Source organism: Salmonella sp. 741265055_HSA (genome assembly GCF_046569525.1).
In the GTDB taxonomy this organism is placed as follows: Bacteria; Pseudomonadota; Gammaproteobacteria; order Enterobacterales; family Enterobacteriaceae; genus Salmonella; species Salmonella enterica.
The window spans coordinates 1-112,348 of sequence record NZ_JBKFSQ010000003.1 but is presented as its reverse complement, the minus strand read 5'-3'; the positions used below and the strand labels follow the sequence as shown (position 1 = coordinate 112,348).

The window sequence follows — 112,348 nt, the reverse complement described above, 5'->3', positions numbered from 1 at the left end:
CGCGCCAGCCAGGCGCGTTTGGAGAGATTCAGCAGATCCTGCTGGAAGTCATCAAAGCTCGCGCCGCCGATACGGCTGACTACGCCCTGGAAGCACAGGTTTACCACATCATCGTGCAGTCCGACCGCTTCAAACAGTTTGGAGCAGCGGTAAGAGGCAATGGTCGAAATGCCCATTTTGGACATAATCTTGTACAGCCCCTTGTTGATGCCGTTACGGTAGTTCTGCATCACGGTACGGTAGTTTTTAGCGATGGCCTGGGTATCAATCAGACGCCCCAGCGTTTCGTAGGCCAGGTACGGATAGATGGCCGTTGCGCCAAAGCCGAGCAGTACCGCAAAGTGATGCGGATCGCGGGCGCTTCCGGTTTCTACGATGATGTTAGCGTCGCAGCGCAGGCTTTGTTCTACCAGACGCGTTTGCACCGCGCCCACCGCCATCGGCGCGGGGACCGGCAAGCGATTCTTACCGATATTGCGATCCGAGAGGACCAGCAGCACGGTGCCGTTACGCACCATCTGTTCCGCTTTATCGCACAGCGCCTTAACCGTCGCGTCCAGTGTGGTTTCGGTGACATCAAAGGTAATATCAAGCCAGTCGGCGCGGTAGTGATGCTCGCTCATGGTGGTGAGCTGTTTGAAATCGGAGTACAGCAGAATTGGCGATTTAAAACTCAGGCGATGGGCCTGACCTTCCGCTTCGCAGAAGACGTTCATTTCGCGACCGATGCTGGTGGCGAGCGACATGACGTGCGCTTCACGCAGCGGGTCGATAGGCGGGTTAGTGACCTGCGCGAACTGTTGGCGGAAGTAGTCGTAAATAATACGCGGCTGGCTGGAGAGCACGGCAAAGGGGGTGTCGTCGCCCATTGAGCCGACGGCTTCCTGGCCGTTTTCGCCCAACACGCGGATAACCGAGTCCAGCTCTTCGGCGCTGTAGTTAAACTGTTTCTGATAGCTGGCGAGCAGGTCATCGTCCAGTTCGCGGCTACCGACTTCTTCATCTGGCAGATCTTCAAACGGCACCAGACGGCGAACATTCTTTTCCATCCACGCTTTATACGGATGGCGGCTTTTCAGATCGTCATCGGTTTCCGCGGAATGCAGAATACGTCCGCCGCGGGTGTCGATCACCATCAGCTCGCCTGGGCCGACGCGGCCTTTCTCGACCACTTCATCCGGCTGATAGTCCCAGATACCGACTTCGGAGGCGCAGGTGATCAGCTTGTCTTTGGTAATGACGTAGCGCGCCGGGCGCAGGCCGTTACGGTCAAGGTTACAGGCGGCGAAGCGCCCGTCGGACATCACGATGCCTGCCGGACCGTCCCACGGCTCCATATGCATGGAGTTAAAGTCAAAGAAGGCGCGCAGATCCTGGTCCATATCGGGGTTGTTCTGCCAGGCGGGCGGCACCAACAAGCGCATGGCGCGGATGATGTCCATCCCGCCTGCCAGCAGCAGTTCCAGCATGTTGTCCAGCGAGCTGGAATCCGAACCGGTTTCGTTAACAAACGGCGCAGCGGACTGTAAATCCGGGATCAGCGGCGTCTGGAATTTATAGGTACGGGCGCGTGCCCACTGGCGGTTGCCGGTGATGGTGTTAATCTCGCCGTTATGCGCCAGGTAGCGGAACGGCTGCGCCAGCGGCCAACGCGGCACGGTGTTAGTGGAAAAGCGCTGGTGGAACAGGCAGATGGCCGATTCCAGACGCAGATCCGCAAGATCCAGGTAGAAGCGCGGCAGATCCGCCGGCATACACAGACCTTTATAAATGTTGACCAGGTTCGACAGGCTGCATACGTAGAAATCTTTGTCGTTCTGCAGGCGTTTTTCAATGCGTCGGCGGGCGATAAACAGACGGCGCTCCATATCACGCGGACGCCAGCCTGCCGGAGCGTTGACAAAAATCTGCTCAATACGCGGCAGAGAGGAGAGGGCGATTTCACCGAGCACGCCTTCATTGGTTGGCACATCGCGCCAGCCGACAATCGACAGGGTTTCCTGCTGTAATTCTTCTTCGACAATATGGCGTGACGCGGCGGCCAGTTCAGGATCTTTATTCAAAAAGATCATCCCGACGGCGTAGTTTTTGGCTAAGCGCCAGCCGCGCTCTTCGGCCACGATGCGAAAGAAACGGTCAGGTTTTTGTAACAGCAAGCCGCAACCGTCGCCGGTTTTACCGTCGGCAAGGATCGCGCCACGGTGCTGCATCCGGGCCAGCGCGTGTATGGCGGTACGCACTACCTTGTGGCTAGGTTCGCCTTCTATGTGGGCGATCAGGCCGAAACCACAGTTATCCTTCTCAAGGGATTTATCGTACAACATATCAGTGAACCTCCCCAGGCTCTACGGGACGCTCTCCCAACCGACGGCGCGCGGGCACAGCAAGAGCATGGCGACGGGGCTGGCGCATCATACGCTTACCTCGCATTCGCCCTCTTTGTGTCCTTTGCGCATTGATAAATACGGTTAAGAGGGAATCTCAATTACTGCATAAATATGATGAGCAGACGGCTCATCCAGAAAGCTTCCAGCGGATCCCCAACTTATCGGGAATCCACACCCAGGTCAAATGGCAAACTGATTTATGCAAAAGTGTGCTGTAGCACAGATAACTTTTTGAATGTATTGAAATTAAAGGTTTTTTTATAGAGGGGCTGCTAATACGGAGCGGCAGAAAGCCTGTGATCTGTCTCACTATAAGAGCCGCTCGCCAGACGTTATCTGACCTTGCTTTTTCAAAAATCTTGGCATTTTATGCTGTTTTAAGCGTGAGCAGTATTGAATGCTACTGTTTTTATCGATGACCCAGCAGACTCTGAAAAAAGAGGGGAATATCAGGAAAAATCATCAGCGGGATTATGAATGAAATGTCGTTTATTTTGCTTGATTATGCAATGGATAAAAGCCTTCCGGGACGATTGATCCAGGTCATCGCCAAAGGAGACTAAAAATGGCAGGCTTTGGCCTCTTTTTAAGAGGCGGTCTATCAGATTATGCAGTTACAGAAATTAGTCAATATGTTTGGTGGGGATCTTTTACGTCGGTATGGGCAAAAGGTTCATAAGCTGACGCTTCATGGCGGTTTTAGCTGCCCTAATCGCGACGGCACCATCGGGCGTGGCGGTTGCACCTTCTGTAATGTCGCCTCTTTTGCCGATGAGGCGCAGCAGCATCATTCGATTGCCGAGCAGCTTGCGCATCAGGCGCATCTGGTGAACCGCGCTAAACGCTATCTGGCTTATTTCCAGGCCTACACCAGCACCTTTGCAGAAGTGCAGGTGCTGCGTTCCATGTATCAACAGGCGGTCAGCCAGGCCAGTATCGTCGGGTTATGCGTCGGTACGCGTCCGGATTGCGTCCCGCAGGCAGTAGTAGATTTACTGTGTGAATATAAAGATCAAGGCTACGAGGTGTGGCTGGAACTGGGATTGCAAACCGCGCACGATAAAACCCTGCACCGAATTAACCGCGGGCATGACTTCGCCTGCTATCAGCGTACCACCCGGATTGCCCGGGAGCGCGGGCTGAAAGTGTGCGCGCATCTGATTGTGGGGCTGCCGGGCGAAGGCCAGAGTGAATGCTTGCAAACGCTGCAACGCGTGGTCGAGACCGGCGTGGACGGCCTTAAACTGCATCCGCTGCATATTGTGAAAGGCAGTACGATGGCCAAAGCCTGGGAAGCGGGGCGGCTGAACGGCATCGAACTGGACGACTACACGCTAACGGCAGGTGAGATGATTCGTCATACGCCGCCGGAGGTGATTTATCACCGGATTTCAGCCAGCGCTCGCCGTCCGACGCTGCTTGCCCCGCTGTGGTGCGAGAATCGCTGGACGGGGATGGTTGAGCTGGACAGATACCTGAATGAGCATGGCGTGCAGGGCTCTGCGCTGGCCCGTCCCTGGATACCACCTATAGCGTAGCGTGATGAGGGGCGCTACGCATATTTCGCACAATATTCAACGCGGTTCCCATAATTGGGTATTATGTGCGAAGTTGCGGTGAAGGAATCCTCTATGAAGCAAATTCGTATGCTGGCGCAATACTATGTCGATCTGATGATGAAATTGGGTCTGGTGCGCTTTTCCATGCTCCTGGCGTTGGCATTGGTGGTGCTGGCGATTGTCGTGCAGATGGCGGTGACCATGGTGCTGCATGGTCAGGTTGAAAGTATCGACGTCATTCGTTCCATCTTTTTTGGCCTGTTAATTACGCCCTGGGCGGTCTATTTCTTATCCGTTGTTGTTGAACAACTGGAAGAGTCAAGGCAGCGACTGTCGCGTCTGGTGCAAAAGCTGGAGGAGATGCGCGAGCGCGATCTCAAGCTTAACGTACAGTTGAAGGACAATATTGCCCAGCTTAATCAGGAAATTGCCGATCGCGAAAAAGCGGAAGCGGAGCTGCAAGAGACATTTGAACAGCTAAAAGTAGAAATTAAAGAGCGTGAAGAGGCGCAAATCCAGCTAGAACAGCAATCCTCTTTTCTGCGCTCATTTCTGGACGCCTCGCCGGATTTGGTTTTTTATCGTAATGAAGATAAAGAATTTTCCGGCTGTAACCGCGCAATGGAATTGCTAACCGGCAAGAGCGAAAAACAACTGGTGCATTTGAAGCCGGAAGATGTGTACTCTCCCGAAGCGGCGGAGAAAGTCATTGAAACCGATGAAAAAGTATTCCGCCATAACGTCTCCCTGACCTACGAACAGTGGCTGGATTACCCGGACGGACGAAAAGCCTGCTTTGAAATTCGTAAAGTGCCTTATTACGACCGTGTCGGTAAACGTCATGGCCTGATGGGATTTGGTCGTGATATTACCGAACGTAAGCGTTATCAGGACGCGCTGGAGCGCGCCAGCCGCGACAAGACCACGTTTATCTCTACCATCAGTCATGAACTGCGCACCCCGCTTAACGGCATCGTTGGTTTAAGCCGCATCCTGCTGGATACCGATCTCACCGCCGAACAGGAAAAATACCTTAAGACAATCCATGTCTCCGCCGTAACGTTAGGCAATATTTTCAATGATATCATTGATATGGATAAGATGGAGCGGCGTAAGGTTCAGCTTGATAACCAACCGGTTGATTTCACCAGCTTTATGGCCGATCTGGAAAACCTTTCCGGTTTGCAGGCGCAGCAAAAAGGGCTACGTTTTGTGCTTGAGCCGACGCTGCCGCTACCGCACAAAGTCATTACCGACGGAACGCGTCTGCGCCAGATTTTGTGGAATTTGATCAGCAATGCGGTGAAGTTTACTCAGCAGGGCCGGGTGACGGTGCGGGCGCGCTATGATGAAGGCGACATGCTGCACTTTGAAGTGGAAGATTCCGGGATCGGCATTCCGCAGGATGAGCAGGATAAAATTTTCGCCATGTATTATCAGGTGAAAGACAGTCATGGCGGTAAACCGGCAACGGGTACTGGTATCGGGCTGGCGGTCTCCCGTCGGCTGGCGAAAAATATGGGTGGCGATATTACCGTTTCCAGTCTGCCGGGCAAAGGGTCGACCTTTACGCTAACGGTCCATGCGCCAGCGGTGGCGGAAGAGGTGGAGGACGCCTTTGATGAAGACGACATGCCGCTGCCCGCGTTGCATGTTCTGCTGGTCGAAGATATTGAACTGAACGTGATTGTGGCGCGTTCGGTACTGGAAAAACTGGGTAACAGCGTGGATGTCGCGATGACCGGCAAGGCGGCGCTGGAGATGTTCGCGCCGGGCGAATATGACCTGGTCTTACTGGATATTCAGCTACCGGATATGACGGGTCTGGATATTGCCAGAGAACTGACCCGTCGCCACACGCGGGAAGATTTACCGCCGCTGGTAGCGCTTACGGCTAACGTTCTGAAAGATAAAAAAGAGTATCTGGACGCCGGTATGGACGATGTGCTGAGTAAGCCGCTGTCGGTGCCAGCCTTAACCGCGATGATTAAAAAATTCTGGGATGCCACCGATAAAGAGGAGAGTACCGTGACGCCTGAAGAGAGCGATAAAGCGCAAGCGCTGCTGGATATCCCGATGCTGGAACAGTACATCGAGTTGGTTGGGCCTAAATTGATCACCGACGGTCTCGCGGTGTTTGAAAAAATGATGCCTGGCTATTTAAGCGTGCTGGAGTCCAATCTGACGGCGCGTGATAAAAAAGGCGTCGTTGAGGAAGGGCATAAGATTAAAGGCGCCGCCGGTTCGGTAGGGCTGCGTCATCTGCAACAACTTGGCCAGCAAATCCAGTCGCCGGATCTTCCCGCCTGGGAAGATAATGTCGCGGAATGGATTGAAGAGATGAAGCAGGAGTGGCAGCACGATGTCGCGGTGCTGAAAGCCTGGGTGGCAAACGCGGAAAAAAAATGACCCCGGTTTGACCGGGGTGCGCGAATACTGCGCCAACACCAGGGAAATCGTGGCTGCGCCGTGCTTATTATGATGATGTCAAAGGCGCAGTCCTGTTTTCAGGCCGCACGCAGTTAAGATAGCAAATCCTAAATGATTTGTTACATGAATCATTTAAATGTGTGAAGCGTAGCATTTTAATCAAAATTATTAATGGGCTTGAGTCGGTTGCAGGAGGATGTTCACCATGAAAAAAATTGGCGTAGTGCTCAGCGGATGCGGCGTCTATGACGGCGCCGAAATTCATGAGGCCGTTCTGACGCTGTTGGCCATTGCCCGCAGCGGCGCGCAGGCTGTCTGCTTCGCGCCGGATAAACCACAGGCGGATGTTATTAATCACCTGACCGGCGAAGCGATGGCGGAAACGCGTAACGTTCTGATTGAGGCGGCGCGTATTACGCGGGGCGATATTCGTCCCCTGTCCCAGGCTCAGCCAGAGGAACTGGATGCGCTCATTGTGCCTGGTGGTTTCGGCGCGGCGAAAAACCTGAGTAATTTCGCCAGCCAGGGGAGCGAATGCCGGGTGGATAGCGATGTCGTCGCGCTGGCGAAGGCCATGCATCAGTCCGGCAAGCCGCTGGGATTCATCTGTATCGCGCCCGCAATGTTGCCGAAAATCTTTGACTTCCCGCTACGTCTGACAATAGGGACGGATATTGATACCGCTGAAGTACTTGAAGAGATGGGCGCCGAACACGTACCTTGCCCGGTTGATGATATCGTTGTGGACGAGGATAACAAGGTCGTGACCACCCCTGCCTATATGCTGGCGCAGGATATCGCCCAGGCGGCAAGCGGCATTGATAAATTAGTGTCGCGCGTGCTGGTTCTGGCGGAATGAGCAAACGACGCATCGCGCCGTTAACGTTTTTGCGCCGTCTACTTTTACGTACTCTTGCTGCGCTCGCCGTCTTTTGGGGCGGCGGCATTGCGCTGTTTAGCGTGGTTCCGGTGCCTTTTTCGGCGGTGATGGCGGAACGGCAGATTAGCGCCTGGCTCGGCGGAGAGTTCGGTTATGTGGCGCATTCTGACTGGGTCAGTATGGCGGATATCTCGCCGTGGATGGGGCTGGCGGTAATTGCGGCGGAAGACCAGAAGTTCCCTGAGCACTGGGGCTTTGATGTTCCGGCGATTGAAAAAGCGCTGGCGCATAATGAGCGGAATGAGAGCCGTATTCGCGGCGCCTCTACGCTTTCGCAGCAAACGGCGAAAAATCTCTTTTTATGGGATGGCCGCAGTTGGGTGCGCAAAGGTCTGGAGGCCGGGCTAACGCTGGGCATTGAAACTGTCTGGAGCAAAAAGCGCATCCTCACGGTTTATCTGAATATCGCGGAGTTTGGCGATGGTATTTTCGGCGTGGAGGCTGCGGCCTGGCGATATTTCAATAAGCCCGCCAGCCGCTTAAATATGGCCGAAGCCGCGTTGCTGGCGGCCGTGCTGCCTAACCCGATTCGCTATAAGGCGAATGCGCCTTCCGGCTATGTGCGTAGCCGGCAGGCGTGGATTATGCGCCAGATGCGCCAACTGGGTGGGGAATCTTTTATGACGCGCAACCAGCTTAATTAATTTTGCCGAATGGCGGCGTGAACGCCTTATCCGGCCTGCGTCTGTGTCGTCCAGGCCTGATAAGCACAGGCCATTAAGCTTCGTGAGAAGTAAGCGCCAGCCCTTTTTTGTCTTTTAGCTGCGCGTCCCTCTCCAGGGCAACGGCCAGCGCAGGCTGGGCGATAAACCGCTGCCACACTCTCTCCAGTTTGCGTTCACAGCACCATGTTGACCAGGTCGCCAGCGGGATAAAGGTACTTTCCCCCAGATTGTCGCAAACCACCGGAACCACTTCTGACTCGCTGATACGCTGGCACAGGATGTTTTGCGGCTTCAGCGACATCGTCACAATATGATTATCCAGCAGGTAACGTTTCAGTTTTTTCAGTAGCCGCCGCAGGACAGCGACATCCTCTTCATAACGGCATTGCACGGCGAACTCGGTCAGGGTAATAGAGGGCGCGCCGTTGAAATCGGTAATCATGTCGTAGACATAGCCGGTGCCGCAATCGGTTTCTACCGTGCCGTAATAACGGGGGATAGCGCTCCAGTCTGTCAGGTAGCGGGACAGATGCGCATAGTAGTTCAGTTCACGCCGAATCTCTTTATCACCGCCGTGGTCACGGTTGTAAATGACTTTTATGCAACGCCGGGCATTATCCGGATGTGTATAGCATTTACGATGTCGACCGGCGCCCAGCGGAGTCTGTTTGGATAAGAGGATCATGGCAAGTCCATACTAAATTTATTCACATAAATTTAGTATGGACAAAGAACTTAAATAAAACCTAAACGAAATTTTTTAAGGTTTTCTTAATGTTTTTATGCACAGGTAAAGCGCACGAAATGTACAAATCTTACAAAAGGGTGGGGCTGCGGGACAAGTGGCAGGCAGGCGTAACACGCCCGGCTTTGGGGTTGCTGTCATCAAATACCGGGACGGCGTTGGGGGAAATAGGGAATAGAGGGGAGGTTTAGTCTTCGTCAAAGCCGGAATTGAACAGATCGATAACCGCTGCCAGCGCTTCAACTTCTTGCGGGCCGGTGGCTTCAATTTCGATCTGACGCCCTTTGGCGGAATCGAGCATTAACAGCGCGATGACGCTGTTCGCTTCCGCTTCGGTGCCTTCGTCATTGCGTAATAGCACCTCGGCGTCAAAACCCTGCATCAGTTCGAAAAGCTTCATGGCAGGCCGGGCATGCATGCCCAGCTTATTGGTGACTTCAACAGTTTGCTTTACGGTCATGTTTTGCGTTTTTCCAGCGTGCGATGGCGAGACTGGACATTTTTACCGCGCGAGCGGAAGTAGTCTGCCAGCTGTTCTGCAATATACACCGAACGGTGTTTCCCGCCGGTACAACCGATAGCGACGGTAAGGTAGCTACGGTTGTTGGTCTCCAGCATCGGTAACCATAGCTCAAGATAGCTGCGAGTCTGATAGATAAAATTGTGAACTTCTGTGTGTCGGTCAAGAAACGCGGCTACCGGCTTATCAAGCCCGGTCATGGGGCGCAGTTTTGGATCCCAGTGCGGGTTGGGCAGAAAGCGGACATCGAACACATAGTCCGCATCAATCGGGATACCATGTTTAAAGCCGAAGGACTCAAATACCATCGTCAGTTCGCGCTCGCGTTTGCCCAACAGCCGGGTACGCAGCATCTCCGCCAGCTCATGGACGGACATTTCTGAAGTGTCGACGATCAGATCTGCACGTGAGCGTAACGGCTCCAGCAAGTCACTCTCTTTATCGATCGCACTCTCTAAAGAAAGATTTTTGCTGGAAAGCGGATGCAAACGGCGCGTGTCGCTGTAGCGGCGAATCAAGGTATTGCGGTCGGCATCAAGAAACAGCAATTGCGGCGAGAAAGCGCCAGGCAGATTATTCATCGCCTGTTCAAAAATCTCAGGTGATTCAGGCATATTGCGCACATCAATGCTGACGGCGGCGGAAATCTGGCGATCGGCCAGCGTTCGCGCCAGATCGGGCAACAGCACGACGGGGAGGTTATCTACGCAGTAAAATCCCATATCTTCCAGCGCGCGCAGAGCGACAGATTTACCTGATCCGGAGCGCCCGCTGACGATCATCAGTACCATGTACCGTTTCTCCTCACAACGACAGAAAGAAATGCCATTGAGTTGTTATGCCTCATTCTGCTCACCTTCGGTGTCAGTAATGATTTGATACAGCTCTTCATCATTCAGCGCCGCGCGCAGGCGGCGGCAGATCGTTTTATCCGCCAGACGTTTCGCCACCAGCGACAGCGTGTGCAGATGCGTTTTAGTTTGATCGGCGGGCACCAGCAGGGCGAAGAGGAGATCGACCGGCTGATTATCAATGGCGTCGAACGCGATCGGCGTTTCGAGCTGAACGAACACGCCGACGGCGCGTAAGGTATCTTCTTCCAGTTTCCCGTGCGGGATGGCGATACCATTACCAATACCGGTACTGCCCATTTTTTCGCGTGTCAGAATGGCTTCAAACACGACCTGAGGAGGTAAACTGAGCTGTTTTGCCGCCAGTTCGCTGATGATTTCCAGCGCGCGTTTCTTACTCTGACAATGAACGCCGCTACGCGTACACTCCTGGTTAAGTACACTGCTCAGTTGTAGAGTCGTATCGTTATTTATCATAATTTCACCTAAGAACCTGTCCTGTCAGGTTGATGGCCAGGTTCGGAGCGCTAACTGTACAAATGGCCCGTTGTGTCACACAACAGGCCGTCCTGCACTGGCTAACTGCCCGGACAATTAGTGTTGTTTCAGTTTATCTTTATGCCTGGTTAACTGCCTTGCCAGTTTATCAATCAAGCCGTCAATGGCGGCATACATATCCTGGCCTTCCGCGCTGGCGTGAATTTCGCCGCCGTTAACATGTAGCGTCGCATCCGAGATGTGCGTGACCTTCTCCACTTTCAACACCACGTATACCTGATTAATCCGCTCAAAATACTGTTCAAGTTTGGCGAATTTCGTCGTCACAAATTCACGCAGGGCTTCAGTAATTTCGACGTTATGTCCGGTGATATTGAGCTGCATAGTGTCTTCCTTATCGGTTGGGTCAAACCAGCTGTTTGCGTTGGTTTGACGGCGGAATGGATAAAGACTCTCGGTACTTCGCAACAGTGCGGCGTGCCACCATGATACCCTGTTCTGACAGCAGAGAGGTTAACTTGCTGTCACTCAGCGGTTTCGCGGGGTTTTCCGCCGCAATTAACTTCTTCACCAGCGCGCGAATCGCGGTGGAAGAGGCTTCGCCTCCGCCTTCGGTATTGACGTGGCTGGAAAAGAAATATTTGAGTTCAAAAATACCGCGCGGGCTGTGCAAATACTTCTGCGTGGTCACGCGGGATATGGTGGATTCGTGCATCTCGACGGCCTGGGCGATATCCGCCAGTACCATCGGTTTCATATATTCTTCGCCCTGTTCAAAAAAGGCTTGCTGTTGCTCGACGATGCAGCGACTGACACGCAGCAATGTGTCGTTGCGGCTTTCAAGGCTTTTTATCAGCCACTTCGCATCCTGTAAATTACTGCGGATGAACTGGCTGTCGGCATCGTTGCGCGCGCTGTTGCACATGGCGGCATAGTGCTGGTTAATCTGTAAACGGGGAATACTGTCGCTATTAAGCTCCACCGTCCAGCGACCGTTATGCTTGCGTACCAGCACATCCGGGATAACGTACTCCGGCTCGCCGGTCTGGATCGATTGACCGGGTCTGGGATCGAGCGACTGAATCAGGTTTACCGCCTCTTTCAGCACCTCTTCTTTTAGTCGGGTAACGCGCATCAACGTGCGGAAATCGTGGTTGGCCAGCAGATCAAGGTGATCGCAGATAATGAGCCGCGCCTCTTCCAGCCACGGCGTGGATTTGTCGAATTGTGAAAGCTGGATCAGCAGACAGTCGCGAAGATCTTTTGCCGCGACGCCTACCGGATCAAAACGCTGAATGCGCTTCAGGACGGCTTCGACCTCATCGAGATCCACCTCTACATCGCCCATGCTTTCGCGAATTTCATCCAGGGATACGGTGAGATAGCCGGTATCATCTACCGCGTCGACAATGGATGTCGCAATAGCGCGATCGGTGTCCGAGAAGGGCGTTAGCTCAACCTGCCACATCAGATAATCCTGCAACGACTGCGTCGTTTCGCCCTGATAGACGGGCAGCTCATCGTCGATATAATCGCCGCTGGGGCCGGACGGCGTCCCGGCGGTGTAAATTTCATCCCAGCTGGCGTCAAGCGGCAGCTCTTCCGGCATCTCTTTTTGTTCGAGCGCGTCGGCGGTATCGAGAGGATCGTTATCCTGAGGTTGCTGAGTGTCGATTTCGTCATGAAGATCGGTTTGCTCAAGCAGCGGGTTATTTTCCAGCGCTTGCTGGAGTTCCTGCTGAAGTTCCAGCGTAGACAACTGCAACAGACGGATGGCCTGTTGTAGCTGAGGCGTCATCGCCAGTTGTTGGCTAAGCCTGAGTTGCAAACCTTGCTTCATATTCAGAGTCGTTTTCTCCCGCTAGAGCAGCATAGCCCTCTACCCTATCAGAGTCTGAAGTCTTCCCCAAGATATACACGCTTAACGTGTTCGTCTTGCAGGATTTCTGTCGGTGTACCGTGGGCAATAAGATGGCCCTGGCTCACGATATAGGCGCGTTCACAGACTGCCAGCGTCTCACGGACGTTATGGTCGGTGATCAGCACGCCGAGCCCGCTATCGCGCAGATGCTCGATAATGCGTTTGATGTCGATAACGGAAATTGGGTCAACGCCGGCAAAGGGTTCATCCAGCAGGATAAATTTGGGATTAGCGGCCAACGCGCGGGCAATTTCTACACGACGGCGTTCACCACCGGACAGCGCCTGTCCCATGCTGTCGCGCAGATGCTCAATATGAAACTCTTCCATCAGCTCGTTGGCGCGGTCTTCTCGCTGTTCTGCGGTCAAATCGTCACGAATTTGCAGTACCGCCATCAGGTTATCAAATACGCTGAGACGGCGGAAAATAGAGGCTTCCTGCGGCAAATAGCCGATACCGCGGCGCGCACGCGCGTGCAGCGGCAGCAGACTGATATCTTCATCATCAATGATGATATTGCCCGCGTCACGCGGCACGATACCGACGACCATATAAAAGGTGGTGGTTTTACCCGCGCCGTTTGGGCCGAGCAGCCCGACAATCTCCCCGGAGTTAACGGTCAGACTGACATCTTCCACTACGCGACGGCCTTTATAGGCCTTCGCCAGATTCTTTGCAGTTAATGTTGCCATAACGAATTAGTTACTCTTCTTTTGCGCCGGAGTCTGGCCTTTGTTTTTGTCTTGCAACTGCGATGGCACCAGAACGGTGGTGACGCGTTTGCCTTTCTCGCTGAAGGCCTGCATTTTCTGCTCTTTCACCAGGTAGGTGATTTTGTCGCCGGTAATGTTGCTGTCAAGCTGCTCCAGATAAGCGTTGCCGGTCAGCACCACAAAATCTTTCGCCAGCTCGTAGTGCATATGGGAAGCGTGGCCTTTCACCGGCTTACCGTTGTCCTGCATCTGGTAGAAGGTGGCCGGATTGCCGTAACCGTCGATCACCTCTTTCCCCTGTTCGCCGCCTGGGCGGGTAACCACGACTTTATCGGCGTTGATCTTAATCGTGCCCTGGGTCATCACCACGTTGCCCGTAAAGGTCACGACGTTGCCTTGCATATCCAGCGACTGTTGATCCGAGTCAATATGAATAGGCTGTTCGGTATCGCCCGTGACGGCGAAGGCCGGAATGCTGGCGGCCAGCAGCGAGCCGGCAAGCATAAGATTAAGGCTGAGTTTGTTTGTTTTGAATTTCATAAGAGGTTCTAACCTTTTCAATCAGCTCGGCGTTCTTGCTGCGTAAGTTACCGCGCATTTTCAGTCCGCTGGAGTTAAATGTTGTGCCGTATAACGTCACCAGATCGTTCGAGGTAACATCCTGCGTCACCAGATTAATCTGCGCGTTATCGGTGGTAATTCTGCGTAATTGAGCGTCAGGCACCAGGGCGTTGACTTCAACATGGCCATACAGATAGAGCATTCGATCGTTAGTCAATTTGGCTTTATCGGCTTTGATCGACCATGTTGGCACTTTATCCTTATCAAAGGTGGTTAATACCGGTTGTGTAAACCATGAGATCGCCTGATCGGAAAAATATTCAACGTGCTGCGCGATCAGCCGATAGCTCAACGCGCCTTCCGGACTGTACACGACGGTATCCGTATGCTCGCTTTTATACGTGGGATCGTTGCTGTTGACCATCACGGCAGCAGGATCGTCTTTATCCGCCAGATTGATACCAATCAGTACCAGAATGGCCAGCGACAGTAGAATGATAACCCAACGTCTGGTTTTACTCATATCGATTGCCCTTTGGCCTCATCCAGCTTGCCCTGCGCCAGCAGCAGCAAATCGCACACCTCACGTACCGCGCCGCGCCCGCCAGCAATGTGCGTCACATAGTCAGCGCGGGGGATCAGCAGCGGATGCGCATCCGCAACGGCAACGCTTAACCCCACTTTTTCCATCACCGGCCAGTCAATCAGATCATCGCCGACATAGGCAACATTTTCCGGCGCAATGGCCAGTTTTTCCAGCAGATCGCTAAAGGCGATCAGCTTATTCGACTGTCCCTGATAAAGATGGACAATCCCCAGCGTGGCGCAGCGATCTTCTACAAGTTTAGCCTTTCGTCCGGTAATAATGGCAACCTCGATATTGGAGGTCAAAGCACAGCGAATACCATAGCCGTCACGAACGTTGAAAGCCTTCAGCTCTTCGCCGTTATTGCCCATATAAATCAGGCCGTCAGACAATACGCCATCCACGTCCAGGATGAGCAGGCGGATATTCTCCGCCCTGGTCATGACGTGGGTGCTGACGGGGCCATAACAGGTCGCAAGCGACGCACCTGCTTTACTCATCGTTAATTATCCTTGAGTTTCTACACGACGCCTGCACGCAGGAGATCATGCATATGTAACACACCGAGTAACTGGTCGCCATCAGCAACCAGTACGGAGGTGATATGGCGGGACTGCATTAAATTCAGCGCATCGACAGCGAGAATACCGGGGCGCACGCGAATACCCCCTGGCGTCATCACCTCGGCGATCCCCAACAGGCGCATATCGCCGCCCATATCGAACACGCGACGTAAATCGCCGTCGGTGAAGATACCGTCGATCTTCATGGATTCATCGCAAATGACGGTCATACCGAGATTTTTACGCGTAATTTCTAACAGCGCATCACGCAGGGTGGCATGTTTATTAACATGCGGGATCTCATCGCCAGTATGCATAATATCGCTTACGCGCAGCAGTAGCTTACGTCCCAGCGCGCCGCCAGGATGCGACAGAGCGAAATCCTCGGCGGTAAAGCCGCGCGCTTTTAACAATGCCACGGCGAGCGCGTCACCCATCACCAGCGTTGCGGTGGTACTAGTGGTAGGCGCCAGGCCTAACGGACACGCTTCTTTGGGCACTTTAACACACAGATGCACATCTGCCGCACGCGCCATGCTGCTTTCCGGTCGCCCGGTAATGCAAATTAACGGTACGTGCAGACGTTTAAGCACCGGTATTAGCGCCGCGATCTCGCTGGATTCGCCGGAATTGGAGATAGCGATAACCACATCCTGCGGCGTAACCATCCCCAAATCGCCGTGCGCGGCTTCGCCCGGATGTACAAAAAAGGAAGAGGTGCCGGTACTGGCGAACGTGGCGGCCATTTTCCGTCCGATATGACCGGATTTTCCCATCCCCATGACCACCACTTTTCCGGTGCAGTTGAACATTTTTTCACAGGCCAGCGTGAAATCCTGGTTGATATATTGATCAAGCTCCGCCAGGCCTTCACGTTCAATTTCCAGGACCTCTTTGCCTGCCTGCTGAAAGTCAAACCCCGGTTGCAACGCTAAATGCGACATAATCCGTTTCCAGTTATCCAACAAGAAGTGGCGATAGCCAATAGAGCATCGCCAGCCATACGATAAACCCGCCGGTCAGCAGTATACCTGCGCCCCGACCAATCTGGCGCGGATGCCGCCAGCAAAGTAAAGCGAAAACCACGCTAACCAGCAACATCACGCTATAATCACGCCCAAACGCCAGCGGGTTGATCTCCCCCGGCGCGATCAGCGCAGGCAGCCCCAGCACGATGGCGAGATTAAAAATATTGGCACCAATGAGATTACCAACGGCAATATCATTTTCGCCTTTTCGCACGCCGGCAATCGCCGTCGCCAGCTCTGGCAGACTGGTGCCGACGGCGATGACTGTCAGACCGAGCGTTAATTCACTCATGGCGAAATAGTTCGCCAGCACTGTAGCGTTATCGATTACCATGCGCGTCGCCATCGGCATGATGACCAGCGCAATGCCCAGCCATAAGAACGCGACGGGGAGCCCGCCTTCGCGCGGCAGCTCCGCCAGTTGTTCGCGGGTGAGGCTGTCATTCCCCTGGCGTTCGGCCAGACGCGCGATTTTAACAATGAATAACAGCCATAGCACAGCCAGAAGCAGGAGAAAGATACCATCACTGCGGCTTAACTGTCCGTCATGCAGTACGGAACCGGCTACCACGCTAACAAATAACATTAATGGCAATTCGCGACGTAAAACATCGGAATGCACGGTAAATGGACGAACCAGTGCCGCCAGCCCTAAGATCAGCAAAATATTGGTGATGTTAGAACCGAGCGCCGCGCCGACGGCCAAATCGAGCTGACCGTGTAGCGATGCGGCGACCGACACAATAATTTCCGGCAGCGAGGTGCCGATACTCACTACCGTCATCCCGATGATCAGCGGGGGAATACCGAATGTACGGCATAAAATAGAGGCCGCAAACACCAGACGATCGGCGCCGTAGGCCACCAGAAGCAAACCAATTATGAGTAGCGCCATCGCTAAAAGCATCTAAAGTCCTTTCTTCAGGTATACTCGCCGGTCCCCTGGAAGGGATATCTGGAAGCCGTAACGAAGTCCTAATTTTGACTTTATGCGGCTAAAAAGTAAAACGAATGCCAGCTTTCGCTAACCCTGTCAGTTAATATTCTGTAATTATGTCGAACCCATGGTTAAATTCAGCGCCATGGTTACCTCAACAAGGCAATACGAAGGATGAATCAATGGGTCAGTCTGCGGCCAATTTAGTCGATATGCGCGACGTCAGCTTTTCCCGTGGCGAACGCTGCATTTTCGATAATATTTCCCTGACGGTGCCGCGCGGGAAGATCACGGCGATCATGGGGCCGTCGGGCATCGGTAAAACCACGCTGTTGCGCCTGATTGGCGGACAGATCCCGCCGGATAAGGGCGAGATCTTATTTGATGGCGAGAATGTGCCGGCCATGTCCCGTTCGCGGCTCTACACCGTCCGCAAACGTATGAGTATGCTGTTTCAGTCGGGAGCGCTGTTTACCGACATGAACGTGTTTGACAATGTGGCCTATCCGCTACGGGAGCACACCAATTTACCCGCGCCGCTGCTAAAAAGCGTCGTGATGATGAAACTAGAAGCTGTCGGGCTGCGCGGCGCGGCAAAACTGATGCCTTCCGAGCTCTCCGGTGGGATGGCGCGCCGTGCCGCGTTGGCGCGCGCCATCGCTCTGGAACCGGATCTCATCATGTTCGATGAGCCGTTTGTCGGCCAGGACCCGATTACCATGGGCGTTCTGGTGAAGCTGATTTCAGAATTGAACAGCGCGCTGGGCGTGACCTGCGTGGTGGTCTCTCATGATGTGCCAGAGGTGCTCAGTATTGCGGATCACGCCTGGATCATGGCGGACAAAAAAATCGTCGCTCACGGTAGCGCTCAGGCGTTGCAGGAGAATACGGACCCGCGCGTGCGTCAGTTCCTTGACGGCATTGCCGACGGGCCGGTTCCGTTCCGCTATCCGGCGGGCGACTATCACCTTGATTTACTCGAAACGGGGAGTTAAGCCACTCATGCTGTTAAATGCGCTGGCAGCACTCGGACACAGCGGGATCAAAACCGTCAGGACGTTCGGGCGCGCCGGGTTAATGTTATTCAATGCGATTATCGGTAAGCCGGAGTTTCGCAAACATGCGCCGCTGCTGGTGCGCCAGCTTTATAATGTGGGCGTCTTGTCGATGCTTATCATTATTGTCTCCGGCGTATTCATCGGTATGGTGCTGGGGCTGCAAGGCTATCTGGTTCTGACCACTTACAGCGCGGAGACCAGTCTTGGCATGTTAGTGGCGCTTTCGCTGCTGCGCGAGCTGGGGCCGGTGGTCGCGGCGTTGCTGTTTGCCGGGCGGGCCGGGTCGGCGTTGACGGCGGAAATCGGCCTGATGCGGGCGACGGAGCAGCTCTCCAGTATGGAGATGATGGCGGTCGATCCATTGCGCCGGGTGATTTCGCCGCGCTTTTGGGCGGGCGTGATTTCGTTGCCGCTACTGACCATTATCTTTGTGGCGGTCGGTATCTGGGGCGGCTCGCTGGTCGGCGTAAGCTGGAAAGGAATCGACGCCGGGTTCTTCTGGTCCGCGATGCAGAATGCCGTCGACTGGCGTATGGATCTGGTGAACTGTCTGATAAAGAGCGTGGTGTTCGCCATTACGGTAACATGGATTGCGTTATTCAACGGTTATGACGCAATACCAACTTCTGCCGGGATTAGCCGGGCAACGACGCGTACCGTGGTTCACGCATCGTTGGCCGTTCTGGGGCTGGATTTTGTGCTGACCGCACTGATGTTTGGGAATTGAGTTCATGCAAACGAAAAAAAATGAAATTTGGGTAGGCGTTTTTTTGCTGGTAGCGTTGCTGGCGGCGCTGTTTGTTTGCCTGAAGGCGGCAAATGTGACCTCTATGCGCACGGAGCCGACCTATAAGGTTTATGCGACCTTCGATAACATCGGCGGTCTGAAAGTGCGTTCCCCGGTACGCATCGGCGGGGTGGTTGTCGGGCGGGTTGAAGATATCTCGCTTGATCCGAAAACATACCTGCCGCGCGTAACGCTCGACATCGAAGAGCGTTATAACCATATTCCCGATACCAGCTCGTTGAGTATTCGTACTTCCGGGCTGCTGGGGGAGCAATATCTGGCATTAAACGTCGGTTTTGAAGATCCTGAGCTGGGAACGTCTATCCTCAAAGATGGGAGTACGATTCAGGACACCAAGTCTGCAATGGTGCTGGAAGATATGATTGGCCAGTTCCTTTATAACAGCAAAGGCGACGACAATAAGAATTCTGGCGATGCGCCAGCCGCAACGGAAGGCCATACTGAAGCCACAACGCCCGCGGGCGAAACGAAATAATCTCAGGAGAATTGAGGCATGTTTAAACGACTGATGATGGTGGCCCTGCTGGTCATTGCGCCATTAAGCGCAGCAACGGCAGCGGATCAGAGCAATCCTTATAAACTGATGAACGAGGCGGCGCAGAAAACTTTTGATCGCCTGAAAAACGAACAGCCGAAAATTCGTGCCAATCCGGATTACCTGCGCGACGTTGTTGATCAGGAACTTCTGCCGTACGTGCAGGTAAAATATGCCGGCGCGCTGGTGTTGGGCCGCTACTACAAAGAGGCGACCCCGGCGCAGCGTGAAGCCTATTTTGCAGCGTTTCGCGAATACCTGAAACAGGCATACGGTCAGGCGCTGGCGATGTACCACGGCCAGACTTACCAGATAGCGCCTGAGCAACCGCTGGGCGATGCGACCATTGTGCCTATCCGTGTAACGATTATCGATCCCAACGGTCGTCCGCCGGTACGCCTGGATTTCCAGTGGCGCAAAAACACCCAGACCGGCAACTGGCAGGCGTATGACATGATTGCGGAAGGTGTCAGCATGATCACCACCAAGCAAAATGAGTGGAGCGATCTGCTGCGTACTAAAGGCATCGACGGCCTGACCGCACAACTGAAATCTATCTCTCAACAGAAAATTACTTTGGACGAGAAACAGTAATGACGCCGCAACTCACCTGGACGCGTGAGGCGGACACTCTGGTGCTGGCGGGAGAGCTGGATCAGGACGTGTTGTCGCCGCTATGGGACGCGCGCGTAGAAGCGATGACTGGCGTTACCCGTATCGACCTGAGCCAGATCTCCAGGGTGGATACGGGGGGACTGGCGCTGCTGGCGCACCTTGTGAACCAGGCAAAAAAGCAGGGCAATGCCGTATCGCTGTCTGGCGTTAACGACAAGGTTTACGCGCTGGCGCAATTATATAACTTGCCCGAAGACGTACTTCCCCGTATGTAATGAATGCCGGATGGTTTATCCGGCCTACACTTCGCATGATCCCCGTAGGCCGGATAAGTTGCGTTAGCAGCACCATCCGGCACTTTTACCGCGCTGATTTATCAGCGTAATCTTTTGCTTATTTAAGACGGCGCGACTTTGCTCTAAGATGTTGGGCTGTTTTCACTATTTGACGAATAAAGAACCCATGGAAAATCATGAAATTCAGAGTGTGCTGATGAATGCCCTCTCCCTCCAGGAAGTCCACGTCTCCGGCGATGGCAGTCACTTTCAGGTTATTGCCGTGGGCGAGATGTTTGACGGCATGAGCCGGGTCAAGAAACAGCAAACGGTCTATGGGCCGCTAATGGAGTACATTGCGGACAACCGTATCCATGCCGTATCGATCAAAGCGTATACCCCGGCGGAATGGGCGCGCGATCGTAAACTTAACGGATTTTAAGCTACGGGTAACCTGCCGGTAGCGGAGATGAATGCTTAACTGAGAATACAATAATGGATAAATTTCGTGTACAGGGGCCAACGACGCTCCAGGGCGAAGTCACAATTTCCGGCGCCAAAAACGCCGCGCTGCCGATCCTGTTCGCCGCTCTGCTGGCAGAAGAACCGGTAGAGATCCAAAACGTTCCAAAACTGAAAGACGTGGATACGTCGATGAAGCTCCTGAGCCAATTAGGCGCAAAAGTGGAACGCAATGGATCGGTACACATTGACGCCAGCCAGGTGAACGTGTTCTGCGCGCCTTATGATCTGGTTAAGACCATGCGCGCCTCGATATGGGCGCTGGGGCCGCTGGTTGCCCGTTTTGGTCAGGGACAAGTCTCTCTGCCGGGGGGCTGTACTATCGGCGCGCGTCCGGTTGATCTGCATATTACCGGTCTGGAACAACTGGGTGCGACCATCAAGCTGGAAGAGGGCTACGTAAAGGCCTCCGTCGAAGGACGTCTTAAAGGGGCGCATATCGTGATGGATAAGGTCAGCGTCGGCGCGACCGTCACCATTATGTGCGCTGCTACGCTGGCGGAAGGGACGACCATCATTGAAAACGCCGCGCGCGAGCCGGAAATTGTCGACACCGCTAACTTCCTGGTTACGCTGGGGGCGAAGATCGCCGGGCAGGGCACCGACCGTATTACGATCGAGGGCGTAGAGCGTCTGGGCGGCGGCGTTTATCGTGTGCTGCCGGATCGTATCGAAACGGGGACTTTCCTGGTGGCGGCAGCGATCTCTCGCGGCAAAATCCTCTGCCGTAACGCGCAACCGGACACTCTGGACGCGGTACTGGCGAAACTGCGCGATGCTGGCGCGGATATCGAAGTGGGCGAGGACTGGATTAGTCTGGACATGCACGGCAAACGACCGAAGGCGGTCAATGTCCGTACCGCACCGCACCCGGCATTCCCGACCGATATGCAGGCGCAGTTCACGTTGCTGAACCTGGTGGCGGAAGGGACGGGCTTTATCACTGAAACCGTCTTTGAAAACCGTTTTATGCACGTGCCTGAACTCAGTCGCATGGGCGCGCGTGCGGAAATTGAAAGCAATACCGTCATATGCCATGGCGTAGAAACGCTCTCTGGCGCCCAGGTCATGGCGACAGATCTGCGGGCATCTGCGAGCCTGGTGCTGGCGGGCTGTATTGCGGAAGGCACGACGATTGTGGATCGCATTTATCACATCGATCGCGGTTATGAACGCATCGAAGACAAACTGCGCGCGCTCGGCGCGAATATTGAACGCGTGAAAGGCGAATAACCTTCTGTACGCTGAATAACCCCCGCGAACGCGATGCGGGGGTTGTTTTACAGGCTCTTACTCTACATTCTGTTTGTCTTTATTACGCGCTCTCATAAGCCGCGTTCTGTCGATAAACTCATGCGTGCGCGGATCGTGATAACGCGATGGCCAAATAACCCAGGGTTCCGTTCCCAATGCTTTCGCGATAATCAACTCTCCTTTCGGCCACGGGCGCGTTAATGCATTGGCCAGCGTGGATGAACTCAATCCATTCCGACGTGACTCAGCGGCCATTGAAGTCCCTTTTTTACGTAGTCCGGCAATGATATCGGCCGGATGCCAGTCAATAAGCTTGCTTTCCATACATCCATCACTCCTTAGGTTAATCACTTACGGTTTTAACAACCCGACGACGTTCGATACTATAACGCTTCGTGAAAGAATGTTCTAAAAAGTTCATGTAAGTGGCAGCAATATTCAGAATATGCCAGGGAAAGCCGTATATGGGTATATAAAAAGACAGGCAATAGATTATATGGAATTTATTAGAACTTAATGGGGTATCCCGCGCAGTACGCGGGATAAGAGAACGGTATTAACGATCGCGCTGCACCGCGATGTGTGCGAGACCGATTAGCGCCTCACGCCAGGGAGTATCCGGCAATATCTGCAACGCGGATATCGCTTTGTCGGCTTCTTCTTCCGCTCGCTGACGCGTCCATTCCAGCGAGCCGCAGGTGGTCATCGCTTCCAGAACCGGTTCCAGAAGATGACGGCCATTACCTTGTTCAATAGCGGTACGGATCATCGCTGATTGTTCTGGCGTACCGTGGCGCATGGCGTGAAGCAACGGTAAGGTGGGTTTGCCCTCATTGAGGTCATCACCCACATTTTTACCGAGATGCTCGCCGTCGGCGCTGTAATCCAGCAGATCGTCAATGAGCTGGAAAGCCGTACCAAGGTAGCGGCCATAGTCCTGCAACCCTTTCTCTTGCTCAGGCGTACAACCGGCAAGAATACCGGAGCACTGGGCGGCGGCTTCGAACAGACGCGCCGTTTTACTGTAAATCACCCGCATGTAATTTTCTTCGGTAATGTCCGGGTCATTCACGTTCATCAATTGCAGCACTTCGCCTTCTGCAATCACGTTGACCGCTTCCGACATCACTTCCAGCACTTTTAACGAGCCGAGGCTGGTCATCATCTGGAAGGCGCGGGTATAGATAAAGTCGCCGACCAACACGCTGGCAGCATTACCGAAGGCGGCATTTGCCGTCGCTTTGCCGCGACGCATATCGGATTCATCCACCACATCATCATGTAGCAGCGTCGCCGTGTGGATAAACTCGATCAGAGCGGCGATAGTCACGTGCGCGTTACCCTGATAACCCACCGCACGCGCGGCAAGAACGGCAATCATCGGACGAATGCGTTTTCCGCCGCCGCTAATAATGTAATATCCTAGCTGATTAATCAGTTGAACATCGGAATTAAGCTGTTCAAGGATTGTCGCATTGACACCCGCCATATCTTGCGCGGTTAACTCGTTGATTTTTTCTAAATTCATCGCAAAAGCCGGGCTTATCGCCCCGATTATCCCATGTCTGAATGAGGTAACGTAGGGTTTATGGTTAGAAATATACCCTGATTGTACTGAAAAAACGCCGCAGATAAACGTTACCGTATGCGTTGTGTTTTTTTTCTTCATGTATTGATGGTAGCACTTGTCAAAGCCGTGCAATTTGCGTAATATTCGCGCCCTATTGTGAATATTTATAGCGCGCTCTGAATCATTGAAAGGTGTGCGCGGAAGCGGAGTTTTTTATGTACGCGGTTTTCCAAAGTGGTGGTAAACAACACCGAGTAAGCGAAGGTCAGACCGTTCGCCTGGAAAAGCTGGACATCGCAACTGGCGAAACTATCGAGTTCGCTGAAGTTCTGATGATCGCAAACGGTGAAGAAGTCAAAATCGGCGTTCCTTTCGTTGATGGCGGCGTAATCAAAGCTGAAGTTGTTGCCCACGGTCGTGGCGAGAAAGTTAAAATCGTTAAGTTTCGTCGCCGTAAACACTACCGTAAGCAGCAGGGCCATCGTCAGTGGTTCACTGATGTGAAAATTACCGGCATCAGCGCTTAAGATTAGGGGAGCAGATTAAATGGCACATAAAAAGGCTGGCGGCTCGACTCGTAACGGTCGCGATTCTGAAGCTAAACGTCTGGGCGTAAAACGCTTTGGCGGTGAAGCAGTTCTGGCAGGCAGCATCATCGTTCGTCAACGTGGTACTAAATTCCACGCTGGCACCAACGTTGGTTGCGGTCGTGACCACACTCTGTTTGCTAAAGCAGACGGTAAAGTGAAATTCGAAGTTAAAGGCCCGAAAAACCGTAAATACATCAGCATCGTTGCTGAGTAAGTTTTTTGTGGTCCGGTAACGGATGAAAGCCCCGCACCTGTTGCGGGGCTTTTTACATTCGATGGCCGACTAAAATATACCCGTGTGGCTGTACGAATGCCGTTAACGGGTCTTTGCAGGGAACACGGCATGAAGCAGCAGGCAGGCATTGGCATTCTTTTAGCGCTCACTACCGCGATGTGCTGGGGAGCGTTGCCAATAGCAATGAAGCAAGTGCTGGAGGTAATGGAGCCTCCAACCATTGTCTTCTACCGCTTCTTCATGGCCAGTATTGGCCTCGGGGCGATACTGGTAGTAAAAAGAAAGCTGCCGCCGCTGCGTATTTTTCGTAAGCCGCGCTGGTTGGTGTTATTGGCGATAGCGACCTGCGGACTGTTCGGTAATTTCATTTTGTTCAGTTCTTCCCTGCAATATTTAAGCCCAACCGCGTCGCAGGTTATCGGCCAGCTCTCGCCGGTTGGCATGATGGTCGCCAGCGTCTTTATTCTGAAAGAAAAGATGCGCGGTACGCAGGTGATTGGCGCGCTGATGTTATTGAGCGGGCTGGTGATGTTTTTTAACACCAGTCTGATCGAGATTTTTACCCGACTGACCGACTACACCTGGGGCGTTATTTTTGGCGTAGGCGCGGCGATGGTGTGGGTGAGCTATGGCGTGGCGCAAAAAGTATTATTGCGACGTCTGGCCTCGCAGCAGATCCTGTTTTTACTGTACACTTTATGTACGATAGCGCTCTTGCCGCTGGCAAAACCGATGGTGATAGCGCAACTGAGCGACTGGCAGCTCGCCTGTTTGATTTTCTGCGGGCTAAATACGCTGGTAGGATATGGCGCCCTGGCGGAAGCGATGGCGCGTTGGCAGGCGGCGCAGGTGAGCGCGATAATCACGCTTACACCGCTATTTACCCTGCTGTTTTCAGATCTTTTATCTATGGCCTGGCCCGATTTCTTCGCCAGACCGATGTTAAACCTTTTAGGTTATCTCGGTGCGTTTGTCGTGGTTGCGGGCGCGATGTATTCCGCCATTGGTCATCGTATTTGGGGCGGTTTACGCAAGCATGAAACGGTGGTTTCGCAACCCCGCTCAGGCGAATGATTTACGGAGAATAAAATGAAGTTTGTTGATGAAGCATCGATTCTGGTCGTTGCAGGCGATGGCGGTAATGGCTGTGTGAGCTTCCGCCGCGAAAAATATATCCCGAAAGGCGGCCCGGACGGCGGTGATGGCGGCGACGGCGGCGACGTCTGGATGGAAGCCGATGAAAACCTGAATACTCTGATCGATTACCGCTTTGAAAAATCGTTCCGCGCTGAACGTGGTCAGAATGGCGCGAGCCGCGACTGTACCGGTAAACGCGGTAAAGACGTGACCATTAAAGTGCCGGTCGGTACGCGCGTTATCGACCAGGGAACCGGTGAAACGATGGGCGACATGACCAAACACGGTCAGCGTCTGTTGGTCGCGAAGGGCGGCTGGCATGGGTTAGGCAATACCCGTTTTAAATCCTCGGTTAACCGTACGCCGCGCCAGAAAACCAATGGTACGCCGGGCGATAAGCGCGACCTGCTGCTGGAACTGATGCTGCTGGCGGATGTCGGGATGCTGGGGATGCCAAACGCCGGTAAATCAACGTTCATTCGCGCGGTATCGGCAGCAAAACCGAAAGTCGCGGACTATCCGTTTACCACGCTGGTGCCGAGCCTGGGCGTGGTACGTATGGACAGCGAAAAGAGTTTTGTGGTGGCCGACATTCCGGGGTTGATCGAAGGCGCGGCGGAAGGCGCGGGCCTGGGGATTCGCTTCCTGAAGCACCTCGAACGTTGCCGCGTACTGCTGCACCTCATTGATATCGATCCGATCGACGGTTCCGATCCGGTGGAAAACGCCCGTATCATTATTGGCGAACTGGAAAAATACAGCCAGGATCTGGCGGCTAAACCGCGCTGGTTAGTGTTCAACAAGATCGATCTGATGGATAAAACCGAAGCGGAAGAGAAAGCGAAAGCGATCGCCGAAGCGTTGGGCTGGGAAGGGAAATACTATCTGATTTCCGCCGCCAGTCAGCTAGGGGTGAAAGATCTCTGCTGGGATGTGATGACCTTTATCATCGAGAATCCGATCGCGCAGGCTGAAGAAGCAAAACAGCCGGAAAAAGTCGAGTTCATGTGGGACGATTATCATCGCCAGCAGTTGGCTGAAGTGGAAGAAGACGTAGACGATGACTGGGATGACGACTGGGATGAAGACGACGAAGAAGGCGTCGAGTTCATCTACAAACGTTAATCTCGTAGTCGGATGGCGCTTACGCTTATCCGGCCTACAAAAGCCAACGGGCCGCATTTGCGGCCCGTTTTATTATGTTCGTTGTAGGCCGGATAAAACGCGTTAGCGCCGCCATCCGGCAATAATGCACTCAGTTATTCTGATAAATATCCTTGTATAACCGACTCTCGAAGCGTACCAGCGGGATTCGGCGATTACGCTGGTCAGCAGGTGGAACCGCGTAGCCGGACAAATACTGTACAAATGCCATCCGTTGCCCGCTTGCGGTGGTAATAAAGCCCGCCAGATTATACACGCCCTGCAGTGACCCGGTTTTCGCCGAAACCTTACCGTCTACGCCCGCCTGATGTAGCCCGGCGCGGTATTGCAATGAACCATCATAGCCCGCCAGCGGCAGCATAGAGATAAAGTTCAGCTCGTTATCGTGTTGGGCGATATATTGCAGCACCTGCATCATCGTAGCGGGAGCGATCAGATTATGGCGAGAAAGACCGGAACCGTCGGCAATAATGGTATTGCCGATATCAATTCCCGCCTGTTGGCGCAGGATCTGGCGAACGGCATCCGATCCCGCCCGCCAGGTGCCAGGCACGTTAAACCTGACATGACCAATCATCCGAAAAACAGTATCGGCGATCATGTTGTCTGACTTTTTCAGCATAATCTTAAGCAGATCGTGCAGTGGCGCCGACTGTTTACTGGCGACGATCGTTCCGGGCTCGTTAACCTGCGTCTGGCGCAGCAGCGTGCCGCGGTAAGTTATCCCGGCCTCTTTCAGTTCCTGCTTGAGGATCGCGCCCGCGTAGCTGGCACCGTCCTGAATAGCAAAGGCCAGCGGCAGCGGGTCGGCGCGCTGTGGTAAACAGCCGGTAAGCGTATAACGGTTCAAATCGCCAGGCACAACATCCAGCTCGCAATACTGCGCGTCTGCCGAACCGCGCGGCAGAGTCCGTACCTGGCTGAACATCGTTACCGGATAATAAGAGGCCACGCGAATAAAGGCTAAATCGTTTGGTTTTTGCGCGCTATAAAGCGACACAGAAAAACAGTTGCGGTCAACAATGGCGGCGGCGGGAGGCGCGCTGAAACACTGCGTCAGGTCGTTCCACGGCCAGCCTGGCGCTTTATCGTGGCTGGCGAAAATCGACGTGTCGATAAGCACATTGCCGTCGATTTGCGTGACGCCGGACTTTTTCAGCGTCGCGACCATATTGCGAATATCCTGACGTCTTAGCGTTGGATCGCCACCGAAGCGCGCAATTACGTCACCTTTCAGGATGCCGTTATCGACGTTGCCTTTAGTCTCCAGCGTGGTCGTAAAACGGAAATCCGGGCCGAGTTGAATCAGCGCCGCCAGCGCGGTAATCACCTTTTGGGTACTGGCGGGAAGCGCCATCTGCTGACTATGATAATCAATAGCCGGCGCGGGCGCGCCAATCTTTTGCACCATCAGCGCGAGGTTGGCGCCGGCCGGAAGCTGTTTGATGTATTCGTCAATATTCGCGGCCTGAACGCTGAACGCTATACTGGTGGTCAATCCGATGATAAATCTGGAAAATCGCATAATCTCGCGCTAACACCCTGGAAACAAGCCGTCATACTACGGCGCAACGCCCTAAAAAGTAAACGATGACCCATAGGGAACTCCAGGGTAAAATGGTTATCAAAGAGGAAATTGTAGCTGACCTGGGACTGCGCGCCCGGGTTGGTGTTTTTTTGCTTCTGACCCTGGTATGGCATATGCCGGGGCTGGCTTAGCAGCCGGGGTAGAGTTCATTGCCCCCTACAGGAATGTTCAAGAGGTATAACAAATGCAAGCTATTCCGATGACCTTACGCGGAGCCGAAAAACTGCGCGAAGAGCTGGATTTTCTGAAATCTGTGCGCCGTCCTGAAATCATCGCCGCTATCGCCGAAGCGCGCGAACATGGCGATTTAAAAGAAAACGCGGAGTATCATGCTGCACGCGAACAGCAGGGTTTCTGCGAAGGGCGCATTAAAGATATCGAAGCAAAACTGTCGAATGCGCAGGTGATTGATGTCACTAAAATGCCGAACAATGGTCGCGTGATTTTCGGCGCTACCGTCACGGTGCTGAACCTGGACACCGACGAAGAGCAGACCTACCGTATTGTTGGCGATGATGAGGCGGATTTTAAGCAAAATCTCATTTCGGTAAACTCGCCAATCGCTCGCGGCCTGATCGGCAAAGAGCAGGATGACGTCGTGGTGATCAAAACGCCTGGCGGCGATGTGGAATACGAAGTGCTTAAAGTGGAATACCTTTAAGTAGTACTCAATACGCAAATTGTTGGTGTATTGTAAAGAAAGGAAAAAGGCCGCATAGCGGCCTTTTATCAACGGAGAGAGCGTGGCATTTTGCTCTTCTGCTCGTGGAAAACCCCTCGTTTTACACAGATTTTGTGTTCGACTTTAGGATATCCTTAACGCGGCAGCGAGATTTTACGCTCTTTAGTTGGGCGATACAGCACCAGCGTTTTACCGATGACCTGTACGTTACAGGCGCCGGTTTCGCGCACGATAGCGTCCACGATCAAGGTTTTTGTTTCGCGATCTTCCGAGGCGATTTTCACCTTGATAAGTTCATGGTGCTCTAACGCTTGTTCAATCTCGGCCAGTACCCCTTCGGTCAAACCATTATTGCCAAGCATAACAACAGGCTTGAGCGGATGTGCCAGACCTTTTAGGTGCTGTTTTTGTTTAGTACTCAGATTCATCGTATATTTTTGCTTACGTTGGGATTGAAAACGGGTCATTCTACCGCCATCTCCCTTATATCGCCAAATAGGCGTGTAGAAATTTACGCCATTGGCTACGATGAACTGCCCCGACGGGAAAGTTAAATGACAGGTAAAAAGCGTTCTGCCAGCTCAAGCCGCTGGCTTCAGGAACACTTTAGCGATAAATATGTTCAACAGGCGCAGAAAAAGGGGCTACGCTCCCGTGCCTGGTTTAAACTTGATGAAATACAGCAAAGTGACAAACTTTTTAAGCCGGGAATGACGGTAGTCGATCTCGGCGCTGCGCCAGGAGGCTGGTCACAGTATGTGGTCACGCAGATTGGCGGCAAAGGCCGCATCATCGCTTGTGATCTTTTACCTATGGATCCTATCGTTGGTGTGGACTTTCTTCAGGGCGATTTTCGTGATGAACTTGTCATGAAAGCGTTACTGGAACGCGTGGGTGACAGTAAAGTACAAGTTGTCATGTCTGATATGGCACCAAACATGAGCGGAACACCGGCGGTGGATATCCCCCGCGCCATGTATCTGGTGGAGCTGGCGTTAGAGATGTGCCGCGATGTGCTGGCGCCAGGCGGAAGTTTTGTAGTGAAGGTGTTCCAGGGCGAAGGTTTCGATGAGTATCTAAGGGAAATTCGCTCCCTGTTTACGAAGGTTAAAGTTCGTAAGCCGGACTCTTCGCGTGCGCGTTCGCGTGAAGTGTACATTGTAGCGACCGGGCGAAAGTGATAACCGGCAGATTTCAGACGTAAGGTTTGAAAGAAACTGGATATAGAGTATCCTGACGCTGTTTTTAACACAGTTGTAATAAGAGGTTAATCCCTTGAGTGACATGGCGAAAAACCTAATACTCTGGCTGGTCATTGCCGTTGTGCTGATGTCAGTATTCCAGAGCTTTGGGCCCAGCGAGTCTAATGGCCGTAAGGTGGATTACTCTACCTTCCTGCAAGAGGTCAATCAGGACCAGGTTCGCGAAGCGCGTATCAACGGACGTGAGATCAACGTTACCAAGAAAGATAGTAACCGTTACACGACTTACATTCCGATTAATGATCCGAAGCTGCTTGATAACCTGCTGACTAAAAACGTCAAGGTTGTTGGCGAACCACCTGAAGAGCCAAGCCTGCTGGCTTCTATCTTCATTTCCTGGTTCCCGATGCTGTTGCTGATCGGCGTCTGGATCTTCTTTATGCGTCAGATGCAGGGCGGCGGTGGCAAAGGCGCCATGTCGTTCGGTAAGAGCAAGGCGCGTATGCTGACGGAAGATCAGATCAAAACCACGTTTGCTGACGTCGCGGGTTGTGACGAAGCGAAAGAAGAAGTGGCGGAACTGGTTGAATACCTGCGTGAACCGAGCCGTTTCCAGAAGCTGGGCGGTAAAATTCCGAAAGGCGTCCTGATGGTCGGCCCGCCGGGTACCGGTAAAACCCTGCTGGCAAAAGCCATTGCGGGTGAAGCGAAGGTGCCATTCTTTACGATTTCCGGTTCTGACTTTGTGGAAATGTTCGTGGGTGTCGGCGCGTCTCGTGTGCGTGACATGTTCGAACAGGCCAAGAAAGCGGCGCCGTGCATTATCTTCATCGATGAAATCGACGCCGTAGGTCGCCAGCGTGGCGCTGGTCTGGGCGGTGGTCACGATGAACGTGAGCAGACGTTGAACCAGATGCTGGTTGAGATGGACGGCTTCGAAGGTAACGAAGGTATCATCGTTATCGCCGCAACTAACCGTCCGGACGTTCTGGACCCGGCGTTGCTGCGTCCAGGCCGTTTTGACCGTCAGGTTGTGGTAGGCCTGCCGGATGTTCGCGGTCGTGAGCAGATTCTGAAGGTGCATATGCGTCGCGTACCGTTAGCGACGGACATTGATGCGGCGATCATTGCGCGCGGTACGCCGGGTTTCTCCGGTGCGGACCTGGCGAACCTGGTCAACGAAGCGGCGCTGTTTGCCGCACGCGGCAACAAACGCGTAGTGTCGATGGTTGAGTTCGAAAAAGCGAAAGACAAAATCATGATGGGTGCGGAACGTCGCTCCATGGTGATGACAGAAGCGCAGAAAGAGTCGACCGCGTACCACGAAGCGGGCCACGCGATTATCGGTCGCCTGGTGCCGGAACACGATCCGGTGCACAAAGTGACGATTATCCCACGTGGTCGCGCGCTGGGTGTGACCTTCTTCCTGCCTGAAGGTGACGCGATCAGCGCCAGCCGTCAGAAGCTGGAAAGCCAAATCAGCACGCTGTACGGCGGCCGTCTGGCGGAAGAGATTATCTACGGCGTTGAGCATGTTTCTACCGGTGCGTCGAACGACATTAAAGTCGCGACTAACCTGGCGCGTAACATGGTGACTCAGTGGGGCTTCTCCGACAAACTTGGTCCGCTGCTGTATGCGGAAGAAGAGGGCGAAGTGTTCCTCGGCCGTAGCGTCGCAAAAGCGAAACATATGTCTGATGAAACTGCGCGTATCATCGACCAGGAAGTGAAAGCGCTGATTGAACGTAACTACAATCGCGCTCGTCAGATCCTGACTGACAATATGGATATTCTGCACGCGATGAAAGATGCGCTGATGAAATATGAAACCATCGATGCGCCGCAGATTGATGACCTGATGGCGCGTCGTGAAGTGCGTCCGCCTGCGGGCTGGGAAGATCCAAACGGCACCAATAACTCTGACAGCAATGGTACGCCTCAGGCGCCGCGTCCGGTTGATGAACCACGCACGCCGAACCCGGGCAACACGATGTCAGAGCAGCTGGGCGACAAATAAGCGTTTGTTGTACAACATTATGTTTAGCGCTCACCGAAACCCTGGGGCTTGCCCCGGGGTTTTTCTTTTTTTAACTCACCACAAATAAAACAGGGATTTTGACCATGAAACTCTTCGCTCAGGGCGCCACGCTCGATCTCACTCATCCGCATGTTATGGGGATCCTGAACGTAACGCCGGATTCGTTCTCCGACGGCGGTGCGCATAACACGCTGATTGAGGCGGTGAAACATGCGAATTTAATGGTGAATGCCGGGGCGACAATTATTGATGTGGGGGGGGAATCAACGCGACCAGGCGCGGCGGAAGTGAGCGTGGAAGAAGAGCTGGATCGCGTTATTCCGGTACTGGAAGCAATCGCGCAACGTTTTGAAGTGTGGATTTCTGTGGATACCTCTAAACCCGAGGTGATCCGTGAAGCGGCAAGGGCGGGCGCGCATATTATCAATGATGTCCGTTCGCTCTCCGAGCCCGGCGCGTTGGAAGCGGCAGCGGAAACCGGCTTGCCGGTCAGTCTTATGCACATGCAGGGCAACCCCAAAACCATGCAGGAGGCGCCGAAATATGACGATGTCTTTGCCGAGGTGAATCGCTACTTTATTGAGCAAATAGCACGTTGTGAGAAGGCCGGCATCGCAAAAGAGAAATTGTTGCTCGACCCCGGATTCGGTTTCGGTAAAAATCTCTCTCACAACTATACCTTACTGGCGCGACTGGGTGAGTTTCATCATTTTAACCTGCCGCTGCTGGTGGGCATGTCGCGTAAAACGATGGTTGGTCAGCTACTTAACGTGGGGCCATCAGACCGTCTGAACGGCAGCCTTGCGTGCGCAGTAATTGCCGCGATGCAGGGCGCGCAGATCATTCGCGTCCATGACGTCAAAGAAACCGTAGAGGCGATGCGGGTGGTGGAAGCCACTCTGTCTGCAAAGGGAAACAAACGCTATGAGTAATCGTAAATATTTCGGTACCGATGGGATTCGCGGACGTGTAGGCGATGCCCCTATTACACCTGATTTTGTGCTTAAACTGGGTTGGGCTGCCGGAAAAGTGCTGGCGCGTCATGGTTCGCGTAAAATCATTATCGGTAAAGATACGCGTATTTCTGGCTATATGCTGGAATCCGCGCTGGAGGCGGGCCTTGCCGCTGCGGGGCTGTCGGCCTCGTTTACCGGACCTATGCCAACGCCAGCCGTCGCCTATCTGACGCGGACTTTCCGCGCGGAGGCGGGTATCGTTATCTCGGCTTCGCATAACCCATTCTATGATAACGGCATTAAATTCTTCTCTATCGACGGTACGAAACTGCCTGACGATGTGGAAGAAGCCATCGAAGCCGAAATGGAAAAAGAGATCACCTGCGTAGACTCCGCCGAGCTGGGGAAAGCCAGCCGCATCGTCGACGCCGCCGGACGCTATATTGAGTTCTGTAAAGGCACCTTCCCGAACGAACTGAGCCTCAATGGCCTGAAAGTGGTTGTGGATTGCGCCAACGGCGCTACCTACCATATCGCGCCGAATGTGCTGCGCGAGCTGGGCGCGACCGTTATCGCCATCGGCTGTGAGCCAAACGGCGTCAACATTAACGAAGAAGTGGGCGCGACCGACGTGCGCGCGTTGCAGGCGCGCGTGTTGGCGGAGAAGGCGGACCTCGGCATTGCGCTTGACGGCGACGGCGACCGGGTCATCATGGTTGACCATGAAGGCGCAAAAGTCGATGGCGATCAGATCATGTATATCATCGCGCGCGAAGGGTTGCGCCAGGGGCAACTGCGCGGCGGCGCGGTGGGGACGCTGATGAGCAATATGGGGCTGGAGCTGGCGCTCAAGCAGCTTGGCATTCCGTTTGCCCGGGCGAAAGTGGGCGACCGCTACGTGCTGGAAAAATTGCAGGAAAAAGGCTGGCGCATCGGCGCGGAAAACTCTGGTCACGTTATTCTGCTGGATAAAACGACCACTGGCGACGGTATTGTAGCGGGGCTACAAGTTCTGGCGGCGATGGTGCGTAATCATATGAGTCTGCACGATCTGTGCAGCGGTATGAAAATGTTCCCGCAGATTCTGGTTAACGTGCGTTACACCGCTGGTAGCGGCGATCCGCTGGAAAATGAAGCGGTGAAAGCGGTAACGGCGGACGTAGAAGCCACACTCGGCAATCGTGGGCGGGTACTGCTACGTAAATCCGGTACCGAACCGCTGATTCGCGTGATGGTGGAAGGCGAGGATGAAGCGCAGGTTACGGCATTCGCTCATCGTATCGCGGATGCGGTAAAAGCCGTTTAAGCGTTTAAGTGACTAAAAAGGCGGCGGTTGCCGCCTTGCTGCACCTAAAAAACAACGCTTTTGCTGTTTTTTTCCGCAGTTGATACAATGCGCTTAAATTGCCCTTGCGAAGGTCATTCGCTTTGGTTAGTATTCACACCCGCTTCAGTGGGAAACAGTAAAAATCCCGCTTTATTGGTAGAAGCATTGGTACGCGGCAACTCCGCAAGGAACAGGTTGATTATGTACGAAGCTCTTTTAGTTGTTTTCCTTATTGTGGCAATTGGCCTTGTAGGTCTGATCATGCTGCAGCAAGGTAAAGGCGCTGATATGGGAGCCTCCTTCGGAGCAGGCGCTTCCGCTACGCTATTTGGTTCAAGTGGTTCTGGTAACTTCATGACCCGAATGACGGCGGTATTGGCGACGCTGTTCTTCATCATCAGTCTGGTGTTGGGTAATATCAATAGCAACAAAACCAATAAAGGGAGCGAGTGGGAAAATCTGAGCGCGCCGGCGAAGACCGAGCAGACTCAACCTGCCGCGCCGGCCCAGCCGGCCAGCGATATCCCGCGCTAATAGCAGTATCCGTGCCGAGGTGGTGGAATTGGTAGACACGCTACCTTGAGGTGGTAGTGCCCAATAGGGCTTACGGGTTCAAGTCCCGTCCTCGGTACCAATATTCCGAAAGAAAGACGCTGAAAAGCGTCTTTTTTTTCGTCTGTGACCCGTCAAATGATGTGGCATGTAGGCCTGATAAGCGTAGCGCCATCAGGCAATCAATGCCGGATGGCGGCGTAAACGCCTTGTTCGGCCTACAGTCATTATCCCTCATAAAAAAGGCCGCTTGCGCGACCTGTGAGAAATATCATTCGGTTACTTTGCATTGTTTTCCAGACTACCGACCTGCGGTAAACCGGTGGCGGACGATGTCGCCAGCAGGCCAGACTGCGCATAGCCATACAGTTTTTCACGCGTATCGGTGATGTCCAGGTTACGCATCGTCAACTGACCGATACGATCGTCTGGCGAGAATACGGAATCGCCTTTTTCCATGGTTAAACGTTCTGGCTTATAGGTCAGATTGTCGGATACGGTGTTCAGAATTGAGTAGTCGTTGCCGCGACGCAGCTCCAACGTCACTTCACCGGTAATCTGGCTGGCGACCCAACGTTGCAGGCCGTCACGCAGCATCAGCGCCTGCGAGTCGAACCAGCGGCCCTGATACAGCAGTTTACCCAACTGACGACCATGAGAATGATACTGTTCAATGGTGTCTTCGTTGTGAATACCGGTCAACAGACGCTCGTAAGCGATGTGCAGCAGCGCCATTCCGGGGGCTTCATAAATACCGCGGCTTTTTGCTTCAATGATGCGGTTTTCAATTTGGTCGCTCATGCCCAGGCCGTGGCGGCCACCGATGCGATTCGCTTCCAGCATCATCTCAACATCATTGCTGAAGGTTTTGCCATTCAGAGCAACAGGGTGACCCTGTTCAAAACGGATGGTGACTTCTTCTGCCGGGATCTTCACGCTTTCGTCCCAGAACTTCACGCCCATAATCGGGTTAACGATTTTGACGCTGGAGTTAAGAAACTCCAGATCTTTCGCTTCATGCGTGGCGCCGAGCATGTTGGAATCGGTGGAGTAGGCTTTTTCAACGGACATTTTGTAGTCGAAGCCGCAGGCAATCATAAATTCAGACATCTCATGGCGACCACCCAGCTCATCGATAAAGTGGGTATCCAGCCACGGTTTGTAAATCTGTAATTCAGCATTCGTCAGCAAGCCGTAACGATAGAAACGTTCAATATCGTTGCCTTTATAGGTGCTGCCGTCGCCCCAGATATTCACGCCGTCTTCTTTCATCGCGGCGACCAGCATCGTGCCGGTCACGGCACGGCCCAGCGGCGTGGTATTGAAATAGGTCAGTCCGCCAGTCGTATTATGGAAAGCGCCGCACTGAATCGCTGCGATCCCTTCTGCAACCAACTGCTTGCGGCAATCAATCAGGCGAGCATTCTCTGCGCCATACTCCATTGCGCGACGAGGAATGGCGTCATAGTCATCCTCATCCGGTTGTCCCAGATTCGCAGTATAGGCATATGGGACAGCTCCTTTTTGTCGCATCCACAGCAGCGCGGCGCTGGTGTCCAGACCGCCGGAAAAAGCGATACCAATACGTTGACCTGCTGGAAGATGCTTAAGAATCGTCGTCATAGAATAGAACCCTGCTTGATTGACTGATAATGAGATCGGTTTCTGCTTTAGTGCATTTTTATGCAAAATAAATGAGTTTTCATTTAATCATCTTTTAGCAGAGACAGGAAGCGTTTAGTGAAGGTTTACTGAAATAACGTTGTGAAATGCGTGTCTAAGCCGGAGAGATGGGATGAGTATAACGAAGAGTGATATTCATTCATCTGCATATTGGGAATAGGGTTGACATAACTCATGCCTGGTCACTATACTGTGCGCAGATTTTACGTCCCGTCCTCGGTACCAAATCCCAGCAGTATTTGCAAATTTTGCCCAAAACGAGTAAAATTTGCCACGTTTCAGGCGCGGGGTGGAGCAGCCTGGTAGCTCGTCGGGCTCATAACCCGAAGGTCGTCGGTTCAAATCCGGCCCCCGCAACCACTTTCCCTTAGAGTTCTTTTTCAAATATACTGTGAAGATTATGTCCTTCGTAGCTGGATTTGAAAAAAATTCTTTCGGAAGGTACACCAGACCGCCGTTGCGGTTATAGGGTTCAGTTATCTAAAGCCCCGATTTATCGGGGTTTTTTGTTATCTGACTACAGAATAACTGGGCTTTAGGCCCTTTTTTTATGTCTTGGGGGTGGGCTTGTCCACATTAGAGCAAAAATTAACAGAGATGATTACAGCGCCAGTTGAAGCCTTAGGCTACGAGCTGGTCGGCATCGAATTTATTCGCGGTCGCACATCCACACTGCGCATCTATATTGATAGTGAAGATGGCATCAATGTTGATGATTGTGCTGATGTGAGCCACCAGGTAAGCGCGGTGCTGGACGTTGAAGATCCTATCTCCGTGGCTTACAACCTTGAAGTCTCGTCACCGGGTCTCGACCGTCCTATGTTCACTGCCGATCATTATGCGCGTTTCCAGGGTGAAGAAGTCGCGCTGGTTCTTCGCATGGCGGTACAGAACCGTCGCAAGTGGCAGGGCATTATCAAAGCGGTGGACGGTGAAATGATTACCGTCACAGTCGAAGGCAAAGATGAAGTGTTCGCGCTGAGTAATATCCAGAAGGCGAACCTGGTTCCCCACTTTTAACAGTCTGGATGAGGTGAAAAGCCCGCGATGAACAAAGAAATTTTGGCTGTTGTTGAAGCCGTTTCCAACGAAAAAGCGCTGCCACGCGAAAAAATTTTTGAAGCGCTGGAAAGTGCGCTGGCGACAGCAACAAAGAAAAAATATGAGCAGGAGATCGATGTTCGTGTAGAAATCGATCGTAAAAGCGGTGATTTTGATACTTTCCGCCGTTGGTTGATCGTTGAAGAAGTGACCATGCCGACGAAGGAAATTACGCTGGAAGCGGCGCGCTTTGAAGACGAAAGCCTGAATGTCGGCGACTATGTTGAAGATCAGATTGAATCTGTCACCTTTGACCGTATCACCACGCAGACTGCGAAACAGGTTATCGTTCAGAAAGTGCGTGAAGCCGAACGGGCGATGGTTGTCGATCAGTTCCGCGACCAGGAAGGCGAAATCGTCACTGGCGTGGTGAAGAAAGTGAACCGCGACAATATCTCTCTGGAAATTAAATCCGAAGGGATGGCCGGTAGCGCTGAAGCGGTGATTCTGCGTGAAGATATGCTGCCGCGCGAAAACTTCCGCCCTGGCGACCGTATTCGCGGCGTGCTGTATGCTGTTCGCCCGGAAGCGCGTGGCGCACAGCTGTTCGTCACCCGTTCTAAGCCGGAAATGCTGATCGAACTGTTCCGCATCGAAGTGCCGGAAATCGGCGAAGAAGTGATTGAAATTAAAGCGGCGGCTCGCGATCCGGGTTCTCGTGCGAAAATCGCAGTGAAAACCAACGATAAACGTATCGATCCGGTCGGCGCTTGCGTGGGGATGCGCGGCGCGCGCGTTCAGGCGGTCTCTACCGAACTGGGCGGTGAGCGTATCGATATCGTGCTGTGGGATGATAACCCGGCGCAGTTCGTCATTAATGCGATGGCGCCGGCAGACGTCGCATCTATCGTGGTGGACGAAGATAAACATACCATGGATATCGCCGTTGAAGCCGGTAATCTGGCGCAGGCGATCGGACGTAATGGTCAGAACGTCCGCCTGGCTTCGCAATTGAGCGGCTGGGAACTCAACGTAATGACCGTTGATGACTTGCAGGCTAAACATCAGGCTGAAGCACATGCCGCTATCGAGATCTTTACTAAATATCTTGATATTGATGAAGAGTTCGCGACCGTTCTGGTAGAAGAAGGTTTCTCCACGCTCGAAGAACTGGCCTATGTGCCAATGAAAGAACTGCTGGAAATTGACGGCCTTGATGAGCCGACCGTTGAAGCACTGCGCGAGCGTGCTAAAAACGCACTGGCCACTCTGGCGCAGGACCAGGAAGCAAGCCTCGGTGATAACAAACCGGCTGACGATCTGCTGAATCTGGAAGGATTAGATCGCGATATGGCTTTCAAACTGGCGGCTCGTGGTGTTTGTACGCTGGAAGATCTCGCCGACCAGGGCATTGATGATCTGGCTGATATCGAAGGGTTGACCGACGAAAAAGCCGGTGAGCTGATTATGGCTGCCCGTAATATTTGCTGGTTCGGCGACGAAGCGTAATAAACTGTAGCAGGAAGGAACAGCATGACAGATGTAACCCTAAAAGCGCTGGCCGCAGAGAGACAGGTTTCCGTGGATCGCCTGGTACAGCAGTTTGCTGATGCAGGTATCCGGAAATCTGCTGACGACTCTGTGTCCGCACAAGAAAAACAGACTTTACTGGCGCACCTGAACCGCGAAGCGGTTTCTGGTCCCGATAAACTGACGCTGCAGCGTAAGACGCGCAGCACCCTGAACATTCCAGGTACCGGTGGAAAAAGTAAATCGGTACAAATCGAAGTCCGCAAGAAGCGCACCTTTGTGAAACGCGATCCGCAAGAGGCTGAACGCCTGGCCGCGGAAGAGCAGGCGCAGCGTGAAGCGGAAGAGCAAGCCCGTCGTGAGGCAGAAGAACAGGCCAAACGCGAGGCGCAACAAAAAGCTGAACGCGAGGCCGCAGAACAAGCTAAGCGTGAAGCCGCTGAAAAAGCGAAACGTGAAGCTGCGGAAAAAGACAAAGTGAGCAATCAACAGACTGACGATATGACCAAAACCGCCCAGGCCGAAAAAGCCCGCCGTGAGAATGAAGCTGCAGAGCTGAAGCGTAAAGCGGAAGAAGAAGCACGTCGCAAACTCGAAGAAGAAGCGCGTCGTGTAGCAGAAGAAGCTCGCCGCATGGCGGAAGAAAACAAATGGACCGCAACGCCTGAGCCAGTAGAAGACACCAGTGACTATCATGTCACCACTTCTCAGCACGCGCGCCAGGCCGAAGACGAAAACGATCGTGAAGTTGAAGGCGGTCGTGGTCGTGGCCGTAATGCAAAAGCGGCGCGTCCGGCGAAAAAAGGCAAACATGCCGAATCCAAAGCCGATCGCGAAGAAGCGCGTGCTGCGGTTCGCGGCGGTAAAGGCGGCAAGCGTAAAGGGTCTTCTTTACAGCAAGGCTTCCAGAAGCCCGCTCAGGCCGTTAACCGTGACGTGGTGATCGGTGAAACCATCACCGTTGGCGATCTGGCGAACAAGATGGCGGTGAAAGGCTCTCAGGTCATCAAAGCGATGATGAAGCTGGGCGCCATGGCCACCATCAACCAGGTCATCGACCAGGAAACCGCACAGCTGGTTGCCGAAGAGATGGGCCACAAAGTTATCCTGCGTCGTGAAAACGAACTGGAAGAAGCGGTAATGAGCGACCGTGATACCGGCGCTGCGGCTGAACCGCGCGCACCGGTTGTGACCATCATGGGCCACGTTGACCACGGTAAAACCTCTCTGCTGGACTACATTCGTTCCACGAAAGTGGCCTCTGGAGAAGCGGGCGGCATTACCCAGCACATCGGTGCGTACCACGTTGAAACTGACAACGGGATGATCACCTTCCTGGACACCCCGGGTCACGCCGCGTTTACCTCGATGCGTGCTCGTGGTGCGCAGGCAACGGATATCGTGGTTCTGGTGGTAGCGGCAGACGATGGCGTGATGCCGCAGACTATCGAAGCTATCCAGCACGCGAAAGCGGCAGGTGTGCCGGTCGTGGTTGCGGTGAACAAAATCGATAAGCCGGAAGCCGATCCGGATCGCGTTAAGAACGAACTGTCCCAGTACGGCATTCTGCCGGAAGAGTGGGGCGGCGAGAGCCAGTTCGTTCACGTGTCTGCGAAAGCAGGTACCGGTATTGACGAACTGCTGGACGCTATCCTGCTGCAGGCCGAAGTTCTGGAACTGAAAGCGGTACGCAAAGGTATGGCGAGCGGCGCGGTGATCGAATCCTTCCTGGATAAAGGTCGTGGTCCGGTGGCTACCGTGCTGGTTCGTGAAGGTACGCTGCATAAGGGCGATATCGTGCTGTGTGGCTTCGAATACGGCCGCGTGCGTGCGATGCGTAACGAACTGGGTCAGGAAGTGCTGGAAGCGGGTCCGTCCATTCCGGTGGAAATCCTCGGCCTGTCCGGCGTTCCGGCTGCGGGTGACGAAGTGACCGTCGTTCGCGACGAGAAGAAAGCACGTGAAGTGGCTCTGTATCGTCAGGGTAAATTCCGTGAAGTTAAACTGGCGCGTCAGCAGAAATCTAAACTCGAGAACATGTTCGCCAACATGACCGAAGGCGAAGTTCACGAAGTGAATATCGTGCTGAAGGCCGACGTACAGGGTTCTGTGGAAGCGATCTCCGACTCCTTGCTGAAACTGTCTACCGACGAAGTGAAAGTGAAGATCATCGGTTCTGGCGTAGGTGGTATCACCGAAACCGACGCGACCCTGGCTGCGGCATCCAACGCCATTCTGGTGGGCTTCAACGTTCGTGCCGATGCCTCTGCGCGTAAAGTGATCGAATCTGAAAGCCTGGATCTGCGTTACTACTCCGTCATCTATAACCTGATCGACGAAGTGAAAGCGGCGATGAGCGGTATGCTGTCTCCGGAACTGAAACAGCAGATCATCGGTCTGGCTGAAGTGCGCGATGTGTTCAAATCGCCGAAATTCGGCGCGATCGCGGGCTGTATGGTTACCGAAGGTACGATTAAACGCCATAACCCAATCCGCGTACTGCGCGACAACGTGGTTATCTATGAAGGCGAGCTGGAATCCCTGCGCCGCTTCAAAGATGACGTTAACGAAGTCCGTAACGGCATGGAATGTGGTATCGGCGTGAAGAACTACAACGACGTTCGCGTTGGCGATATGATCGAAGTATTCGAGATTATCGAGATCCAACGTACTATCGCTTAATCTTCGTCGTCTTTTGGGCCGCAACGGCGTTGGCTGCGCTCGCTCACCCCGGTCACATAGTTATCTATGCTCCCGGGGATTTACGAGCTTGCCGCCTTGTTGCAATCCAAAATCCTTAGAAGATGATTAGGTGTAGGCCGGGTAAGCGAAGCGCCACCCGGCAAGAAATTTAAAAAGGGGCTTATGGCCCCTTTTTTGTCTTTATTCTGGAGAATTTATTATGGCGAAAGAATTTGGTCGCCCTCAGCGCGTAGCGCAAGAGATGCAGAAAGAGATCGCGCTCATCCTGCAACGCGAAATCAAAGATCCACGTGTAGGTATGATGACCACCGTATCGGGTGTTGAAATGTCCCGCGATCTGGCATACGCCAAAGTATTCGTGACGTTCCTCAACGATCAGGACGAAGCGGCTGTGAAAAACGGCATTAAGGCCCTGCAGGAAGCGTCTGGTTTCATCCGCAGCTTGCTGGGTAAAGCGATGCGTCTGCGCATCGTACCGGAACTGACCTTCTTCTACGACAACTCGCTGGTGGAAGGGATGCGTATGTCCAACCTGGTGACTAACGTGGTGAAACATGACGAAGAACGTCGTGTGAACCCGGACGACAGCAAGGAGGACTGATGAGTCGTCCTCGTCGTCGTGGCCGCGACATTCACGGCGTTCTGCTGCTGGATAAGCCGCAGGGTATGTCCAGCAATGACGTGCTGCAGAAGGTTAAGCGCATCTACAATGCCAACCGCGCCGGGCATACCGGCGCGCTGGACCCGCTGGCGACCGGCATGTTGCCGATTTGCCTCGGCGAAGCGACAAAATTTTCGCAGTACCTGCTGGATTCTGACAAACGCTATCGTGTTATTGCCCGTCTGGGGCAGCGCACGGATACCTCTGACGCCGATGGTCAAATCGTGCAGGAGCGTCCGGTGACTTTCAGCGCTGAGCAGCTTGCGAGCGCGCTGGAGACCTTTCGTGGGGATATCGAACAGATTCCCTCGATGTATTCGGCGCTGAAGTATCAGGGCAAGAAGCTGTACGAATATGCCCGCCAGGGTATCGAAGTGCCGCGCGAAGCCCGCCCGATTACCGTCTATGAGCTGCTGTTTATTCGCCATGAAGGTAACGAGCTGGAGCTGGAAGTTCATTGCTCCAAAGGCACCTATATTCGTACCATTATTGATGATTTAGGTGAGAAACTGGGCTGTGGCGCGCACGTAACGTACCTGCGTCGTCTGACGGTCAGCAAGTATCCGGTGGATCGTATGGTGACGCTGGAGCATTTGCAGACGCTGGTAGCACAGGCGGAGCTGCAGGGCGTTCCAGCGGCGCAGTTGCTCGATCCATTATTGATGCCAATGGACAGTCCAGCTTCGGACTATCCTGTTGTTAATCTGCCGTTAACATCTTCGGTATACTTCAAAAATGGCAACCCGGTTCGTACCACGGGCGCGCCGTTGAAGGGACTGGTTCGTGTGACGGAAGGTGACGACGATAAATTTATCGGTATGGGCGAAATTGACGACGAAGGCCGTGTCGCGCCTCGTCGGCTGGTAGTAGAGTACCCAGCGTAATGTCGCTTCGTCTTGCGATAAGAGAGCGCTGCGAGTAGAATACCGCCGCTTAACGTCGCGTAAATTATTTAACAGTTTACGCGGCGTACACTGGGATCGCTGAATTAGAGATCGGCGTCCTCTCATTCTTAAATACTTTGGAGTTTTAAAATGTCTCTAAGTACTGAAGCTACAGCTAAAATCGTTTCTGAGTTCGGTCGTGACGCAAACGACACCGGTTCTACCGATGTTCAGGTTGCTCTGTTGACTGCACAGATTAACCACCTGCAGGGTCACTTTGCAGAGCATAAAAAAGATCACCACAGCCGTCGTGGTCTGCTGCGTATGGTTTCTCAGCGTCGTAAACTGCTCGACTACCTGAAACGTAAAGATGTTGCACGCTACACCGCGCTGATTGAGCGTCTGGGTCTGCGTCGCTAATTCTTTCGAGTTTCAGAAAGAGGGGGCCTTCATGGCCCCTTTTTTCCAGCAGATGGCAGCAATTCGCTGGAAACTAATGTATTGTTGCTATGAATGATCTTCCGTTGCAGAGGTTCGCGCGGCTAATGAGAGGCTTTACCCATATCAGGGTTAGGGTTGTCATTAGTCGCGAGGATGCGCAGAAGATCGGGTATTAACGACGGCGCGTATTGTGCCGTCAAAAATTGGAAAGGATATTATTTTGCTTAATCCGATCGTTCGTAAATTCCAGTACGGTCAGCATACCGTTACGCTGGAAACTGGCATGATGGCGCGTCAGGCCACTGCCGCTGTTATGGTAAGCATGGATGACACCGCGGTCTTCGTTACCGTTGTCGGCCAGAAAAAAGCCAAGCCAGGCCAGGACTTCTTCCCACTGACCGTTAACTATCAGGAGCGTACCTACGCTGCTGGTCGTATCCCGGGCAGCTTCTTCCGTCGTGAAGGCCGTCCAAGCGAAGGCGAAACCCTGATCGCGCGTCTGATTGACCGCCCGGTTCGTCCGCTGTTCCCGGAAGGCTTCGTTAACGAAGTGCAGGTTATCGCGACCGTCGTTTCCGTTAACCCGCAGGTTAACCCAGACATCGTTGCCATGATCGGCGCATCCGCTGCGCTGTCGCTGTCCGGCATTCCGTTCAACGGCCCAATCGGCGCGGCGCGCGTAGGTTACATCAATGACCAGTATGTGCTGAACCCGACCCAGGACGAGCTGAAAGAAAGCAAGCTGGACCTGGTGGTTGCCGGTACCGAAGCAGCTGTGCTGATGGTGGAATCCGAAGCTGAACTGCTGAGCGAAGACACTATGCTGGGCGCGGTAGTATTCGGTCACGAGCAGCAGCAGGTTGTTATCCAGGCGATCAACGATCTGGTGAAAGAAGCCGGTAAACCGCGTTGGGACTGGCAGCCGGAAGCCGTCAACGACGCGTTGAACGCGCGTGTTGCTGCGCTTGCTGAATCTCGTCTGAGCGACGCGTACCGCATCACCGACAAACAAGAGCGCTATGCTCAGGTTGACGTAATCAAATCCGAAACCATCGAGCAGCTTATTGCAGAAGATGAAACTCTGGATGCTAACGAGCTGGGCGAAATCCTGCACGCTATCGAGAAAAACGTGGTGCGTAGCCGCGTACTGGCAGGCGAGCCGCGTATTGATGGCCGTGAAAAAGACATGATCCGTGGTCTGGACGTGCGCACTGGCGTACTGCCGCGTACTCACGGTTCCGCTCTGTTTACCCGTGGTGAAACGCAGGCGCTGGTGACCGCGACTCTGGGTACTGCCCGTGACGCGCAGGTGCTTGATGAACTGATGGGCGAACGCACTGACAGCTTCCTGTTCCACTACAACTTCCCTCCGTACTCCGTAGGCGAAACCGGCATGGTCGGTTCTCCGAAGCGTCGTGAAATTGGTCACGGTCGTCTGGCGAAGCGCGGCGTGTTGGCAGTGATGCCGGACATGGATAAATTCCCGTACACCGTTCGCGTGGTGTCTGAAATCACCGAATCCAACGGTTCTTCCTCTATGGCTTCCGTGTGCGGCGCTTCTCTGGCGCTGATGGACGCTGGCGTGCCAATTAAAGCCGCCGTAGCAGGTATCGCCATGGGTCTGGTGAAAGAAGGCGACAACTACGTTGTACTGTCTGACATTCTGGGCGATGAAGATCACCTGGGCGATATGGACTTCAAAGTGGCGGGTTCCCGCGACGGTATCTCTGCGCTGCAGATGGATATCAAAATTGAAGGTATCACCAAAGAGATCATGCAGGTTGCGTTGAACCAGGCTAAAGGCGCGCGTCTGCACATCCTGGGCGTGATGGAACAGGCGATCAACGCGCCGCGTGGCGATATCTCTGAATTTGCGCCGCGTATCCATACCATCAAGATCAGCACGGACAAGATCAAAGACGTGATCGGTAAAGGCGGTTCTGTGATCCGCGCGCTGACTGAAGAGACCGGCACCACCATCGAAATCGAAGATGACGGTACTGTGAAGATCGCGGCGACCGACGGTGAAAAAGCGAAATACGCTATCCGTCGTATCGAAGAGATTACCGCGGAGATCGAAGTCGGCCGTATCTACAATGGTAAAGTGACCCGTATCGTTGACTTTGGCGCGTTTGTTGCCATCGGCGGCGGTAAAGAAGGTCTGGTTCACATCTCTCAAATCGCGGATAAGCGTGTAGAGAAAGTGACCGACTATCTGCAGATGGGTCAGGAAGTCCCGGTTAAGGTTCTGGAAGTTGACCGCCAGGGCCGTGTACGTCTGAGCATTAAAGAAGCAACCGAGCAGTCTCAACCTGCGGCTGCGCCGGAAGCTCCGGCGAGCGAACAGGCCGAGTAAGGTAGCCTTTTGCCCTCCGCAGCGCGGAGGGCTTTAGACCTGGCTGGACGCCTTGTTGAGCCACCGGGGAACAGGACGTTCATTCAATCGTTGTCTTCGGGAGTGGGAAATGAAGCCTTTTTTGCGCTGGTGTTTCGTTGCGACAGCACTTACGCTTGCAGGATGCAGTAATTCCGCCTGGCGTAAAAGTGAAGTCCTCGCAGTACCATTGCAACCGACTTTACAGCAGGAAGTGATTCTGGCGCGTATGGAACAGATTCTTGCCAGTCGGGCTTTAACCGATGACGAACGCGCACAGCTTTTATATGAGCGCGGAGTGTTGTATGATAGTCTTGGTTTGAGGGCATTAGCGCGAAATGATTTTTCACAAGCGCTGGCAATCAGACCGGATATGCCTGAAGTATTCAATTACTTAGGCATTTATTTAACGCAGGCAGGCAATTTTGATGCTGCCTATGAAGCGTTTGATTCTGTACTAGAGCTTGATCCAACTTACAACTACGCGCACTTAAACCGCGGTATCGCATTGTATTACGGCGGCCGTGATAAGTTAGCGCAAGATGATCTGCTGGCGTTTTATCAAGACGATCCCAATGATCCTTACCGCAGCCTGTGGCTGTATCTTGTTGAGCAGAAGCTTAATGAGAAGCAGGCGAAAGAAGCGTTAAAAGCACGCTTCGAAAAATCGGATAAAGAGCAATGGGGATGGAACATTGTCGAGTTCTACCTGGGCGACATTAGCGAAGCAACGCTGATGGAAAGGCTCAAGGCGGACGCAACGGATAACACCTCGCTCGCTGAGCATCTCAGTGAAACCAACTTCTATTTAGGTAAGTATTACCTAAGTCTGGGGGATTTGGACAGCGCCACGGCTCTGTTCAAACTGGCGGTGGCCAACAACGTTCATAACTTTGTTGAGCACCGATACGCATTGTTGGAATTATCGCTCCTGGGCCAGGACCAAGATGACCTGGCAGAATCGGACCAGCAATAGCTGACGAACATATCAGCCCGTAATCTTTTTGATTGCCATCACCTTCGCGGGTGAGGGCGTTGTTGTTCGTTAATACACCTACTTTGAGCCGGTTCACACTTTTCAATGAAAATTGCAGATCAATTTCATGATGAGTTATGTAGACTGGCCGCCATTAATTTTGAGGCACACGTACTACATGGCTGAATTCGAAACCACTTTTGCAGATCTGGGGCTGAAGGCTCCTATCCTTGAAGCCCTTACCGATCTGGGTTACGAAAAACCATCTCCAATCCAGGCAGAGTGCATTCCGCATCTGCTGGGCGGTCGCGACGTGCTGGGCATGGCCCAGACCGGTAGCGGCAAAACCGCAGCGTTCTCTTTACCGCTGCTCAACAATCTTGATCCTGAGCTGAAGGCACCTCAGATTCTGGTGCTGGCGCCAACCCGCGAACTGGCGGTACAGGTTGCCGAAGCCATGACGGATTTCTCTAAACACATGCGCGGCGTAAACGTGGTTGCCCTGTACGGCGGTCAGCGTTATGACGTGCAGTTACGCGCCCTGCGTCAGGGGCCGCAGATCGTTGTCGGTACGCCGGGACGTCTGCTTGATCACTTAAAACGCGGCACCCTCGACCTCTCTAAACTGAGTGGTCTGGTGCTGGATGAAGCCGACGAAATGCTGCGTATGGGCTTCATCGAAGACGTTGAAACTATTATGGCGCAGATCCCGGAAGGTCATCAGACCGCTCTGTTCTCCGCCACCATGCCGGAAGCGATTCGTCGCATTACCCGCCGCTTTATGAAAGAGCCGCAGGAAGTGCGCATTCAGTCCAGCGTGACTACCCGTCCTGACATCAGCCAGAGCTACTGGACGGTGTGGGGCATGCGTAAAAACGAAGCGCTGGTACGTTTCCTGGAAGCGGAAGACTTTGATGCGGCGATTATCTTCGTGCGTACCAAAAACGCGACCCTGGAAGTAGCAGAAGCTCTGGAACGTAGCGGCTACAACAGCGCCGCGTTGAATGGCGATATGAACCAGGCGCTGCGTGAGCAGACTCTGGAACGCCTGAAAGATGGTCGTCTGGACATCCTGATCGCTACCGACGTCGCGGCCCGTGGTCTGGACGTTGAACGTATCAGCCTGGTGGTGAACTACGATATCCCGATGGATTCCGAGTCCTACGTTCACCGTATCGGTCGTACCGGCCGTGCGGGTCGCGCCGGTCGCGCGCTGCTGTTCGTTGAGAACCGCGAGCGTCGTCTGCTGCGCAACATCGAACGCACCATGAAGCTGACCATTCCGGAAGTGGAACTGCCGAACGCAGAACTGCTGGGTAAACGCCGTCTGGAAAAATTCGCCGCGAAAGTTCAGCAGCAACTGGAAAGCAGCGATCTGGATCAGTACCGTGCGCTGCTGGCGAAAATCCAGCCGTCTGCTGAAGGCGAAGAGCTGGATCTCGAAACGCTGGCCGCCGCACTGCTGAAAATGGCGCAGGGCGAGCGTCCGCTGATTCTGCCGCCGGATGCGCCGATGCGTCCTAAGCGTGAATTCCGTGACCGTGACGACCGTGGTCCGCGCGATCGTAATGACCGTGGCCCGCGTGGCGACCGTGAAGAACGTCCGCGTCGTGAACGTCGTGACGTTGGCGATATGCAGTTATACCGCATTGAAGTGGGCCGCGATGATGGTGTTGAAGTTCGTCATATCGTGGGCGCTATCGCTAACGAAGGCGACATCAGCAGCCGTTACATTGGTAACATTAAGCTGTTCGCGTCTCACTCCACCATCGAGCTGCCGAAAGGTATGCCGGGCGAAGTGTTGCAGCACTTCACGCGTACCCGCATTCTGAACAAGCCGATGAATATGCAGTTGCTGGGTGATGCGGTTCCGCACGCGGGCGGTGAACGTCGCGGCGGCGGTCGTTTTAGCGGCGAGCGCCGTGAAGGCGGCCGTGGCGAAGGCCGTGGTTTCGGCGGCGAACGTCGTGAAGGCGGTCGTGGTGATGGTCGTCGCTTCAGCGGCGAGCGTCGTGAAAGCCGTGGTCCGCGTCGTGATGACTCTACCGGTCGCCGTCGTTTCGGCGGTGGTGATGCGTAAGCGCCACACGTAATTAGCGTAAAGTAAAATATACAGCCCCGATCGTCACAATCGGGGCTTTTTTTATTTCCTTTGTACTCATGTACTGGTACAGTGCAGCGTATTGAGAGATAGTCACACTATAAATGACTGGAGAGAGGGCTGCATGGCAACACTTACCACTACCCAAACGTCACCTTCGCTGCTTGGCGGCGTGGTGATTATCGGCGGCACCATCATTGGCGCGGGGATGTTCTCCCTGCCGGTGGTCATGTCCGGGGCGTGGTTCTTCTGGTCGATGGCGGCGCTGGTCTTTACCTGGTTTTGTATGCTGCACTCCGGGCTGATGATCCTCGAAGCCAACCTTAACTACCGCATTGGTTCGAGTTTCGACACCATCACCAAAGATCTGTTGGGGAAAGGCTGGAACATTGTCAACGGCATTTCTATTGCCTTTGTGCTCTACATCCTGACTTATGCCTATATCTCGGCGAGCGGCTCAATTCTGCATCATACCTTTGCTGAGATGTCGCTGAACGTTCCGGCGCGAGCGGCAGGGCTTGGTTTTGCGCTGCTGGTGGCGTTTGTGGTGTGGTTAAGCACCAAAGCGGTTAGCCGTATGACGGCGATTGTGTTGGGCGCGAAAGTGATTACTTTCTTCCTGACCTTCGGCAGCCTGCTGGGGCACGTTCAGCCTGCCACGTTGTTTAACGTGGCTGAAAGCCACGCGTCATATACGCCGTATCTGCTGATGACGCTGCCATTTTGTCTGGCCTCTTTTGGCTATCACGGTAACGTACCGAGCCTGATGAAATATTACGGCAAAGATCCGCGCACCATCGTCAAATGCCTGATTTATGGGACGTTACTGGCGCTGGCGCTCTATTCCGTCTGGCTGCTGGGGACGATGGGCAACATCCCGCGTCCGGAATTTATCGGCATTGCGCAGAAAGGCGGCAATATTGATGTGCTGGTACAGGCATTGAGCGGCGTGCTGAACAGCCGCAGCCTGGATCTGCTGCTGGTGGTGTTCTCTAACTTTGCGGTCGCCAGTTCCTTCCTGGGCGTGACGCTGGGGCTGTTTGACTATCTGGCGGATCTGTTTGGTTTTGATGACTCGGCAATGGGGCGTTTTAAAACCGCACTGCTGACGTTTGTGCCGCCAATTGTCGGCGGCCTGCTGTGGCCGAATGGCTTCCTGTACGCCATTGGTTATGCAGGTTTAGCGGCAACTATCTGGGCGGCCATTGTACCGGCGCTGCTGGCGCGTCAATCCCGCAAGCGCTTCGGTAGCCCTAAATTCCGCGTCTGGGGTGGTAAGCCGATGATTGCGCTGATTCTGGTGTTTGGTGTCGGCAACGCGGTTATCCATATCCTGTCGAGCGTTAACCTGCTGCCGGTGTACCAGTAACGTTATTGTGCCGGATGGCGGTTGCACCTTATCCGGCCTACTTGATGCTGTAGGCCCGGTAAGCGAAGCGCCACCGGGCAAAACAACGCGCTACCCCAACAATTCCTGCTTCACATCCATCGCCAAATCAAACGAATGCAGGCGTGCCTGGTGGTCAAAAATCTGCCCGTTGACCATAATTTCATCCGCCTGGGTTTCCCGCAGGATGGATTCCAGCCCGTGGCGGACTTTCGCCTTATCACCGACCAGCGACATACTCAGCGCCTGTTGCACGCCATACTGCTCGGATGGCGACCAGAAGGTCTCCATATTCTCAATCGGCGGCGGCAGTTGGCCGGTTTCCCCACGGCGTAGCTTCACAAAAGCCTGCTGCATAGAGGTAAACAGGAATTCGGCGTCGCGGTTGCTGTCGGCGGCGATAATATTGATACACACCATCGCGTACGGTTTTTCCAGCCGCGCTGAAGGTTTGAACTGGGTACGGTACAGATGCAGCGCCTGGAACAACATATCCGGCGCGAAATGCGAAGCAAAGGCGAACGGCAGGCCAAGCTGGGCCGCCAACTGTGCGCTATACAGGCTGGAGCCCAACAGCCAGACCGGGATCTGCTCGCCGTAGCCGGGCACCGGGCGCACATGCGGATTAGGGTCGCGAGCGTCGAACCAGTCCACCAGCTCTGCGACATCGCGTGGAAAGTTATCGATATCGCCGCTCATATGGCGACGCAGCGCGCGCATCGTCGGCTGATCGCTACCCGGCGCGCGTCCCAACCCTAAGTCGATACGTCCCGGGTAGAGCGTATTCAGCGTGCCGAACTGCTCGGCAATCACCAGCGGTGAATGGTTAGGCAGCATCACGCCGCCGGAGCCAAGATGTAATGTTGTGGTATTGGCCGCCAGATAACCAATCAATACCGAGGTCGCCGCGCTGGCGATACCGGTCATGTTGTGATGTTCTGCCAGCCAGTAGCGGTGATAACCGCGCTTTTCAGCCAGCCGTGCGAGATCAAGCGAGTGCGTGAAGGTTTCTTTTGCCGAAGAACCTTCAGGGATCGGCGCCAGATCCAGCACCGAGAACGGAATAGTTTTATCAGTCATAACGGCTCACTTTGTTACCGGTTAATCTTTTAATACTGCATTAAAGATTAGCGAATGTTGTTAACAAAGTGAGCTTTATGAGACTGACGGCAAAAACAATACCCGATGGCGCTGCGCTTATCAGGCCTACGGGATCGCTATTTGTAGGCCAGATAAGGTATTTATGCCGCCATCCGGCTAGGCCTGTAGCTCCAGCCCGGCCAGCCGCTTCCAGTAGCCGTTACAGTCGCTATGCGCGGCAAGCGGTAATGGTGCGCCGCCGTTTTCGTTAGCGCGAAAGGCATCAAGCATGGCAAATGTCTCCGTCCCCAACGGCGACAGCCGCACGATATCGACCAATCCCTGCATCGACGTCAGTTCGTTGCCAAGGTTATAGACATAGCCGCTCATGGTCTGAATACCGTTAAGCACAAACACCTGCTGATTCTCTTGCGAGAGCACGTCACGACCGTTTGGATACTTGATACAGCAGGTTTCGCACTCATCTTTCGGACGGTCTTCCGAACGGGCGGTAAAGCAGCGAGCGGAGTAGGCCAGCGGCAGATGGCCGTAGCTCAACACTTCCACTTCAAACTGATTGCGGATGCCCAGTTCATCGCACTGATTAAGCAAATTCACCAGCCAGTCGCGAGACAGCTCCACTGGCATACACCAGCGTACCATGCCTTCTTTCAGCAACCGGCGCAGCGTGACCGCGTTGTAGCAGTTCAGCGCATGGCCGGCGACAAACGGCAGTTTGCGCTCGGCGCACAGATTCACCACGCCAAGATCGCTGGCTTCCAGCAGAAAATCGCCGTTGTCCACATAGCGTTTCAGCTCGCTTAATTCAGATGACGCCTGTACCAGCGCCAGGGTGGAGAGCGCCACCTGCTTACCGCTGGCGGCGAGGGATTTCGCCATTTCCAGCCAGTCGCCGACTTTGGTCGCGCGACGCTTGCTGCACACCGCTTCACCCAGATAAATGACATCAGCGCTGCTTTTTGCGGCCTGCTGATAAAAATCTTCCAGCGTCTCTTTCGGCCAGTAATAAAGTACCGGTCCTAAGGAATATTTCATAGCTCCTCTCACTGCCATTTACGGTGATATGCGCCAAGCGTGGTTTGGGTGCCTTCGGACATCGCGCCGAGCGTCTCCATCCAGTCGCGCTGTGGAACGAAGTTTTGCGGGGCGGCTTTGCAGCGATCTATCGCCTGGCGCCACACTTTCGCCACCTGGCTGACATAGGCCGGGCTGCGCTGGCGACCTTCGATCTTCACCGAAGCGATGTTCGCCGCCATGAGCTCCGGCAGTAGTTCCAGCGTGTTCAGGCTGGTTGGCTCCTCCAGCGCGTGATAGCGCTCGCCGTCCACTAAATAGCGGCCTTTACACAGCGTTGGGTAGCCCGCGTTTTCGCCATCCTGGTAACGGTCAATCAGGACATCATTCAGGCGCGATTCCAGCCCCTGCGGCGTTTGCTGCCAACGGACAAAGCGGGCGGGCGAGCAGGCGCCGACGGTATTGGGCGACTCCCCCGTCAGATAAGAAGAAAGATAGCAGCGACCTTCCGCCATAATGCACAGGCTGCCAAACGCGAATACCTCCAGCGGCACCGGCGTGACGCGGGCCAGTTGTTTTACCTGGTGAATCGACAGTACACGCGGCAGTACTACACGGTGGACATCAAAGTTGCGGTGATAAAAGCGAATCGCCTCTTCGTTGGTTGCCGAAGCCTGAACGGAAACATGGCGCTCAATATGCGGGTAACGCTCTGCGGCATATTCCAGCATAGCGAGGTCGGCGAGAATCAACGCGTCGGCGCCAAGCTGCGCCGCCATATCCACGGCGCGCTGCCAGCGGGCATAGCCGTCCGGATGTGCAAAAGTATTAATGGCGATGTGTAATTTGCGGCGATGCTGGTGAACAAAACTCACCGCTTCCTGCAATTTTTTTTCGGTAAAGTTAAGGCCGGCAAAATGACGGGCATTGGTGTCGTCTTTTAACCCGATATAAACGGCGTCAGCGCCGTTTTCGATGGCCGCCTTCAGCGCCGGGAGATTTCCGGCAGGGCAGAGCAGCTCCATAATTTATCCTGAGGGTTACGTCTGAGACGCAAAATTGTTAACGAACAGGGATTTTAGTTAACCTTGCTGCGACAATTTTTGATTTAAGGCAGTTAAAGGCGTATTGGTAACACCAATAATGGGGTAGAAAATCAGACCCAATTGTTGATTTACGCCGCCATGTGATTTATTGGATATGGCAAAATAACAGGACTATTGAAACAGGGAGTAAAGCTCGTGTTAGATAAACTGCGTTCACGCTTAGTCCATGCTGGCCCGTCTCTGATGAGTGTACCGGTTAAACTGACGCCCTTTGCGCTAAAGCGCCAGGTTCTGGAACAGGTTCTGAGCTGGCAGTTTCGTCAGGCGCTGGCCGATGGAGAGCTGGAATTCCTCGAAGGTCGTTGGTTAAGCATTCATGTTCGTGACATCGACTTAAAATGGTATACCACGGTTGAAAATGAAAAACTGATCGTTAGCCAGCAGGCAGATGCCGACGTCAGTTTTAGCGCCGACGCCAGCGATCTGCTAATGATCGCCGCCCGTAAACAGGATCCGGATACGCTCTTTTTCCAGCGTCGACTGGTCATTGAAGGCGATACTGAGTTAGGGTTGTATGTGAAGAATCTGATGGACGCCATCGAACTGGAGCAGATGCCGAAAGCGTTACGCGTTATGCTGCTGCAACTGGCGGATTTTGTTGAGGCGGGAATGAAAAACTCGCCGGAAACCAAACAGACCTCGGTAGGTGAACCATGCTAATTCGAGTAGAAATTCCCATTGATGCGCCTGGTATCGATGCGCTGTTACGCCGTTCATTCGAAAGCGATGCGGAAGCGAAGCTGGTTCACGATTTGCGTGAAGATGGTTTTCTGACGCTTGGACTGGTGGCCACGGATGATGAAGGCCGGGTGGTGGGCTATGTCGCCTTTAGTCCGGTTGATGTTCAGGGCGAAGATTTACAGTGGGTCGGCATGGCGCCGCTGGCGGTCGATGAAAAGTATCGCGGGCAAGGGCTGGCGCGCCAGTTAGTGTATGAAGGGCTGGATTCGCTCAACGAGTTCGGCTACGCGGCGGTCGTGACGTTGGGCGACCCGGCGTTATATAGCCGCTTCGGTTTTGAACTGGCCGCACATTACGATCTTCACTGCCGTTGGCCCGGTACGGAAAGCGCTTTCCAGGTACACCGTTTGGCTGAGGATGCGCTGGAAGGCGTGACGGGGCTGGTGGAGTATCACGACCACTTCAATCGTTTTTAAGCACCGGCGTTTGTAGGCTGGACAGCAGCGCCTCAAACGCTTCGCGTTCCGTCACAAGGCGCTCCTTCTGGCGCTTTGTGAGTTGTTTGATGCGATACTCTATGCGCAGGGCCAGCGAGCGATCGCCGACCTGCGCCGCAAACGCCAGCGTTAACTCGCCTTTTCCCCGTAATGCTTTTGCGCCTTTTCCCGTTTGATGCTGCCTGTAACGACGCGCTACATCGGTGGTGATTCCGGTGTAAAGCGCATTGTCTGCGGTTCGAATCAGATACAGATACCAGGGTGTCATTGTCGCCATCAGCATGATAATTTTCAGGTTCCCAGTATAAGCGAGAATAAAGATGGACACACTTACCGCTATTGGCCGTTGGCTGGCGAAACAACACGTGGTGACCTGGTGCGTACACCATGAGGGAGAGCTGTGGTGCGCCAATGCGTTTTATTTGTTCGATGCGCAAAACGTCGCGCTGTATCTGTTAACGGATGATAAAACCCGCCATGCGCAAATGTCCGGCGCGTGCGCGCCAGTTGCGGGAACGGTCAATGGTCAGCCGAAAACGGTAGCGCGCATTCGCGGCGTGCAGTTTAAAGGGGAAATTCGCCGTCTGGAGGGGCAAGAGAGCGACGCTGCGCGTAAAGCTTACCTTCGTCGCTTCCCGGTCGCCAGGGTGCTGCCAGCGCCGGTATGGGAAATCCGGCTGGATGAAATTAAATTCACCGACAACACGCTGGGGTTTGGTAAAAAACTGCACTGGTTACGTGACTCACGCGCCCAGCAGGCGTAGCGCCTCGCGGTTAAATGCCGGCAGGTCGTCAGGCGTGCGGCTGGTCACCAACTGATCTTTATCGACGACGACTTCCTGATCGTAAAATTCCGCGCCCGCATTCTTCACATCGATAATAATCGGTTTCACCGCCGTGAGTTTGCGGCCACGAATGACATCGGCGCTGATCAACAACTGCGGGCCGTGGCAAATGGCAAAAACCGGTTTACCGCTGTTAACGAAATCGCGGGTAAAATCCACGAAACGGCTGTCGCCGCGCAGGTGGTCCGGCGAATGGCCTCCCGGTAATAGCAAGGCGTCGAACTCGTCGGGACGAACGTCATCAATAGCCTTATCAATGGTGACGCTGGCCTCGCCTTTTTTTCCTTTCACCGTTTTACCCGCCTCTTTTTCGATGGTGATGACCTCATGGCCGGCCTGACGGAATTCTGCTGCCGGCGAGGTAAATTCTGAATCTTCAAATTCATCGGTAATCAAAACGGCAATTTTCTTACTCATGCGTTTCCTCCGCAGTGGTGGCGTCGGGTAAGGCAAATTTTCCACAATGATGGATACTTACCTCGTAGACTATTAAGCCTGGTCGATAGGGCCGAGAGTGCAAGGTGGACAAATCTGTAAAGGAGCGAGGATGAGTCAGGTACTGATTACCGGCGCGACCGGACTGGTCGGCGGACATCTGCTGAGAATGTTAATCAACACGCCGCAGGTGAGCGCTATCGCCGCGCCGACGCGTCGCCCGCTGACGGATATTGTCGGCGTTTATAACCCTCACGATCCGCAGCTTACCGACGCGTTAGCTCAGGTGACCGACCCGGTGGATATTGTTTTTTGCTGCCTGGGCACGACCCGGCGTGAAGCGGGAAGTAAAGCGGCGTTTATTCATGCGGATTATACGCTGGTGGTTGATACCGCGCTGACCGGGCGTCGACTGGGCGCGCAGCACATGTTGGTGGTCAGCGCAATGGGAGCAAACGCGCACTCTCCGTTTTTCTACAATCGGGTGAAAGGAGAAATGGAGGAGGCGTTAATCGCGCAAAATTGGCCTCGTTTGACGATTGCCCGGCCTTCTATGCTGCTCGGCGACAGAACAACGCGGCGGGTGAATGAAACGCTTTTCGCTCCGCTATTTCGGCTGTTGCCAGGAAACTGGAAATCGATTGATGCGCGGGATGTGGCGCGGGCCATGCTGGCGGAAGCGCTGGCGCCAGCACAAGAAGGCGTGACGATTCTGACCTCATCGCAACTGCGGGAAAAAGCGGGGTAGCGAAGCCGGATGATTTACCGGATGGCGACGCGGTTTACACATTCTTATCGCCACCCGGCACACCGGTTACTTAATATACGTAAAGGCGGTGGTCACGCGTTTCACGCCGCTCACCCGGCTGGCGATGTCCGCTGCCGCTTTACCTTCACGTTCAGTCACCAGGCCCAGCAGGAACACTTCGCCATTTTCGGTGGTGACTTTCACATTTGACGATTTTACCTGATCGCTGGTCAGTAGCTGTGAGCGAACTTTCGTGGTGATCCAGGTATCGTTAGAGGCGGTCCCCAGGCCGATAGGCTCACCCTGGCGAATCTCGTTATAGACCTCGGTGGTGCCTTCAACGCCCATCGCTATCTGTTTCGCGCGTGCGGAGAGTTCGCTGTTTGGCGACTGGCCCACTAACAAAACTTTGCCCTGATAAGCCGTGACATTGATGCGCGTCTCTTTTTTGATTTGCTCATCTTTCGACAGCGCGCTACTGACACGCAGTTCCAGCGTTCCGTCATCCACCTGGGTGCCCACGCTACGCGGGTCGGTTGCGGCTTTGGTGCCGACGGCTGCCGTACCCACTACCGCGGCGGCGACGCAACCTTGCAATAGCAACGCAGAAATAAGGACTGCGAGCGGCGAAAATGCCTTCATGTGTACTCCTTAATCATCCTGGTGAGGAAAAAGCGTGTTATCGATCAAATCGCACAGGCAGTTTACCGTCAGCATATGCATTTCCTGAATGCGCGCGCTGTGGTGTGAAGGGATACGAATTTCGACATCCTGCGGCCCTAATAGTCCGGCCAGCTCGCCCCCGTCATACCCGGTTAGCGCCACAATGGTCATGTCACGCGTGACGGCTGCTTCAACGGCTTTTACGATATCGCGACTATTACCACGCGTAGAGATCGCCAATAAAACATCGCCTGCATGTCCCAGCGCCCGGACTTGTTTTGCATAAACTTCATCGTGCAGGCGATCGTTAGCGATCGCAGTTAAGACCACATTATCGGTATTTAGTGCAATGGCGGGTAAACTGGGTCGCTCCGTTTCAAAGCGGTTAATCATGCTGGCAGCAAAATGCTGTGCGTTGGCCGCGGACGTCCCGTTCCCACAACAGAGGATTTTATTGCCGTTAAGCAGGGAATGAACCAGCGTCATGGCGGCGCGGGAAATGGCATCCGGAAGCGCTTCCGCCGCAGCAATTTGAGTTTGAATGCTTTCTGTAAAGCAAACTTTGATTCTTTCGAGCACGCTAATCCTTAAAATCTTCAATTATGAGTGGTCGTTAAACGCATCCCGAAACCACTCAATCTCATTTCCGGTGAAGGCTAACACATCGAACCGACAATCCACAGTATCAAAACTCCCATTCTGGCGGGCGAGCCACAAGCGGGCAGTATGTAATAATTTGTGTTGCTTGCTGCGGGTCACACTGGCCGCCGCGCCGCCATAAAGCCCGGAGCGCCGATAGCGGACCTCAACAAAAACCGTCGTTTTTCCGTCGCGCATGATCAGATCGATTTCGCCGCCGCGCTCGCGCACGTTGGCGGCGATAAACCGCAGTCCTTGGCTTTCCAGCCAGCGACGCGCGGCAGCTTCCCACGCGTCGCCAGCCTGTTTACGCGTTAGCTGGCGGGAACAATCTCCCCTTGCTGGTATTTGAGCCATGATAACTTCCTGTTAATCACACAATCCGGGCTGGCGGTTAATGCGCCGGTATTGCCATTGATCTCAAACCCCTGCACCTGACGCATCTGCGAAAAGTGGTTCGCCAGCGTCCAGGCATCCACACCCATGGCGTACATCCGCGCCAGAGAATAGTCGTTATGTACAGCGCTCAGCGCCTGCTGCATCAACGGCATATTGCCGCCTGCCAGCATAGGAATTTCACTGTATTGCAAACCTTCCATCTCCAGACGGAAGTCGGGGCCGGAGGTGCCTTGCGCGCTGCGGGAGCTGGCATACAGCGTCGCGCCGCTCTGGGTGCCGTTACGCATGGCGATCATCGGTTTGATAAAGCCAATCTCTTCCGGCGTAGCCAGAATATAGACCGCGTCTACGCGTCCGCCGCCGGTGATTTGCGCGTCGGTCGGCGGCGCAGGGATAGTCAGACCGCCAATGGTGACGCCCGGCTGCGCAGGCACACTGGCGGCGACCGGGCTGCCCGTCAACGCGATACCCGCGCCGCCGTTCACGCCCATTTTCAGCTCGGCTACGGAGCCGAATTTTTGCTGTAACACGATGCCGCCGCCCAGTTTTTGCCACTCCTGGGTGAAGGCGTTCGCCACGCGATCGCCAAGCGCGCTGCGTGGAATCAACAGCAGCGGCGACTGCTTGCCCTGGTCATAAATATGATGCGCCGCGTCACGGGCTTCATCTTCTGGAGAGAGCGCGAAATAGCAGATATTAGGGAAGCTACGTACCGTTTCCGGCTGGTTGAGCGCCAGCACGTTGAGCGGCGTGTTGCTTTTCATCAGCGCTTCCACATTGTTTTTCAACAGCGGCCCGACCACGATACTGGCGCCATCTTGCTGAACCTGAGCAAGCACCTGATCCAACGGCTGGGAAGAGGTATCGTAGATTTTTAATTCAGCGGAGGGATCCGCCGGCGCGCTTGCTGTAGCAGGGGGAGTTTGTGGCGCGCTGACTGGCGTAGCGGACTGGGATGGAGCGTCATCAGTCAGATCGCTCACCGAGGCCTGCGACGGACTGGCGACGCCGTCGGTCATTTGTGGTTGCGTCTCCTCCACGCCAGGTTCGACCGGCGCGTCAGGCGCGGCGGCAGGCTGCATCTCTACTGCCTGGGTGCCGAGGTTTTTCGCGGCTTCGAAACCTTGCTGGATGGTACGGCCAAACACGGCAGCCTGACCGTTCAGCGGCAGCAGCAGAGCGATTTTGCTGGTGGAAGCTGGTTTAAAACGTTGCACATTGACGAGCTGAGTCGGCAGCATTTTCGCCCCCGGATTTTGCGGGTAGCGTTTTTGCCAGTCGGCGATCCCGGCTTTCAGCATGTCCGGATCGTTGCGGTTGTCAAACCAGACGCGTTGCAGATCCAGCCAGCCCTGAAGCACATTTTCATCGGCGTTGATAACCAGCGTCCTGGCCTGATCTTGCGTCATGGCGGAGAGCGCCTGCCAGGTTGCGTCGATATTTTTTTGTTTATCTTTCGCCGCCAGTAGCGGTTCCTGGGCGATTAACGCCCGCAACAGGGTAAGCGACGGGCGTCCCTGGCTGGCAATGATCTGCGCCTGCCAGTAACGTGCTTGCTGATGTGGCGCAAAGTCGGCGGGTTTTAGTTTATCCAGCAAGGCCTGCGCGCCTGCGACATCTTTTTGCGCCAGTTTGATTTCTACCGCTAATAAAGACTGTTCGCGACGCTGGGCATCGTTCAGATTTTGCGGGAGTTGGTTGAACAGGTCGACGGCCTGCTGGCTTTTTCCTTCTTTCAGCAGTGCATGAATGGCGAGTAATTGCCAGTTGGTCTTGCTATCATCTGCGCTTTGCTGCATCTGATGCAGGTAAAAGGCGGAGTCAGCTTGCGCTGAACCCTGCATATAGGCTGCGCTTTGATCTGGCGCCTGGGTGCCGCACCCGGCGAAAAGTAGCGCAGCCAGGACGACAGGCAGCGCGCGCGCGGCGTTCAAACGAGAAAATGTTGAGGGTACCATACTGTATCCAGTGATATTTTTTTACGCAATGCTCAATATTAAATCGGCAATACGGACGACACAATGAAACAAAACGAATCGGCGGATAATTCTCAGGGCCAACTCTTTATTGTACCTACTCCTATCGGGAATTTGGCTGATATTACTCAACGCGCGCTGGAAGTTTTACAAGCCGTTGATTTAATTGCCGCTGAAGACACTCGTCATACCGGTTTATTACTGCAACATTTTGGGATTAATGCCCGGTTGTTTGCGCTGCACGACCATAACGAACAACAAAAAGCGGAAACGCTGGTCGCGAAGCTAAAAGAAGGGCAGAACATTGCGCTGGTTTCCGACGCCGGTACGCCGCTAATTAATGACCCCGGCTATCACCTGGTACGTACCTGCCGTGAAGCGGGGATTCGCGTGGTGCCGCTACCAGGGCCGTGTGCTGCTATCACTGCATTAAGTGCCGCGGGTTTGCCATCCGACCGTTTCTGCTATGAAGGCTTTTTACCGGCGAAATCCAAAGGTCGCCGTGATGCGCTGAAGGCGGTTGAAGCGGAGCCGCGAACGCTGATTTTTTATGAGTCTACCCATCGTCTGCTGGATAGCCTGGAAGATATGGTGGCCGTGTGGGGCGAATCCCGCTACGTGGTGCTGGCGCGTGAGCTGACCAAAACCTGGGAAACCATTCACGGCGCGCCGGTCGGCGAGCTGCTGGCGTGGGTCAAAGAAGATGAAAACCGTCGCAAAGGCGAAATGGTGCTGATTGTCGAAGGGCATAAAGCGCAAGAAGACGACCTGCCCGCCGACGCGCTGCGCACGCTGGCGCTGCTACAGGCAGAACTGCCGCTGAAAAAAGCGGCGGCGCTGGCAGCAGAAATTCACGGCGTGAAGAAAAATGCGCTGTATAAGTATGCGCTGGAGCAGCAGGAAGAATAAAAGCGAGCGCCCGGGAACCGCCTTTTATCGCCATCGCGTTAATACTCAATCAGGTGATTGATGTGGGTAAAGTGATGGGGGCATTGGGCGGTGATAGCGGGCCGGACCTTTCCTTCGGGCTTACTCTCGCGATCAGCAACGCATAACCGACTCCTTTTTAGACGATCATTAATTCCACGCCTGTTTTCGCTAATGCCGCTTTATCCTGTTTGCTGATAGTGTCATCGGTTATCACACAGTCGATCTTGTCCATCGGCAATACCTGGTTAAAGCCGCGACGGTTAAATTTGGTCGCGTCCAGTACCGCGATAACTTTGTGTGCCGCCGCCGCCATGACGCCGCTAATGGAATAACCTTCGTTAAACGTGGTAATACCGTTTGTCGCATCAATGCCATCCGCCCCGACAAACATAACATCGGCGCTGATGCCGTGTAGCGATCGTTCCGCAATCGTGCCGTGCATTGAGTGGGTTTTATGCCGTACCGTACCGCCGCAAACCACCAGCGTGAGATCTTTATTTTCTGATAGCGTAAAAGCGGCAGGCAAGCTGTTAGTGATCACCGTAATATTGCTTTTTCGCGCGAGCGCTTCCGCAATCAGTAATGTTGTGCTCCCGCTATCCAGAATGATGGTCATTCCTTCTTCGACTATTGCCGCAGCCGCCTGGGCAATCCGCTTTTTCGGATCGCTGGCGAGTTGATACCGATCTTCCAGAATGACTTCCTGATTGTCGCCTTCCGCCAGATGACTTCCCGGTTTTGCCGCGCCGCCATGAAAACGGGTGACAAGGCCTTTCTCTTCCAGCAGACGCAGGTCAGCGCGGATAGTCACTTCAGAAATACCAAAGGTATTTGAAAGGTCCATCACCAGCACGCTGCCTTGCGTATTAATCAGGTCGACAATTTTATTTCTTCGCTCAAATGAGTTCATATTGATTTGCCTGATAATTAACTGTAACTAGTTTAATCGAAGGATTGCGAAAGGTGAACGCTAAATTTCGAAAGGAAATGTGAGCCAGCGCAGGTTGCTGGCTCGTACCATCAGGAAAGTTGAAGTAAGATTTTGCCCTGTATGGGCGCGCCATTAAGCGCTTTGACTGCTTCTGCAAAGCTTTCTGCATCGCCGCGATGGGCAATGAGAGGGGTCAGTTGAAGACGTTTTTCAGCCAACAGGCGCGCTGCGGTTTCCCATTCTTCTCCTGGCCATGGCGCGGAGTAGTTCATCCAACTGCCGAGGAGCGTGAGCTCTTTACGCAAAATTAACCCGAATGTACGCGTTGTCAGGGTGAGATCGTGATGTAACGTGCCCACCAGCGCCAGTTGCGCGCGCGGCCCGGCGATATCGATAGCCAGCGAGACGGTCTGGGGAGTTCCTGCCGTTTCGAGAACCAGTTGATCAAACTGAATGTCGGACAACGCGGTCTGGATGTCGTCGGCGGTCATTTCCCGGCTATTACAGGTATGCGTTGCGCCGAGCGCTTTCGCAAGTTCCAGTTTCTGCGGATTGATATCAATCGCCGTTACGCTTCGCGCGCCCAGTTCCCGCGCGCACTGTAAGGCCAGCAGGCCAATTGTCCCGGCACCGACGATAATTACGTTTTTCCCCTCGCAGCCCTGCGCCAGATGAAAGGCGTGTAAGCCCACGGTAATCGGTTCGATAAACGCGCCATCTTCAATCGGCATATCAGACGGCAAGCGGAAAAGATTGGCCCGTTTGACCACCACATATTCCGCATTACCGCCTTCACTGCGCGATCCTACAAACTGATACTGTTTGCATAAAGAAAAGTAACCGCGTTCGCATTGCGGGCAGTGAAAGCAGGGAAGAAGCGGGACACAAGCGACGGCATCGCCAGGCTGCATATCCGTTACGCCTGTGCCGTAGGATTCCACGTAGCCGCTGAATTCATGACCTAACGTAATAGGATAATAATGGGCGCCCTGCGCGAAAATACGCGGGATATCCGACCCGCAAAGCCCCGAGCTAACGACCTTGACCAACACATCGTCTTCAGCTTGCAGTTGTGGTAAGGGACGTTCTTCAACGCGCACGTCTCCCTCAGCGTGAATAACCACTGATTTCATAACATTCTCCAGGAAGGTGAGGGGAGCGATTGCTCCCCTAAAATTAAGAGGCGATTTGACTTTGCTGTAGCGCCGTGGCTTTCTCAGCCGCGACAAACTGTCGGGCGCGACGCCAGGTCAGCAGTACGCCGGCCAGATAGATAATGGCAATGACGGCGAAGCCGACGATATTCTGCCAGGTAAAAAGTTGAATCAGCAGCCAGGTGATGGGGGAACCGCCCTGATCCAGCGAGGCGACTTGTCCGCCAGCTTTTAGCGCTCCGGCATTGGCAGCCAGCTGGGTATGCAGGCCAATCGTCTGGGTGGCTATCCACAGGGTGATACCCATAATAATGACACCTGAAATCAGCGTGCGGAACAGGTTGCCCTGGTGTACCGCGACCGCCATCGCAACAAAGAAACCGATGGTGGCGAGATCGCCGAACGGCAGCACCTGGTTCCCCGGTACTAAGACGGCAATCAGGATAGTCAGCGGAATGAATATCAGGCTCGCGGAGACAACAGAGGTATGACCGAGCAGTAGCGCTGGATCAAGGCCTATCAGGAACTCCTGCCCGCCAAATTTGGCCTGTAGACGTTTACGCGCATGTTTCGCGATAGGCGTTAGGCCATCCATAATAGGTTTAATGACGCGTGGCATAAGCAGCATCACCGCTGCGGTTTTGACCGCCAGTTGCAGAACGGCTTTGGCGTCGTAGCCTGCCAGTACACCAATCACCAGCCCCATCACGAAGCCGACAGTCACCGGCTCGCCAAACGGTCCGAAGCGTTTCTGGACATCATCTGCGCTAAAGTGAATACGATTGAGACCCGGAATTTTCTCGATGATGGTATCAACGAGCACCGCCACGGGGCCCAGGTACGCGGATGAACCGTGTGGGATAGCAATCCCCTCGAGGCCAAAATAGTCGCGGGTATCTTTGGCAAACCAGTCCCCCAGTTTGTAGACAAAGGCGGCATGAACCACAACGCCCAGAATCCCCAGCCAGTATGAACCGGTCGCCAGATGCAGCATGGCGCCCGTGAAGGTCATGTGCCAGATATTCCAGATATCGACATTCACCACGCGGGTCATGCGGGTCACTAGCATCAGGACGTTAACCCCGATGGCGACAGGGATCGCGACCAGCGCGATTTGTGACGCCCAGGTCATGGGCGATGAACCCGGCCAGCCGACGTCAATAACGTGGAGATTGATTTGGAAATATTCCGCCATGGCTTTCGCCGCGGGGCCGATAGAATCCAGCATCAGGCCGATGACCAGACCAATACCCACGAAGCCGATACCAATATGCAAACCCGATTTAAAACAATCCCCAAGCTTCATTCCCAGCAGTTTAGAGAACACGATGATCACCAGAGGCAGCATCACCGTTGGGCCTAAGTCGAGGATATAACGCATTATTTCGCTAAACATACGTTACCCCATGAGAATGGACAGAATTTTTTGCTGTAATGCTTCAATACCCACGCCGGAAACAAAAGGCATGCCGTGAACGACGGGAATATCGCCAAAGGCGCGATCGACCCTGGCAGTGGTACAGATAAGATCGGCGCCGTCCATATAGGTTTCGATTTCGGTGACCCGGCATTGCACTAAGTCGAGCTCAATATGGTTGGCATCACACAGCTCTTTAATTTCTTCCGCAGCCATCGTTGAGGTTGCAACCGCACCGCCACAGGCCACAATTACTTTACGTTTCATAGGGTATTCCTCATTATTATCAATTTATTATCAAACCTGGACGCACTGCTCAGCCGTAAGGACTTTGTGCTCAAAGCACGACGCCAGTTCGGCATCCGGGGCGCTCAGTAAGGCTTCTATGGTGTCCGGGATTTGTAATGCCCCGAACAGGCGGCGCAGAAGTTTTAGCTGTGCCGCTGGGTTTTCAACGATTAAGGCGATGATTAACGAAACGGCAATCTCTTCGTCATCATCCGCCTGTTGAAACATGACCGGCTTATCTGGACGAATCAGATAGATAGCGGGTGATTTCGCATGAACCGCCTCGCAATGAGGGATAGCGACGGCGTGACGCTCCAGCGCAATGCCGGTAGGAAAAGACGCTTCACGTTCCACCAGCGCCTGCGGATAACTATCATGTACCACGCCTTTCGCCAGCATCTCTTTGCCAATGTGCGCCAGCGCCTGTTGGCTCGAGTCGAATGTGATTCCGGTTCGGACAAATAGTTGGCTCATAAATTCTCCATTATTCAGGCGACATCCGGCGTGCAACCGAAGCGATAAGCGCGCAGAACATCCTGAATTTTGTCAATAATCAGGTTATGCGGCGTGGGGGTGAGCACGCCCTCAGACAGGCGTTCAAACTGTACGGGCATAAACTGGCTAATTAATCCCAGCGGCAATGTGACGTTGTTCAGATTGGCGATTAACTTTTCTACGCTTTGACGAATACGCGGGTGCGGCCAGTAATAGCGAATACGGTCAGACAAACTAAAGTGGATGTCGACCATCGCCTGGCTCCAGGTTGGACGGTAGTATTTTTTCCAGTAGCCCGGCTCGTTTAGCATAACTTCATCAATGACCTCCAGTACCCGACTACGTTGTTCCGGGGAGATCAGTTCGTTTTCCATTTGCGCAAGTGCGAAAATGGCTTCGCGCAGAGCGAAAGTGAGCGCCGGGCCGACCTTCAGAATGGCGTAATGATCGCGTACCAGCGCACGGTAGGCCTGTCGCGTCTGATAATCAGTCGAATGCGCTTCATAGACCATCGGCGTTTCTTTTATCCAGTCGGAGAGCGCCTGTGCCGCCTGCGGCTGATAATGAATAATCTGGGTATGATCAAATTCAACGCCCGGTTGCACCACAATGGCGATCACGCGTGACAGTGCTTCTTCCAGACCTGATTCACGAAACGCGATTTGGTGAGTTTCCAGCGTACGGGCAGCATCGGCTTCGCGGGTGACATGAACGCTGCCGATGGTACTGGCTTCACCGCCAGGAACGGGCACTTCCGTGCCGATGACATAAGTCAGATGGTATTTTTGTTCTTCGTTTGCGGTCTCTTCTGCTGCTTTACAAAGCACGGCGGCACGGCGTGCAACGACCATCGGATCCAACGGTGTCGGGTCATCTGCGCAGGACATCGACGCGTCCAGGTGAATTTTGCTAAAACCAGCGGCGACATACGCTTTTATTAACTCAACCGACTTTTCCATTGCCGCCGCTGCCGGTTCGTTCTGCCAGCAGTTAGGCCCTAAATGATCGCCACCAAGAATCAACCGCTCACGTGGAAAACCCACTTCCTGGGCGATGCCATAGACAAAATCACGAAAGTCAGCCGGTTTCATGCCGGTATAACCGCCAAACTGATTAACCTGGTTAGAGGTCGCTTCGATCAGAACTTTGTTCCCGCTATTCAGATCAAAACGTAATGCGGATTCAATCACCAGCGGGTGTGCTGAACATACGGAACAGATCCCTATCTGTTCTCCTGCTTTGTGACGAGAAATTATTTCTTTCACTTCTGGCTCCGATATCTTTTGTTTATCTTCATAATATTTTTGGTTTGAAGGCAAAGGATAATAATGGCTTTCGTGATCCAGCTATGAAAACGCCCTTTGCCGTGCTAAATCCGGGGGCTTTAGAGCTTCCCTTCACAACCGCAGTCGGCAATCACTTTACGTACAACCTCTTTCATGGCCGCTTTCGCCGGGATCATGTAATGGCGGGGATCGCTGGCCTCTGCGTGTTGCGTTAAATAGTTTTTAAGCGCGCCGGAAAAGGCGATTTTAAGCTCGGTCGCGACGTTAACTTTGCAGATGCCCAGCGAAATAGCGCGGGTAATATCGCGGGTCGGCAGGCCAGAGGCGCCGTGAAGGACTAAGGGGACATCAACCCGCTGACGAATTTCCGTCAGTCGTTCAAAATCAAGTTTTGGTTCAGCGGTGTAGAGGCCGTGAGCGGTGCCGATAGCAATGGCTAACGAGTCGATACCCGTTTTTTCTACAAATTCCCGGGCCTGTTCCGGATGGGTATAAAGCGCATCTTTACCGTCAACGATAAGATCGTCTTCCTGCCCGCCGAGACGCCCAAGTTCAGCTTCAACGCTGACATCGTAGCGATGACAGTAATCAACCACGCTTTTCACCAGCGCAATATTGTCGGCAAAGGGGAAATGCGACCCGTCGATCATGACCGAGCGTACCCCGGCGGCGACTTTCATTTTGATGTCGGCCAGTTTTTCATGATGATCGAGATGTACCGCGAGAGGATGGTTCCAGCTTTTCGCCAGTTCTGCGGCGATAGCCACGATATTACCGACGCCTGCGTAGCTAAAGGTGCCTGGCGTACCGGCGACAATCAGCGGAGAGCGCAATTCTGCGGCGGTTTCCACCACCACTTGCAATGTCTCCAGGTTGTGGATGTTAAACGCCGGCACAGCATAGCCTTCCTGCTGCGCCTTCTTTAGCATTGTTCTGCCTGAAATGATAAACATCCTTCCTCCGAAATCTTTCGTTTGTTTTCTTTGAAAGAATTTATAGGCTTTCGGAATGTTATTTTGTGATTTTGATCTGATAAATGAAAGTTTCGAAATAAAATGGAAGTTATCGAAAGTCAGGAGTAAAAAAAGCATGTCGGGCAGACATACTTCAGGCTACAGACTAAGGGCGAAAAAATACCGGGTAGCGCTGGCGCTTACCCGGTCTACAGATTATGCGGTTATACCCTGGTCGGAGAAGGGTACTGACTGGATCAGGTCACTGGGGCCGGGTTAAATATCGCCAGTTGGTTATGTAGGCCCCACTGGTCCGAGAAAGTCTTTTTCCGGCCGCTGGCGACATCGAGAATAAAGTGAAACAGCTTCCAGCCCACATCTTCGATTGTCTCTTCACCCGTGGCGATGGTGCCTGCATTGATATCCATTAAGTCATACCAACGGTTCGCCAGCTCGGTACGCGTCGCCATTTTAATTACCGGCACCGCCATCAGCCCGTACGGCGTGCCGCGGCCGGTGGTAAAGACCTGTACGGTAATGCCGGAAGCGACCTGCTGCGTGCCGCAGACGAAATCACTGGCGGGCGTCGCGGCGTAAATCAGGCCGCGTTTGGTGGGGCGCTGACCCGGCGACAATACTTCGACAATGGCGCTCTTACCCGATTTAGCGATAGAGCCCAACGCTTTTTCCACCACATTCGCCAGGCCGCCTTTTTTGTTGCCAGGGGACGGGTTAGCGCTGCGATCGGTTTTCCCCATATCAAGGTAGTTATCGTACCAGGCCATTTCATCCAGCAGGCGTTTACCCACGGCTTCGTTGATGGCGCGCGGTGTCAGAAGATGAATGGCATCGCGCACTTCGGTGACCTCAGAGAACATGACGGTCGCGCCGCAGCGTACCAGCAGATCGGAAGCGTAACCCACCGCCGGGTTTGCCGTGACGCCGGAAAACGCATCGCTGCCGCCGCACTGCATCCCGACGACCAGCTCGGAGGCCGGACAGGTTTCGCGCTGGCGCTGGTTCAGTTTCGTCAGATGGCGTTCGGCGACCTGCAAAATATCGTCGACCATTGATTTAAAGCCGACATGCTGCTCGTCCTGTAAACGCACAATACTTGCGCTTTCAACGGCGATGGCGGGGACATCCTCGGTGCCTTCCAGCAGTCGTTCCGGCTGCAGTTTTTCGCAACCGAGGCCAATCACCATTACTTCGCCGCCAAAATTGGGGTTGAGCGCGATATTATGAATTGTGCGAATTGGCACGACCGCCGCCGGCGCGTTGATTGCCACGCCGCAGCCGTACAGATGGTTTAGCCCTACAACGCCATCGACATTCGGGTATTTGGGCAGCAGATCGCGCTCAATCACTTTCACCACATAATCGACCACGCCCGCGACACAGTGTACGCTGGTGGTAATGCCAAGCAGATTTTTGGTGCCGACGCTGCCATCGGCGTTACGATAGCCCTCAAACGTATAGCCTTCCAGCGGCGGCAGCGGTTCCGGTACTTTGGTCGCCAGCGGTAGCGTATTCAGCGGCGGCGCTTTTGGCAGTTCAACCAGCGACTCGTCGATCCAGCTTCCGCGCGGGATGTCGCGTACCGCATAACCGATGACTTCGCCATAACGGATGATTTCGCCATGAGCGGGGATACCCGTCAGAGCGACTTTATGGCCTTGCGGAATATGTTCAGTCAGTTCCAGGCCATCCGGAAAACGTGTTCCGGCTTTAAGTCCGTGGTCATTAACAATAATTGCGACATTATCGGTTTCATGTACTTTTATATAAAACGCCGATGGCGATTCCTGGCGAATTTCGATATTGGCCATTGTTCAACATTCTCCAGCCTGGATGATAGAAATAGGATTATCTATTTTGGTTATGGTTAAATCGTTAAATCTCAATATAAGAAATAAAGTTCATGCATAATGAAATAAGAATGACAGGAGTATAAATATAAGAATGTGATCCAGATCACCGCAAATTATGAAATTTTTTATGCAGGCCGGGTAAAGCGTAAATGTGTGCATTAGCGCCCAGTATCATGGGCGTATGCTCAAAAATAAGCGTTAAATAATCCCTTTTTAATGAGCGTTTGCACAATGATTATCCGCCATAGGCTGTTTATACTGAATGGCGAATTCAGTGTATCTGACGAGTTATTTGAAAATACCATGATAATAATAAAAGACGATAAAGATATCAGAACGGTATATTGTGCTACAGGATGTGTACCACATTAGAAATAGAATGCGGAGACCAATTCTGATCTCAGATAAGCATTTTTATTGTCGTTGCTATAAGTCATGGTGGCGGCATCACATGTAGAGAATTAAAGAAATAAGCGAAGGTATAAGCGATGAATAACGCTATTTTCCCGAATAAGTTTAAAGCGGCGCTGGCGGCGCAACAGGTGCAGATTGGCTGCTGGTCTGCACTGGCAAGCCCAATCACCACCGAAGTTCTCGGTCTGGCGGGATTTGACTGGCTGGTGCTGGATGGCGAACATGCGCCGAACGATGTGACCACCTTAATTCCGCAGTTAATGGCATTGAAAGGCAGCGCCAGCGCGCCTGTGGTACGTGTGCCAACCAATGAACCGGTCATTATCAAACGGATGCTGGATATCGGGTTTTATAACTTCCTGATCCCCTTTGTTGAAACGCAAGAGGAAGCAGCTCGCGCCGTCGCTTCGACGCGTTACCCGCCGGAAGGCATTCGCGGCGTCTCCGTTTCTCACCGCGCGAATATGTTCGGCACGGTGCCTGATTACTTTGCGCAGTCGAACAAAAACATCACCATTATTGTTCAAATCGAAAGCCAGTTGGGTGTCGACAATGTTGATGCCATCGCCGCAACGGAAGGCGTTGATGGCATTTTTGTCGGCCCAAGCGATCTGGCCGCCGCGCTGGGTCATCTCGGCAATGCTTCTCACCCTGACGTGCAGCAGACGATTCAACATATTTTCGCCCGCGCTAAAGCGCACGGTAAACCGTGCGGCATTCTGGCGCCGGTAGAGGCGGATGCCCGCCGTTATCTGGAATGGGGCGCGACCTTTGTCGCCGTTGGCAGCGATTTAGGCGCATTCCGCGCCAGCACGCAGAAGCTTGCCGACACCTTTAAAAAATAATCCTGGTATGGAAAGAGAGAACGCTATGACGATGAAAGTTGGCTTTATTGGCTTAGGCATCATGGGTAAGCCCATGAGCAAAAACTTACTGAAAGCAGGGTATTCGCTGGTGGTGTCCGATCGTAATCCTGAAGCGATTGCCGACGTCATTGCCGCAGGCGCGGAAACGGCCTCTACGGCGAAGGCGATCGCTGAACAGTGTGACGTCATCATCACGATGCTGCCTAACTCTCCGCATGTGAAAGAGGTTGCGCTGGGCGAGAACGGTATCATCGAAGGCGCGAAGCCGGGAACCGTATTGATTGATATGAGTTCTATCGCGCCGCTGGCAAGCCGTGAAATCAGCGATGCGCTGAAGGCGAAGGGCGTTGAGATGTTGGATGCGCCGGTCAGCGGCGGCGAGCCGAAGGCGATTGATGGCACGCTGTCGGTGATGGTGGGGGGCGATAAAGCCATTTTCGACAAGTACTACGACCTGATGAAAGCGATGGCGGGTTCCGTGGTGCATACCGGCGATATCGGCGCAGGCAACGTCACAAAACTGGCGAACCAGGTGATCGTGGCGTTGAATATCGCCGCTATGTCTGAAGCGCTGACGCTGGCGACTAAAGCGGGCGTCAACCCGGATCTGGTCTATCAGGCGATTCGCGGCGGTCTGGCTGGCAGCACGGTACTGGATGCGAAAGCGCCGATGGTCATGGACCGAAACTTTAAACCAGGTTTCCGTATCGATCTGCACATTAAAGATCTGGCGAACGCGCTGGATACCTCCCACGGCGTTGGCGCGCAGCTCCCGCTGACCGCCGCCGTTATGGAAATGATGCAGGCGTTACGCGCGGATGGACACGGTAATGACGACCATAGCGCGCTGGCGTGTTACTACGAAAAACTGGCGAAAGTGGAAGTCACTCGCTAACGACGTTGTGCCCGGATGGCGTGTAGCGATCCGGGCCTGAATTTCAGGCTGGATAAGTGAAACGCCATCCGGCGTTGTGCAGTAACAGGCTACCACTATGAAAATCGTAATTGCCCCCGACTCCTACAAAGAAAGCCTTTCTGCCGCCGAGGTAGCACAGGCGATAGAAAAAGGATTTCGGGAAATTTTCCCCGATGCGCAATATGTGTCTGTTCCGGTTGCCGATGGCGGCGAAGGAACGGTCGAAGCCATGATTGCCGCGACGCAGGGCGTTGAACGCGCCGCATGGGTGACCGGGCCGTTGGGTGAAAAAGTGAAAGCCTGCTGGGGAATGTCCGGCGACGGCCACACCGCCTTTATTGAAATGGCGGCGGCCAGCGGACTGGCGCTGGTTCCGCCAGAAAAACGCAACCCTTTGATTACTACCTCGCGGGGAACGGGGGAGCTGATATTGCAGGCGCTGGAAAGCGGCGCAAGCAATATCATTATCGGCATTGGCGGCAGCGCGACAAATGACGGCGGCGCAGGGATGATGCAGGCGCTGGGCGCAAAACTGCGCGATGCAAACGGCGCGGATATCGGTTACGGTGGCGGAAGCCTTCATTGTCTAAGCGACATTGATATTTCAGAGCTCGATCCCCGTTTAAAACTCTGCGCTATTCGTGTCGCTTGCGATGTCTCTAATCCTCTGATCGGCGACAACGGCGCATCACGAATTTTTGGGCCGCAGAAAGGCGCGACCGAAGAGAACATTGTTGAGCTGGACAGAAATCTTGCTCACTATGCCGACATCATAAAAAAATCGCTGAATGTCGACGTAAAGGCGGCGCCCGGCGCAGGAGCGGCAGGCGGTATGGGGGCGGCGTTAATGGCTTTTCTCGGTGCGGAATTACGCAGCGGGATCGAAATTGTCACGGCGGCACTGAACCTGGAGGAGCATATCCACGACTGTACGCTGGTGGTGACGGGAGAAGGGCGGATTGATAGCCAAAGTATTCGCGGTAAAGTGCCGATTGGCGTCGCGAATGTGGCGAAAAAATATCATAAGCCAGTGATTGGTATTGCCGGCAGCCTGACGCACGATGTAGGGATAGTGCATCATTATGGCATCGACGCTGTCTTTAGCGTACTCACGCGCATCGTGACGCTGGAGGAGGCTTTTCGGGGTGCTTTTGACAATATTTATCGGGCATCCAGAAATGTTGCTGCCGCTCTGGCGATAGGAATGCGCAGCGCAGGGTGACAAAGTCGCGCGAACCCTCTATACTGCGCGCCGAAGCTGACCAGACAGTCGCCGCTTCGTCGTCGTCCTTTCGGGGAGACGGGCGGAGGGGAGGAAAGTCCGGGCTCCATAGGGCAGGGTGCCAGGTAACGCCTGGGGGGGAAACCCACGACCAGTGCAACAGAGAGCAAACCGCCGATGGCCCACGTAAGTGGGATCAGGTAAGGGTGAAAGGGTGCGGTAAGAGCGCACCGCGCGGCTGGTAACAGTCCGTGGCACGGTAAACTCCACCCGGAGCAAGGCCAAATAGGGGTTCATAAGGTACGGCCCGTACTGAACCCGGGTAGGCTGCTTGAGCCAGTGAGCGATTGCTGGCCTAGATGAATGACTGTCCACGACAGAACCCGGCTTATCGGTCAGTTTCACCTCTTCATAAAACCCGCTTCGGCGGGTTTTTGCTTTTACAGGGCGGCAGGATGAATGACTGTCCATGACGCTATACCCAAAAGAAAGCGGCTTATCGGTCAGTTTCATCTCTTCATGCAAAAAACCGTCAGTGTAAGCTGGCGGGTTTTTGCTTATCAGGCCAATGAAGGGTATAGAGGTTGCAGAAGACGCCAGCGTCACCATCCGGCAATTAATTGACAGCCGTGGTGACATAATATTATTCGTTTTTGTGATGAGAAACACAAAACGCTATGGATTGCGCTCTTTTTAGTTGAAGTGAAAAGCAATCGATTTCTTTTACAAAATTACATTCTGAAAAACAGCAAGAAAGCGGTGTAAATTATTTGTTGTAAATGAAAATTAAATGTATGAAATATTTTGGTTAAAATTTTATTAAATGTTTCTTTACAAACAAATAAGGTAAAAAAATGTGACGCGTAACGGTTTTTAAGCGCATTTACCTTCGGTTTATACTTAAATTTGAGAAATTACGTTTTAAATTTAATGCTGGAATTGTCGATAAAATGTCCCGTAATTGATTGAAATATCGTCTTCATAGGATGTTGAAAATAGGAGGTAAAATAGACTGGTTATCGCCATAATATATCGTTATCCCGACCCGATTTTTTGATTGAAATCAGGATGAGTTACTGCTTTATTTTTGCAATCAATTGAAATAACAGGTTTTCTTTATTTAATAAAGACCATGTAAAAATTGCGGTAAGTTAATTTGTGAGTGGTCGCACATAACCTTTAAGATTTAATTTGCTACACTTCCTGCCGTTCACAATGTTATTTCAGAGCGGTAGATATGAATACTCTTGTTCTCCCTAAAACACAGCATTTGGTGGTCTTTCAGGAAGTCATTAGAAGTGGTTCTATCGGTTCTGCCGCAAAATCGTTAGGGTTAACCCAGCCCGCCGTCAGTAAAATCATTAGCGATGTTGAGGCCTATTTTGGCGTTGAGCTAATTGTACGTAAAAATACCGGCGTTACGTTGACCGAAGCGGGACAGGTACTGCTTTCCTGGTCTGAATCTATCACCCGCGAAATGAAAAACATGATCAACGAGATGAACAGTATGACGTGCAATACCGTTGTCGACGTCTCGTTTGGTTTTCCTTCGCTGATTGGCTTTACCTTCATGTCCGATATGATTCATAAGTTCAAAGAGGTCTTTCCAAAAGCGCAGGTATCCATGTACGAAGCCCAGCTCTCTTCATTCCTGCCGGCCCTGCGCGACGGGCGGCTGGACTTTGCTATCGGTACGCTCAGTAATGAAATGCAGCTACAGGATCTGCATGTCGAGCCGCTGTTTGAATCAGAGTTTGTCCTGGTAGCCAGCAAGTCCCGAACATGCACCGGCACCATCACACTGGAATCGTTAAAAGACGAACAGTGGGTGTTGCCGCAAACGAATATGGGCTACTACAGCGAATTACTCACCACTCTACAACGAAATGGCATCAGCATCGAAAACATTGTTAAAACAGATTCCGTCGTCACAATATATAATCTTGTTCTCAATGCTGATTTCTTAACTGTTATTCCCTGCGATATGACCACGCCTTTTGGCTCTAATCAATTTATCACGATACCCATAAAAGACACGTTACCCGTCGCACGTTATGCGGCGGTATGGTCTAAAAATTATCGTATCAAAAAAGCCGCTTCAGTATTAGTAGAATTGGCTAAACAATATTCATCATATAATGGATGCAGACGCAGGCAGTTAATAGAAATTGAATGATATGGAATAAACATATTTAGCGAAATTGACGTCACCTGTTTCTTTTGAACAGTGGGCAATGGTAACTTATTTTTAATACCCAGGTTAAGAGGTTATAATGCACATTACATACGATCTCCCGGTTGCAATTGAAGATATCCTCGAAGCGAAAAAAAGACTGGCGGGGAAGATATATAAAACGGGAATGCCTCGCTCTAACTATTTTAGTGAACGTTGCAAAGGCGAAATATTTCTCAAGTTTGAAAATATGCAGCGTACGGGTTCATTTAAAATTCGTGGCGCTTTTAACAAACTTAGCTCGTTAACGGAGGCGGAAAAACGTAAAGGCGTCGTGGCCTGTTCCGCAGGTAATCATGCACAGGGCGTTTCTCTTTCTTGCGCAATGCTGGGTATTGACGGCAAAGTCGTGATGCCGAAGGGCGCGCCAAAGTCAAAAGTGGCGGCCACCTGTGATTATTCGGCGGAAGTGGTGCTCCACGGTGACAACTTCAATGACACCATTGCTAAGGTGAGTGAAATTGTCGAAACCGAAGGCCGCATTTTTATTCCGCCTTACGACGATCCAAAAGTTATTGCCGGACAGGGTACTATTGGTCTGGAAATTATGGAAGATCTGTACGATGTCGATAATGTCATCGTGCCTATTGGCGGCGGCGGTTTAATTGCAGGTATTGCCATTGCGATTAAATCGATTAACCCGACCATTAAAGTTATCGGCGTACAGGCCGAAAATGTTCACGGTATGGCGGCGTCTTATTACGCTGGCGAAATAACCACGCACCGAACGACCGGTACCCTGGCGGATGGTTGTGATGTCTCCCGCCCGGGTAATTTAACCTATGAAATCGTTCGTGAATTAGTCGATGACATTGTCCTGGTTAGCGAAGATGAAATTCGTAACAGCATGATCGCTTTAATTCAGCGCAATAAGGTTATTACTGAAGGCGCTGGCGCTCTGGCCTGTGCCGCACTATTAAGCGGGAAATTAGATAGCTATATTCAGAACAGAAAAACGGTCAGTATTATTTCTGGCGGCAATATCGATCTTTCTCGTGTATCACAAATTACGGGTTTAGTTGACGCTTAATCTTTTCGTGAGGATAGGATATGAGTACTACTGATAGCATTGTATCCAGCCAGGCAAAACAGTCGTCATGGCGTAAATCGGACACGACGTGGACGCTGGGTTTATTTGGTACCGCCATTGGCGCCGGGGTGCTGTTTTTCCCTATCCGCGCCGGGTTTGGCGGGCTTATCCCCATTCTGCTGATGCTGGTTTTAGCTTACCCCATTGCGTTCTATTGTCACCGGGCGCTGGCGCGTCTGTGTTTATCCGGATCTAATCCGTCCGGCAATATTACGGAAACGGTCGAAGAGCACTTTGGTAAAACGGGCGGGGTAGTTATCACGTTCCTTTACTTCTTTGCGATTTGTCCGCTGCTGTGGATTTATGGCGTCACCATCACTAACACGTTCATGACGTTTTGGGAAAACCAGTTGCAGATGCCAGCGTTGAATCGCGGTTTCGTGGCGCTGTTCTTGCTGCTGCTGATGGCCTTTGTGATCTGGTTTGGTAAAGATCTGATGGTTAAGGTGATGAGTTACCTGGTATGGCCGTTTATCGCCAGCCTGGTGCTAATCTCATTATCGCTGATTCCTTACTGGAACTCGGCGGTTATCGATCAGGTTGATCTCAGTAATATCGCGCTGACCGGGCACGATGGCATACTGGTTACGGTGTGGCTGGGCATCTCTATCATGGTGTTCTCCTTTAACTTTTCGCCCATCGTCTCTTCCTTCGTGGTGTCTAAGCGGGAAGAGTATGAGAAAGAGTTTGGCCGCGAATTTACCGAGCGTAAATGTTCACAGATCATCTCGCGCGCCAGTATGCTGATGGTCGCCGTGGTGATGTTCTTCGCCTTTAGCTGCCTGTTTACGCTCTCTCCGCAGAACATGGCGGATGCGAAAGCGCAGAACATTCCGGTACTTTCCTACCTGGCCAACCATTTCGCCTCTTTGTCGGGGACAAAATCCACTTTTGCAACGGTGCTGGAGTATGGCGCGTCTATCATCGCGCTGGTTGCTATTTTCAAATCTTTCTTCGGTCACTACCTGGGGACGCTGGAAGGGCTGAACGGCCTGGTGCTGAAATTCGGTTATAAAGGCGATAAAACCAAAGTCTCTATGGGCAAGCTTAACACCATCAGCATGATCTTCATTATGGGGTCTACCTGGGTCGTAGCTTACGCAAACCCGAACATTCTGGACCTGATTGAAGCGATGGGCGCGCCGATTATCGCCTCGCTGTTATGCCTGCTGCCGATGTACGCCATTCGTAAAGCGCCGTCGCTGGCGAAGTACCGTGGTCGTCTGGATAACGTGTTCGTCACCCTGATTGGTCTGCTGACCATCCTGAATATTGTCTACAAATTGTTCTAATCCTCACGTTTAGCCTGCGTTCCGCCCCAGGGCGCGGACGCAGGCTGACATCGACGGAGGCACTACATGAATGAATTTCCGGTCGTTCTGGTCATTAATTGCGGCTCATCTTCTATCAAATTCTCTGTACTGGATGTCGCTACCTGTGATGTTTTAATGGCGGGAATAGCAGATGGGATGAATACTGAAAACGCCTTTTTATCTATTAATGGCGATAAGCCGATAAACCTCGCGCACTCTAATTATGAGGACGCGTTAAAAGCCATTGCCTTTGAGCTGGAAAAACGTGATTTAACGGATAGCGTGGCATTAATTGGCCACCGTATTGCGCACGGTGGAGAGCTATTTACGCAGTCCGTCATTATTACCGATGAGATTATCGATAATATTCGCCGGGTATCGCCTTTAGCGCCGCTGCATAATTACGCTAATTTAAGCGGCATTGACGCGGCGCGGCACCTTTTCCCGGCCGTACGTCAGGTGGCGGTATTTGATACCAGTTTCCACCAGACGCTGGCGCCGGAAGCCTATTTGTACGGATTGCCGTGGGAGTATTTTTCCAGTCTGGGTGTGCGTCGCTACGGCTTTCACGGTACGTCGCATCGCTATGTTTCGCGGCGCGCGTATGAACTGCTTGGCCTCGATGAAAAAAACTCGGGTCTGATTGTCGCGCATCTGGGCAATGGGGCGTCTATCTGCGCGGTACGCAATGGTCAGAGCGTGGATACCTCAATGGGGATGACGCCGCTTGAGGGGCTGATGATGGGCACTCGCAGCGGCGACGTTGATTTCGGCGCGATGGCGTGGATAGCCAAAGAAACCGGGCAGACGTTGAGCGATCTGGAGCGAGTGGTGAATAAAGAGTCCGGTTTGCTCGGCATCTCCGGTTTGTCATCCGACCTTAGAGTCCTGGAAAAAGCCTGGCACGAAGGACATGAGCGCGCCCGGTTAGCGATAAAAACATTTGTCCACCGTATCGCCCGTCATATTGCCGGACACGCGGCATCGTTACATCGGTTGGATGGCATTATTTTTACCGGCGGTATTGGTGAAAATTCAGTATTAATTCGCCAGTTGGTCATTGAACATTTGGGCGTGCTGGGGCTTACGTTAGACGTTGAAATGAATAAGCAGCCGAATTCTCACGGCGAGCGCATTATTTCCGCTAACCCTTCTCAGGTTATTTGCGCTGTTATTCCCACGAATGAAGAGAAAATGATTGCCCTTGATGCCATTCATTTAGGCAACGTGAAAGCACCAGTGGAATTTGCATAACTTAACGGCTGTTCTGTAGAGAGATTATTTTTCATGAAGGTAAATATCGATACCAGCGATATGCTGTATGCCGAAGCATGGCGTGATTTTAAAGGTACGGACTGGAAAGAAGAAATTAATGTCCGTGATTTTATTCAGCATAACTATACGCCCTATGAGGGGGATGAATCTTTTCTCGCCGACGCGACGCCAGCGACCACGGCGTTGTGGGAAAAGGTGATGGCGGGAATACGTATCGAGAACGCGACCCATGCGCCGGTGGATTTCGATACCAACATCGCGACGACGATTACCGCGCACGATGCGGGATATATTGAAAAAGAGCTGGAAAAAATCGTCGGTTTACAAACAGATAAGCCGCTTAAACGCGCTTTGCATCCGTTTGGCGGCGTTAACATGATCAAAAGTTCATTCCACGCCTATGGCCGCGAAATGGACGCCGATTTTGAATATACCTTTACCGACCTGCGGAAAACCCATAATCAGGGCGTATTCGATGTTTACTCGCCGGATATGCTGCGCTGCCGTAAATCCGGCGTATTAACCGGTTTGCCGGATGGTTATGGTCGCGGGCGCATTATTGGCGATTATCGTCGCGTCGCGCTGTATGGCATCCGTTATCTGGTACGCGAACGCGAGCTGCAATTCGCCGACCTGCAGTCGAATCTGGAGCGGGGACAGAATCTTGAGGCGACGATTCGCCTGCGTGAGGAGTTGGCGGAGCACCGTCGCGCGCTGCTGCAAATGCAGGAGATGGCGGCGAAATACGGCTACGATATCTCCCGCCCGGCGCGAAACGCGCAGGAAGCGGTACAGTGGCTCTACTTCGCTTATCTGGCGGCGGTAAAATCACAAAATGGCGGTGCAATGTCGCTGGGAAGAACCGCGTCGTTCCTTGATATCTATATTGAGCGCGATTTCAACGCGGGCCTTCTGACAGAGCAGCAGGCGCAGGAGCTGATCGACCATTTCATCATGAAGATCCGCATGGTGCGCTTCCTGCGCACGCCGGAATTTGATTCGCTCTTTTCCGGCGATCCGATCTGGGCCACCGAAGTTATTGGCGGGATGGGGCTTGATGGCCGCACGCTGGTGACGAAGAACTCCTTCCGTTATCTGCATACCCTGCACACGATGGGGCCAGCGCCGGAGCCGAACCTGACCATACTGTGGTCAGAAGCGTTGCCGGTGGCATTCAAGAAATATGCTGCGCAGGTCTCCATCGTGACCTCATCTTTGCAGTATGAAAACGACGATTTAATGCGTACCGACTTTAACAGCGATGATTACGCCATCGCTTGTTGCGTCAGCCCGATGGTCATCGGTAAGCAGATGCAGTTCTTCGGCGCGCGCGCCAACCTTGCCAAAACGTTGCTGTACGCTATCAATGGCGGCGTTGACGAGAAACTGAAAATCCAGGTTGGGCCGAAAACCGCGCCGTTAATGGATGAGGTGCTGGATTACGACGCGGTAATGGAGAGCCTCGACCATTTTATGGACTGGCTGGCGGTGCAGTACATTAGCGCGCTGAACATCATTCACTACATGCACGATAAGTACAGCTATGAAGCTTCGCTGATGGCGCTGCACGACCGTGATGTGTATCGGACGATGGCGTGCGGCATCGCCGGACTGTCGGTGGCGGCGGATTCCCTGTCCGCCATCAGGTACGCTCAGGTGAAGCCGATTCGCGACGAAAACGGCCTTGCCATCGACTTCGCTATTGAAGGCGAGTATCCGCAGTACGGCAACAACGATGAGCGCGTGGACAGCATCGCCTGCGACCTGGTGAAACGCTTTATGCAAAAAATTAGCGTGTTGCCGACGTATCGCAATGCGGTGCCAACACAGTCCATTTTGACCATCACCTCGAACGTCGTGTACGGGCAGAAGACCGGCAATACGCCGGATGGACGCCGCGCCGGAACGCCGTTCGCGCCGGGGGCGAACCCGATGCACGGTCGTGACCGCAAAGGGGCGGTAGCCTCGCTGACGTCGGTGGCGAAACTGCCGTTTACCTACGCCAAAGACGGTATTTCGTACACCTTCTCGATTGTGCCTGCGGCGCTCGGAAAAGAAGATGCGGTGCGGAAAACCAATCTGGTTGGCCTGCTGGACGGCTATTTCCATCATGAAGCACAGGTAGAAGGCGGGCAGCATCTGAACGTCAATGTAATGAACCGTGAAATGTTGCTGGATGCGATTGAACATCCGGAAAACTACCCGAACCTGACGATCCGCGTTTCCGGCTATGCCGTGCGCTTCAATGCGCTGACTCGTGAGCAGCAACAGGACGTTATTTCGCGCACCTTTACTCAGGCGATGTAATGTGAACGGGGCGATCGTGTGGATCGCCCCGCGACGGATCTTCACTGAACGGTAATCTTAGGGGGAGATATGATTAGCGCATTTGATATTTTTAAGATTGGCATTGGACCTTCAAGCTCCCATACCGTAGGGCCAATGAATGCAGGAAAATGTTTTATCGATCGGCTGATCGACAGCGGCGACCTGCCGCGAACGACGCGCATCACGGTTGATCTTTACGGATCGCTATCGCTGACGGGCAAAGGCCACGCGACCGATACCGCCATCATTATGGGTCTTGCGGGCAATACGCCGCAGGATGTCAATATTGATAGCATTCCGGCGTTTATCCAGGAGGTTGCCCGCAGCAGCCGTTTATCGGTGGCGGGTGGCGCGCATGTGGTGGATTTTCCCGTCGCCGACAGTATTCTCTTTCACGCTGAAACCCTGGCGCGCCATGAAAACGGTATGCGAATTACCGCCTGGCACGGGCAAACGCCGCTTTTACACAAAACGTATTACTCTATTGGCGGCGGCTTTATTGTCGAAGAGGAGCGTTTTGGTCAGTCGCACGACGTAGAAAAATCGGTGCCGTATGATTTTCATTCCGCCAGCGAACTGCTGACGCTGTGTGAAAGACAGGGGCTCTCGGTTTCCGGCCTGATGATGCAAAATGAACTGGCGTTGCGGAGCAAAGAGCAGATTGACGCTGGCTTTGCCCGCATCTGGCAGGTGATGGCGACCGGAATTGAACGTGGCATGAATACTGAGGGCGTGCTGCCGGGGCCGCTGAACGTTCCACGCCGCGCGGTAGCGTTACGGCGTCTGCTGGTCTCCAGCGATAATCTCTCCCGCGATCCGATGAACGTCATCGACTGGATTAACATGTTCGCCCTGGCCGTGAGCGAAGAGAACGCGGCGGGCGGGCGAGTGGTCACCGCGCCGACCAACGGCGCGTGCGGCATTATTCCTGCGGTGCTGGCCTATTACGACAAATTCCGTCGTCCGGTCAATGCCAACTCTATCGCCCGTTATCTGTTGTCGGCGGGGGCGATTGGCATGCTGTACAAGATGAACGCCTCGATATCCGGCGCGGAAGTGGGGTGTCAGGGCGAGGTTGGCGTCGCGTGTTCGATGGCGGCGGCGGGGCTGACAGAACTGCTGGGCGGCAGCCCGGCGCAGGTCTGTATTGCGGCGGAAATTGCGATGGAGCATAACCTTGGCCTCACCTGTGACCCGGTGGCGGGTCAGGTACAAATCCCTTGTATTGAACGTAATGCGATTAACGCCGTTAAAGCGGTAAATGCGGCGCGAATGGCGCTACGCCGTACCTCTGAGCCGCGGGTTTCGCTCGATAAAGTGATCGAAACCATGTACGAAACGGGTAAAGACATGAACGACAAATATCGCGAGACGTCGCGCGGCGGTCTGGCGATTAAAGTCGTTTGTGGATAGGCCCGACAGGCGCAGTGTGAGCAGGTTATGGGATAACGCAGAAGACAGAAGCTGAGAAAAGGGCGCACCAAAGTGCGCTCTTTTTTGTTGTGATACGCGTCAAATAGAGAAAATAACAATATTATATTAACAGTAAATAGAAAATAATTCTTAAACCACAAGAAATGAAGGCGTTTTATTGGTAAGTTTTTCTCTTATCGTGCGCGTATGATTTTCTTATTACAAGAAAGTACCTGCACCTCACGTTCTGCATATCGCCTTGCTGCGGCACGAAAAATAAAAAAACCTCTACCTACACATTGAGCGAGAATTTTATGGAATCGGCTAGTAATACCAGCGTAATCCTCGACGCATCAGCCCCGGCGCGTCGGGCAGGGATGACAGAAAGCGAATGGCGTGAAGCCATCAAATTTGATAGTACCGACACCGGCTGGGTCATTATGAGTATCGGGATGGCGATCGGCGCAGGGATCGTTTTTCTTCCTGTCCAGGTCGGCCTGATGGGACTTTGGGTCTTTTTACTCTCTTCTATTATTGGCTATCCGGCCATGTACCTGTTCCAGCGGCTGTTTATTAATACGCTGGCGGAATCCCCGGAATGTAAAGACTACCCCAGCGTGATCAGCGGCTATCTGGGCAAAAACTGGGGTATTTTATTAGGCGCGCTATACTTTGTGATGCTCGTCATCTGGATGTTCGTCTATTCTACGGCGATTACTAACGACAGCGCCTCTTATCTGCATACTTTCGGCGTAACGAAAGGATTACTTTCCGATAGTCCATTTTATGGTCTGGTGCTGATCTGCATCCTGGTAGCGATTTCCTCACGCGGTGAAAAATTACTGTTCAAAATTTCCACCGGCATGGTGCTGACCAAGCTACTGGTAGTGGCGGCGCTGGGCGTCTCTATGGTGGGTATGTGGCATCTGTATAACATTGGCGCGCTGCCGCCGATGGCCCTGCTGATTAAAAACGCCATTATTACCCTGCCATTTACGCTGACCTCGATTTTATTTATCCAGACGTTAAGCCCAATGGTGATCTCTTACCGTTCACGCGAAAAATCTATTGAGGTCGCACGCCATAAAGCGCTGCGTGCCATGAATATCGCGTTTGGCATCCTGTTCGTTACCGTATTTTTCTATGCGGTTTCCTTCACCCTGGCGATGGGGCATGACGAAGCGGTGAAAGCCTATGAGCAGAATATTTCCGCCCTGGCGATCGCCGCGCAATTTATTAGCGGCGATGGCGCTGGCTGGGTCAAAGTGGTTAGCGTAATTCTGAACATCTTTGCCGTCATGACCGCCTTCTTTGGCGTTTATTTAGGATTCCGCGAAGCGACGCAAGGCATTGTGATGAATATCCTGCGCCGCAAAATGCCCGCCGAGAAGATTAAGGAAAATCTGGTACAGCGCGGCATTATGATTTTCGCTATTTTGCTGGCCTGGAGCGCCATTGTGCTCAATGCGCCGGTACTGAGCTTCACCTCTATTTGTAGCCCTATCTTCGGTATGGTGGGCTGTTTAATTCCGGCATGGTTGGTCTACAAGGTTCCCGCATTGCACAAATATAAAGGCGCTTCGTTGTACCTGATTATTATTACCGGTCTGCTGCTATGCGTTTCTCCGTTCCTGGCATTCTCTTGATATACCTGAGATTAAGGTTGTTGTTATGTTTGAATCTAAAATAAATCCATTGTGGCAAAGTTTTATCCTGGCCGTACAGGAAGAAGTAAAACCGGCGCTGGGGTGTACTGAGCCAATTTCACTGGCGCTGGCAGCAGCGGCGGCGGCGGCTGAACTTGACGGCACAGTTGAACGCATTGACGCGTGGGTTTCGCCTAATCTGATGAAAAATGGTATGGGCGTTACCGTTCCAGGAACGGGAATGGTAGGGCTACCGATCGCCGCGGCGCTTGGCGCGTTGGGCGGTGATGCGAAAGCCGGGTTGGAGGTGTTAAAAGACGCTTCCGCTAAAGCCGTTGCCGATGCAAAAGCGATGCTGGCCGCCGGACATGTTGCAGTGATGTTGCAGGAGCCATGTAACGATATCCTGTTTTCACGGGCGAAAGTGTATAGCGGCGATAGCTGGGCATGTGTCACGATCGTCGGCGATCATACAAATATTGTGCGGATAGAAACCGACAAGGGCGTGGTATTTACCCAGGCCGATAATGCGCAGGAAGAAGAAAAAACCTCGCCACTGGGAGTGCTGTCTCATACCTCGCTGGAAGAGATCCTGGCGTTTGTGAATGCGGTGCCCTTTGACGCTATTCGCTTTATTCTCGATGCGGCCAGGCTAAACGGCGCGTTGTCGCAGGAGGGACTGCGTGGTTCCTGGGGGCTGCATATCGGTTCGACGCTGGCCAAACAGTGCGATCGCGGTCTGCTGGCGAAAGATCTCTCCACGGCGATTTTGATCCGTACCAGCGCGGCGTCAGACGCCAGAATGGGCGGCGCCACGTTGCCCGCGATGAGCAACTCCGGCTCCGGCAACCAGGGGATTACCGCCACGGTGCCAGTCATGGTGGTTGCTGAACATGTCGGCGCCGATGACGAACGCCTGGCGCGCGCGCTAATGTTATCGCATTTGAGCGCTATCTATATTCACCATCAGCTTCCGCGTTTGTCGGCGCTGTGCGCGGCAACTACGGCGGCGATGGGCGCGGCAGCGGGTATGGCGTGGCTGATAGATGGTCGTTACGACACTATCGCAATGGCTATCAGCAGTATGATTGGCGATGTCAGCGGGATGATTTGCGATGGCGCGTCGAATAGCTGCGCGATGAAAGTCTCTACCAGCGCGTCGGCGGCGTGGAAAGCCGTACTGATGGCGTTGGATGATACGGCGGTGACCGGAAACGAAGGGATTGTGGCGCACAATGTCGAACAATCTATTGCGAATTTGTGTTCGCTGGCGTGTCGCTCAATGCAGCAGACAGACAAGCAGATCATCGAGATTATGGCCAGTAAAGCGCATTAATAATAACGCCCCGGCATGACGTCGGGGCAGCGTGTTGCCCGATGGCGCTGCGCTTATCAGGTCTACCCGTTATAAGCCGGATCGGGCGCTTGCGCCGCCATCCGGCATGATTTCAGGCTGCGGCCTCTTCTTCTGCCAGCCGGGCTTCGGCGTCCGCCACGATGGCTTCCAGTTCGGTTAGCATCTCTTCATAGCCCAGCGGCACAGTGGCGCTCATCGCCTCCTGTACGGCAGGTTTTACCACGGGCTGACGTTTCTTCGCCGATTTTTTGCTCATCTTGTGACTCCTTTTCTGGCTGGCTACACCGGTAAATCTACCAGTAATGCGCGCAGCGGCGTATCGGCAACCAGCGTAATGTTAGGTTCATCACGAATAAATGCGCCATCTCCGCAGGTTAACGCCTCGCGTTCTTCGTTGTGCGTCAGCGCGTGGAACGTACCGTGAATCGACTGCAAATAGGCGCGCGGCCCGTGAAGCTGGAAATTAAGCGATTCGCCTTTCTCCAGCGTAATATGATGTACCCAGACCTGTTGGCGCAGTTGTAAGCTGTTTTGCTCACCGTCGGGCGAGGCAAGAAACTGTTGTTGCGCCGCCAGGAGTGGGATTTTTTGTACCAGCGCGTTTTCCCGTTCAGGACAGGCGTCAAGCCACAGTTGCATTCGGGTTAACGGCTTAACTTTGCTGAGATTATGTTCGCTGTAGCTAATGCCCGGCTGCGCGGCGAGCAGTAACGCTTCGCCCGCTTTAGCCTGTACATGGTTGCCGTCGCTGTCGCGGTATTCCGCTTCGCCGTCCAGAATCAGGTTTAAAATATCCACCTTTGGATAAGTTCGAGGCTGAAAAGAGGCGCCCGGCGCCAGCACTTCCTGGTTCAGTACGCGCAACGACGCGTAGCCCAACAGTGTAGGGTCGAAGTAGTGTCCAAAGGAGAAGGTATAGCGGGCCTGGAGCCATCCGTAGTCTGCCTGTCCACATTGTTTGGCGGTTCGGGTCGTAATCATCGTTATTAACCTCTCTTTACTTCCTTTTATGTTAAGGGGCTGGACGCTGCATTGTTAGCCAGATATTCTGCCCGGTATGTTCAAATTTCCTGAATGAGAACGTTATGGCTAAAGAGAGAGCGCTGACGCTTGAAGCATTGCGTGTGATGGACGCCATTGACCGCCGGGGCAGTTTTGCCGCAGCGGCTGATGAGTTGGGGCGGGTGCCCTCCGCGCTGAGTTACACCATGCAGAAGCTGGAAGAAGAGTTGGACGTTGTACTGTTCGATCGCTCCGGCCATCGTACAAAATTCACCAACGTCGGGCGTATGCTGCTGGAACGCGGGCGGGTATTGCTGGAAGCGGCAGACAAGTTAACGACGGATGCTGAAGCGTTGGCCCGCGGTTGGGAAACGCATCTGACGCTGGTCACTGAAGCTCTGGTACCGACGCCTGCTTTTTTTCCGCTGATCGACCGGCTGGCCGCTAAAGCCAATACGCAGCTTTCATTGATTACCGAAGTACTGGCTGGCGCATGGGAGCGGCTTGAGCAGGGACGGGCGGATATCGTCATCGCTCCGGATATGCATTTTCGATCGTCGTCGGAAATTAACTCCCGTAAGTTGTATACGTTAATGAATGTGTATGTCGCCGCGCCTGACCACCCTATTCATCAGGAGCCGGAGCCGCTTTCGGAAGTGACGCGGGTTAAATACCGCGGCGTAGCGGTAGCGGATACCGCGCGCGAGCGGCCGGTATTAACGGTGCAACTGCTGGATAAGCAGCCACGTCTGACGGTAAGCACGATTGAAGATAAACGTCAGGCGCTGCTGGCCGGGCTTGGCGTCGCGACCATGCCATATTCGATGGTGGAACAGGATATTGCCGAAGGGCGGCTACGCGTGGTCAGCCCGGAATCGACCAGCGAAATCGATATTATTATGGCCTGGCGGCGCGACAGTATGGGGGAGGCAAAAGCCTGGTGCCTGCGGGAAATACCTAAGCTATTCGCCGGAAAATAAATAGCGCGCGGCGCTTTAAAAGCGGCGCCGCGCCGCCATCAGGAAAAACGTTTCGGATCGGGGCCGAAGCGGTTGTCGCCCGGCGTACCATTCTGGCAGTTGAACGCGATGATGATAAGCCAGCCGATAATGGGGATAAGTAGCAACAGTAGCCACCATGCGGAGCGGTCAGTGTCATGCAGACGACGGAACTGCACGGCCCACCACGGTAAAAAGATCAGAACGCCGTAAATGGTGGTCAGAACGCCTTCACCCCCGGCGCGTTGCCAGCCAAGCATGGCGTCCAGCAGGCCCAACACAAAGGTAAAGATGATATTGACCAGAATAAACATCCAGTACTCTTTGCGTCGCGCGCGGCCGCCAAATCCCAGATAATTTTTTAAAACCTTTAAATACCAATCCATTTTCGCCTCAATAATGGTTCAATCACTTGTTTTTAAAGTAATCAAACTAAGAATAGCCGCGAATGAAATGCTGGTAAATATTTGTGGTATTAATTAATAAGGCATCCCGGAGGACGCCTGAAATTAGCCAAAGCGCACGTCGCGCCCGTGAGGTTCGAGCAGATCCTGCCACGGTCCGATAGAAATGATACCTGTGGGGTTAATCGTTTTATGGCTACGGAAATAGTGGTGACGAATATGGTCAAGATTAACGGTTTCAGCAATGCCCGGTATTTGATAGATATCGCGCAGGAAACCGTACAGATTCAGGTAGTCGCTGATTCGGTATTTGTCGCATTTGAAATGAGTCACGTAAACCGGATCAAAGCGTACCAGGGTCGTCCATAAGCGGATATCCGCCTCGGTCAACTGGTCGCCCGTCAGATAGCGGTGCTGTCCGAGAATCTGTTCCAGGCGCGCCAGCGCAGTAAATACCTTTTCTACCGCTTCATCATACGCTTGCTGGCTGGTGGCGAATCCTGCTTTATAAACGCCGTTATTAACGTTGTCATAAATCCAGCCGTTTAACTCGTCAATTTTGCTTTGCAGCGCGGGGGGATAGTAATCCCCGGCTTTAGCGCCCAGTCCATCAAAGGCGGAGTTAAACATACGAATGATTTCGGCGGACTCGTTGCTGACGATAGTATGATTTTTTTTATCCCATAAGACCGGTACGGTGACGCGGCCGCTGTAGTGTGGATCGGCGTGCAGATACAACTGGTAGAGAAATTCATGCTGATAGAGGGTATCGCCGGTGGCCGCCGGAAAAGTATCATCAAACGTCCAGCCGTTTTCCAGCATCAATGGATTCACGACGGAAACCGGAATAAACGGCTCCAGACCTTTCAGTTTACGGAAAATGAGCGTGCGATGCGCCCAGGGGCAGGCAAGGGAAACGTACAGATGATAACGATCTTTTTCTGCGGCGAATCCGCCTTCGCCGGAAGGTCCGGGCGTGCCGTCAGCGGTAAGCCAGTTGCGGAAAGCCGACGCTGAACGCTGAAATTTCCCCCCGGAAGATTTGGTGTCATACCAGGTATCGTGCCAGACGCCATCGATCAGTTGTCCCATGTCTCTCTCCTTCAGATGACAAAAGCGAGGCGCTATTCCCTCGCTTTTTTAATTGAGTATAGATTGCTTACCACTTTTTATTCAGCAGACGGTCAAGGCTGAACGCGCCAGGCCCGGTTAACGCCAGTAATAAAAATCCGCCGGCAATGGTCAGGTTTTTCATAAACATCAGCGAGTTTACACCTTCTGCAAAATTGCTATGGAAGATCAATGCCGTCAGCAACGTAAAACCAGCGGTGAAAAGCGCAGTGGTGCGGGTGAGGAACCCCAGCAGAATCGCCAGACCGCCGCCGAACTCAAGCAGTATGGTGAGCGGCAGCAGGAATCCTGGTACGCCCATCGCTTCCATATACTGTTGTGTGCCCGCATAGCCGCTAATTTTTCCCCATCCTGCGGTAATAAACAGAACTGGCATTAAAATACGCGCTATCAGTACACCAACATCTTCTAATTTTTTCATTTTATTCTCCAGGAGGCCGATTCGGCGGCTGCTGCTATTTTCATGAGCAATGACGCGGTTTGGCGCGTCATTGTTATCGCTGGAGAGAATCATAAACGTGGCGAACAGGAATTGTTAGCAAGGAAAATTGCCAAATTTTTTCAAAAAATTTGAGTGATTGATAAAGAGACGATATGCATAAAAGTATCGCGCCACCAGGTGTAATCGGGCGATAACCTGATGGCGCGATGCTATAAAAGAAAAGATATTAACCGCGGAGCTGTTGTTGACGGAGGGTAGTTTTTACCAGGCGCCAGGCGCTCCAGATACCCAGGCCGCGTTTCGCCCAGCGTACCAACATATTAGGATGACGGATGGTCCAGATGGCCATTACGCTGCTACCGACCAGCGCCCAGGAGCGCAGGCTTAACACCGTATTCCAGCCGCGATCGTACGCGCCGGTGGTCTCCAGCCAGTCGCGACGGCTGGCGGACAGATCCAGCCGTTGCTGCTGGATCTGACTGAGAAGCAGCGCTTTACGTTTCTCGCGTTCGCCTTTGCTGCTCACGACTGATCGTCCTCCAGAATTTGCCGATCGTTAGCCAGTTCGTGCCGCGTATGGCGCAATAGCGTGGACTGACGCGCTTTGCGCAAAGTCCAGATGCCGCCGATTAGCGCAAGCACTAACAGCACAACAGTGGTAGCGATCATCGCGTTCAAACGGTACTGAGGATCGATAGCCCAGATGACCAGAACCATCAGGCTCATTAAGCCAAACGCCGCGAAGAGCATGGTAAGACCTACCATCAGCAAAAGCTGAAAGAGGTTTGCTTTCTCTTCTTCCAGTTCTACTACCGCCAGTCGCAGCCGGGTTTCCACCATCTCAACGATAATGGTGACAATCCGCTGCCCGATACCCAGTACGCTTTTGCCTGGTCCTTGTGCCTGTCGAGAGTCCGCCATAATTAACGACGCGTCAGCAGTACGCCCAACACCAGACCGACAGCGGCGCCAATACCTACGCCTGTCCAGGGATTTTCGCGCACATAATCATCGGCGCGGGCGGCGGCGACGCGAGTCTGTTTGGCAATCACATCACCCGTTTCGCCCAGGCGGTAACGGCTCTCTTTCAGCGCGCGCTCGGCTTTGCTACGAATCTTACTCAACTCTTCTTTCGACTTTTCGCCCGAAGAGCTCAGCACTTCTTCAAGCGTATCGGTCAGGGATTTCAACTCAGCGCGCAGATGTTCCGTAGTGTTATCTTTCGACATAGTTTTCTCCAGGTGAGTGAGTATTTACGTTCGGCGTTAATTTAGTAGTCACTGGCCTCAAGTTTTTTTAGCTCATCCTGAGCCTCGGCCAGCTTACGTTCACGTTTGTCTATTTTATCCGCATCGCCTTTTGCTTTTGCCTCGGCTAAATCACGTTGGCGTTCGGCTACCTCTTCTTTTTGCTCAGCGATCTTTTTCTGATGCTCGGCGCGTAGCTTGCTGTCAGTACAATTGGCGCGCACTTCGCTGAGCGCCTTGTTCAGACCCTCAATACGGCGCTGATTGTTGTGCTTTTCAGCGTAGCTAATTTCCTTTTGTATATCCTGCTCTTTTTCCTGACAAAGCGAATTAGCGTAGCTACCGGCGCTAAGTGTAAAAAGCGTGATAGCCAAAGCGATGCGGTATTTCATTCCTGAACTTTCCCTTATGTTCGGACCCGTTGTCCGGGGCGGTGATCCCGATAATAACGCGGTGGGTTAAACACCGCTTTATTAATCATAGTCATTAAACAATGAAATCACCAAAGTGAGTGATATGATTCGGATTCCTGGAGGTTAGCCAAAGCGGTGTGAGCTTTCCCGTAAGCGGGACAGCCACTGTACCGTTTCGTTGTCATCGTCCTGCTGAGCGACGACATAACCGTGTGGTAACGTTTGATCCAGTACCGTTTTTGCTGCGGCACTTTGCGCAGGGGAATCGAAGGTAATGAGCAACATGTCATTTTTAGGCGTAATGCTTTTAAAATGAATGCCGTTCGCATCCAGATGATGCAGAACTGAGAAGCCGTCTGGCATACTGGCGCCCTGGTTCACCGCGCGAATGGCCAGCGTCGACTCTTGCTGACGCAGCGTTGACCACGTCATCATGAGTATGGTCAGCATCAGTAGAAAAGCGCTGATCCAAATGAGTTGTCGGGCAGTTATGCGTGGTTTAAGCATAAGTTATCCCCGGCTCCCATACTTCTTTTTCCACAGCATGACCAGTGAACCCGCCAGGCCAAAAAAGAGCAGCACTACGGGCAGCAGCATCAGGCATGACATTAACTGGTCTTCATACTTCATAAAGACGGGCGTTTTGCCCAGCAGATAGCCCAGCGAGGTCAGGATAAGCACCCACAACAAGCCGCTCATCCAGTTGAAAAACTGAAAGCGAGCGTTATTCAGGCCGGATATGCCGGCAATGGTGGGCAGCAGCGTTCTGACAAACGCGATAAAACGGCCTATCAATAATGCCGACAGGCCGTGTTTATGGAAAAGGTGATGGGCGCGTTGATGATAATGTGCGGGGAGATGAGAGAGCCAGTTTTGCACGGTGCGGGTATTCCCCAGCCAGCGGCCCTGAATATAGCTCACCCAGCAACCCAGGCTGGCCGCGACGGTAAGCAGCAAAATGGTTTGTGGAAAACCCATCGCGCCTTTGGCGATCAGCACGCCGACCAGGATCAACAGGCTGTCGCCAGGCAAAAAGGCGGCAGGGAGCAGCCCATTTTCCAGAAACAAAATCATAAATAACACAAAATACAACATGCCAATCATGGAAGGATTGGCCAGTGTTTCAAAGTCCTGAGCCCACAGGGCATTCAGCAATTGAGTCAGTAGTTCCATTCAGTATTCCTGGAGAATCGGTTAACGTCACGCCGGTGATCTGAGGTTTGCACTGCCGCAACAGAGTTGGAGTTTTTATCAGCGTTGCGGAAACGGCAAATTCGCGGCCTGAACTATTCCTTGTTAAGTTGTGAAGTAAGCAAGCACTAACACACAAAAATTCAAAATGCATCTAATTGTAACAAAGGTCAACGAAGTCCGTTATAGAAATTACGCGTCGTTGAACTTTGATTTTGCTTATCGCAAGGGAGGGTGGCGAGAGGATTTACACAGGCTGACACTTTATACTTTACGCTGACCGAGCGCCGCGGCAGACGCCATCTACATATAACGTTACGCGAGGATGTCGCGCGTGAACATCAATTCGCTTTAGGTCAAAGCCTATGGATTGGGAGATTCAGATCTATCGTCACGCCGGATGGCACGCGCCATCCGGCATCGATAATCACTTAGCTACGCAAGGCGTTATTCGCCAGACGTTCGTCCTCTGCCTGGCAGGCTGCCGCAGTGAACAGAACATCGGTAGACGAGTTCAGCGCCGTTTCACACGAATCCTGCAATACGCCGATAATAAAGCCGACCGCTACTACCTGCATCGCGATATCGTTCGGGATGCCAAACATGTTGCACGCCAGCGGGATCAGCAGCAATGAACCGCCTGCCACGCCGGAGGCGCCGCAAGCACACAGCGAGGCCACCACGCTCAGCAGCAACGCTGTAGGCAGATCCACCGGGACGCCTAACGTATGGACTGCCGCCAACGTCAGAACCGTAATGGTAATTGCCGCGCCGGCCATATTGATAGTGGCACCCAGCGGAATGGAAACGGAGTAAGTATCCCTGTCCAGATTCAGCTTTTCGCACAGCGCCATATTTACTGGAATATTGGCGGCAGAGCTGCGGGTAAAGAAGGCATAAACGCCGCTTTCACGCAGGCAGGCGAACACCAGCGGATAAGGGTTGCGACGAATTTTCCAGAATACCAACAGCGGGTTGACCACCAGCGCGACCAGCAGCATACAGCCAATCAAGACGACCAGCAGGTGCGCATAGCCCCACAGGGTGGAGAAGCCGGTGGTTGCAAGCGTTGATGAAACCAGACCAAAAATACCGACTGGCGCGAAACGGATCACCAGTTTCACCATAAAGGTCACGGCGTTAGACATATCGTTCACGAGGTTTTTGGTGGTTTCATTGCCATGACGCAGGGCAAATCCCAGACCGACGGCCCACACCAGAATCCCGATATAGTTAGCGTTCAGCAGCGCGTCGATGGGGTTCGACACCATACTCATCAGCAGACCGCGCAAGACTTCTACAATGCCGGACGGTGGCACGATATCCTGGGCGCTACTGGACAGATGCAGCGTTGAAGGGAAGGCGAAGCTGAACACAACGGCCGCCAGCGCGGCTGAAAAGGTGCCTAGCAGGTAAAGAAAGAGAATAGGGCGAATATTGGTTTTTTGACCGTGCTGGTGGTTGGCGATCGAGGCCATTACCAGCATCAGCACCAGAACGGGGGCGACCGCTTTTAAGGCGCCGACAAACAGGGTGCCAAGCAAGCCAACCGCTTCTGCCGCAGGCTTAGAAATCCATGCCAGTAAAATCCCCAGTACCAGACCCACTAAAATTTGTTTAACCAGACTGCCTTGCGCTAAACGCTGCAGTAGCCCTGATGCTCGTTGCGTAGCCATTTCATGTTCCTTGTATTGTGTTGCTGGTCATCCCCTGTACGCTCTTACGGCGCATCTTTCAGGATGTAACAAAGTATTTGCCTGGTTGAGTATAAGGAAAGTTGAAGGTTCGGGAAGCGAAATATCCTGGATTTTTTGCTGTGATCATGTTTTATAACTTTATATTAACAGTATTGTGACATGTTAAACAAAAACGCCCGACAGGTGTGCGCTGCCGGGCGTTTTTGACGGGGCAGGTTTACCCCGATAAAAGATTATTGCGCTCGCAGTTTCTTATCGCGCTGATGGTTAACCCAGGCGTTAATCACCAGCGTAATGGTCAGAATGCCAAACACTACGCCCAGCGAAATCGCGATAGGAATATGGTAGAAGTCGACGATCAGCATCTTAATGCCGATAAAGACCAGAATGACCGCCAGACCATATTTCAGCATCGAGAAGCGTTCCGCCACGCCGGACAGCAGGAAGTACATCGCGCGCAGCCCTAAGATGGCAAACAGGTTAGAGGTCAGTACGATGAACGGGTCGGTGGTGACCGCAAAGATCGCCGGAATACTGTCAACGGCGAAGATTACATCGCTGAGCTCAACCATAATCAGTACCAGCAGCAGCGGCGTGGCATACAATAGGCCGTTTTTACGTACGAAAAAGTGCTCGTTCTCGATCGTATCGGTCATGCGCAGATGCCCGCGTAGCCAACGCACCATCGGTTTTTCGCCAATGCCGGATTCGTCTTCCTTCGCCAGCGCCATTTTTACGCCGGTAAACAGCAGGAAGGCGCCGAACACATACAGCAGCCATTCGAACTGAGTGATAAGCCAGGTACCGGCGAAAATCATGATAGTACGCAACACGATCGCGCCAAGAACCCCATACACCAGCACCCGGCGTTGCAGAGCCGGAGGGATGGAGAAATAGCTAAACAGCATCAGCCAGACAAAGACGTTATCTACGGCCAGCGACTTTTCAATCAGATAGCCGGTAAGGAACGCCAATGCCTGCGGGTCAGCAACTTCGCGCCCTTGCGTTTCAGCCAGATACCACCAGAAAGCGGCGTTAAACAGTAGCGAGAGCGTTACCCACAGGATTGACCATCCTGCCGCTTGTTTCATCGACATAGCATGTGCGCCACGGCGTCCCTGCAACAACAGGTCGATGGATAGCATTATCACCACAACAACCGCGAATCCACCCCATAATAATGGCGTACCAACAGTATTCATTATTTCTCCCTATGCAAAAAAAAAACGGCTAACGCCGAATGGCATTAGCCGCTGCTTTTATGCATAGACCTTGCCATTCGGCAAGGTCTCACTTACAACAATAAAGGAATACGCTGACGCATTCCTTTATGGCTGCCCGGTGACCGGATGTGGTTTTGCACACATCGTAATGACGATCGACCGGCAATGAAGTTACTCCCCTTTGCGCGTAACAAAGTATGACAGGCCACGCGTAGAGTCAATGACCTGTAACATATGATTTACACAATTTTACGCAGTAAGGGGATGGGTCAGATCGTCCGCCGGGAAGATGACCCCGGTTTGACGGCGTATTTCTGTCAGCCATTTTGCCGTGGCGCGACTTAGCGACAACCCCGGATGTTCCACGGCGTGGTTTTCAATAAGCTGGGCAAACGCCCCGGCTTCATACAGCATGGTATTAATATGCTGAGGCTGGGTCAGATCCTGCATCAGCGCGCCGCGCGGCGCAAAACACACTTTCTGGCATTCCGACAGCTTTTCAATGACCAGCGATCCTCTCTCGCCCTGAATTTCACTGGCCAGTACCGAGTCGCTGACTTTGGAATGCTGTAGTGTGACGCTAAAATCGCCGTAATCCATAACCACGACGCCGTGCGCATCTACTCCGCTTTCCAATAAATTCGCCGACGCCTGAACGCTGCGCGGCTCGCCCCATAGCGCGATCGCCGACGCCAGACAGTAATACCCGATATCCATAATCGAACCATTGGAGAAGGCCGGATTAAACGTATTCGGGTTTTCACCGTTCAGATAGCGCTGATAACGTGAAGAGTATTGGCAGTAATTTAGTAATGCTTTATGCATTCTGCCGATTTTCGGCAACGATTTCCGCAGCAGCAGGAAATTGGGCAGGCAGGCGGTTTTAAAGGCTTCAAACAGTACCCGCTGGTTATCGCGCGCGCAGGCGATAGCGGCATCAACCTCCGCCAGGTTAGAAGCCAGCGGCTTTTCGCACATGACATGTTTTTTATGCTGCAAAAAGCGCTGCGTCTGGGAGAAATGCAGGGAATTCGGGCTGGCGATATAAACCGCCTCAATCGCGTCGCTTTGCGCCATCGCTTCCAGCGAGGTAAACAGATGCTCGACGGGATAATCATTTGCGAAAGACTGCGCCTGTTCAAGACTACGGGAGTAAACGGCGGCGAGCCTGAATTTGCCGGTTTCATGGGCGGCGTCGACAAACTGGCGCGTGATCCAGTTAGTCCCAATTACAGCGAAACGTATCATAAACGTCAGCGGACTCCAGAAAGGGATTTTCGTCAATGTAGCACGCCTTTCCGCCCTTGCCAGTGCGCTGCGACGCACTCTGGCATTTTACTGGCGAGAAGGGCACCCGTGTGCGCTATCAGCCCCAATAGTGACGCCAGCGCCCAGATATTTAGGCTGACGGTGCAAAATTTTGGCATCCAGCACCGCGCTAACCCGCGCCAGCTTTTCCCGAAGTCGTGTGTAGGTTCCGTGCCTTTTATTCAGATCCGGCGCGTTAACGCCGATAGCGTCAATGCCATATTGTTGCGCTAGCCAGATCGCCCGTTGATTATGGAATGCTTGCGAGATAATCGTCATGCGGCTTTCGCCAAACACTTTCCGGGCGCGAACTACGGAGTCCAGCGTGGAGAATCCGGCATAATCACAAAAAATGGCCGCCTCCGGCACACCTTTCGCTATCAGCGCCTGCTGCATCGCCGAAGGTTCATCGTACTCTTTTTTGCCATTATCGCCGCTGACTAACAGCCACTTCACTTTACCGGCGTGATACAACGCGGCGGCAGTATTAATCCGCCGGGTAAAATACCGATTGCCGGGTTTGGCGCCTAACACCAGCCCGACGTTGCGGGCGGGAACGGTCTGAATGTCATTCCATGTCAGATGCTGTGAGGCGTTGACGATAAGCCAGTTAGAATAGAAAAGCGCGACGCCTGCCGCGACAAGCAGAAAGCACGCCACTGTTAACGCCCGGCGTGTAAAACAGAGGCGGCGGATAAAACGGGCACATTGTGGGAGCATGGTCGTTGCGCGGTTCCGTTGGCGGTGGATAAAAAATACCCTCTACAGATCGTCATCCTTGACGTGGCGGCAGGCAATGAGCGAAATGTGAACGCGCCGATTTTATGCCCACGCCGTTAAAAAGATACGGGGGAAGGGGCATTTTCAGAATTTATTATGCCGACAGCGCCTGATGCGTCAGCCACAGGCGCGTATCAAACTCCAGTTGATGGTACTGCGGCTCCATATGGCAGCAGAGCTGATAAAACGCTTTGTTATGATCTTTCTCTTTCAGGTGCGCCAGTTCGTGAACCACAATCATTCGTAAGAATGGCTCCGGAGCGTTGCGAAACACGGTGGCGACGCGGATCTCCGCCTTTGCCTTGAGCTTGCCGCCCTGAACGCGCGAGACAGCGGTATGCAGTCCCAGCGCATTTTTCAGCACATGGATCTTGCTGTCATACATCACTTTATTGATGGGCGGCGCATTGCGCAGAAACTGACTTTTCAGTTCCTGAGTATAGTGATATAGCGCTTTGTCAGTGGCGTAATCATGCGCGCCGGGATAACGTTTTTCCAGCACTGCTCCCAGGCGCTGCTCGGCGATTAAGGTGCGCACCTGGGCAAGGAGATGTTCCGGATACCCCTGAAGGTAAGTTAGTGAGGTCATCAAAGCTCCATGTTGCTGATAAAAAGTGTATACTCACGCACCCTTTTCAGGGATAACGCCGCAATTTTACCATTCAGGAGGCCTAATGAGCCACGTAGACGACGGTTTCCGTTCACTGACGCTGAAACGTTTTCCGCAAACGGATGATGTTAACCCGCTTCTGGCGTGGGAGGCGGCCGATGAGTATCTGCTGCAACAGTTGGATGAGACGGAAATTCGCGGCCCGGTGCTGATCCTGAATGATACGTTTGGCGCGCTAAGCTGTGCGCTGGCGGAGCATTCGCCATACAGTATTGGCGATTCATATTTAAGCGAACTGGGTACGCGAGAGAATTTACGCCATAACGGCATCGCGGAGTCCAGCGTAACGTTTCTCGACAGTACCGCTGACTACCCGCAGGCGCCGGGCGTGGTATTGATTAAGGTACCGAAAACACTGGCGTTGCTGGAACAGCAGTTACGCGCTTTGCGTAAGGTCGTTACGGCGCAAACGCGTATTATCGCCGGCGCGAAAGCGCGTGATATTCATACCTCTACGCTGGAACTGTTTGAAAAAGTGCTGGGCCCAACCACGACGACGCTGGCGTGGAAGAAAGCGCGCCTGATTAACTGTACCTTCAGTCATCCGCAACTGGCCGACGCGCCGCAAACGCTAAGCTGGAAACTGGAAGATACAGGCTGGACGATTCACAACCACGCGAATGTGTTTTCTCGTACCGGATTGGATATTGGCGCGCGCTTCTTTATGCAGCATTTGCCGGAAAACCTCGACGGGGAGATTGTCGATCTCGGCTGCGGCAATGGGGTGATTGGCCTGAGCTTACTGGCGAAAAATCCGCAGGCGAACGTGGTATTTGTCGATGAATCGCCGATGGCGGTAGATTCCAGCCGTTTGAATGTAGAAACGAACCTGCCGGAAGCGTTCGAACGCTGCGAATTTATGATCAACAACGCGCTCTCCGGCGTGGAGCCGTTCCGTTTTAACGCTGTGTTCTGCAACCCGCCGTTCCACCAGAAACATGCGCTGACGGATAATATCGCCTGGGAGATGTTCCATCACGCCCGCCGCTGCCTGAAAATCAACGGCGAACTGTATATTGTGGCGAACCGCCATCTGGACTATTTCCACAAGCTGAAGAAGATTTTCGGTAATTGCGCGACGATAGCAACCAACAATAAGTTTGTTATTTTGAAAGCGGTGAAGCAGGGACGCCGTCGATAAGGCGCTCAAGCGTCATACCGGCCTATAAAACCGGTATGACGGCGTAAGCCCGATAAGCGCAGCGCCATCAGGTAAAGTCGTTAAATTTCCAGCGCCAGTCGGGTGCCCTGGGCAATCGCCCGTCGGGCATCCAGCTCCATCGCGACATCGCATCCGCCGATAAGATGTACCGTTTTACCTGCGGCGCGTAACGGGTCCGCCAGTTCGCGGCGGGGTTCTTGTCCGGCGCAGATCACCACATGATCCACTTCCAGCAACTGCGGTTCGCCGCCGATCAAGAGATGTAATCCGTCGTCGTCGATCTTCTGGTAACTGACCGCCGGGATCATCTTCACGCCGCGCGCCAGTAACGTCGCGCGATGGATCCAGCCGGTGGTTTTACCTAACCCTTCGCCCGGCTTGCTGGCTTTGCGTTGCAGCATGACGATTTGCCGTGGACTACGTGCCAGGCGCGGGCCTTCCGGGCGCAGACCGCCTGCCTGTTGCAGGCTGGTATCAATTCCCCATTCCGTACAAAATTCAGCAATATTTTGGCTGGTGGATTCGCCGTGCTGGCTCAGATACATGGCCGTGTCAAAACCGATCCCGCCGCAGCCGATGATCGCCACTCGTTTACCAACCGGCGCTTTATCGCGCAATACCTCCAGGTAGGTCAATGCCTTTGGATGATCGATACCGTCTATCGGCGGGCGGCGCGGTACTATTCCACAGGCGAGGATCGCTTCGTCAAACAGCTGAAGATCCTCTGCGTTCACCCGTTGGTTCAGTTTCAGCGTAACGCCAGTAACATCGATCATTCGACGGTAGTAGCGCAGCGTTTCGTAAAACTCCTCTTTACCCGGGATCTGCCTGGCGATAGTAAACTGACCGCCAATTTCACTCTGGGCGTCAAACAGCGTGACATGATGGCCGCGCGACGCGGCGTTAATCGCGAAAGCCAGCCCCGCCGGGCCTGCGCCGACAACGGCCAGGTTCTTTTTGCGTATGGCCGGCGTTATCGGCATGTGGGTTTCGTGACAGGCGCGTGGGTTCACCAGACAGGAGGTCACTTTGCCGATAAAGATCCGATCCAGACAGGCCTGATTACAGCCGATACAGGTGTTGATCTCATCTGCGCGTCCGGATTGCGCTTTAGTCAGGAATTCGGCATCGGCAAGGAAGGGACGCGCCATCGACACCATATCGGCATCGCCGCGCGTCAGGATCGTCTCGGCGACCTGCGGATCGTTAATGCGATTGGTCGCGATCAGCGGAACCGACACATGACCTTTGAGTTTCCGCGTCACCCAGCTAAAGGCGCCACGCGGTACTGGCGTGGCGATGGTCGGGATTCGCGCCTCATGCCAGCCAATGCCGGTATTAATTAGGCTTGCGCCTGCGGCTTCAATGGCTTGCGCCAGTTGTACCGTTTCGTCGAACGTGCCGCCATTTTCCACCAGATCGAGCATCGACAGGCGATAGATAATAATAAAGTCGTTCCCTACCCGCTGGCGTACCGCGCGTACTACCTCAACCGCGAAGCGCATACGGCTGGTATAGTCGCCGCCCCACTCGTCATCGCGATGGTTAGTTCGCCGGGTGAGAAATTCATTAATCAGATAGCCCTCTGATCCCATCACCTCTACGCCGTCGTAGCCTGCTTCCCGCGCCAGTTGCGCGCAATGCGCGAAGTCGTCGATTAACTGCAAGATTTCATCATGCGTCAGTTCATGCGGCATAAAGCGGTTGATTGGCGCCTGAATTGCCGACGGCGCGACCAGGTGCGGCTGATAGCTGTAACGTCCGGTGTGCAGAATTTGCAGCGCGATTTTACCGCCTTCCGCATGTACGGCATCGGTCACCACGCGGTGAGGCGTTAACTGGCTGGCGTCGTTCAGCATCGCGCCGCCGGTCATCACGACCCCGGAGGGAACGGGCGCAATACCGCCGGTGACGATTAACGCTACGCCGTGTCGCGCGCGCTCGGCATAAAATGCCGCCAGGCGCTCAGCGCCATCAGGATGTTCTTCCAGACCCGTGTGCATCGATCCCATCAGCACACGGTTTCTGAGAGTAGTAAAGCCCAGATCGAGCGGGGCGAACAGCGACGGGTAGCTCATAAGCGTATCCAGTATGTAAAATTATTGTTATGTGGTCGGATGAGTTACTACTGTAGCCGTCGCGAGGTAAAAGGGAAAAGGGGAATGTGGTGATTGTGATGGGATTCAAAAAAGAGGCTGCGACCCGGGGAAAACAGGCCGGATAAGCACAGCGCCATCCGGCATCGTTTTTAAACCTCTTCAACGCTCACCTGCATCGCTACCAGCGCATTACGCGCTGATTTCAATACCTGTTCGCACAGTTCAATGGTTAGCGTGAGCGGTGGCTCAATACGAATTGTTTTCGCATTATTCAGCGTACCAGCGACCAGCACGCGTTGACGGAACATCTCACTGGCAAAACGGTAGCCCGTTTCGTTATCGACAAATTCAATGGCCATCAACATACCTTTGCCGCGCGCATCGTGTACCAGATTGGGATACTCACGCGCAAGTTGTCGAAAACCATCCAGGAGCGTATCGCCTTTTTGTTCCGCCTGGGCCGGGAGATTTTGCTCCAGCAGGACGTTAATGGTCGCCAGCGCGGCAGCACAAGCCAGTGGATTACCGCCAAAAGTGGTGGTATGCAGGAAGGGGTTGTCGAACAGAACCGAAAACACCTCTTCAGTCGCGATGGTGGCGCCAATCGGCATCACGCCGCCGCCCAGGGCTTTCGCCAGGCACAGAATATCAGGCTGCACATTTTCGTGCTCACAGGCAAACATCTTGCCGGTACGCCCCATGCCGGTTTGTACTTCATCCAGAATCATCAGCGCGCCGAATTCGTCACAGAGCTTACGTACCTCTGTCAGGTATCCCTGCGGCGGCAGGATCACGCCGCCTTCACCCTGAATAGGCTCCAGAATCACGGCTGCTATCTCGTCGCCCGTTTTTTTGCCTTCGCTAAATGCCATGCTCATCGCGTCGATATTGCCAAACGGCACATGGCGGAAGCCCGGCAGTAAAGGCATAAAGGGTCTGCGGAAGGTGGATTTGGCCGTGGCGGAGAGCGCGCCCAATGATTTGCCGTGAAATGCGCCGCTGGTGGCGATAAAGGTAAACTTGCCGCGCGGCGACTGATACGCTTTTGCCAGTTTTAGCGCCGCTTCGACGGATTCGGTGCCGCTGTTACAGAAAAAGCTGTACTTGAGTTTCCCCGGTGTCAGCGCCGCCAGCGTTTTTGCCAGCATCGCCCGCAAGGGGTCAAGTAACTCCTGGCTGTGGAGAGGTTGTTTTGCGAGTTGATTCTGGACGGCGGATACCACAACAGGATTACGGTGCCCCACGTTAAAGATGCCAAACCCCCCAAGACAGTCGATAAACTCCTGCCCCTGGGTGTCGACAAGCGTATTCAAACTACCCGCTTGCCACTCTACGGCTCCGTAATCCCCGCCGGCGGTAACAGATTTCCGGTATTCCAGAAATCCTGGATTTACATGCTCTTTAAAGTAGTCAATGACCTCTCGGTTTAGTGCTTTCATTTCCTCATGGTTTAGCGTTCGCTTCTCGATGAGATTCAGTGCGTGCGCGCTACAGGCCAAAGCCGATGCGCTGGAAGGTAACCTGTTCAAAATGAGCTCCAGAGGGCCGTGTATCACATGATACTGAATTAAGTATTGCAGGGATTAGCGGGGGTCTACGCCCATAGTGAAAATCGGGATAAACACCAGGGGTAATCACATTTACACAACATTTAATATTATTCATTAACAATTGGATGCATTTTGAGCAGATCTTGTTTTACGGTTTACGGTGTGTTGCGTTAGCGGCAGCGTGAGAAAAAGTTGAGCCAGGGCAGATTTTAAAGAAAAAGGTTGTCCACGCTAAACAATTTCATAATGAAAATAAGGCGCAGGATGAGGTGAAAATCGTACAAATATTAAGGATTAATCGCAAATTGCGATCCAGAGCAATTTTAACAACTAAAGATAAATAGATTAGCGCCGAAATAACATCTGAGCGAAAAATTAACATTCAGATAACCTGTACAGGACGCTATCATGTCTTCTCATCCCTACGTCAGCCAGCTAAATACCCCGCTGGATGATGATACCACTCTGATGTCTACGACCGACCTGGAAAGCTATATCACTCACGCCAATGACACTTTTGTCCAGGTGAGCGGCTATCAGTTAAACGAGTTACTGGCGCAGCCACATAATCTGGTGCGTCATCCGGATATGCCGAAAGCTGCCTTCGCAGATATGTGGTACACCCTAAAACAGGGCGAACCGTGGAGCGGCATTGTGAAAAACCGGCGTAAAAACGGCGACCATTACTGGGTGCGGGCCAACGCGGTACCGATGATACGTGAAGGGCGTGTGACGGGATATATGTCGATCCGTACCCGCGCCACGGATGATGAGATTGCCGCCGTCGAGCCTTTATATCAGGCGCTAAATGAAGGGCGGTGTAGTAAACGTATTCATAAAGGCCTGGTGGTTCGTCAGGGCTTAATGGGCAAACTGCCCGCTATGCCTGTTCGCTGGCGAGTGCGTAGCATTATGGGGCTAATGGCCGTAATGCTGGCGTTGGCGCTGTTCGGTACGGATGCCTCATGGCAGGCGTTGTTGTTGGGCGCGTTGGCGATGCTGGCAGGTACGGCGCTATTGGAATGGCAAATTGTGCGTCCCATTGAAAATGTGGCGACGCAGGCGCTGAAAGTGGCGACCGGCGAACGCAACAGCGTACAACATCTTAATCGTAGCGATGAGTTGGGGCTGACGCTGAGGGCCGTAGGGCAGCTTGGCTTGATGTGCCGCTGGCTGATCAATGACGTATCAAGTCAGGTATCCAGCGTCAGAAACGGCAGTGAAAGGCTGGCGAAGGGTAACAATGATCTGAACGAACACACCCGTCAGACCGTGGAGAATGTTCAGGAAACGGTAACGACCATGAACCAGATGGCGGAGTCCGTGAAGCTCAATTCCGAGACGGCTTCCGCTGCGGATAAGCTTTCCATGGCGGCCAGTAGCGCGGCGACTCAGGGAGGTGAGGCGATGGATACGGTGATTAAAACGATGGATGATATCGCTCACAGTACGCAACGTATCGGGACGATCACCACGCTAATTAACGATATCGCTTTTCAGACGAATATCCTGGCGCTGAATGCGGCGGTAGAAGCGGCGAGAGCGGGCGAGCAGGGGAAAGGGTTTGCCGTGGTTGCTGGTGAGGTACGCCATCTTGCCAGCCGCAGCGCTAATGCGGCGAACGATATTCGTAAATTAATTGATGCCAGCGCAACAAAGGTGCAGTCAGGCTCCGAGCAGGTTCACGCCGCAGGCCGTACCATGGATGACATTGTAGCCCAGGTGCAGAATGTCACCCTGCTTATCGCACGTATCAGTCAGTCGACGCAGGAACAGACAGATGGACTTTCCAGTCTGACCCGCGCCGTGGACGAGTTGAACCGCATAACCCAGAAAAATGCGGCGCTGGTGGAAGAGAGCGCACAAGTCTCCGCAATGGTAAAACACCGTGCCAGCCGGCTGGAGGATGCGGTCACGGTACTGCATTAAATTTATTTGTAGGTAGCAACGGTAATGACATCCGCCCGGTAGCAACAAGCTTACCGGGCGGATGCGCTCTGATAGAAGGCGGTGCCTGCCATCCTGGAGAGTATCAGTGGCCTGTGCTGTTAAAAATAATATGATATTTATCCCCTCTCCCTTGCCTACCTATTAATAGGTACAAGTTCAGTTAATAAATAAGAAATGGTTAACCTTTTAGCGTATTTCTTTCATTATTGGTGCCAATTTATGTCATTATTGGTTCATTTTTCTGTGAACAATAAAAATTACTTACTAATAATATTCCGAAATAAAAAGCGATCAATATCATAAAGTTAGTAACATTATTGCCGATAAATCTTCCTGTATGAGGATATGCAATCCCAGGGAGAAAATATGTTTTTGCATAACATTAAAATACGTTCAAAATTATTTATGGCCTTTGGCTTATTCATTGTTCTCATGGTGGTCAGTTCCGCTCTGTCTTTGTTTAGCCTTGATCGGGCTAATACGGGTATGCAGAACATTATTACCAATGATTATCCCACCACGGTGAAAGCCAATCTGTTAATCGATAATTTTAATGATTTCATCATCGCGCAGCAGCTCATGTTACTGGATGAAGAGGGGCGCTGGAGCCAGAGTTCGCAGAAAGAGCTGGATGAAATAAGCCAGCGTATTACGGCGTTACTGGATGAGCTTTCCAGCAATCGTCACGATGCGGCTTCGCAGAAAATCATTACCGAGATCCGTGAAGCGCGTCAGCAATACCTGGAGTCCAGATTCCGTATTTTGCAAGATATTCAAAGCAATAATCGTCAGGCGGCCATTCAGGAGATGATGACCAGAACGGTGCAGGTGCAAAAGGTCTATAAGGATAAAGTTCAGGAGCTTATCGCCGTTCAAGATGCGCAGATGCACAACGCGGGCGTGCAGGTCGAAGGAGATTTTAAAACTAACCGGACGCTGTTAATTACCCTGGCGCTGATAAGCATCGCCGCCGGATGCGTAATGGGATGGTATATCGTACGTTCCATTACCCGGCCGCTTGATGAAGCGGTACGATTTGCCGAGGCGATTGCCGATGGCGATCTGACTCGCCATATCACCACCGACTATAAAGATGAAACAGGCGTACTACTGCAAGCGTTAATGGCGATGAAAACGCGTCTGCTGGATATCGTACAGGAAGTGCAAAACGGTTCGGAGAGTATCTCCACGGCGGCGTCGCAAATTGTCGCCGGTAACCAGGATTTGGCGGCGCGTACGGAAGAGCAGGCCAGCTCAGTTGAAGAAACGGCGGCGTCGATGGAACAGATTACCGCCACGGTTAAAAATACGGCTGACCATACCAGTGAAGCGACCAAACTCTCTGCCGGCGCCGCCAGCGTGGTGAAAAACAACGGTGAGATGATGAATCAAGTGACGCAGAAAATGCGCGTCATTAACGATACGGCAAATCGTATGTCGGATATTATCAATATCATTGATTCCATTGCTTTTCAGACCAATATTCTGGCGCTGAACGCGGCGGTTGAAGCGGCGCGCGCGGGCGAACATGGACGTGGTTTTGCCGTTGTCGCCGGAGAGGTTCGCCAGTTGGCGCAAAAGAGCGCCTCGTCGGCCAGTGAAATCCGTAATTTGATTGAAGATTCAACCAGTCAGACTCAGGAAGGGATGCAACTGGTGGAGAAAGCCAGCGCTCTGATTAATGGCATGGTGGATAACGTCGAAGAGATGGATGTGATATTACGTGAGATTGGGCAGGCCAGCCGCGAGCAAACTGACGGTATTTCGCAGATTAACAGCGCGATTGGCCTGATTGACGCCGCCACGCAACAAAACTCCTGCCTTGTGGAAGAGTCTGTTGCCGCCGCGGCGTCGCTGAACGAACAGGCGTTACATTTAAAAGAGCTGGTTAACGTGTTCCGCGTCCGCGAAGAGGACACGCAGTCCGCTTAATCCAGTTCGGCGATTTCCAGCGCCGCGCGATCAATCACGCCGATAATGCGTTTGATTTGCGCGTCGTTGATATCGCTGTGGTTTATCCGCAGATCCAGCACGGCCTTGAAGTTATCCAGCGCCCGCTTCATCTGCGGATTTTTACGTAATTCCATGCCCACACAACGGGCTTTTAGCCGCGCCTGAATATGCGTCAGGTGTTCGCGATTTTCATCAAGCCATTGCGCGCCGTTCGCGGTAATCGCGATTTTTTTCCGCCCGCCTTCTTCGTCGCTAATTGTGATAAATTGCTGATCCTGTAAAAAATCCAGCGTAGGGTAGATCACGCCAGCGCTTGGCGTATAGCCGCCCCCCGTCAGGTTTTCTATCGCTTTAATCAGTTCATAGCCGTGGCTGGCGTCCCGGGTCAGGATATCAAGAATGACCAGCCGAAGTTCCCCGTGGCCAAAAAATCGCTGACGTCGACCACCGCCCTGTCCATGACGACCACAGCCGTGTCCGTGACGGTGTTCGCCGCCGCAACTGGCGTTCTCATGCTGATGCGCGCTATGGCAGCCTTCATGCTGATGTTCTCGATCTTTACAGCAGCCGTCGTGCTTATGATCCCGGTTTTTGCAACACCCTTCATGTTGATTTTGCATCATTGCCTCCTGCTTATTTAGATATATCTAATTTATATCTAAATAATGGCTTTTAGCAAGGTCAAAAGCGCTTTTTGCTATAATCTATTAATTTATAACGTTTTATTTTAAAGTTATAGTTAGCAATGCGTTGCCAGAATACTATCAAAAAACAGTTGCATTTTTCATGATTAACAATCATTATCATTTAAAACTTTAATTTAGATATATCGTATTACTTTACGAAGGCAAAAAATGACGACATCATCCGCACGCTACCCACAGCGTGTTCGTAATGAACTGCGTTTTCGCGAGCTGACCGTTCTGCGGGTAGAACGTATTAGCGCAGGATTTCAGCGGATCGTACTTGGCGGCGAGGCGCTGGACGGTTTCATCTCCCTGGGTTTTGACGATCACACGAAAGTTTTTTTCCCTGCGCCAGGCTGTCGCTTTACGCCCCCGACAGTCACTGAGGAAGGCATTATCTGGGGGGAGGGCGTTCGTCCGGTCTCCAGGGATTACACGCCGCTGTATGACGAGGCGCGTCGCGAGCTGGCGCTGGATTTCTTTATCCACGATGGCGGCGTAGCCAGCCGTTGGGCAATGGAAGCCCGTGAAGGCGATACACTGACGATTGGCGGGCCGCGCGGTTCGCTGGTGGTGCCGGAAGATTATGCCTGTCAGGTTTATGTCTGCGATGAGTCCGGTATGCCTGCGCTGCGTCGTCGTCTGGAATCGCTTAGCCGTCTGCCTGCGCGCCCTGCGGTAACCGCGCTGGTGAGCATTCAGGATGCCGCATATCGCGATTATCTCGCCCATTTGACGGATATTACTGTGGAATATGTTGTTGGCGGCGATGAACAGGCAATACAAACGCGCCTGTCGCAGCTGACAATACCAGAATCAGACTATTTCATCTGGATTACTGGCGAAGGCAAAACGGTAAAACGTTTAAGTCAGTGCTTTGAAAAGGGGTTTGATCCACACCTGGTACGTGCGGCAGCCTATTGGCATCGTAAATAGCGGTATGGGGCGAGCTCTGTCAGAAACAAAAAAGCCACTCTTTAGAGTGGCTTAATTATATGATTTTAAAGCTAAAATTTGGTGGCCCCTGCTGGACTTGAACCAGCGACCAAGCGATTATGAGTTCCTAACAGAACAACCGAAAATCAATAGGTTGCTTTATAAATCATAGACATAAAGGGCCACTCTTGACCAGCTAAGGGCCAGTTTGAGCCATTTCTACCGCCATTTTATCGCCACTCATCGCCAGTGGATTAAGTTTAACGGCATCCTCTAAATGGTCAGGGGCAAAGTGCGCATATCGCATCGTCATTTTTATGTCGGTATGACCAAGCACGCGCTGCAAGACCAGAATATTACCACCATTCATCATAAAATGGCTGGCGAAGGTATGCCGTAAAACGTGGGTAAGTTGCCCGGCCGGTAATTCGATGCCTGTCCTTTCCAGAGCAGACCTGAACGCCCCATAACAATCACTAAACAGTCGGCCTTTTTTGTCATCAGGTAGGGAGTCATAAAGCTCTTTACTGATGGGAACTGTGCGGTTTTTTCTGCCTTTTGTGTTGGTGTACGTGATTTTGTATTTCGCGAGCTGGCTTTTTTTCAGGCTCTCAGCCTCTGACCATCGAGCGCCAGTGGCGAGACAGATTCTCACCACTGTTTCTAAATCAGGGTGGTCATGGCGTTTGCACTCTCCGAGCAGTTGCGCAATCTGGTCGTGAGTTAACCAGGCCATTTCCATTTCTTCTGTGCGGAAAGGGCGCATATTTTTTAGCGGATTTTCACCCTTCCATTCGCCGAGGCGATTTAACTCATTGAACACCGCGCGGAAGTAAGCGAGTTCAAGATTAAGCGTGCGAGGGGAAACCTCTTTAACCCTATTTGAACGGGCATATTCACCCTTTAGCCGCTTTTCCCGGTAGCGGGAAAACATCTGTGCATCGAAATCGCGTGCGAGTGGTTCGCCCATACACTCAAAGGCATGGTGCATAGCTAGCTGGCGTTTTAGTCCGTCTCTCAAGGTAATACCATGAGCGCTATACCATGCGTCGACCAATTCTTTTAGCGTTCGCCTGTCTTCCTTTTCCTCCTTCCACGGATTTTGTACGGTGTATTGTTCAAAGGCCAGCGCTTCACCTTTGGTGGCGAATTTCTTTCTGATACGCTTGCCTTTTGCCCCGTTAGGATAAAGTTCGCAAATCCAACCTCCAGCGGGGTTTTTACGGACAGTCATCAATTAACCTCGCTGTACACACCTACCACTCTACCCAGCGTTTTTATGTCATCAATCCCGCACTCAAAAGGAACCTTTCCACCAGTAACGTGCAATTTTCTACCCGGGAGTTTTGTTAGCTCTCGAATACTAATTCCACCCTCTATGTCGACCAGCCAAAGGCCATCAGAGAGTGATGCCTGCTTATCAATGAAATGGAGTTTTCCTTCCGTTCGTATAGCCATCGCATCTGTAAGCGGCTTTGTGAAAAAATGAGCGTCGACTGTTATAGAACCATCACTTTTGAGTATTTCTTCACTTAATGTGAATAACTCGATGCTCATTGTGTCCTCGGCTGTCGCAGAAGATGTGAACGGTTGCCCTTTTCCTGTAAGTAACCACTGCAGATTGGCCCCTGTTTCAAGAGCGCAGTGTGCCGCAAAGTCATACGAAATAGCGCCTCGGGTATATCTGTTAGAGAGGGAGCTCGATGCAATATCGAAATGGTTAGCTAGCTGAATTTTCTGTGAAAACCCGTAAGCCTCGCAGATGCGATCCAGTACATCAACGTTGCTCCATCCTAAAGAATCTATTCTCATATCGATAAAACCTATTTACTACTTCTCAATTGGGAAGTATATTTTGGCTAAACCTACGCAATTGATGGCCCTATGTTGGCAAACGGTGGCCCTTTAATTGCAATCTTTGGCAAATAGGGAATCATGCAACATGGCTTCTGAAATCGCAATCATCAAAGTGCCTGCCCCCATCGTCACCCTGCAACAGTTTGCAGAACTTGAGGGGGTGTCATACCGCACCGCGCGCCGCTGGACAACCGGAGATAACCCGCGTTTACCTATCGAACCTCGCGTTATCCGTAAGGGCTGTAAACGTGCTGGCGGTCAAGTTCGTATCTACTATGCCCGCTGGAAAGAGGAACAGATGCGTAAGGCATTGGGCCATTCCCGTTTTCAACTCGTTATTGGTGCGTAATTCACTTTATGTGAATTTTGAGGGCTCAACATGTTTGATTTTCAGATTTCCAAACATCCCCACTATGACGAAGCGTGCCGGGCTTTTGCGCAGCGTCACAACATGGCGAAGCTTGCCGAGCGTGCGGGTATGAATGTTCAGACGTTACGTAACAAGCTCAACCCGGAACAGCCTCACCAGTTCACGCCGCCTGAATTGTGGCTGCTGACTGACCTGACCGAAGATTCAACCCTCGTTGATGGTTTTCTGGCGCAGATTCATTGCCTGCCATGCGTGCCGGTTAATGAGCTGGCTAAAGACAAATTGCAGTCTTATGTCATGCGTGCAATGAGTGAACTCGGCGAGCTGGCGAGCGGTGCAGCCTCTGACGAGCGCCTGACCTCTGCCCGTAAGCACAACATGATTGAAAGCGTTAATGCTGGCATTCGCATGTTGTCGTTGTCGGCGCTGGCGTTGCATGCGCGTCTGCAGACTAATCCCGCTATGTCGAGCGTGGTCGATACCATGAGCGGTATTGGCGCATCCTTCGGGCTGATTTGAGGTGCGTATGCTGAAAAGTGAACCGTCATTCGCGTCTCTGCTCGTTAAACAAAGCCCCGGCATGCACTACGGCCACGGCTGGATCGCAGGTAAGGACGGCAAGCGCTGGCACCCGAGCCACTCACAGTCCGAATTATTAAAAGGGCTGAAAACAAAGCCGCCGAAATCGTCAGGTTTTTTAATTATTCGTATTGTCCACTTTATTATTAAAGGGGTTAAACATGTCACGCGATGAATTAAGGATTGTTTTAGGTGCCATGATTCCGAACATGGAAGACGGTTTTGAAATTAAAACCCGCGATGGGATAATTTTACGAGTTGACCCGGAATGGGAGTGCTGCAAGCAGTTTAAAGATAGCCTGAAAGCTGAAATTATCAGCCAATTGAAAAGTAAACCAGCCGTCGTATTTGGTTATAGCTAATTAAACAAAGAAATTATCTGGCGTAAACCCGCCGGGCTTCTTA

113 protein-coding genes, 3 tRNA genes and 1 other RNA gene (1 of these 117 cut by a window edge) are annotated in these 112,348 nt (G+C 53.1%); 60 read left to right on the top strand and 57 right to left on the bottom strand.

Going from position 1 to position 112,348, the window contains the following annotated elements; all coding sequences use genetic code 11:
- Nucleotides 1-2,324: the 5' portion of a glutamate synthase large subunit gene (gene gltB / locus ACLD4K_RS02940; RefSeq protein ID WP_411011364.1), read on the bottom strand. Its footprint begins 2,137 nt before the window's first position; 2,324 of the gene's 4,461 nt are visible here — the first part of the coding sequence; the start codon lies at nt 2,322-2,324; its stop codon lies off the left edge, out of view.
- Nucleotides 2,325-2,995: 671 nt separating this feature from the next.
- Between gltB and ACLD4K_RS02935 the strand changes: the two genes are divergently transcribed.
- The 4 genes from ACLD4K_RS02935 (at nt 2,996) to mtgA (ending at nt 7,960) form a co-directional block, all read left to right on the top strand.
- Entirely contained in the window at nt 2,996-3,925 is a 930-nt protein-coding gene (locus ACLD4K_RS02935) for a TIGR01212 family radical SAM protein (protein ID WP_411011363.1), read from the top strand.
- A gap of 93 nt (nt 3,926-4,018) precedes the next feature.
- Nucleotides 4,019-6,355, top strand: coding sequence for an aerobic respiration two-component sensor histidine kinase ArcB (gene arcB / locus ACLD4K_RS02930; RefSeq protein ID WP_411011362.1), 2,337 nt, complete (start codon nt 4,019-4,021; stop codon nt 6,353-6,355).
- A gap of 226 nt (nt 6,356-6,581) precedes the next feature.
- The gene (gene elbB, locus ACLD4K_RS02925; protein ID WP_000719811.1) at nt 6,582-7,235 is read left to right on the top strand and encodes an isoprenoid biosynthesis glyoxalase ElbB; all 654 of its coding nucleotides are present in this window, start codon (nt 6,582-6,584) and stop codon (nt 7,233-7,235) included.
- Nucleotides 7,232-7,960 (top strand): monofunctional biosynthetic peptidoglycan transglycosylase, encoded by a 729-nt coding sequence (mtgA, locus tag ACLD4K_RS02920; protein WP_411011361.1) that lies wholly within the window; start codon nt 7,232-7,234, stop codon nt 7,958-7,960. Before elbB ends, mtgA begins: the two co-directional genes overlap by 4 nt.
- A 73-nt stretch (nt 7,961-8,033) precedes the next feature.
- Here the strand turns inward: mtgA and yrbL are convergent, their stop codons facing one another.
- From yrbL to ACLD4K_RS02860, 12 genes are all read right to left on the bottom strand, one after another.
- A complete protein-coding gene (yrbL, locus tag ACLD4K_RS02915) occupies nt 8,034-8,666 on the bottom strand; it encodes a PhoP regulatory network protein YrbL (protein ID WP_411011360.1) in 633 nt (210 codons plus the stop codon).
- 247 nt (nt 8,667-8,913) lie between these two features.
- Nucleotides 8,914-9,186 carry a PTS phosphocarrier protein NPr gene (gene npr, locus ACLD4K_RS02910; protein ID WP_183059363.1) on the bottom strand — a complete coding sequence of 91 codons (273 nt, stop codon included), beginning with the start codon at nt 9,184-9,186 and terminating at the stop codon, nt 8,914-8,916.
- On the bottom strand, nt 9,183-10,037 hold the full coding sequence (rapZ, locus tag ACLD4K_RS02905; protein WP_000243749.1) for an RNase adapter RapZ: 855 nt from the start codon (nt 10,035-10,037) through the stop codon (nt 9,183-9,185). Before rapZ ends, npr begins: the two co-directional genes overlap by 4 nt.
- A 45-nt stretch (nt 10,038-10,082) precedes the next feature.
- Nucleotides 10,083-10,574 (bottom strand): PTS IIA-like nitrogen regulatory protein PtsN, encoded by a 492-nt coding sequence (gene ptsN, locus ACLD4K_RS02900; protein ID WP_000609332.1) that lies wholly within the window; start codon nt 10,572-10,574, stop codon nt 10,083-10,085.
- 117 nt (nt 10,575-10,691) lie between these two features.
- Nucleotides 10,692-10,979, bottom strand: coding sequence for a ribosome hibernation promoting factor (hpf, locus tag ACLD4K_RS02895; protein WP_001176589.1), 288 nt, complete (start codon nt 10,977-10,979; stop codon nt 10,692-10,694).
- A 22-nt stretch (nt 10,980-11,001) separates the two neighbouring features.
- Nucleotides 11,002-12,435 carry an RNA polymerase factor sigma-54 gene (gene rpoN, locus ACLD4K_RS02890; RefSeq protein ID WP_000809020.1) on the bottom strand — a complete coding sequence of 478 codons (1,434 nt, stop codon included), beginning with the start codon at nt 12,433-12,435 and terminating at the stop codon, nt 11,002-11,004.
- Nucleotides 12,436-12,482: 47 nt separating this feature from the next.
- Nucleotides 12,483-13,208: an LPS export ABC transporter ATP-binding protein gene (gene lptB, locus ACLD4K_RS02885; protein ID WP_000224104.1), complete on the bottom strand. Its 726-nt coding sequence runs from the start codon at nt 13,206-13,208 to the stop codon at nt 12,483-12,485.
- 6 nt (nt 13,209-13,214) lie between these two features.
- Nucleotides 13,215-13,769 (bottom strand): lipopolysaccharide ABC transporter substrate-binding protein LptA, encoded by a 555-nt coding sequence (lptA, locus tag ACLD4K_RS02880; protein WP_000669770.1) that lies wholly within the window; start codon nt 13,767-13,769, stop codon nt 13,215-13,217.
- On the bottom strand, nt 13,738-14,313 hold the full coding sequence (gene lptC / locus ACLD4K_RS02875; RefSeq protein ID WP_371067093.1) for an LPS export ABC transporter periplasmic protein LptC: 576 nt from the start codon (nt 14,311-14,313) through the stop codon (nt 13,738-13,740). The genes lptA and lptC overlap by 32 nt, the downstream gene beginning before the upstream one ends.
- Nucleotides 14,310-14,876 carry a 3-deoxy-manno-octulosonate-8-phosphatase KdsC gene (kdsC, locus tag ACLD4K_RS02870; RefSeq protein WP_183059365.1) on the bottom strand — a complete coding sequence of 189 codons (567 nt, stop codon included), beginning with the start codon at nt 14,874-14,876 and terminating at the stop codon, nt 14,310-14,312. Before kdsC ends, lptC begins: the two co-directional genes overlap by 4 nt.
- A 20-nt stretch (nt 14,877-14,896) precedes the next feature.
- Nucleotides 14,897-15,883 carry an arabinose-5-phosphate isomerase KdsD gene (kdsD, locus tag ACLD4K_RS02865; protein ID WP_411011359.1) on the bottom strand — a complete coding sequence of 329 codons (987 nt, stop codon included), beginning with the start codon at nt 15,881-15,883 and terminating at the stop codon, nt 14,897-14,899.
- A gap of 13 nt (nt 15,884-15,896) precedes the next feature.
- The gene (locus ACLD4K_RS02860; protein ID WP_000922742.1) at nt 15,897-16,874 is read right to left on the bottom strand and encodes a calcium/sodium antiporter; all 978 of its coding nucleotides are present in this window, start codon (nt 16,872-16,874) and stop codon (nt 15,897-15,899) included.
- Nucleotides 16,875-17,086: 212 nt separating this feature from the next.
- On the opposite strand from ACLD4K_RS02860, the gene mlaF reads away from it, so the two are divergent.
- The 7 genes from mlaF to murA all read left to right on the top strand — a co-directional run bounded on the left by mlaF (nt 17,087) and on the right by murA (nt 21,950).
- The gene (gene mlaF / locus ACLD4K_RS02855; protein ID WP_000531566.1) at nt 17,087-17,899 is read left to right on the top strand and encodes a phospholipid ABC transporter ATP-binding protein MlaF; all 813 of its coding nucleotides are present in this window, start codon (nt 17,087-17,089) and stop codon (nt 17,897-17,899) included.
- 7 nt (nt 17,900-17,906) lie between these two features.
- Nucleotides 17,907-18,689, top strand: coding sequence for a lipid asymmetry maintenance ABC transporter permease subunit MlaE (mlaE, locus tag ACLD4K_RS02850; RefSeq protein WP_000925786.1), 783 nt, complete (start codon nt 17,907-17,909; stop codon nt 18,687-18,689).
- A 4-nt stretch (nt 18,690-18,693) separates the two neighbouring features.
- On the top strand, nt 18,694-19,245 hold the full coding sequence (gene mlaD, locus ACLD4K_RS02845; protein ID WP_001193591.1) for an outer membrane lipid asymmetry maintenance protein MlaD: 552 nt from the start codon (nt 18,694-18,696) through the stop codon (nt 19,243-19,245).
- Nucleotides 19,246-19,263: 18 nt separating this feature from the next.
- Nucleotides 19,264-19,899, top strand: a complete 636-nt coding sequence (gene mlaC, locus ACLD4K_RS02840; protein ID WP_000476475.1) for a phospholipid-binding protein MlaC — start codon at nt 19,264-19,266, stop codon at nt 19,897-19,899.
- On the top strand, nt 19,899-20,195 hold the full coding sequence (gene mlaB, locus ACLD4K_RS02835) for a lipid asymmetry maintenance protein MlaB (RefSeq protein WP_079965357.1): 297 nt from the start codon (nt 19,899-19,901) through the stop codon (nt 20,193-20,195). The genes mlaC and mlaB overlap by 1 nt, the downstream gene beginning before the upstream one ends.
- A gap of 187 nt (nt 20,196-20,382) precedes the next feature.
- Nucleotides 20,383-20,637, top strand: a complete 255-nt coding sequence (ibaG, locus tag ACLD4K_RS02830; protein WP_001518349.1) for a BolA family iron metabolism protein IbaG — start codon at nt 20,383-20,385, stop codon at nt 20,635-20,637.
- A 53-nt stretch (nt 20,638-20,690) separates the two neighbouring features.
- Nucleotides 20,691-21,950: a UDP-N-acetylglucosamine 1-carboxyvinyltransferase gene (murA, locus tag ACLD4K_RS02825; protein WP_000357288.1), complete on the top strand. Its 1,260-nt coding sequence runs from the start codon at nt 20,691-20,693 to the stop codon at nt 21,948-21,950.
- Between the two features lie 57 nt (nt 21,951-22,007).
- On the opposite strand, the gene sfsB is transcribed toward murA, so the two are convergent.
- Nucleotides 22,008-22,295, bottom strand: coding sequence for a DNA-binding transcriptional regulator SfsB (gene sfsB, locus ACLD4K_RS02820; RefSeq protein ID WP_000444167.1), 288 nt, complete (start codon nt 22,293-22,295; stop codon nt 22,008-22,010).
- A 232-nt stretch (nt 22,296-22,527) separates the two neighbouring features.
- Nucleotides 22,528-23,499: an octaprenyl diphosphate synthase gene (gene ispB, locus ACLD4K_RS02815; protein ID WP_001047354.1), complete on the bottom strand. Its 972-nt coding sequence runs from the start codon at nt 23,497-23,499 to the stop codon at nt 22,528-22,530.
- A 257-nt stretch (nt 23,500-23,756) separates the two neighbouring features.
- Here ispB and rplU point away from each other — a divergent pair, with 257 nt between their 5' ends.
- The 4 genes from rplU to cgtA all read left to right on the top strand — a co-directional run bounded on the left by rplU (nt 23,757) and on the right by cgtA (nt 26,628).
- Entirely contained in the window at nt 23,757-24,068 is a 312-nt protein-coding gene (gene rplU / locus ACLD4K_RS02810; protein WP_000271396.1) for a 50S ribosomal protein L21, read from the top strand.
- A 19-nt stretch (nt 24,069-24,087) separates the two neighbouring features.
- A complete protein-coding gene (gene rpmA, locus ACLD4K_RS02805) occupies nt 24,088-24,345 on the top strand; it encodes a 50S ribosomal protein L27 (RefSeq protein ID WP_000940593.1) in 258 nt (85 codons plus the stop codon).
- Nucleotides 24,346-24,474: 129 nt separating this feature from the next.
- Complete coding sequence (locus ACLD4K_RS02800) at nt 24,475-25,440, top strand: DMT family transporter (protein WP_411011358.1); 966 nt, start codon at nt 24,475-24,477, stop codon at nt 25,438-25,440.
- A gap of 15 nt (nt 25,441-25,455) precedes the next feature.
- Nucleotides 25,456-26,628, top strand: coding sequence for an Obg family GTPase CgtA (gene cgtA, locus ACLD4K_RS02795; protein WP_411011357.1), 1,173 nt, complete (start codon nt 25,456-25,458; stop codon nt 26,626-26,628).
- Nucleotides 26,629-26,758: 130 nt separating this feature from the next.
- Here cgtA and dacB read toward each other — a convergent pair whose 3' ends face one another.
- Nucleotides 26,759-28,192, bottom strand: a complete 1,434-nt coding sequence (gene dacB / locus ACLD4K_RS02790) for a serine-type D-Ala-D-Ala carboxypeptidase (protein ID WP_001212686.1) — start codon at nt 28,190-28,192, stop codon at nt 26,759-26,761.
- Nucleotides 28,193-28,439: 247 nt separating this feature from the next.
- Between dacB and greA the strand changes: the two genes are divergently transcribed.
- Entirely contained in the window at nt 28,440-28,916 is a 477-nt protein-coding gene (gene greA, locus ACLD4K_RS02785; RefSeq protein ID WP_001148008.1) for a transcription elongation factor GreA, read from the top strand.
- A gap of 155 nt (nt 28,917-29,071) precedes the next feature.
- Here the strand turns inward: greA and yhbY are convergent, their stop codons facing one another.
- On the bottom strand, nt 29,072-29,365 hold the full coding sequence (gene yhbY, locus ACLD4K_RS02780; RefSeq protein ID WP_001592995.1) for a ribosome assembly RNA-binding protein YhbY: 294 nt from the start codon (nt 29,363-29,365) through the stop codon (nt 29,072-29,074).
- 126 nt (nt 29,366-29,491) lie between these two features.
- Between yhbY and rlmE the strand changes: the two genes are divergently transcribed.
- The 6 genes from rlmE (at nt 29,492) to ACLD4K_RS02750 (ending at nt 35,094) form a co-directional block, all read left to right on the top strand.
- The gene (gene rlmE / locus ACLD4K_RS02775) at nt 29,492-30,118 is read left to right on the top strand and encodes a 23S rRNA (uridine(2552)-2'-O)-methyltransferase RlmE (protein ID WP_000145974.1); all 627 of its coding nucleotides are present in this window, start codon (nt 29,492-29,494) and stop codon (nt 30,116-30,118) included.
- A 103-nt stretch (nt 30,119-30,221) separates the two neighbouring features.
- The gene (gene ftsH / locus ACLD4K_RS02770) at nt 30,222-32,156 is read left to right on the top strand and encodes an ATP-dependent zinc metalloprotease FtsH (protein ID WP_023137153.1); all 1,935 of its coding nucleotides are present in this window, start codon (nt 30,222-30,224) and stop codon (nt 32,154-32,156) included.
- A gap of 104 nt (nt 32,157-32,260) precedes the next feature.
- Nucleotides 32,261-33,109, top strand: a complete 849-nt coding sequence (gene folP, locus ACLD4K_RS02765) for a dihydropteroate synthase (protein ID WP_000764711.1) — start codon at nt 32,261-32,263, stop codon at nt 33,107-33,109.
- Entirely contained in the window at nt 33,102-34,439 is a 1,338-nt protein-coding gene (glmM, locus tag ACLD4K_RS02760; protein WP_000071159.1) for a phosphoglucosamine mutase, read from the top strand. Before folP ends, glmM begins: the two co-directional genes overlap by 8 nt.
- 222 nt (nt 34,440-34,661) lie before the next feature.
- A complete protein-coding gene (gene secG, locus ACLD4K_RS02755; RefSeq protein WP_000272679.1) occupies nt 34,662-34,994 on the top strand; it encodes a preprotein translocase subunit SecG in 333 nt (110 codons plus the stop codon).
- 13 nt (nt 34,995-35,007) lie between these two features.
- A tRNA-Leu gene (locus ACLD4K_RS02750) sits at nt 35,008-35,094 on the top strand.
- Between the two features lie 197 nt (nt 35,095-35,291).
- Here the strand turns inward: ACLD4K_RS02750 and argG are convergent.
- The gene (gene argG, locus ACLD4K_RS02745) at nt 35,292-36,635 is read right to left on the bottom strand and encodes an argininosuccinate synthase (RefSeq protein ID WP_183059371.1); all 1,344 of its coding nucleotides are present in this window, start codon (nt 36,633-36,635) and stop codon (nt 35,292-35,294) included.
- A 343-nt stretch (nt 36,636-36,978) separates the two neighbouring features.
- Here argG and ACLD4K_RS02740 point away from each other — a divergent pair.
- The 12 genes from ACLD4K_RS02740 to mtr all read left to right on the top strand — a co-directional run bounded on the left by ACLD4K_RS02740 (nt 36,979) and on the right by mtr (nt 50,775).
- Nucleotides 36,979-37,055, top strand: a tRNA-Met gene (locus ACLD4K_RS02740).
- A 207-nt stretch (nt 37,056-37,262) separates the two neighbouring features.
- Nucleotides 37,263-37,715 carry a ribosome maturation factor RimP gene (gene rimP / locus ACLD4K_RS02735; RefSeq protein WP_000105461.1) on the top strand — a complete coding sequence of 151 codons (453 nt, stop codon included), beginning with the start codon at nt 37,263-37,265 and terminating at the stop codon, nt 37,713-37,715.
- Nucleotides 37,716-37,742: 27 nt separating this feature from the next.
- Nucleotides 37,743-39,245 carry a transcription termination factor NusA gene (nusA, locus tag ACLD4K_RS02730; RefSeq protein ID WP_411011356.1) on the top strand — a complete coding sequence of 501 codons (1,503 nt, stop codon included), beginning with the start codon at nt 37,743-37,745 and terminating at the stop codon, nt 39,243-39,245.
- A gap of 24 nt (nt 39,246-39,269) precedes the next feature.
- A complete protein-coding gene (gene infB, locus ACLD4K_RS02725; protein WP_411011355.1) occupies nt 39,270-41,948 on the top strand; it encodes a translation initiation factor IF-2 in 2,679 nt (892 codons plus the stop codon).
- Between the two features lie 220 nt (nt 41,949-42,168).
- Nucleotides 42,169-42,570, top strand: a complete 402-nt coding sequence (rbfA, locus tag ACLD4K_RS02720) for a 30S ribosome-binding factor RbfA (protein ID WP_001040208.1) — start codon at nt 42,169-42,171, stop codon at nt 42,568-42,570.
- Nucleotides 42,570-43,514: a tRNA pseudouridine(55) synthase TruB gene (truB, locus tag ACLD4K_RS02715; RefSeq protein WP_411011354.1), complete on the top strand. Its 945-nt coding sequence runs from the start codon at nt 42,570-42,572 to the stop codon at nt 43,512-43,514. The genes rbfA and truB overlap by 1 nt, the downstream gene beginning before the upstream one ends.
- Before the next feature lie 150 nt (nt 43,515-43,664).
- Complete coding sequence (gene rpsO / locus ACLD4K_RS02710; RefSeq protein WP_000059465.1) at nt 43,665-43,934, top strand: 30S ribosomal protein S15; 270 nt, start codon at nt 43,665-43,667, stop codon at nt 43,932-43,934.
- A 241-nt stretch (nt 43,935-44,175) separates the two neighbouring features.
- Nucleotides 44,176-46,311 (top strand): polyribonucleotide nucleotidyltransferase, encoded by a 2,136-nt coding sequence (gene pnp / locus ACLD4K_RS02705; protein ID WP_001670767.1) that lies wholly within the window; start codon nt 44,176-44,178, stop codon nt 46,309-46,311.
- Nucleotides 46,312-46,420: 109 nt separating this feature from the next.
- Nucleotides 46,421-47,305 carry a lipoprotein NlpI gene (nlpI, locus tag ACLD4K_RS02700; RefSeq protein ID WP_000802069.1) on the top strand — a complete coding sequence of 295 codons (885 nt, stop codon included), beginning with the start codon at nt 46,421-46,423 and terminating at the stop codon, nt 47,303-47,305.
- Nucleotides 47,306-47,410: 105 nt separating this feature from the next.
- On the top strand, nt 47,411-47,491 hold the full coding sequence (gene yrbN / locus ACLD4K_RS02695; RefSeq protein ID WP_010723222.1) for a protein YrbN: 81 nt from the start codon (nt 47,411-47,413) through the stop codon (nt 47,489-47,491).
- Nucleotides 47,484-49,385 (top strand): ATP-dependent RNA helicase DeaD, encoded by a 1,902-nt coding sequence (gene deaD / locus ACLD4K_RS02690; protein WP_411011353.1) that lies wholly within the window; start codon nt 47,484-47,486, stop codon nt 49,383-49,385. Before yrbN ends, deaD begins: the two co-directional genes overlap by 8 nt.
- Nucleotides 49,386-49,530: 145 nt before the next feature.
- A complete protein-coding gene (mtr, locus tag ACLD4K_RS02685) occupies nt 49,531-50,775 on the top strand; it encodes a tryptophan permease (protein ID WP_411011352.1) in 1,245 nt (414 codons plus the stop codon).
- Between the two features lie 90 nt (nt 50,776-50,865).
- On the opposite strand, the gene ACLD4K_RS02680 is transcribed toward mtr, so the two are convergent.
- From ACLD4K_RS02680 to ACLD4K_RS02670, 3 genes are all read right to left on the bottom strand, one after another.
- On the bottom strand, nt 50,866-51,873 hold the full coding sequence (locus tag ACLD4K_RS02680; RefSeq protein WP_411011351.1) for a luciferase-like monooxygenase: 1,008 nt from the start codon (nt 51,871-51,873) through the stop codon (nt 50,866-50,868).
- 177 nt (nt 51,874-52,050) lie between these two features.
- Nucleotides 52,051-52,947: a U32 family peptidase gene (locus tag ACLD4K_RS02675; RefSeq protein ID WP_001540959.1), complete on the bottom strand. Its 897-nt coding sequence runs from the start codon at nt 52,945-52,947 to the stop codon at nt 52,051-52,053.
- Nucleotides 52,938-53,933 carry a peptidase U32 family protein gene (locus ACLD4K_RS02670; RefSeq protein ID WP_000421309.1) on the bottom strand — a complete coding sequence of 332 codons (996 nt, stop codon included), beginning with the start codon at nt 53,931-53,933 and terminating at the stop codon, nt 52,938-52,940. The genes ACLD4K_RS02675 and ACLD4K_RS02670 overlap by 10 nt, the downstream gene beginning before the upstream one ends.
- Before the next feature lie 216 nt (nt 53,934-54,149).
- Between ACLD4K_RS02670 and ACLD4K_RS02665 the strand changes: the two genes are divergently transcribed.
- Together ACLD4K_RS02665 and ACLD4K_RS02660 are read left to right on the top strand one after the other, a co-directional pair.
- Nucleotides 54,150-54,674, top strand: a complete 525-nt coding sequence (locus tag ACLD4K_RS02665; protein WP_000884721.1) for an SCP2 domain-containing protein — start codon at nt 54,150-54,152, stop codon at nt 54,672-54,674.
- Entirely contained in the window at nt 54,668-55,171 is a 504-nt protein-coding gene (locus ACLD4K_RS02660; RefSeq protein ID WP_411011350.1) for a GNAT family N-acetyltransferase, read from the top strand. The genes ACLD4K_RS02665 and ACLD4K_RS02660 overlap by 7 nt, the downstream gene beginning before the upstream one ends.
- Here ACLD4K_RS02660 and ACLD4K_RS02655 read toward each other — a convergent pair.
- Nucleotides 55,158-55,475, bottom strand: coding sequence for a GIY-YIG nuclease family protein (locus tag ACLD4K_RS02655; protein WP_000928379.1), 318 nt, complete (start codon nt 55,473-55,475; stop codon nt 55,158-55,160). The two genes, ACLD4K_RS02660 and ACLD4K_RS02655, sit on opposite strands and share 14 nt — an antisense overlap.
- Nucleotides 55,476-55,512: 37 nt before the next feature.
- Here ACLD4K_RS02655 and ACLD4K_RS02650 point away from each other — a divergent pair, with 37 nt between their 5' ends.
- Complete coding sequence (locus ACLD4K_RS02650) at nt 55,513-55,956, top strand: YhbP family protein (protein WP_000380404.1); 444 nt, start codon at nt 55,513-55,515, stop codon at nt 55,954-55,956.
- Here the strand turns inward: ACLD4K_RS02650 and yhbO are convergent.
- On the bottom strand, nt 55,936-56,454 hold the full coding sequence (gene yhbO, locus ACLD4K_RS02645) for a protein/nucleic acid deglycase (protein ID WP_000037597.1): 519 nt from the start codon (nt 56,452-56,454) through the stop codon (nt 55,936-55,938). The two genes, ACLD4K_RS02650 and yhbO, sit on opposite strands and share 21 nt — an antisense overlap.
- Before the next feature lie 130 nt (nt 56,455-56,584).
- On the opposite strand from yhbO, the gene ACLD4K_RS02640 reads away from it, so the two are divergent.
- Nucleotides 56,585-57,220, top strand: a complete 636-nt coding sequence (locus tag ACLD4K_RS02640; protein WP_001517952.1) for an NAD(P)H-binding protein — start codon at nt 56,585-56,587, stop codon at nt 57,218-57,220.
- A gap of 66 nt (nt 57,221-57,286) precedes the next feature.
- Here the strand turns inward: ACLD4K_RS02640 and dolP are convergent, their stop codons facing one another.
- Genes dolP through ACLD4K_RS02620 form a run of 4 tightly spaced genes read right to left on the bottom strand, consistent with a single transcriptional unit; the run spans nt 57,287 to nt 60,879 of the window.
- Nucleotides 57,287-57,862: a division/outer membrane stress-associated lipid-binding lipoprotein gene (gene dolP / locus ACLD4K_RS02635; protein WP_001650801.1), complete on the bottom strand. Its 576-nt coding sequence runs from the start codon at nt 57,860-57,862 to the stop codon at nt 57,287-57,289.
- 9 nt (nt 57,863-57,871) lie between these two features.
- The gene (gene diaA / locus ACLD4K_RS02630; RefSeq protein WP_000893481.1) at nt 57,872-58,462 is read right to left on the bottom strand and encodes a DnaA initiator-associating protein DiaA; all 591 of its coding nucleotides are present in this window, start codon (nt 58,460-58,462) and stop codon (nt 57,872-57,874) included.
- A gap of 21 nt (nt 58,463-58,483) precedes the next feature.
- Nucleotides 58,484-58,879 (bottom strand): YraN family protein, encoded by a 396-nt coding sequence (locus ACLD4K_RS02625; RefSeq protein WP_411011349.1) that lies wholly within the window; start codon nt 58,877-58,879, stop codon nt 58,484-58,486.
- Nucleotides 58,837-60,879, bottom strand: a complete 2,043-nt coding sequence (locus ACLD4K_RS02620; protein WP_411011348.1) for a penicillin-binding protein activator — start codon at nt 60,877-60,879, stop codon at nt 58,837-58,839. The genes ACLD4K_RS02625 and ACLD4K_RS02620 overlap by 43 nt, the downstream gene beginning before the upstream one ends.
- Before the next feature lie 63 nt (nt 60,880-60,942).
- On the opposite strand from ACLD4K_RS02620, the gene rsmI reads away from it, so the two are divergent.
- Entirely contained in the window at nt 60,943-61,806 is an 864-nt protein-coding gene (rsmI, locus tag ACLD4K_RS02615; RefSeq protein WP_183059377.1) for a 16S rRNA (cytidine(1402)-2'-O)-methyltransferase, read from the top strand.
- Between the two features lie 157 nt (nt 61,807-61,963).
- Here the strand turns inward: rsmI and ACLD4K_RS02610 are convergent, their stop codons facing one another.
- From ACLD4K_RS02610 to garD, 8 genes are all read right to left on the bottom strand, one after another.
- On the bottom strand, nt 61,964-62,737 hold the full coding sequence (locus ACLD4K_RS02610; protein ID WP_411011347.1) for a DeoR/GlpR family DNA-binding transcription regulator: 774 nt from the start codon (nt 62,735-62,737) through the stop codon (nt 61,964-61,966).
- Between the two features lie 110 nt (nt 62,738-62,847).
- A complete protein-coding gene (gene gatD / locus ACLD4K_RS02605; protein WP_411011346.1) occupies nt 62,848-63,891 on the bottom strand; it encodes a galactitol-1-phosphate 5-dehydrogenase in 1,044 nt (347 codons plus the stop codon).
- Nucleotides 63,892-63,934: 43 nt separating this feature from the next.
- Nucleotides 63,935-65,308, bottom strand: coding sequence for a galactitol-specific PTS transporter subunit IIC (locus ACLD4K_RS02600; protein ID WP_411011345.1), 1,374 nt, complete (start codon nt 65,306-65,308; stop codon nt 63,935-63,937).
- A 3-nt stretch (nt 65,309-65,311) separates the two neighbouring features.
- On the bottom strand, nt 65,312-65,596 hold the full coding sequence (gene gatB / locus ACLD4K_RS02595) for a PTS galactitol transporter subunit IIB (protein ID WP_000824293.1): 285 nt from the start codon (nt 65,594-65,596) through the stop codon (nt 65,312-65,314).
- A 30-nt stretch (nt 65,597-65,626) separates the two neighbouring features.
- On the bottom strand, nt 65,627-66,091 hold the full coding sequence (gene gatA, locus ACLD4K_RS02590) for a PTS galactitol transporter subunit IIA (RefSeq protein WP_000080443.1): 465 nt from the start codon (nt 66,089-66,091) through the stop codon (nt 65,627-65,629).
- Nucleotides 66,092-66,105: 14 nt separating this feature from the next.
- The gene (gene gatZ, locus ACLD4K_RS02585; protein ID WP_108638407.1) at nt 66,106-67,377 is read right to left on the bottom strand and encodes a tagatose-bisphosphate aldolase subunit GatZ; all 1,272 of its coding nucleotides are present in this window, start codon (nt 67,375-67,377) and stop codon (nt 66,106-66,108) included.
- Between the two features lie 119 nt (nt 67,378-67,496).
- Nucleotides 67,497-68,351 (bottom strand): tagatose bisphosphate family class II aldolase, encoded by an 855-nt coding sequence (locus ACLD4K_RS02580; RefSeq protein WP_000469979.1) that lies wholly within the window; start codon nt 68,349-68,351, stop codon nt 67,497-67,499.
- A 257-nt stretch (nt 68,352-68,608) separates the two neighbouring features.
- Nucleotides 68,609-70,180 (bottom strand): galactarate dehydratase, encoded by a 1,572-nt coding sequence (gene garD, locus ACLD4K_RS02575; protein ID WP_183059383.1) that lies wholly within the window; start codon nt 70,178-70,180, stop codon nt 68,609-68,611.
- A 530-nt stretch (nt 70,181-70,710) separates the two neighbouring features.
- Here garD and garL point away from each other — a divergent pair.
- From garL to ACLD4K_RS02515, 12 genes are all read left to right on the top strand, one after another.
- Nucleotides 70,711-71,481 carry a 2-dehydro-3-deoxyglucarate aldolase gene (gene garL / locus ACLD4K_RS02570; RefSeq protein WP_001057715.1) on the top strand — a complete coding sequence of 257 codons (771 nt, stop codon included), beginning with the start codon at nt 70,711-70,713 and terminating at the stop codon, nt 71,479-71,481.
- A 25-nt stretch (nt 71,482-71,506) separates the two neighbouring features.
- Nucleotides 71,507-72,397 carry a 2-hydroxy-3-oxopropionate reductase gene (gene garR, locus ACLD4K_RS02565; RefSeq protein ID WP_000178106.1) on the top strand — a complete coding sequence of 297 codons (891 nt, stop codon included), beginning with the start codon at nt 71,507-71,509 and terminating at the stop codon, nt 72,395-72,397.
- Nucleotides 72,398-72,494: 97 nt separating this feature from the next.
- Nucleotides 72,495-73,640: a glycerate 2-kinase gene (garK, locus tag ACLD4K_RS02560; RefSeq protein WP_058110214.1), complete on the top strand. Its 1,146-nt coding sequence runs from the start codon at nt 72,495-72,497 to the stop codon at nt 73,638-73,640.
- A gap of 32 nt (nt 73,641-73,672) precedes the next feature.
- Nucleotides 73,673-74,047: RNase P RNA component class A (rnpB, locus tag ACLD4K_RS02555), an RNA gene on the top strand.
- A gap of 830 nt (nt 74,048-74,877) precedes the next feature.
- Complete coding sequence (tdcA, locus tag ACLD4K_RS02550; protein WP_001094907.1) at nt 74,878-75,816, top strand: transcriptional regulator TdcA; 939 nt, start codon at nt 74,878-74,880, stop codon at nt 75,814-75,816.
- Between the two features lie 97 nt (nt 75,817-75,913).
- The gene (gene tdcB, locus ACLD4K_RS02545; RefSeq protein ID WP_411011344.1) at nt 75,914-76,903 is read left to right on the top strand and encodes a bifunctional threonine ammonia-lyase/L-serine ammonia-lyase TdcB; all 990 of its coding nucleotides are present in this window, start codon (nt 75,914-75,916) and stop codon (nt 76,901-76,903) included.
- 20 nt (nt 76,904-76,923) lie between these two features.
- Nucleotides 76,924-78,255, top strand: a complete 1,332-nt coding sequence (tdcC, locus tag ACLD4K_RS02540) for a threonine/serine transporter TdcC (protein ID WP_000108129.1) — start codon at nt 76,924-76,926, stop codon at nt 78,253-78,255.
- Between the two features lie 66 nt (nt 78,256-78,321).
- On the top strand, nt 78,322-79,530 hold the full coding sequence (gene tdcD, locus ACLD4K_RS02535; RefSeq protein ID WP_411011343.1) for a propionate kinase: 1,209 nt from the start codon (nt 78,322-78,324) through the stop codon (nt 79,528-79,530).
- Nucleotides 79,531-79,563: 33 nt separating this feature from the next.
- The gene (pflB, locus tag ACLD4K_RS02530) at nt 79,564-81,858 is read left to right on the top strand and encodes a formate C-acetyltransferase (RefSeq protein WP_000867325.1); all 2,295 of its coding nucleotides are present in this window, start codon (nt 79,564-79,566) and stop codon (nt 81,856-81,858) included.
- A 69-nt stretch (nt 81,859-81,927) separates the two neighbouring features.
- On the top strand, nt 81,928-83,292 hold the full coding sequence (tdcG, locus tag ACLD4K_RS02525) for an L-serine ammonia-lyase (RefSeq protein ID WP_000622071.1): 1,365 nt from the start codon (nt 81,928-81,930) through the stop codon (nt 83,290-83,292).
- Between the two features lie 314 nt (nt 83,293-83,606).
- Nucleotides 83,607-84,938, top strand: a complete 1,332-nt coding sequence (locus ACLD4K_RS02520; RefSeq protein ID WP_411011342.1) for a hypothetical protein — start codon at nt 83,607-83,609, stop codon at nt 84,936-84,938.
- Nucleotides 84,939-84,963: 25 nt separating this feature from the next.
- Nucleotides 84,964-86,274 carry a serine dehydratase subunit alpha family protein gene (locus tag ACLD4K_RS02515; RefSeq protein WP_000463070.1) on the top strand — a complete coding sequence of 437 codons (1,311 nt, stop codon included), beginning with the start codon at nt 84,964-84,966 and terminating at the stop codon, nt 86,272-86,274.
- 112 nt (nt 86,275-86,386) lie between these two features.
- On the opposite strand, the gene ACLD4K_RS02510 is transcribed toward ACLD4K_RS02515, so the two are convergent.
- Nucleotides 86,387-86,551 (bottom strand): hypothetical protein, encoded by a 165-nt coding sequence (locus ACLD4K_RS02510; RefSeq protein ID WP_000039326.1) that lies wholly within the window; start codon nt 86,549-86,551, stop codon nt 86,387-86,389.
- 23 nt (nt 86,552-86,574) lie between these two features.
- A complete protein-coding gene (locus tag ACLD4K_RS02505; protein WP_411011341.1) occupies nt 86,575-87,276 on the bottom strand; it encodes a pirin family protein in 702 nt (233 codons plus the stop codon).
- A gap of 104 nt (nt 87,277-87,380) precedes the next feature.
- On the opposite strand from ACLD4K_RS02505, the gene yhaJ reads away from it, so the two are divergent.
- A complete protein-coding gene (gene yhaJ, locus ACLD4K_RS02500) occupies nt 87,381-88,277 on the top strand; it encodes a DNA-binding transcriptional regulator YhaJ (protein WP_001041026.1) in 897 nt (298 codons plus the stop codon).
- Between the two features lie 38 nt (nt 88,278-88,315).
- Here yhaJ and ACLD4K_RS02495 read toward each other — a convergent pair whose 3' ends face one another.
- The 14 genes from ACLD4K_RS02495 to ACLD4K_RS02430 form a co-directional block, all read right to left on the bottom strand.
- Nucleotides 88,316-88,681 carry a DUF805 domain-containing protein gene (locus ACLD4K_RS02495; protein WP_000384139.1) on the bottom strand — a complete coding sequence of 122 codons (366 nt, stop codon included), beginning with the start codon at nt 88,679-88,681 and terminating at the stop codon, nt 88,316-88,318.
- Nucleotides 88,682-88,804: 123 nt separating this feature from the next.
- Nucleotides 88,805-89,791: a glutathione S-transferase family protein gene (locus ACLD4K_RS02490; RefSeq protein ID WP_000531169.1), complete on the bottom strand. Its 987-nt coding sequence runs from the start codon at nt 89,789-89,791 to the stop codon at nt 88,805-88,807.
- Between the two features lie 67 nt (nt 89,792-89,858).
- Nucleotides 89,859-90,251 carry a DoxX family protein gene (locus tag ACLD4K_RS02485; protein WP_001592732.1) on the bottom strand — a complete coding sequence of 131 codons (393 nt, stop codon included), beginning with the start codon at nt 90,249-90,251 and terminating at the stop codon, nt 89,859-89,861.
- A 247-nt stretch (nt 90,252-90,498) separates the two neighbouring features.
- Nucleotides 90,499-90,798: a YqjK-like family protein gene (locus tag ACLD4K_RS02480; RefSeq protein ID WP_000095496.1), complete on the bottom strand. Its 300-nt coding sequence runs from the start codon at nt 90,796-90,798 to the stop codon at nt 90,499-90,501.
- A complete protein-coding gene (locus ACLD4K_RS02475) occupies nt 90,795-91,193 on the bottom strand; it encodes a phage holin family protein (protein WP_000785626.1) in 399 nt (132 codons plus the stop codon). Before ACLD4K_RS02475 ends, ACLD4K_RS02480 begins: the two co-directional genes overlap by 4 nt.
- Before the next feature lie 2 nt (nt 91,194-91,195).
- Nucleotides 91,196-91,501 (bottom strand): YqjD family protein, encoded by a 306-nt coding sequence (locus ACLD4K_RS02470; protein ID WP_000031219.1) that lies wholly within the window; start codon nt 91,499-91,501, stop codon nt 91,196-91,198.
- Between the two features lie 41 nt (nt 91,502-91,542).
- Nucleotides 91,543-91,911 (bottom strand): DUF1090 domain-containing protein, encoded by a 369-nt coding sequence (locus ACLD4K_RS02465; protein ID WP_080095220.1) that lies wholly within the window; start codon nt 91,909-91,911, stop codon nt 91,543-91,545.
- A 144-nt stretch (nt 91,912-92,055) separates the two neighbouring features.
- On the bottom strand, nt 92,056-92,439 hold the full coding sequence (mzrA, locus tag ACLD4K_RS02460; RefSeq protein ID WP_000917516.1) for an EnvZ/OmpR regulon moderator MzrA: 384 nt from the start codon (nt 92,437-92,439) through the stop codon (nt 92,056-92,058).
- Nucleotides 92,440-92,442: 3 nt separating this feature from the next.
- A complete protein-coding gene (gene yqjA, locus ACLD4K_RS02455; RefSeq protein ID WP_000422141.1) occupies nt 92,443-93,105 on the bottom strand; it encodes a DedA family general envelope maintenance protein YqjA in 663 nt (220 codons plus the stop codon).
- A 449-nt stretch (nt 93,106-93,554) separates the two neighbouring features.
- The gene (gene sstT, locus ACLD4K_RS02450; protein WP_000235363.1) at nt 93,555-94,799 is read right to left on the bottom strand and encodes a serine/threonine transporter SstT; all 1,245 of its coding nucleotides are present in this window, start codon (nt 94,797-94,799) and stop codon (nt 93,555-93,557) included.
- Nucleotides 94,800-95,053: 254 nt separating this feature from the next.
- The gene (locus tag ACLD4K_RS02445) at nt 95,054-96,022 is read right to left on the bottom strand and encodes a TerC family protein (RefSeq protein WP_076727230.1); all 969 of its coding nucleotides are present in this window, start codon (nt 96,020-96,022) and stop codon (nt 95,054-95,056) included.
- Between the two features lie 270 nt (nt 96,023-96,292).
- On the bottom strand, nt 96,293-97,291 hold the full coding sequence (locus tag ACLD4K_RS02440; protein ID WP_061585870.1) for a Gfo/Idh/MocA family protein: 999 nt from the start codon (nt 97,289-97,291) through the stop codon (nt 96,293-96,295).
- Nucleotides 97,292-97,378: 87 nt separating this feature from the next.
- Nucleotides 97,379-98,071, bottom strand: coding sequence for a vancomycin high temperature exclusion protein (locus tag ACLD4K_RS02435; protein WP_411011340.1), 693 nt, complete (start codon nt 98,069-98,071; stop codon nt 97,379-97,381).
- A 154-nt stretch (nt 98,072-98,225) separates the two neighbouring features.
- Nucleotides 98,226-98,720 (bottom strand): YgjP-like metallopeptidase domain-containing protein, encoded by a 495-nt coding sequence (locus ACLD4K_RS02430; protein ID WP_197399075.1) that lies wholly within the window; start codon nt 98,718-98,720, stop codon nt 98,226-98,228.
- A gap of 85 nt (nt 98,721-98,805) precedes the next feature.
- Here ACLD4K_RS02430 and rlmG point away from each other — a divergent pair, with 85 nt between their 5' ends.
- Nucleotides 98,806-99,942, top strand: a complete 1,137-nt coding sequence (gene rlmG, locus ACLD4K_RS02425; protein WP_000019989.1) for a 23S rRNA (guanine(1835)-N(2))-methyltransferase RlmG — start codon at nt 98,806-98,808, stop codon at nt 99,940-99,942.
- Nucleotides 99,943-100,022: 80 nt separating this feature from the next.
- Here rlmG and ACLD4K_RS02420 read toward each other — a convergent pair whose 3' ends face one another.
- Both ACLD4K_RS02420 and ygjG read right to left on the bottom strand, forming a co-directional pair.
- Nucleotides 100,023-102,041, bottom strand: coding sequence for an FAD-dependent oxidoreductase (locus ACLD4K_RS02420; RefSeq protein WP_411011339.1), 2,019 nt, complete (start codon nt 102,039-102,041; stop codon nt 100,023-100,025).
- Between the two features lie 170 nt (nt 102,042-102,211).
- Entirely contained in the window at nt 102,212-103,591 is a 1,380-nt protein-coding gene (gene ygjG / locus ACLD4K_RS02415) for a putrescine aminotransferase (RefSeq protein WP_411011338.1), read from the bottom strand.
- A gap of 429 nt (nt 103,592-104,020) precedes the next feature.
- Here ygjG and ACLD4K_RS02410 point away from each other — a divergent pair, with 429 nt between their 5' ends.
- Both ACLD4K_RS02410 and ACLD4K_RS02405 read left to right on the top strand, forming a co-directional pair.
- Nucleotides 104,021-105,541: a methyl-accepting chemotaxis protein gene (locus ACLD4K_RS02410; RefSeq protein ID WP_411011337.1), complete on the top strand. Its 1,521-nt coding sequence runs from the start codon at nt 104,021-104,023 to the stop codon at nt 105,539-105,541.
- Between the two features lie 387 nt (nt 105,542-105,928).
- Nucleotides 105,929-107,494: a methyl-accepting chemotaxis protein gene (locus ACLD4K_RS02405; RefSeq protein ID WP_183059392.1), complete on the top strand. Its 1,566-nt coding sequence runs from the start codon at nt 105,929-105,931 to the stop codon at nt 107,492-107,494.
- Here ACLD4K_RS02405 and ACLD4K_RS02400 read toward each other — a convergent pair.
- Nucleotides 107,491-108,138, bottom strand: coding sequence for a PadR family transcriptional regulator (locus tag ACLD4K_RS02400; RefSeq protein ID WP_000983434.1), 648 nt, complete (start codon nt 108,136-108,138; stop codon nt 107,491-107,493). The two genes, ACLD4K_RS02405 and ACLD4K_RS02400, sit on opposite strands and share 4 nt — an antisense overlap.
- Before the next feature lie 231 nt (nt 108,139-108,369).
- On the opposite strand from ACLD4K_RS02400, the gene ACLD4K_RS02395 reads away from it, so the two are divergent.
- A complete protein-coding gene (locus ACLD4K_RS02395) occupies nt 108,370-109,137 on the top strand; it encodes a siderophore-interacting protein (protein ID WP_411011336.1) in 768 nt (255 codons plus the stop codon).
- Between the two features lie 79 nt (nt 109,138-109,216).
- Here ACLD4K_RS02395 and ACLD4K_RS02390 read toward each other — a convergent pair.
- From ACLD4K_RS02390 to ACLD4K_RS02380, 3 genes are all read right to left on the bottom strand, one after another.
- A tRNA-OTHER gene (locus tag ACLD4K_RS02390) sits at nt 109,217-109,342 on the bottom strand.
- Nucleotides 109,334-110,371 (bottom strand): tyrosine-type recombinase/integrase, encoded by a 1,038-nt coding sequence (locus ACLD4K_RS02385; protein ID WP_010835749.1) that lies wholly within the window; start codon nt 110,369-110,371, stop codon nt 109,334-109,336. The genes ACLD4K_RS02390 and ACLD4K_RS02385 overlap by 9 nt, the downstream gene beginning before the upstream one ends.
- A complete protein-coding gene (locus tag ACLD4K_RS02380; protein ID WP_001217271.1) occupies nt 110,371-110,949 on the bottom strand; it encodes a phage repressor protein CI in 579 nt (192 codons plus the stop codon). The genes ACLD4K_RS02385 and ACLD4K_RS02380 overlap by 1 nt, the downstream gene beginning before the upstream one ends.
- A 130-nt stretch (nt 110,950-111,079) precedes the next feature.
- On the opposite strand from ACLD4K_RS02380, the gene ACLD4K_RS02375 reads away from it, so the two are divergent.
- From ACLD4K_RS02375 to ACLD4K_RS02360, 4 genes are read left to right on the top strand one after another with little or no spacing between them, the layout of a single operon-like run.
- Nucleotides 111,080-111,343 (top strand): hypothetical protein, encoded by a 264-nt coding sequence (locus ACLD4K_RS02375; protein ID WP_000135597.1) that lies wholly within the window; start codon nt 111,080-111,082, stop codon nt 111,341-111,343.
- A gap of 30 nt (nt 111,344-111,373) precedes the next feature.
- Nucleotides 111,374-111,883 carry a phage regulatory CII family protein gene (locus ACLD4K_RS02370; protein ID WP_000459332.1) on the top strand — a complete coding sequence of 170 codons (510 nt, stop codon included), beginning with the start codon at nt 111,374-111,376 and terminating at the stop codon, nt 111,881-111,883.
- A 7-nt stretch (nt 111,884-111,890) separates the two neighbouring features.
- A complete protein-coding gene (locus tag ACLD4K_RS02365; RefSeq protein WP_000920168.1) occupies nt 111,891-112,118 on the top strand; it encodes a phage filamentation protein Fil family protein in 228 nt (75 codons plus the stop codon).
- Nucleotides 112,105-112,305, top strand: a complete 201-nt coding sequence (locus ACLD4K_RS02360; RefSeq protein ID WP_000085639.1) for a hypothetical protein — start codon at nt 112,105-112,107, stop codon at nt 112,303-112,305. Before ACLD4K_RS02365 ends, ACLD4K_RS02360 begins: the two co-directional genes overlap by 14 nt.
- Nucleotides 112,306-112,348 lie beyond the last annotated feature (43 nt).

What these genes read in the sequence shown, in the direction of transcription:
- tdcD (WP_411011343.1), top strand. Translation starts at nt 78,322, where the DNA reads ATGAATGAATTTCCGGTCGTTCTGGTCATTAATTGCGGCTCATCTTCT.
- mlaB (WP_079965357.1), top strand. Translation starts at nt 19,899, where the DNA reads ATGACGCCGCAACTCACCTGGACGCGTGAGGCGGACACTCTGGTGCTG.
- mlaE (WP_000925786.1), top strand. Translation starts at nt 17,907, where the DNA reads ATGCTGTTAAATGCGCTGGCAGCACTCGGACACAGCGGGATCAAAACC.
- garR (WP_000178106.1), top strand. Translation starts at nt 71,507, where the DNA reads ATGACGATGAAAGTTGGCTTTATTGGCTTAGGCATCATGGGTAAGCCC.
- ACLD4K_RS02625 (WP_411011349.1), bottom strand. Translation starts at nt 58,879, where the DNA reads ATGGCTCAAATACCAGCAAGGGGAGATTGTTCCCGCCAGCTAACGCGT.
- ftsH (WP_023137153.1), top strand. Translation starts at nt 30,222, where the DNA reads ATGGCGAAAAACCTAATACTCTGGCTGGTCATTGCCGTTGTGCTGATG.
- rlmG (WP_000019989.1), top strand. Translation starts at nt 98,806, where the DNA reads ATGAGCCACGTAGACGACGGTTTCCGTTCACTGACGCTGAAACGTTTT.
- ACLD4K_RS02365 (WP_000920168.1), top strand. Translation starts at nt 111,891, where the DNA reads ATGCTGAAAAGTGAACCGTCATTCGCGTCTCTGCTCGTTAAACAAAGC.
- ACLD4K_RS02380 (WP_001217271.1), bottom strand. Translation starts at nt 110,949, where the DNA reads ATGAGAATAGATTCTTTAGGATGGAGCAACGTTGATGTACTGGATCGC.
- truB (WP_411011354.1), top strand. Translation starts at nt 42,570, where the DNA reads ATGAGTCGTCCTCGTCGTCGTGGCCGCGACATTCACGGCGTTCTGCTG.
- ispB (WP_001047354.1), bottom strand. Translation starts at nt 23,499, where the DNA reads ATGAATTTAGAAAAAATCAACGAGTTAACCGCGCAAGATATGGCGGGT.
- ACLD4K_RS02360 (WP_000085639.1), top strand. Translation starts at nt 112,105, where the DNA reads ATGTCACGCGATGAATTAAGGATTGTTTTAGGTGCCATGATTCCGAAC.
- rpsO (WP_000059465.1), top strand. Translation starts at nt 43,665, where the DNA reads ATGTCTCTAAGTACTGAAGCTACAGCTAAAATCGTTTCTGAGTTCGGT.
- yhbO (WP_000037597.1), bottom strand. Translation starts at nt 56,454, where the DNA reads ATGAGTAAGAAAATTGCCGTTTTGATTACCGATGAATTTGAAGATTCA.
- elbB (WP_000719811.1), top strand. Translation starts at nt 6,582, where the DNA reads ATGAAAAAAATTGGCGTAGTGCTCAGCGGATGCGGCGTCTATGACGGC.
- pflB (WP_000867325.1), top strand. Translation starts at nt 79,564, where the DNA reads ATGAAGGTAAATATCGATACCAGCGATATGCTGTATGCCGAAGCATGG.
- ACLD4K_RS02435 (WP_411011340.1), bottom strand. Translation starts at nt 98,071, where the DNA reads ATGCTCCCACAATGTGCCCGTTTTATCCGCCGCCTCTGTTTTACACGC.
- ACLD4K_RS02580 (WP_000469979.1), bottom strand. Translation starts at nt 68,351, where the DNA reads ATGTTTATCATTTCAGGCAGAACAATGCTAAAGAAGGCGCAGCAGGAA.
- ACLD4K_RS02680 (WP_411011351.1), bottom strand. Translation starts at nt 51,873, where the DNA reads ATGACTGATAAAACTATTCCGTTCTCGGTGCTGGATCTGGCGCCGATC.
- ACLD4K_RS02400 (WP_000983434.1), bottom strand. Translation starts at nt 108,138, where the DNA reads ATGATGCAAAATCAACATGAAGGGTGTTGCAAAAACCGGGATCATAAG.
- greA (WP_001148008.1), top strand. Translation starts at nt 28,440, where the DNA reads ATGCAAGCTATTCCGATGACCTTACGCGGAGCCGAAAAACTGCGCGAA.
- sstT (WP_000235363.1), bottom strand. Translation starts at nt 94,799, where the DNA reads ATGGCTACGCAACGAGCATCAGGGCTACTGCAGCGTTTAGCGCAAGGC.
- ACLD4K_RS02640 (WP_001517952.1), top strand. Translation starts at nt 56,585, where the DNA reads ATGAGTCAGGTACTGATTACCGGCGCGACCGGACTGGTCGGCGGACAT.
- ptsN (WP_000609332.1), bottom strand. Translation starts at nt 10,574, where the DNA reads ATGATAAATAACGATACGACTCTACAACTGAGCAGTGTACTTAACCAG.
- ACLD4K_RS02520 (WP_411011342.1), top strand. Translation starts at nt 83,607, where the DNA reads ATGGAATCGGCTAGTAATACCAGCGTAATCCTCGACGCATCAGCCCCG.
- ACLD4K_RS02660 (WP_411011350.1), top strand. Translation starts at nt 54,668, where the DNA reads ATGCTAATTCGAGTAGAAATTCCCATTGATGCGCCTGGTATCGATGCG.
- ACLD4K_RS02505 (WP_411011341.1), bottom strand. Translation starts at nt 87,276, where the DNA reads ATGATTACGACCCGAACCGCCAAACAATGTGGACAGGCAGACTACGGA.
- rpoN (WP_000809020.1), bottom strand. Translation starts at nt 12,435, where the DNA reads ATGAAGCAAGGTTTGCAACTCAGGCTTAGCCAACAACTGGCGATGACG.
- ACLD4K_RS02675 (WP_001540959.1), bottom strand. Translation starts at nt 52,947, where the DNA reads ATGGCAGTGAGAGGAGCTATGAAATATTCCTTAGGACCGGTACTTTAT.
- yrbN (WP_010723222.1), top strand. Translation starts at nt 47,411, where the DNA reads ATGAAAATTGCAGATCAATTTCATGATGAGTTATGTAGACTGGCCGCC.
- yrbL (WP_411011360.1), bottom strand. Translation starts at nt 8,666, where the DNA reads ATGATCCTCTTATCCAAACAGACTCCGCTGGGCGCCGGTCGACATCGT.
- ACLD4K_RS02410 (WP_411011337.1), top strand. Translation starts at nt 104,021, where the DNA reads ATGTCTTCTCATCCCTACGTCAGCCAGCTAAATACCCCGCTGGATGAT.
- yhbY (WP_001592995.1), bottom strand. Translation starts at nt 29,365, where the DNA reads ATGAATCTGAGTACTAAACAAAAACAGCACCTAAAAGGTCTGGCACAT.
- murA (WP_000357288.1), top strand. Translation starts at nt 20,691, where the DNA reads ATGGATAAATTTCGTGTACAGGGGCCAACGACGCTCCAGGGCGAAGTC.
- rsmI (WP_183059377.1), top strand. Translation starts at nt 60,943, where the DNA reads ATGAAACAAAACGAATCGGCGGATAATTCTCAGGGCCAACTCTTTATT.
- ACLD4K_RS02395 (WP_411011336.1), top strand. Translation starts at nt 108,370, where the DNA reads ATGACGACATCATCCGCACGCTACCCACAGCGTGTTCGTAATGAACTG.
- ACLD4K_RS02440 (WP_061585870.1), bottom strand. Translation starts at nt 97,291, where the DNA reads ATGATACGTTTCGCTGTAATTGGGACTAACTGGATCACGCGCCAGTTT.
- mlaF (WP_000531566.1), top strand. Translation starts at nt 17,087, where the DNA reads ATGGGTCAGTCTGCGGCCAATTTAGTCGATATGCGCGACGTCAGCTTT.
- ACLD4K_RS02475 (WP_000785626.1), bottom strand. Translation starts at nt 91,193, where the DNA reads ATGGCGGACTCTCGACAGGCACAAGGACCAGGCAAAAGCGTACTGGGT.
- argG (WP_183059371.1), bottom strand. Translation starts at nt 36,635, where the DNA reads ATGACGACGATTCTTAAGCATCTTCCAGCAGGTCAACGTATTGGTATC.
- mlaD (WP_001193591.1), top strand. Translation starts at nt 18,694, where the DNA reads ATGCAAACGAAAAAAAATGAAATTTGGGTAGGCGTTTTTTTGCTGGTA.
- rpmA (WP_000940593.1), top strand. Translation starts at nt 24,088, where the DNA reads ATGGCACATAAAAAGGCTGGCGGCTCGACTCGTAACGGTCGCGATTCT.
- rbfA (WP_001040208.1), top strand. Translation starts at nt 42,169, where the DNA reads ATGGCGAAAGAATTTGGTCGCCCTCAGCGCGTAGCGCAAGAGATGCAG.
- hpf (WP_001176589.1), bottom strand. Translation starts at nt 10,979, where the DNA reads ATGCAGCTCAATATCACCGGACATAACGTCGAAATTACTGAAGCCCTG.
- glmM (WP_000071159.1), top strand. Translation starts at nt 33,102, where the DNA reads ATGAGTAATCGTAAATATTTCGGTACCGATGGGATTCGCGGACGTGTA.
- ACLD4K_RS02465 (WP_080095220.1), bottom strand. Translation starts at nt 91,911, where the DNA reads ATGAAATACCGCATCGCTTTGGCTATCACGCTTTTTACACTTAGCGCC.
- folP (WP_000764711.1), top strand. Translation starts at nt 32,261, where the DNA reads ATGAAACTCTTCGCTCAGGGCGCCACGCTCGATCTCACTCATCCGCAT.
- ACLD4K_RS02935 (WP_411011363.1), top strand. Translation starts at nt 2,996, where the DNA reads ATGCAGTTACAGAAATTAGTCAATATGTTTGGTGGGGATCTTTTACGT.
- ACLD4K_RS02610 (WP_411011347.1), bottom strand. Translation starts at nt 62,737, where the DNA reads ATGAACTCATTTGAGCGAAGAAATAAAATTGTCGACCTGATTAATACG.
- ACLD4K_RS02370 (WP_000459332.1), top strand. Translation starts at nt 111,374, where the DNA reads ATGTTTGATTTTCAGATTTCCAAACATCCCCACTATGACGAAGCGTGC.
- ACLD4K_RS02510 (WP_000039326.1), bottom strand. Translation starts at nt 86,551, where the DNA reads ATGAGCAAAAAATCGGCGAAGAAACGTCAGCCCGTGGTAAAACCTGCC.
- ACLD4K_RS02385 (WP_010835749.1), bottom strand. Translation starts at nt 110,371, where the DNA reads ATGACTGTCCGTAAAAACCCCGCTGGAGGTTGGATTTGCGAACTTTAT.
- kdsC (WP_183059365.1), bottom strand. Translation starts at nt 14,876, where the DNA reads ATGAGTAAAGCAGGTGCGTCGCTTGCGACCTGTTATGGCCCCGTCAGC.
- ACLD4K_RS02515 (WP_000463070.1), top strand. Translation starts at nt 84,964, where the DNA reads ATGTTTGAATCTAAAATAAATCCATTGTGGCAAAGTTTTATCCTGGCC.
- npr (WP_183059363.1), bottom strand. Translation starts at nt 9,186, where the DNA reads ATGACCGTAAAGCAAACTGTTGAAGTCACCAATAAGCTGGGCATGCAT.
- secG (WP_000272679.1), top strand. Translation starts at nt 34,662, where the DNA reads ATGTACGAAGCTCTTTTAGTTGTTTTCCTTATTGTGGCAATTGGCCTT.
- mtr (WP_411011352.1), top strand. Translation starts at nt 49,531, where the DNA reads ATGGCAACACTTACCACTACCCAAACGTCACCTTCGCTGCTTGGCGGC.
- nlpI (WP_000802069.1), top strand. Translation starts at nt 46,421, where the DNA reads ATGAAGCCTTTTTTGCGCTGGTGTTTCGTTGCGACAGCACTTACGCTT.
- tdcB (WP_411011344.1), top strand. Translation starts at nt 75,914, where the DNA reads ATGCACATTACATACGATCTCCCGGTTGCAATTGAAGATATCCTCGAA.
- ACLD4K_RS02600 (WP_411011345.1), bottom strand. Translation starts at nt 65,308, where the DNA reads ATGTTTAGCGAAATAATGCGTTATATCCTCGACTTAGGCCCAACGGTG.
- mzrA (WP_000917516.1), bottom strand. Translation starts at nt 92,439, where the DNA reads ATGCTTAAACCACGCATAACTGCCCGACAACTCATTTGGATCAGCGCT.
- ACLD4K_RS02485 (WP_001592732.1), bottom strand. Translation starts at nt 90,251, where the DNA reads ATGAAAAAATTAGAAGATGTTGGTGTACTGATAGCGCGTATTTTAATG.
- mlaC (WP_000476475.1), top strand. Translation starts at nt 19,264, where the DNA reads ATGTTTAAACGACTGATGATGGTGGCCCTGCTGGTCATTGCGCCATTA.
- garK (WP_058110214.1), top strand. Translation starts at nt 72,495, where the DNA reads ATGAAAATCGTAATTGCCCCCGACTCCTACAAAGAAAGCCTTTCTGCC.
- cgtA (WP_411011357.1), top strand. Translation starts at nt 25,456, where the DNA reads ATGAAGTTTGTTGATGAAGCATCGATTCTGGTCGTTGCAGGCGATGGC.
- ACLD4K_RS02620 (WP_411011348.1), bottom strand. Translation starts at nt 60,879, where the DNA reads ATGGTACCCTCAACATTTTCTCGTTTGAACGCCGCGCGCGCGCTGCCT.
- ACLD4K_RS02430 (WP_197399075.1), bottom strand. Translation starts at nt 98,720, where the DNA reads ATGACCTCACTAACTTACCTTCAGGGGTATCCGGAACATCTCCTTGCC.
- garD (WP_183059383.1), bottom strand. Translation starts at nt 70,180, where the DNA reads ATGGCCAATATCGAAATTCGCCAGGAATCGCCATCGGCGTTTTATATA.
- arcB (WP_411011362.1), top strand. Translation starts at nt 4,019, where the DNA reads ATGAAGCAAATTCGTATGCTGGCGCAATACTATGTCGATCTGATGATG.
- ibaG (WP_001518349.1), top strand. Translation starts at nt 20,383, where the DNA reads ATGGAAAATCATGAAATTCAGAGTGTGCTGATGAATGCCCTCTCCCTC.
- yqjA (WP_000422141.1), bottom strand. Translation starts at nt 93,105, where the DNA reads ATGGAACTACTGACTCAATTGCTGAATGCCCTGTGGGCTCAGGACTTT.
- infB (WP_411011355.1), top strand. Translation starts at nt 39,270, where the DNA reads ATGACAGATGTAACCCTAAAAGCGCTGGCCGCAGAGAGACAGGTTTCC.
- ACLD4K_RS02650 (WP_000380404.1), top strand. Translation starts at nt 55,513, where the DNA reads ATGGACACACTTACCGCTATTGGCCGTTGGCTGGCGAAACAACACGTG.
- ACLD4K_RS02405 (WP_183059392.1), top strand. Translation starts at nt 105,929, where the DNA reads ATGTTTTTGCATAACATTAAAATACGTTCAAAATTATTTATGGCCTTT.
- garL (WP_001057715.1), top strand. Translation starts at nt 70,711, where the DNA reads ATGAATAACGCTATTTTCCCGAATAAGTTTAAAGCGGCGCTGGCGGCG.
- ACLD4K_RS02420 (WP_411011339.1), bottom strand. Translation starts at nt 102,041, where the DNA reads ATGAGCTACCCGTCGCTGTTCGCCCCGCTCGATCTGGGCTTTACTACT.
- rplU (WP_000271396.1), top strand. Translation starts at nt 23,757, where the DNA reads ATGTACGCGGTTTTCCAAAGTGGTGGTAAACAACACCGAGTAAGCGAA.
- tdcC (WP_000108129.1), top strand. Translation starts at nt 76,924, where the DNA reads ATGAGTACTACTGATAGCATTGTATCCAGCCAGGCAAAACAGTCGTCA.
- ACLD4K_RS02655 (WP_000928379.1), bottom strand. Translation starts at nt 55,475, where the DNA reads ATGCTGATGGCGACAATGACACCCTGGTATCTGTATCTGATTCGAACC.
- ACLD4K_RS02445 (WP_076727230.1), bottom strand. Translation starts at nt 96,022, where the DNA reads ATGAATACTGTTGGTACGCCATTATTATGGGGTGGATTCGCGGTTGTT.
- rapZ (WP_000243749.1), bottom strand. Translation starts at nt 10,037, where the DNA reads ATGGTACTGATGATCGTCAGCGGGCGCTCCGGATCAGGTAAATCTGTC.
- lptB (WP_000224104.1), bottom strand. Translation starts at nt 13,208, where the DNA reads ATGGCAACATTAACTGCAAAGAATCTGGCGAAGGCCTATAAAGGCCGT.
- kdsD (WP_411011359.1), bottom strand. Translation starts at nt 15,883, where the DNA reads ATGTCGCATTTAGCGTTGCAACCGGGGTTTGACTTTCAGCAGGCAGGC.
- ACLD4K_RS02670 (WP_000421309.1), bottom strand. Translation starts at nt 53,933, where the DNA reads ATGGAGCTGCTCTGCCCTGCCGGAAATCTCCCGGCGCTGAAGGCGGCC.
- tdcA (WP_001094907.1), top strand. Translation starts at nt 74,878, where the DNA reads ATGAATACTCTTGTTCTCCCTAAAACACAGCATTTGGTGGTCTTTCAG.
- lptA (WP_000669770.1), bottom strand. Translation starts at nt 13,769, where the DNA reads ATGAAATTCAAAACAAACAAACTCAGCCTTAATCTTATGCTTGCCGGC.
- tdcG (WP_000622071.1), top strand. Translation starts at nt 81,928, where the DNA reads ATGATTAGCGCATTTGATATTTTTAAGATTGGCATTGGACCTTCAAGC.
- ACLD4K_RS02860 (WP_000922742.1), bottom strand. Translation starts at nt 16,874, where the DNA reads ATGCTTTTAGCGATGGCGCTACTCATAATTGGTTTGCTTCTGGTGGCC.
- sfsB (WP_000444167.1), bottom strand. Translation starts at nt 22,295, where the DNA reads ATGGAAAGCAAGCTTATTGACTGGCATCCGGCCGATATCATTGCCGGA.
- gatB (WP_000824293.1), bottom strand. Translation starts at nt 65,596, where the DNA reads ATGAAACGTAAAGTAATTGTGGCCTGTGGCGGTGCGGTTGCAACCTCA.
- rlmE (WP_000145974.1), top strand. Translation starts at nt 29,492, where the DNA reads ATGACAGGTAAAAAGCGTTCTGCCAGCTCAAGCCGCTGGCTTCAGGAA.
- ACLD4K_RS02375 (WP_000135597.1), top strand. Translation starts at nt 111,080, where the DNA reads ATGGCTTCTGAAATCGCAATCATCAAAGTGCCTGCCCCCATCGTCACC.
- ACLD4K_RS02490 (WP_000531169.1), bottom strand. Translation starts at nt 89,791, where the DNA reads ATGGGACAACTGATCGATGGCGTCTGGCACGATACCTGGTATGACACC.
- lptC (WP_371067093.1), bottom strand. Translation starts at nt 14,313, where the DNA reads ATGAGTAAAACCAGACGTTGGGTTATCATTCTACTGTCGCTGGCCATT.
- mtgA (WP_411011361.1), top strand. Translation starts at nt 7,232, where the DNA reads ATGAGCAAACGACGCATCGCGCCGTTAACGTTTTTGCGCCGTCTACTT.
- gatA (WP_000080443.1), bottom strand. Translation starts at nt 66,091, where the DNA reads ATGAGCCAACTATTTGTCCGAACCGGAATCACATTCGACTCGAGCCAA.
- nusA (WP_411011356.1), top strand. Translation starts at nt 37,743, where the DNA reads ATGAACAAAGAAATTTTGGCTGTTGTTGAAGCCGTTTCCAACGAAAAA.
- gatD (WP_411011346.1), bottom strand. Translation starts at nt 63,891, where the DNA reads ATGAAATCAGTGGTTATTCACGCTGAGGGAGACGTGCGCGTTGAAGAA.
- deaD (WP_411011353.1), top strand. Translation starts at nt 47,484, where the DNA reads ATGGCTGAATTCGAAACCACTTTTGCAGATCTGGGGCTGAAGGCTCCT.
- ACLD4K_RS02470 (WP_000031219.1), bottom strand. Translation starts at nt 91,501, where the DNA reads ATGTCGAAAGATAACACTACGGAACATCTGCGCGCTGAGTTGAAATCC.
- yhaJ (WP_001041026.1), top strand. Translation starts at nt 87,381, where the DNA reads ATGGCTAAAGAGAGAGCGCTGACGCTTGAAGCATTGCGTGTGATGGAC.
- dolP (WP_001650801.1), bottom strand. Translation starts at nt 57,862, where the DNA reads ATGAAGGCATTTTCGCCGCTCGCAGTCCTTATTTCTGCGTTGCTATTG.
- ACLD4K_RS02800 (WP_411011358.1), top strand. Translation starts at nt 24,475, where the DNA reads ATGAAGCAGCAGGCAGGCATTGGCATTCTTTTAGCGCTCACTACCGCG.
- dacB (WP_001212686.1), bottom strand. Translation starts at nt 28,192, where the DNA reads ATGCGATTTTCCAGATTTATCATCGGATTGACCACCAGTATAGCGTTC.
- ACLD4K_RS02495 (WP_000384139.1), bottom strand. Translation starts at nt 88,681, where the DNA reads ATGGATTGGTATTTAAAGGTTTTAAAAAATTATCTGGGATTTGGCGGC.